Here is a 115,343-nt window from a genome sequence, read left to right as displayed (position 1 = left end):
GTGGGCGAGCGGCACATCACCCGGCTCACCGTCGCCATCGGCCAGGCCAACACGGCCTACGCCCGCCTCGACTTCGACCGCGCGCACGAGATCGACGAGGCGAACCTGCCGCTGCTGGCCGAGGTGGCCGGCGCGGAGCACCCGCTGACCCTCTCCTGCACCGCCAACCTCGCCCTCGACCTGCGCGGACTCGGCCGCGGCACGGAGGCGGACGAGCTGCAGCGCCGGGCGGTGGAGGGCCTCAGCCGGGTGGTCAAGGCCGACCACCCGTGGCTCATCGCGGCCCGGCAGCGCCGTCGTATCGAATGCGACATGGCCCCGATGCCGCTGTAGCGGTCACGCGCCCGGGGCGGCCGGTCAGCTCAGGTCGCCCACGGGCTCCGTCGCCGTGCCGTCCTGGGAGTGCCGGCCGACGGGCCGCTCCGCGACGCGGCGCAGCTCCCGTTCGCCGAGACGGCGGACCAGGAGCAGCAGGGGCTGGGTGAACAGGGTCGTGGCCAGCGCCATGAAGACCAGGATCGTGTAGAGCGGCTCGCTCAACAGGCCCGCCTGCAGGCCCGCGTTGAGGGCGATCAGCTCGGTCAGACCGCGGGTGCTCATCAGGACGCCCACGGTCCGCGCGTCCTGGCGGTCCAGCCCGGTCAGCCGGGCCGCCAGCGTGCCGCTGCCGATCTTCGTGACGACGGCCAGTGCCGTCACCACCAGCAGGACCGTCCAGCCGGTCGCGTCCATGCCGGCGAGCGCGACGGACTGCCCCGAGACGACGAAGAAGAACGGCAGCAGCAGCGAACCGACGTCGTGCAGCGGCCGCAGCAGATCCGGATCGAGCGTGCCGCCCTCCTCCCGGGGCACCACGGCGCCCGCGAGCAGCGCGCCGAAGATGACGTGCAGTCCGATGGCCTGGGTGACCCAGGCCGAGCCCAGCGCGAAGCCGATGAGCAGCGCCAACCGCAGCGAGGGTTCCATGCGGGTGCCCCACAGGAGCCGGCGCAGCAGGGGGCGGGCCACGAGGGCCATCAGTGCGACGAAACCGACGGCGAACAGCACCCGCAACGGCCACCCGATCGCGTGATCACCGCTCCCGCCGTCCATCAGGGCGCCGGCCAGCACCGTCCAGCCGACCACGTCGAGCAGCCCGGCGGCGGACACCGCCACGATCCCGGGCACGGTGGAGGCCAGGCCGTTCTCCCGCACTATGGCCGTCAGCACCGGCACCGCCGTGATCGACAGGGCCACCCCGGCGAACACCACCATCGCGGGGGAGAGGTCCCGGGGCATCCCCAACGCGCGCAACTGGTCCCGGAACAGCAGCGCGCTCGCGCTGCCCACGGCCATCGGCACCACGAACGCCGCGAGCGCCACGGTCACCGCCGAACGCGCCCGGGCGCCGAGGACCTTCAGATCCAGTTCGTACCCGATGGCGAACAGGAAGACGACCAGGGCGAACTGGGCGAACCCGGTCAGCGCCGGTCCGATCTCCGCCGGGAACAACGTCCGGTACGCGTCCGGCGCGAGCGTGCCGAGCAGGGAGGGGCCGAGCGCTATGCCCGCGGTCAACTGGCCCACGATGTACGGCTGCTTCAGCATCCTGGCCAGCCAGCCCGCCGTGTGCGCGGCCACCAGGATCAGGGCCGAGGCTCCCACGACGTGCATGACCATCGCGTCAGGGCTCACGGGTCCCCCTGGTGTCCGGTTGTCGAGGCCGCGGTTCCGGCCGAGGGAGGGTCTTCGCATGTGTGCTCGACCCCAACCTCCTTATGGTACTGGTAACTTGACGCAGGAACGGAAGTCGTACACACCACTTCACCGGTGTCACGGGGAGCACATGACGGCGGTCGTCTTCATCCATGGGACAGGGGTACGCGAACCAGGCTTCTCGAAGCTTGCGGGGCGCGTCGCGGCCGGGCTGACCGCGCTGCGCGACGGACTTCGCATCGTGCCGTACTACTGGGGAGGCACGCACGGCGCCACGCTCTCCGCAGGTGGGGCGAGTCTTCCGCCCTCACCGGGTGCCACCGCGCGCGGTCTGTCGGAGGCACCGACCGCCCCTTACGCCCCCTGCGCCCCCGACGACACCACCGCCGCCTGGGCGGCCCTCTACGCCGATCCGTACGCCGAACTCGCCCTCGCCGCGGCCACCGCGGAACCCGTCGTCGAACGTCCGCCCGGATCCGTCCCGCCCCACCAGGAACTCCGGGCACGGCTGACCGCACTGGCCGCCGAAGGAGACGCCCCCGCCGCCGAGTTGGGTCCCGGCCTGGCGCGGGCCGCGACGGACCTGGCGGGCCACCCCCTGCTCGCGCCGGCCGCCGAGTCCCTCGACGCCGGCGACCTCGCGGTGATCGCCGCCCGCAGCCTGAGCGCACGGATCGTCGCCGACGCCCTGGACGCCGACGCCCCGCTCGTGCCGACCGGCGACACCCGCGACACCGTCACCGACCGACTCGCCGAAGCCCTCGGCGCGCCGCCCCGGGGCACCGAACGGGGACTGCGCTCCCTGCTGCTGCGGGCCGCGAACTCCGCCGCGTCCCACGCCGTCGTACGCCGTCGGCGCGTCCTCACCGAGGCGGCGCACCCCGCCGCCGGGGACATCCTGCGCTATCTCGCCCGCGGCGAGCAGGTCCGCGCCGACCTGCGCACCCTCGTCGCCGGACTGGAGCCACCGGTCGCGCTCGTCTGCCACAGCCTCGGGGGCATCATCGCCCTGGACACGCTCGTCGCGGCCCCGCTGCCCCAGGTCCGGCTGCTGGTGACGGCGGGTTCCCAGGGCCCCTTCCTCTACGAGTCCGGCTCCCTGCCTTCCCTCGAACCCCCGGCCCCGCTGCCGGCGCACGTCCCCGCCTGGCTCAACCTCTACGACCCCCGCGACCTGCTCTCCTACCTGGGCGCGGGCCTCTTCCCGGACCGCGTCACCGACGTGGCCGTCGACAGCCGCCAGCCGTTCCCCGCCGCCCACAGCGCCTACTGGACCAACCCGGCGGTGTACCGGCACATCGTGGACCGCCTGCCGTGACGGGCACGCGAGGGGATCCGGCCCGGGTGCACGCCCTGATCGTGGGCATCGAGCGGTACGGCGCCGGCGCCGCCTGGGACCTGCCCGGACCGGCCCGGGACGCCGTCCGCCTCCACCGGCTGCTGAGCGCGGCCGGGGTCCCGCGGTCCCAGCTCCGGCTGCACCTGGCGCCGTTGCCGCCGTACGTCCCCGACGTCCCGTACCAGGCCGCCGACCAGGCCACCCTGCGCCGGGTACTCGTCCGCGAGCTGCCCTCGGTGCCCGGGGGCGACGTGCTGTGGGTGTGGTGGGGCGGGCACGGGGTGCTCGACCGGGCCGGGGCGCTCCGGCTGTTCTGCGCCGACGCCACCACCGCCGACAAGCTCGGCATCGACCTGGACTCGGCGCTGGAGCGCTACGCCTCGGACGCCGTGCCCGGCTTCGCCGACCAGCTGTGGGTCGTCGACGCCTGCGAGACCTTCGAGGAGGACCTCGCCTTCCGGGAGCACCTGCCGGCCGACGCGCTGCCCGTGGGGCGGCGCAATCTCGTGCACCGGCAGACCCTGCTGCGCGCCGCGGGCCGCGGCCGGGTCGCCGTCAACGACCCCGTGCGCGGCACCGGACTCTTCTCCGACGTCCTGCTCGACCTCCTGGCCGACCGCACCGCCGTCCTGCCCGCGCCGCCGGATCCGGAGGAACTGTTTCCGGCCGTACGAACGCGTATCGCGGCCCTCAGGGAAGCGGGACGAACCCTTCAGTATCCCGAGATACGCCTCCAGAGCCCCGACCGCACCGAGGATCTCCCCATGCCCGCGCCGACCCCGGAACGGCGTCCGGTCTCCCCGCTCCAGCGGGCCGTGCGGGCGCTGCTCGCCTACCCGTTGATGGACGACCCCACCGAACGGCAGACCGTGGTCTCCGCACTGGACTCCGCCGTCACGTCGACCCTGCCCCGTCACACCAAGGCCCGCACGGATGTCGTCGGCATCCTCAACTCGCTCGGCAGGCACCATCCGGAGGCGCTCGGGGACCTGTTCGACGCCGTGGTCTCCGTCGACGACCACCCCGGACGCAGGGACGAACTGGATGCCGCGCTGCGCGAATTCGCGGCCGCGGCGCGGCGACCGAGCGATCGGAAATGATCGAGTGGCGTGATCGTACGGTTTTCGACCCGCTCAGGAATGGCCATGATGGAAAGGGACACGGGGCATCGCGTGCCACCGTGCGAGAAGGGGGAGCATCTTGGACCGGCCGCCCGCTCTGCACCACGCCGAAGCCACCGCCCGTGAGCCGGCCGCCGATGCGGCGGTGCACGTCTGGGAGTCGGATCTGGCGGACGTCGCCGCGTTGCCCCTGACCGCCGTGGACGGTCTGGCCCCGCTCCGCCCCGCCACCCGCCTGCTGGCGGAGGTCCTGCGCGCCCGCGGCAGCATCAGGGGCGGCGGCGAGGGAGGCGGTGGCGGCGCCCGCGCCGAATAACCGCCGCCCACCCGACGGCCCGGCCCCGGCAGGTTCCCTCGTGCCCCGCCGGGGTCCCCGCATGTCCGCATCCGCGACCGGAGGTCCCGCCGATGACCAGCGAGCAGCGTCACGCCCCGTTCCGTATGCCGGACCGGCTCTTCGCGGACGTGGCCGCCGGGGGTGGCTCCGCCGAGACCGTCGCCTTCTTCGAACGGGCCGAACGGGCGCGCCGGTTGCTGCTCCTGCGCACCCTGCTGGACGGCCTGGGCCCGCTGTCCACCCCGCTCACTCCCGCCGCCGAGGCATGGACCGTCCTGAAGGAGGCGGCGGCACGGGCACCCGAACCGGTCGACCGGCTGCTGCTCGCCCCGGCGACCGGCGGCTGGATCGCCCACCTGCTGCGCCGCCTCCACGGCACCGCGACGGGGCCCGAGCTGTGGTCCGAGGCGGGGCACCTCTGCTCGCTTGCGGTCTCGGCGTCCCTGCTGGCCGGGACGGAGACGGACCTCCGGGTGCCGCTCGCGGACGGCGGCCTGTATCTGCCCGGTCTGGGGCTGGCCCGGTTGCCGGGTGCCGACACGGGGGTGCGGGTCGGGCGGGCTCGGACCGAGGGGGGAGTGCTGCGCCTCGCCGGCCCGGGGCGGGGCGGGGGCGAGGCGCGGCTGACGGTCCGTCCGGCCACGGAGGCGCTGCCAAGCGGCACTTCGGCGGAAACGATTCGCCCGAGCGTGGCGTCGGACCCCCCGCCCACCGAACCGACCTGGCTCCCCCTGCGCACGCTCACCCATCGCACCCCCAGCGGCCCGGTCGCCATCCCCCTCGACGACCTCGACCCCTACCGCGACCTCGACGACCCCCTGCCCCCCGCCCGGCTGGAGCACGCGGAGGCGGAGGCGTGGCAGCGGCTCTTCGAGGAGGCCGTCGGCGTGCTCTCCGTGCCGGGCGGCACGGGTCCCGGGCGGCTGGACCCGGCCGCGATCCGCTCCGTGGTGCCCTGGGGCCGTACCGCCGTCCTGCCTCCGGCCCCGCCGACCGTCGGCGTCTCCGCCTCCAGCGGCGACTCCTTCGGCGCGATGGTCATAGCCCGCCCCTCCTCGCCCCTGGCCCTCGCCGAGACCCTCGTCCACGAGTTCCAGCACAGCAAGCTCGCCGCGCTCCTCCACCTCTTCCCGCTCCTCGACGACGACCGCGAGGAGCGCTACTACGCCCCCTGGCGCCCCGACCCCCGCCACCTCACCGGCCTCCTGCACGGCGCGTACGCCTTCACGGGCGTCGCGGGATTCTGGCGGGACCGGCTGGCGGTGGCGACGAAGGGACACGAGAGGCCGGAGGGACCGGAGAGGGCCGATGGGCCGGAGGGGTCAGAGGGGCTGGAGGGCCCGGAGGCCGCCGGCTATCACTTCGCGTTGCGCCGCACGCAGGCCCGCCTCGTCGTCCGGACGCTGCTGATCGAGGGGCGGCTCACCCCCCAGGGCCGTGCCCTCGTCTCGGGGCTCGCGCGGACCCTGGACGGCTGGTTGCGTGAACCCGTCCCGCCGGCCGCGCTCGCCCGTGCCCGTACGGCCGCCGCCCTGCACCGCACCGAGTGGCGGCTGCGCAACGTGGCGCCGGACCCCGATCCCGCGCACCCGGCGCCCACCGCCCGCCTCCGCCCCGACCGCACCGCCTGGCCGGACCTGCGCACGCACGCCTTCGCCACCCGCCCCACGGCCCCGCGCACCGGCGACGAGCACCTGGCCGCCGGGCACCCGGCCGCCGCCCTCGCGCGGTACGCCGACGAGCTGGCCGCCGACCCGGCCGAGCCGCACGCGCTGGCGGGCTGGATCGTGGCCCGCGCGCTGCTCGACCCGGGCCGTGCCGCCCGCCGCATGCTGGCCCGCCCGGAACTGCTCCAGCCCCTGCCGAGCGGATGACCGGGCCCCTGCCCGGCGGATGACCTGCCCGGCGGTGTCACCACGATGAGCACAAGACGGTGCCGAAACGGCCGACCGGCGGGTGAACCCGCTCCCCGGTGGTCAGGATGGAGACATGGGATTCCATGTCGACTCCGAGGCCGGGCGGCTCAGCCGCGTCATCCTGCACCGGCCGGATCTAGAGCTCAAAAGGCTCACCCCCAGCAACAAGGACGCCCTGCTCTTCGACGACGTGCTGTGGGTGCGCCGGGCACGCGCCGAGCACGACGGGTTCGCCGACGTGCTGCGCGACCGCGGGGTCGCCGTGCACCTCTTCGGCGACCTGCTCACCGAGGCCCTGGCGATCCCGGCGGCCCGTGCCCTCGTCCTGGACCGGGTCTTCGACGCGAAGGAGTACGGCGTCCTGGCCACCGACCACCTCCGGGCGGCCTTCGACCCGCTCCCCGCCGCGGAACTGGCCGAACTCCTCGTCGGCGGCATGACCAAGCGGGAGTTCCTGGAGGCGCACGCCGAGCCGACCTCCGTGCGCTTCCACGTCATGGAGCTCGACGACTTCCTCCTCGCCCCTCTGCCCAACCACCTCTTCACCCGCGACACCTCGGCCTGGATCTACGACGGAGTCTCCGTCAACGCCATGCGCTGGCCCGCCCGGCAGCGCGAGACCGTCCACTTCGAGGCGATCTACCGGCACCACCCCCTCTTCCGTGACGAAACGTTCCACGTCTGGTCGGAGGGACAGGCCGACTACCCCTCCACCATCGAGGGCGGTGACGTCCTCGTGATCGGCAACGGCGCCGTCCTCATCGGCATGAGCGAGAGAACGACCCCCCAGGCCGTCGAGATGCTCGCGCACAAGTTGTTCGAGGCGGGCTCGGCGCGCTCGATCGTGGCCCTCGACATGCCCAAGCGGCGTGCCTTCATGCACCTCGACACCGTGATGACGATGGTCGACGGCGACACCTTCACCCAGTACGCGGGCCTCGGCATGCTCCGCTCGTACACCATCGAGCCGGGCGTCGGCGAGGAGCTGAAGGTCACCGACCACCCCCCGGAGCACATGCACCGCGCGATCGCCGCCGCCCTCGGGCTGAGCGAGATCCGGGTCCTGACCGCGACCCAGGACGTGCACGCGGCCGAGCGCGAGCAGTGGGACGACGGCTGCAACGTCCTGGCCGTCGAGCCGGGCGTCGTCGTCGCCTACGAGCGCAACGCCACCACCAACACCCACCTGCGCAAGCAGGGCATCGAGGTGATCGAGATCCCGGGCAGCGAGCTGGGGCGGGGGCGGGGCGGCCCGCGGTGCATGAGCTGCCCGGTCGAGCGGGCGGCCGTATAGAAATGCTGCTCATCGTATAGACTTCCAGAGTCCTGTTCCCGCACCTCTGGAGCGCCCCCATGGCGACCGTCCCGACCGCCCTCGCCGGGCGCCACTTCCTCAAGGAGCTCGACTTCACCGCGCAGGAGTTCCTCGGCCTGGTCGAGCTGGCCGCCGAGCTCAAGGCTGCCAAGAAGGCGGGGACCGAGACACGTCACCTGCGCGGGAAGAACATCGCGCTGATCTTCGAGAAGTCGTCCACGCGCACCCGCTGCTCCTTCGAGGTCGCCGCGGCCGACCAGGGTGCCTCGACGACGTACATCGACCCCTCCGGCTCGCACATCGGCAAGAAGGAGTCCACGAAGGACACCGCGCGCGTCCTGGGGCGGCTCTACGACGCGATCGAGTTCCGCGGTGACGCGCAGGACACGGTCGAGACGCTCGCCGCGTTCGCTGGCGTCCCCGTCTACAACGGCCTCACCGACGACTGGCACCCCACCCAGATGCTCGCCGACGTCCTCACCATGACCGAGCACAGCGACAAGCCGGTCCAGGAGATCGTCCTCGCCTACCTCGGCGACGCCCGCTTCAACATGGGCAACTCCTACCTGATCACCGGCGCCCTGCTCGGCATGGACGTCCGGATCGTCGCCCCGAAGTCCTACTGGCCCGCCCAGGAGGTCGTGGACCGGGCCCGCGAGCTCGCCGGGGTCAGCGGTGCCCGTGTCACGCTCACCGAGTCCGTGGCGGAGGGTGTCGTCGGCGCCGACTTCGTGGCCACCGACGTCTGGGTCTCCATGGGCGAGCCCAAGGAGGTCTGGGACGAGCGGATCGCCGCGCTGGCGCCGTACGCCGTGACGATGGACGTCCTGCGCGCCACCGGCAACGCGGACGTGAGGTTCCTGCACTGCCTGCCGGCCTTCCACGACCTCGGCACGAAGGTGGGGCAGGAGATATACGAGTCCCACGGTCTGGAGTCCCTGGAGGTGACCGACGAGGTGTTCGAGTCGGCGCACTCCGTCGTCTTCGACGAGGCGGAGAACCGGATGCACACGATCAAGGCGATCCTGGTGGCGACACTGGCGTGACCGGCGCCGCGCGGCTCACACCGGACGGCGCTGCTGCGGAACCGTCGGCAGCCGGAACCACACCGCTTTCCCGCTCTCCGTCGGCCGGTGGCCGCAGGACGAACTGAGCGCGCGGATCAGCAGCAGCCCGCGCCCGTGCTCCTGCCAGGGATCCGGGTCCTCGCACTCCGGCAGGGTCAGATGCCCCGGCGGGGCCGGGTCCGGGTCGTGCACCTCGACCTGGCAGCCGGTGGGCAGCAGCTCCACGACGAGCTCTATCGGCGCGTCGCCCGCGGTGTGCTCCACCGCGTTCGCGACCAGCTCCGCGGTCAGCAGCTCCGCGGTGTCGCTGTCGGCCCCGTGCTCCAGCTCGGCCAGCGCGGTGCGCACCAGGGCGCGGGCCACGGGCACGGCCGCGGCGGAGTGCGGCAGCGCGATGCGCCATGAGGCGGAGGCGGAGGGGCGTTCGTACAAGGCGGGTCCGTTCATGAGCAGGCTGTCCTGCTTTCAACCTTATGAATGGTACGGCGCCGCCCGGCAGAGGCGTCCGACGGGCACCGCGCGGGACCTTCGGCCCCGTTGCAGGGCGGCTTACCCGTGACAACGCCCCGCCGCGCACGGCTGCTCCCGCCGTTACACGGGTGTGGACGACCCGTGACGGCTGTGACGGGTCCCGGTCACCGCGGCGACACCGGCACAGGCGAGAGTGGCGGGTGGTGTATCGCGCACTCGTGACGACAGTCACAGATGAGTGATAACTTCGAAGACGCAGCGTTCCACGAGCCCGTGCCCGCCCAGGCCCCACCCGGACGAGGAGGCCGCACCTCGTGAGTCCCTTCATCGGCTCCACCGCCCGCACACCCCGCTGGGAGCACCTCCGCGTCGACGAGACCGACGGGGTCGCCACCGTCACCCTCGCCCGCCCGGACAAACTCAACGCACTCACCTTCGGCGCCTACGCCGACCTGCGCGACCTGCTCGCCGAGCTGTCCCGGGAGCGGTCGGTGCGCGCCCTGGTGCTGGCGGGGGAGGGGCGCGGCTTCTGTTCCGGCGGAGACGTCGACGAGATCATCGGCGCCACCCTGGGCATGGACACCGCCCAGCTCCTCGACTTCAACCGGATGACCGGCCAGGTCGTGCGGGCCGTCCGGGAGTGCCCCTTCCCGGTGATCGCGGCCGTCCACGGCGTGGCGGCGGGTGCGGGGGCCGTACTGGCGCTCGCGTCCGACTTCCGCGTCGCCGACCCCTCCGCCCGCTTCGCCTTCCTCTTCACCCGCGTCGGCCTCTCCGGCGGCGACATGGGCGCGGCCTACCTGCTGCCCCGCGTCGTCGGCCTCGGCCACGCCACCCGCCTCCTCATGCTGGGCGACCCCGTCCGCGCCCCCGAGGCCGAGCGCATCGGCCTGATCAGCGAACTCACCGACGAGGGCCGAGCCGACGAGGCCGCCCAGACCCTGGCCCGCCGCCTGGCCGAGGGCCCGGCCCTGGCGTACGCCCAGACGAAGGCGCTGCTGACGGCGGAGCTGGACATGCCACTGGCGGCCTCCGTAGAACTGGACGCCTCCACCCAGGCCCTGCTGATGAACGGCGAGGACTACACCGAGTTCCACGCGGCGTTCACGGAGAAGAGGCCGCCCAAGTGGAAGGGGCGGTGAGTGTCCCGACCTAAAGGGGCGCGGGGAACTGCGCGACAAGCCCCCACAAACCAGCAGACGCCTGACGACACAAGCCACCCCCCACGCATCGCAATCATCGGCGGAGGCCCCGGCGGCCTCTACGCCGCAGCCCTGCTGAAACGTCTCCGCCCCGACAGAGAAGTCACCGTCTACGAACGCAACGCCCCCGACGACACCTTCGGCTTCGGCGTAGTCCTCTCCGACGAAACCCTCGGCGGCATAGAACACGCCGACCCCACGGTCTACACAGCCCTCCAGCAGCACTTCACCCGCTGGGACGACATCGACATCGTCCACCGCACCACCCGCCAAACCGCCGGAGGCCACGGCTTCGCGGCCCTGGGCAGGAAACGCCTCCTGGAGATCCTCCACACCCGCTGCCGCGAGCTCGGCGTGGACCTCCGCTTCCGCACACCGGCGCCACCCCCGGCCACGCTCTCCGAGACCCGCGACCTCGTCGTCGCCGCCGACGGAGTCAACAGCACCACCCGCGAGGCCTACGCGCATGTGTTCCGCCCCCATGTGGCCACCCACCACTGCCGCTACATCTGGCTCGCCGCCGACTTCCCCTTCGACGCCTTCCGCTTCGAGATCGCCGAGACCGAGCACGGCGTGATGCAGCTGCACGGCTACCCGTACGCGCCCGACGCCTCCACAGTGATCGTCGAGATGCGCGAGGAGGTCTGGCACGCGGCCGGGTTCGACGAGATCGGCACCGAGGAGTCGATCGACCGCTGCGCCAAGATCTTCGCGGACGCGCTCCGCGGCCGGCCGCTGCGCTCCAACAACTCCGCCTGGACCACCTTCCGTACGGTGGTCAACGAGCGCTGGTCCCACGGCAACCTCGTGCTCCTCGGCGACGCCGCCCACACCGCCCACTTCTCCATCGGCTCCGGCACCAAGCTGGCCGTCGAGGACGCCCTCGCGCTCGCCGCCTGCCTGGAGGAACAGCCGTCCCTGGAGCGGGCGTTGGCGGCCTACGAGGAGGAGCGCAAACCGGTGGTCGCCTCCACCCAGCGCGCGGCCCGCGCCAGCCTGGAGTGGTTCGAGGACCTCGCCCGCCATCTCGACCAGCCGCCCCGCCGGTTCGCCTTCAACCTCCTCACCCGCAGCCGCCGGGTCACCCACGACAACCTGCGGCTGCGGGACGCCCGCTTCACCGAGTCCGTGGAGCGCGAGTTCGGCTGCCCGCCCGGCACGCCGCCGATGTTCACGCCGTTCCGGCTGCGCGGTCTGACCCTGCGCAACCGGGTCGTCGTCTCGCCCATGGACATGTACTCGGCCACCGACGGCCTCCCCGGGGACTTCCACCTCGTCCACCTGGGAGCGCGGGCGCTCGGCGGCGCCGGCCTGGTGATGACCGAGATGGTGTGCGTGAGCGCCGAGGGGCGGATCACCCCCGGCTGCACCGGCCTCTACACCGGCCGGCAGGCCGATGCCTGGAAGCGGATCACCGACTTCGTGCACGCCCAGGCGCCGGGCACCGCGATCGGCGTGCAGCTCGGGCACAGCGGACGCAAGGGCTCGACCAGGCTGATGTGGGAGGGCATCGACGAACCCCTCCCGGACGGCAACTGGCCGCTGGTGGCCGCCTCCCCGCTCCCGTACAAGCCGAACAGCCAGATCCCGCGCGAACTCACCCGCACCCAACTCGCCGATCTGCGCGCCCAGTTCACCTCCGCCGCCGAACGTGCCGCCCGGGCCGGCTTCGACCTGCTCGAACTGCACTGCGCCCACGGCTATCTGCTCTCCGGCTTCCTCTCCCCGCTGACCAACCGCCGCACCGACGCCTACGGCGGCCCGCTCGCGAACCGGCTGCGGTTCCCACTGGAGGTCTTCGACGCGGTACGCGCGGTGTGGCCCGAGGACAGGCCGATGACCGTGCGGATCTCCGCCACCGACTGGGCCGAGGGCGGCACCACGGGCGAGGACGCCGTGGAGATCGCCCGTGCCTTCGCCGCGCACGGCGCCGACGCGATCGACGTGTCGACCGGGCAGGTCGTCGCCGAGGAGCGGCCGGAGTACGGGCGGTCGTACCAGACGCCGTACGCCGACCGGATCCGCCACGAGGCGGGCGTCCCGGTCGTCGCCGTCGGCGCGATCTCCTCCTGGGACGACGTCAACTCGCTCATCCTGGCGGGCCGTACGGACCTGTGCGCGCTGGCCCGCCCGCACCTCTACGACCCGCACTGGACCCTGCACGCGGCGGCCGAGCAGGGCTACGACGGTCCCGGCGTCGTCTGGCCCGCGCCCTACCGCGCGGGCAGCCGCCGCCCGCAGACCGGCCGCACCGACGCCCCCAAGCCCCGGCTCACCCTGGGGAGCTGAGGCTCCGGACCGTTCTGTCAGACGCCCGCGAAGGCCGCCCCAGCGTCCCGCAGCCGTGCGTGCAGGCCCCGGAACACCGCCGCCGAACGGACGCCCGGCCAGTCCCCGGGGAGCAGCCGGGCCGGCAGTCCGGGATCGGCGTAGGGCAGATGGCGCCAGGAGTCCAGGGCGAGGAGGTAGTCGCGGTAGGCCTCCTCGGGCGGGGTGTCGGTGCGCTCCTCCCAGGCGCGCAGGACGCGCTCGTGGCGGTCGAGGAACGCCTCGTGCTCCTTGGCGATCGCGGCCAGGTTCCACCAGCGGGCGACCGCCTCGGCGGTGGGCGCGTAGCCGAGGTGCTCGCCGCGGAAGAAGTCGACGTACGGATCGAGGCGCAGCCGCTTCAGGGTGTGCCGGGCCTCCTCGTGCAGCCGGGCCGGGGCGAGCCAGACCCCGGGGGCGGCGGTGCCGAAGCCGAGACCGGCCAGGCGGGAGCGCAGGACATGACGTTTCTGCCGCTCCGACTCGGGCACGGAGAACACGGCCAGCACCCAGCCCTCGTCCTCCTCGGGCGGGGTGCCGTAGATGCGCCGGTCGCCGTCGTCGAGCAACTGGCGGGCGTCCGGGGAGAGTTCGTAGCCGGCCGCGCCCTGCGCCGTACGGGCCGGCAGGAGCAGCCCGCGCCGTTTGAGACGGGACACCGAGGAGCGTACGGAGGGGGCGTCCACGCCGACGGCGGCCAGCAGACGGATCAGCTCCGCGACGGGCACCGGGCCCGGCATGAAGCGGCCGTAGGCGCCGTAGAGCGTGACGATGAGAGACCGTGGTGCATGCTGGTCGGACACGTTGATCATCTTAGGTCGTCGGCATCACTGCTGGTCACCATTGGTGTCACGCAGTCTGAACCGCTGGAGCTTGCCGGTGGCCGTGCGGGGCAGGGCGTCCAGGAGGACGATCTCGCGCGGGCATTTGTAGGGCGCCAGTTCGGACTTGACGAAGGCGCGCAGCGCCTCGGTGTCCCGTTCGGCGCCCTCCTTGAGCACGGCGTAGGCCACCACGACCTGCCCGCGCGCCTCGTCGGGGTGCCCCACGACGGCCGCCTCCAGGACGTCCGGATGGCGCAGCAGCGCGTCCTCGACCTCCGGACCGGCGATGTTGTACCCGGCGGAGATGATCATGTCGTCCGCGCGGGCGAGATAGCGGAAGTAGCCGTCGGGCTCGCGCACATAGGTGTCGCCGGTGATGTTCCAGCCGTCGCGCACGTACTCGCGCTGCCTGGGGTCGGCCAGGTACCGGCAGCCGACCGGGCCGCGCACGGCCAGCAGCCCGGGTTCGCCGTCGGGGACCGGCCGGCCGTCGCCGTCCTGCACGCGCGCGTGCCACCCCGGTACGGCGACCCCCGTCGTCCCGGGCCGGATGTCCTCGTCGGCCGCCGAGATGAAGATGTGCAGCAGCTCGGTGGCCCCGATGCCGTTGATCAGACGCAGCCCGGTCCGCTCGTGCCACGCCCGCCAGGTGGCGGCGGGCAGGTTCTCGCCGGCGGAGACGCAGCGGCGCAGCGAGGAGACGTCGTGGGCGTCGAGTTCGCCGAGCATCGCCCGGTACGCGGTCGGCGCGGTGAACAGCACCGACACCCGGTGCTCGGCGATCGCGGGCAACAGCTGTCCCGGACCGGCCTGTTCGAGCAGGACGGCGCTCGCGCCCGCCCGCAGCGGGAAGATCACCAGACCGCCGAGCCCGAAGGTGAAGCCCAGTGGGGGACTGCCGGCGAAGACGTCGTCGGAGTGTGGCCGCAGCACATGGCGCGCGAAGGTGTCGGCGATCGCCAGCACGTCCCGGTGGAAGTGCATGCACCCCTTGGGGCGCCCGGTGGTGCCGGAGGTGAAGGCGATCAGCGCCACGTCGTCGTCGGCGGTGTCCACGGCCGGGTACGGGGTGTCGGGCGCCGGGCGGTTCAGCAGGTCGTCGGGGGCGTCACCGCCGTACGTGGTGATCCGCAGCCCGGGTATCTCGGCCTTGGCTAGGTCGTCGACGGCCCGGATGTCGCACAGGGCGTGCTCCACGCGCGCGATCTCGCAGATCGTGGCCAGCTCGTGCGGCCGCTGCTGGGCCAGCACGGTGACGGCGACCGCGCCCGCCTTCAGCACCGCCAGCCAGCAGGCGGCCAGCCAGGGCGTGGTCGGGCCGCGCAGCAGGACCCGGGCGCCGGGGACCACCCCGAGGTCGCCGGTGAGGAGGTGCGCGACGCGGTCGACGCGGGCGCGGAGCTCGGCGTACGTCCAGACGGGGCCGGTGGCCGTGCGGAACGCCGGGCGGTCTCCGGGCTGCCCGTGCAGCAGCTCGGCGGCACAGTTCAGCCGATCGGGGTACCGCAGCTCGGGCAGGTCGAACAGGAGCTCGGGCCACTGGTCGGGCGGCGGAAGGTGGTCGCGCGCGAAGGTGTCGACGTGGGCCGAGACGTTCATGGCGGTTCGCCCCCTTGCCTTGTGGGCTGCCGTGTGGGCGTCGATGGTGGGCTCGCACGAGGAGCGTATCGTGTTGGTGACGACAGTCAACGGTGCGCGATACCGTCGTGGGGTCCAGAGGAGAGAGGGGACCGGCAATGCCCGCATTCTCGCTCGAACCCGCCCAGACCGCCTGGTGTGCGGAGCTGCGCACCCTTGCCGCCGACCGGCTGCGCCCGCTCGCGGAGAAGGGCGAGCCCGGGCGGGTGAACCGCCCCCTGGTCGCCGAGCTCGGCCGGCTCGGGCTGCTGTCCCGCCTGTTCACCTCCGGCGCCCTCGACCTGTGCCTCATGCGCGAGTCCCTCGCCCACGCATGCACCGAGGCCGAGACCGCCCTCGCCCTCCAGGGCCTCGGCGCCCACCCGGTCCACGCCCACGGCACCCCGGCCCAGCGCGACCACTGGCTCCCCCGGGTGGCCGACGGCACCGCGATCGCCGCGTTCGCACTGAGCGAGCCGGGGGCGGGGTCGGACGCGGGGGCGCTGGATCTGCGGGCGGAGGAGGCGACGGGCGAGGGCCCCGCGCGCTGGCACCTCACCGGGGAGAAGTGCTGGATCTCCAACGCCCCCGAGGCCGACTTCTACACGGTGTTCGCCCGCACCACCCCCGGTGCCGGAGCCCGTGGCGTCACCGCGTTCCTCGTCCCGGCCGACCGTCCCGGTCTCACCGGCGCACCCCTCGACATGCTCTCGCCGCACCCCATCGGCCGCCTCGACTTCGACGGCGTGCCGGTGACCGCCGACGACGTGCTCGGCGAGGTCGACCGCGGCTTCCGGGTCGCCATGGGCACCCTCAACCTGTTCCGCCCCAGCGTCGGCGCCTTCGCCGTCGGCATGGCCCAGGCCGCCCTGGACGCCACCGTGCGGCACACCTCCCGACGGGACGCCTTCGGCGGCAAGTTGATGGACCTCCAGGCCGTCTCCCACCGCGTGGCCGAGATGGCCCTGCGCACCGAAGCGGCCCGCCTCATGGTCCACGCGGCGGCGACGGCGTACGACGAAGGGGCTCCGGACGTCCCCAAACGCGCCGCGATGGCGAAACTGCTCGCCACCGAGACCGCCCAGTACGTCGTCGACACGGCCGTCCAACTTCACGGCGCCCGCGCCCTGCGCCGCGGCCACCTTCTCGAACACCTCTACCGCGAGGTCCGCGCCCCGCGCATCTACGAGGGCGCCAGCGAGGTCCAACTCGGCATCATCGCGAAGGAGTTGTACAAGGACACCGATAAGGACCCGTACAACGACATCGACACGGAGGGGGAGTCCCTGTGACCGCCGAGCGCATCAACCCACCAGAGCTGTCCCCGCCCGCCGGCTTCTCCCACGCGGTCGTCGCCACCGGCGGCCGGCTGGTCTTCCTGGCGGGCCAGACCGCCCTCGACACCGACGGCAAGGTGGTCGGCGACACCCTCTCCGAGCAGTTCGCGACCGCCCTCGGCAATCTCCTGACCGCCCTGCGCGCGTCCGGCGGCACCCCGGCGGACCTCGCCCGCGTCACCGTCTACGCCACGGACGTCGCCGACTACCGCACCCACGCCGCCGAACTCGGCCGTGTATGGCGGAGGTTGGCCGGACGCGACTACCCGGCGATGGCGGTCGTGGAGGTCGTACGCCTCTGGGACGACCGGGCGCTGGTGGAACTCGACGGCTTCGCGGTGCTGCCGTAGCCGAGCGGCTAGGCCGCCATCGCGAGCCGTGTGGCGGGTGCCCGGTGCGGCGGGACGACCCGGCCGTCGGGGAGCAGCTCACCGGTGTCGTCGAAGACGATCGCGCCGTCGCAGAGCAGGTTCCAGCCCTGCTCCGGGTGGGCGGCCACGATGTGCGCGGCCCGGGTGTCGTCGGCGGTTGCGGGGCACGAGGGCTGGTGGGAACACATGGCGCACCTCCACGGCGGCAGGACCTCGGCGGGACCCTCGGCCGGGTCTCCGTGTCCTATGGGTAGACCATGCTCCCGACGAGAACTCATCGGAACAGCGGGCCGTGAAGCGTGACAACACCCGGACAACACGCGGACGGTTCCACGACGGTCGGGGCGGACTCGCCACCGATGGGGTGATGTCACGCTCCTGGACGCCGGTGCCCGGTACCAGTGGAGACCCCCACTTCAGGAGGTCCTCGCATGTCCATGCGCCCCGCCCTCGGTGCCGCCGCCGGCGCCGCCCTGTTCCTGCTCGCCGCGCCCGCGACCGCCGACCCGTACGAGACGGTCACCGTGCACCCCGTCGGCCGTATCGCCGACGACGGCACCGTCACCCTCTCCGGCACCTACCGCTGCACCGGCGGCACGGGCCCGGTCTTCGTCAGCTCCTCCGTCGGCCAGGACTCCCCGTCCGTACGCCACGGCATCGGCGGTACCCGCGCCCTGTGCGACGGCCTGGAGCACCCCTGGGAGAACACCGGCAAGCCCTCACCCGGCGCCCTGAAGCCCGGCCAGGCACGCGTCGAGGCCACCCTCATGGAACTCAGCCCCGACGCCGGCATCCCCCTGCCCCGCTTCCACGCGGTCCAGCGACAGGACATCACGCTGACGGAGGACTGAACACGGTCCCACGGATGCCGCCGGGCCCGGAGCTCGGCGGCATCCGGCGTTCCAGGACACTGGACCGGCCGATGAACCGGGAGGTGCCGGAATGCGGCGGTGGGCCGGGGCGTGGAGGTCGCCGGGGTGGCCGTCCTGGTGGCGTGCGGTACGGCCGAGGTGACCGCGGGGGCGAAGGCGGCGGACGTGGCGGGTGTGGCGCGGGGCGCTCGCACGCTGTGTGTGGACGTGCTGCCGTACGCGACGCAGGGGTGACGCCGGAAGCCGGGGCCACCCCTGTCGCGCGCCCGTCAGCCGAGGTCGCGCACCTTGATGGTGCGGATGCCGCGGCCGTGGGTGGCCGCGTACAGCGTGCTGCCGTCGGGGCCCAGCTTCAGCTGGAGCACGGCGACCGCCGGGAGGGTGCCGACGCGCTGCCAGGTCGTACGGCCCGGGGCCCGGTAGACGACACCGAGGTCGGTGCCCACGGCGAGGCCGCCGTTCGGCGTGACGACCGCGGAGTCGGTCGGCACGTCGGGAAGGTTCTTCGAGATGTCCTTCCAGGTGGTGCCGCCGTCCCTGGACTCGAAGACGTGGCCCACGCCCGCCCCCGGCCCCTCGGTCCACTGCCGGGAGAAGCCGTTGACCGTGAGGTAGACGTGGTCGGCGTTCTTCGGGTCGACGGCGAAGCCGCTGAGGTAGCGGTTGGGTACGGTGCCGTCCGCGCCCGTGGCAGGCAGGGTGATGTCGTGCCAGCCGGTGCCGTCCGCGTTGCCGACGGCGATGCCGCGGGCGAAGCCCTGGTTGTTGCAGGGGCCGCACCAGGCCGCGTACACCTTGCCGCCCGAGGCCGCGACGGCGGTGGCGGTGCGGCCGGAACCGAGGTCGTACACGCTCTTCCACTCCGAACCGCTGCGGATGGCGTAGCCGTGGGTCTGCACCCAGATGTGCCGGCCGCCCGCGATCCAGGTCGAGGAGTTCTTCGCGTCGGCCGCGAGCGGGGCGATGAAGCGGGCCTCGCCGGTCGCGTTGTCGGCCGGGGCGACACCGTACGACGTGGCCTTGCTCGAGTCGTCGACCCAACTGCCGTCGTTCACCGCGCAGTTCTGGGTCACCTGGATGGAGAGGTAGACGTACTCCTCGGCGATGGCGCACCCGTTGGCAGGGTCGGTGAGCGTGTCGCCGCCGTCCCCGCCGAAGTTGGAGCCCATCACCTTGTCGTTGCTGCGCAGGAGGGACTGGCCGTTGTCCTGGAGGCCGCCGGTGACCGAGACGCCGCCGTGGTCCAGGTCCTTGCCGATGCCGACCGAGTAGTACTGGAGGGTGTCGATGGTGCCGTCGTTCAGCGAGGTCCAGTCGGTGGCGTGCCCGGAGGCGTCCTGGGAGCCGTCGACCGGGCGCTTGTAGACGCCGCCGTCATTGCCGACGTAGACGAAGCTCTTGCCGTGGTAGGTGCCGATCGCCACGCCGTGCTGGTCGGAGTGGGTGGTCGGGTGGCAGTCACCGGTCTGCTTGGCCGGGTCGATGCTCCAGCAGGGGAAGGTGAAGTTCCAGTACGGGCCCACGGTCGACCAGGTGCTGCCGCCGTCCTTGGTCTCGTAGACCTCCTCCAGACCCGCGTACACGTGCTCCGCGTTCGCCGGGTCGACCGTCAGGAACTGGTTGTACCAGGCCTGCACGCCCGGCATGTAGCCGCTGGTGGTCAGCGCGGAGCCGTCGGCGGCCAGGCCCTTGTAGTCGGCGATCTTCGTCCAAGGGCCGGTGGGGGAACCGGACTTGGAGACGTAGATGCCCTCCAGCCCGCTGTCCGGGTTGGTGTTCAGCTGCTCCGGTGACTGGTCGACGGCGTAGTAGCGGGAGCCGTCGGCGGAGCGGGCGAAGGTGACGTTGCCGACGTCGTCCGCGTCGGCGGGCAGGTCGCCCAGACCGCTGCTGATCCGTGTCCAGGTGCCGTCCGCGGCCTTGGTGTAGAAGCCGTTGTAGTCGTCACCGCTGCGCCAGCCGACCGCCAGGACGACCTTGCTGGGGTCCTTCGGGTCGATCGCGATGTCGTTGGCGATGTTCTTGTACGGGGCGTCGGGGTCGTCGGCCCTCGAACGGCCCGGCAGATAGTCGGGGTTGGGCGCGAACTCCTGCTTCCAGGGGCCCTTCAGCGTCTTCGTGGAGTGGCTCCACACGCCCGTGCTGGTCGCCGCCCACACGGTGCCGCCGCCGAAGCGCAGCTGGTGGATGGTGGTGGACTCCAGCTGGTCGCCGCCGACCCGGCTGCGCGTGGAGAAGGTGCCGTGGTGCGGGTGGGACAGGACGTAGACGCCGCTGCCGAGGTAGGCGTCCGCGTTGGTCGTCGCCTCGCCGGTGCCCAGCCACAGCCGGCCGCTCCCGTCGAGCGCGAGCGCGCCGGTGGACTGCGCCGGCAGCCGGTCGCTGATCGGCTGCCAGTGCCCGCCGCCGGACCGGGACCGCCACACGCCGCCGCCCGCGCTGCCCGCGTACACGTACCCGTCGTCGTCGGCGGCGATCGCCGCCATCCGGCCGGTGACGTTGCCCGAACCACCGCTGGAGTTGGAGTCGATGTCGCGGTAGCGCGGGTCGTCGGAGTTGTACGGCAGGTCGGTGATGTCGCGCCAACTCCCGCCCGTGCTCGGCAGGTTGGTGAGACCGGTCCAGGCCGCGCCGTACGCGCCCGGCGCGACGACGCCGGGCGAGGTGCGCGCCTCGGCGTACTGGTCCGCACCCTCGGCTATCTCGTCGGCCTCGTTGCCGTCGTCGCCCTCACCGTCGCCGTCCTCGCCCTTCAGCCTGGGGCTCATGGCGCCCACCGTGTCCGCCCGTTGGGCGGCGAGCCGGTCGAGCGTGCGGGCGCCGAAGGGGCTGTTGTTCTGGCCGGACGCGGCGCTTGCGGGCAGCGCGACGAGTGCGGCGGATGCGGTGATGGCACAGATCGTGAGCCATCGTCTCTTACGGGTCGGTGTTGACACAGGGTCCTCCCAAACGGGCATACGTACAGCCGTCGTGGGGACTTGATCACGGGCGGGAGGGAAGGTCCGGAACTTGGAGAGCCTTTGACCAGAACCTGTCGCTTCGTGTACAGGACGTCGCTCCGGCAAAAGAAAAGCGACGGGCGAGTCACCGCGCGAGGCCGGTCGAAGCCGCAGCCGCCTGCCGCCTGCCGCCTGCCGCCTGCCGCCTGCCGCCTGCCGCCTGCCGCCTGCCGGCTCTGCTGTGCCTCGGCCGTATGGCCGAGACGGTGAGGGGCGGGGCCTGCCGGTACGAGGCGCGTCCCGGCGGTGCGGGTGAGGGGGCCGGCGGCCGAGGGGCCGTACTGTTCCGGGCGGTTTCGGCGGGGTGTCATCCCCCGAGGTGACGTGAGGGAAGACCTGAGGGTGACGGGACCGGCTCTCGCGTCAGACCCAGGTGGTCGGGATTTCGGCTGATCGGCGAGGGGCGCGGTGGACCGGACGGTGGAACGGTTCCCGGCCGGACCTCACCCTCACACCCTCCCCCTCGTCGTCTCTCTTCCGTCGATCGGAGCAGTACCCGTGACCACCGCCTCGCCCACAGGCCCCCGCACCACCATCCCCACCGCGGCCGCCCGCGCCACCGAGCTCTCCAAGGTCTACGGTCAGGGCGAGACCCGGGTGGTCGCCCTCGACCAGGTCTCCGTCGACTTCGGGCAGGCGCGGTTCACCGCGATCATGGGGCCCTCCGGGTCCGGCAAGTCCACGCTGATGCACTGCGTGGCCGGGCTGGACAGCTTCTCCTCCGGCTCGGTCCGCGTCGGCGACACCGAGCTCGGATCCCTGACGGACCGGCAGCTCACCAAGGTGCGCCGGGACAAGATCGGGTTCATCTTCCAGGCGTTCAACCTGCTGCCGACGCTGACCGCGCTGGAGAACATCACGCTCCCGATGGACATCGCGGGCCGCAGGCCGGACCAGCAGTGGCTGGACACGGTGATCCGGACGGTGGGCCTCAGGGACCGCCTCGGCCACCGTCCCGCCCAGCTCTCCGGCGGCCAGCAGCAGCGCGTCGCCGTCGCCCGGGCGCTGGCCTCCAGGCCGGACATCGTCTTCGGGGACGAGCCGACGGGAAACCTGGACTCGCGTGCGGGCGCCGAGGTCCTCGGCTTCCTGCGCGACTCCGTACGGACGTTGGGGCAGACCGTCGTGATGGTCACCCATGATCCGGTCGCCGCCGCCCACGCGGACCGGGTCGTCTTCCTCGCCGACGGGCGGATCGTCGACGAGATGTACGAGCCCACCGCGGACGGGGTCCTCGACCTCATGAAGTCCTTCGACACCACGTTCCGTACGAGCTGAGCCGTACCGGCCGAGCGGTACCAGCCGAACCGTACGAGCCGAGCCCTCCGTCCTCCCCCACCCCACTTCCCTCACCTCATCCCACCGGGACCACACCACCATGTTCCGCACAGCCCTGCGCAACGTCCTCGCGCACAAGGCCAGACTGCTGATGACCGTGCTCGCCGTCATGCTCGGCGTCGCGTTCGTCTCCGGCACCCTGATCTTCACCGACACCCTCAACCACGCCTACCGCGACCAGGCGACCAAGAGCTACGCCCACGTGGACGTCGAGGTCCGCGAGAACTCCGACAGCTCCGCCGACTTCCCCGGCATCAGCCGGAAGACGGTCGACGAGATCGCCCGGCTCGACGGGGTCGCCGAAGCCGCCGGGCGGGTGGACCGGACGGCCTCCGTCGCCGACGAGGACGGCAGGCTCATCGGCGACGGACTGGACGACTCGGCCGCCAACTTCGCTCCGGGCAAGGGCGGCAAGGACCCGCTCTACGTGTTCACCGACGGCAGCGGGCCCACCGGACCCGGGCAGGTCGCGCTCGACAAGGACTCCGCCGACAAGGGTGGCTACGACGTCGGCGACACCGTGCCCGTCGCCTTCAAGGGCCCGGCGAAGACGTACAGGCTCTCCGGCATCTTCACCACCGACGCCACCTCGGTGGCCGAGGGCGGCAGCCTGGTGCTGTTCGACACGACGACCGCGCAGCGGCTGTTCCTCGGGCCGGGCGTCTATCGGTCCGTCACCGTCACCGCCGACCCCGGTACGTCGAGCACCGAACTCGCCGCCGCCGTCAGGAAGCTGCTCCCTGACCACGCTGAGGCCCGGACGGGGCGGGAACTGGCCGCGGACAGGGTCAGGGCGGTGACGGGAGACACGTCGACGCTCAATACCCTGCTGCTCGCCTTCGCCGGAGTCGCGCTCTTCGTCAGTGTCTTCCTGATCGCCAACACCTTCACCATGCTGGCCGCCCAGCGCACCCGGGAACTCGCCCTGCTGCGCGCGGTCGGCGCCTCCCGCAGGCAGGTCACCCGGTCCGTCCTGATCGAGGCGATGGTGGTCGGTGCGGCCGGCGCGGCCGCGGGACTCGGGCTGGGCGCCGCCATGGCCGCCGTAGCGCGTTCCACGGTCGGGTTCGGCGGTGGCAAGATCCCGGACGGGCCGCTGACCGTCACGTCGTCGACCGTGCTGGTGGCGGCCGTCGTCGGGGTCCTGGCTGGTCACCATGGTGGCCGCCTGGCTGCCGGCCCGCCGCGCCGCGAAGATCCCGCCGGTCGCGGCGATCGGCAGCGCGCACCTGCCGGCCACCACCAAGTCCCTGGTGCTGCGCAACTCCCTCGGTGCGGTCGTCACGCTGCTCGGCGCGGCGGTCGTGGTCGCGGGCACCGGGGCCGGTGGCTCCGAGGCCGGCAAGATCGTCGGGTCGGGTGCCTTCCTGGTGGTGATCGGGGTCATCGTGCTGATCCCGTTGCTGTCCCGGCCCGTGATCGCCGTCGTACAGCCGCTGTTGCGGCGCGGCTTCGGGGTTTCCGGGAAACTCGCGGGCCAGAACGCCGTACGCAGCCCGCGCCGCACCGGAGCCACCGCCTCCGCGCTGGCCATCGGGCTCACGCTGGTCAGCGCGCTGACCGTGGTCGCCGCCACCCTCGGTCATTCCGCGGACAGGATCACCACCGACACCGTCAAGGCCGACTACATGGTCTCGGACGACGGCGCGGGCCTGGACGCCTCGACGGTCGCCGCCCTGCGCGAGGTCCGGGGCGTCACGGCGGTGTCGCGGGAGGAGTCCGGGTTGATGACGATCGACGGCAGCTGGCAGCAGGTGACCGGCGTGACCCCGGGGGACTTCTCCGACGTCATCCACCTCACGGTGGTCTCCGGCTCGATGGACACCCTCACGAAGGGGCGGATCGCCGTCGCCGACGATGTCGCGCGGTCCAACGGCTGGAAGGCGGGCGACACCCTGCCGGTGAAGTACGACGACTCGACGACCGGCAGCGTGACCGTCGGAGCCGTCTTCGAGAGCAACGAGGTCGTCTCGCCGGTCGTCGTCCCCGCGGACCTGATCGAGGCCCACGTGGACGAGGCGAACATCTTGTGGATCTACGTCAAGACAGCCGGCGGCACCGACGAGAAGGCACTGGCCGCTGCCCTCGCCGGACACCCGGGGGCCAAGGTCGGCGACCGGCAGGACATCCGCGAGCACTTCAACGGCGAGGTCGACACCACGCTGAACGTCCTGTACGGCCTGCTCGCGATGTCCCTGGTCATCGCGGTGCTGGGGGTGGTGAACACCCTCGCGATGTCGGTCTTCGAACGGCATCGTGAGGTCGGCATGCTGCGCGCCGTCGGGCTCGACCGGCGGGGCGTGACGCGGATGATCCAGCTGGAGTCCGTCGTCATCTCCCTCTTCGGCGCGGTGATCGGTGTCGGGGTCGGTTCCTTCCTCGGCTGGGCCCTCAGCGAGATCACGAAGGCGGACGTCCCCGGGTACGCCCTGGAGCTGCCGTGGAGCCGGTTGGCGCTCTTCCTGCTGCTGGCGGCACTGGTCGGTCTGCTGGCCGCCCTGTGGCCCGCCCGCAGCGCGGCCCGGCTGGACATGCTCACGGCCATCAAGTCCGAGTAGCGCACGGCCATCAAGACCGAGTAGCTCGCCGCCGACAGGACCCCACGGATGCCGCCGCCCCTTCCCGACCTGCGCCGAGGCGGGTCGGGAAGGGGCGGCGGCAGTCCCGTATCAGATGTCCCGGAAGATCTCGATCTGCGCCCCGATCGAGTTCAGCCGCTCGGCCAGATCCTCGTACCCCCGGTTGATGACGTACACGTTGCGCAGCACGGACGTGCCCTCGGCCGCCATCATCGCCAGCAGGACGACGACGGCGGGGCGCAGGGCCGGCGGGCACATCATCTCGGCGGCGCGCCAGCGGGTCGGGCCCTCGACCAGCACGCGGTGCGGGTCGAGGAGCTGGAGGCGGCCGCCCAGCCGGTTCAGGTCGGTGAGGTAGATCGCCCGGTTGTCGTAGACCCAGTCGTGGATGAGGGTCTTGCCGGAGGCGACGGCCGCGATGGCCGCGAAGAACGGGACGTTGTCGATGTTCAGGCCGGGGAACGGCATGGGGTGGATCTTGTCGATCGGCGCTTCCAGCTTGGAGGGCCGGACGGTGAGGTCCACCAGGCGGGTGCGGCCGTTGTCGGCCGGGTACTCCGGCGTACGGTCGTGGTCGAGGCCCATCTCCTCCAGGACCGCGAGCTCGATCTCCAGGAACTCGATGGGCACCCGACGGACCGTCAGCTCCGACTCGGTGACGACGGCGGCGGCCAGCAGGCTCATCGCCTCGACCGGGTCCTCGGAGGGGGAGTAGTCGACGTCGACGTCGATGTCCGGCACGCCGTGCACGGTGAGCGTGGTGGTGCCGATGCCCTCGACCCGGACGCCCAGGGTCTCCAGGAAGAAGCACAGGTCCTGGACCATGTAGTTGGAGGAGGCGTTGCGGATGACGGTGACACCGTCGTGCCGGGCGGCGGCCAGCAGCGCGTTCTCGGTGACCGTGTCCCCGCGCTCGGTCAGGACGATCGGGCGGTCCGGGCGGACGGACCGGTCGACGACGGCGTGGTACTGCCCCTCCGTCGCGGCGATGTCGAGGCCGAACCGGCGCAGCGCGATCATGTGCGGCTCGATGGTCCGCGTCCCGAGGTCGCAGCCGCCGGCGTACGGCAGCTTGAAGCGGTCCATGTCGTGCAGCAGCGGACCGAGGAACATGATGATCGAGCGGGTGCGGACGGCGGCCTCGGCGTCGATCGCCGCCATGTTCAGCTCGGCCGGCGGCACGATCTCCAGGTCGACGCCCTCGTTGATCCAGCGGGTGCGCACACCGATGGAGTTCAGCACCTCCAGCAGGCGGTAGACCTCCTCGATCCGGGCGACCCGGCGCAGCACCGTGCGCCCCCGGTTGAGCAGGGAGGCGCACAGCAGCGCCACACACGCGTTCTTGCTCGTCTTGACGTCGATCGCGCCGGAGAGCCGACGACCACCGACCACGCGCAGGTGCATCGGGCCCGCGTAGCCCAGAGAGACGATTTCGCTGTCCAGCGCTTCGCCGATGCGAGCGATCATCTCAAGGCTGATGTTCTGATTGCCGCGCTCGATGCGATTGACGGCGCTCTGGCTGGTGCCGAGCGCCTCGGCGAGCTGCGTCTGTGTCCAGCCCCGGTGCTGCCGGGCGTCACGGATGAGCTTGCCGATACGTACGAGGTAGTCGTCTGCCATGAGGTTGAGGCTATCTCAGATATGAGATGGCACATCCCGGGGGGTCCATTCGGGTGATGGACCTGAGGGTCTGTCAGCGTCGCCTGGCGTTACGGGTCCGGCGCCACCCGAAAGGTCCGGGCAAATCCACCGATGTCGTACGACGTCCTGTGCTGCTGTGGGTGTGCCGCGGCCCGTGGCGTCCCCCACCGGTGGTGATGGACCAGGAGCGTCGGTTGATGTTCAGGCGCACGCCGGGCAGGATCCGGAAACTCTTGCGGAACGTGAGGGGCATGGGGCCTCCCTCCAGTTGTGGTCAGGTGTTCCCAACTCCTGTCGGATACCCCGACTTGGCGAACTGATGGCCGAACGCCACGGCCTCCTCGGCTCTTGACCCTGCCCGAGGGGGAGGGCCGACGGTGGCCGTATGGACTTCGACGACGACACCCTGCTGGCCGAGCAACTGGCCTACTACCGGGCGGGCGCGGCCGAATACGACCGGCCCTACACGGAACACGAGGAGTTGCGGGAGCTGCTCGCCGCCGTCGACGGCCTCCCGATCACCGGTGACGTGCTGGAGCTGGCCTGCGGCACGGGCCAGTGGACCCGGCGGCTCGCCGCACGGGCGCGGTCGGTCACGGCCGTCGACGCGGCGCCCGAAACGCTGGCCCTCGCCCGGGCGCGCACCGCGTCCCCCGCCGTCCGGTTCGTCCGGGCCGACCTGTTCGCGTGGCGACCGCCCCGGCGCTACGACACGGTCTTCTTCGCCTTCTGGCTCTCCCACGTCCCCCCGGCCCGGCTGCCCGCCTTCTGGAACACGGTCGCCGCGGCACTCGCCCCGGGCGGCAGGGCGGTCTTCGTCGACGACGGCCCCGCCGCTGCCGCGCACGAGGAACTCCTCGCACGGCACCCGACCCCGACGGCCCTGCGCCGTCTCGACGACGGCAGCCGGCACCGCATCGTGAAGGTCCTCCACGATCCCCCGACCCTCGCCCGCGACCTCACGGCCCTGGGCTGGTCGGCCCGCGTCCGCCCGATGACGAACACCTTCGTCGGCATCGCGGAGCCGCCGGCTCCCGCCGCCTGAAAACGCCGCCTGAAAACACGCGCTGTCGCGAGCGACCCCTTCTGGCCTGCGCTGCATGAAGGTACTCGTGATCGGTGCGACGGGAACGATCGGCAGGGCGGTCGTGGACGAGTTGGAAGCGGCGCATGAGGTGGTGAGGGTGTCTCGCGGCGGATCCCCGCGGGCGGATCTGGAGGACCCGTCCTCCCTGGACGCGCTCTTCGACGAGGTGTCCGGCCTGGACGCGGTCGTGTGCTGCGCGGCGAGCGGCCCGCTGGTGGATCTGGCGGATCTGGAGGGGGTGACGGACGACACGTTCGCCGACGGACTCCGCGCCAAGCTGCTCGGACAGGTCGCGCTGGCCCGGCGGGCGGTACGGCACCTGCGGGACGGCGGCTCCATCACACTGACCGGAGGGACGTTCGCCGAGCCCCTCCCGGGCGGCTCGCTGGGTGCCCTCGTCAACAGCGGCCTGGAGGGCTTCGTCACCAACGCCGCCGCGGAACTGCCGCGAGGCCTGCGCATCAACCTCGTCAGCCCCGGCTGGATCAGGGAGACCCTGGAGACCCTGGAGGGTCTGGGCGGGAACGGGGCGGCCGGCACGCCCGTCGCCGAGGTCGCCCGGGTTTACGCGTCCCTGGTGGAGGGAGCCGTGACGGGCCGGGTCGTCCGCGCGTGACAAGGAGGCCGGGCATGACCAATCCGGCCTCATGTACTAGAGTTATCTCGACATCGAGATATCTGCCGAGGCGTACCGCAGCCGCACGCTCGCCGGGTCTGGCAGTAAGGCATGCCTAACTTAGCCTTACCTTAGCGGATCGGCCAAGACGGTGTGACGGCAGGATGCGGTGGTAAGCGCACAAAACTGAAGGAGACTGTCGTGTCGGCGAACAGCTTCGACGCCCGCGCCACGCTGAGCGTGGGCGACGAGTCGTACGAGATCTTCCGGCTGGACAAGGTGGAGGGCTCGGCCCGCCTGCCGTACAGCCTCAAGGTTCTGCTGGAGAACCTGCTCCGTACCGAGGACGGCGCGAACATCACCGCCGACCACATCCGCGCCCTCGGCGGCTGGGACTCCCAGGCCCAGCCGTCGCAGGAGATCCAGTTCACGCCGGCCCGCGTGATCATGCAGGACTTCACCGGCGTGCCCTGTGTCGTCGACCTCGCCACCATGCGTGAGGCCGTGAAGGAGCTCGGCGGCGACCCGGCGAAGGTCAACCCGCTCTCCCCGGCCGAGCTGGTCATCGACCACTCCGTCATCGCCGACAAGTTCGGCACCAACGAGGCCTTCGCACAGAACGTCGAGCTGGAGTACGGCCGCAACCGCGAGCGCTACCAGTTCCTGCGCTGGGGCCAGACCGCCTTCGACGACTTCAAGGTCGTCCCGCCCGGCACCGGCATCGTCCACCAGGTCAACATCGAGCACCTGGCGCGCACGGTCATGGTCCGGGGCGGCCAGGCCTACCCCGACACCCTCGTCGGCACCGACTCGCACACCACCATGGTCAACGGCCTCGGCGTGCTGGGCTGGGGCGTCGGCGGCATCGAGGCCGAGGCCGCGATGCTCGGCCAGCCGGTCTCGATGCTCATCCCGCGCGTCGTCGGCTTCAAGCTGACCGGTGAGCTCACCCCCGGCACCACCGCCACCGACCTCGTGCTGACCATCACCGAGATGCTCCGCAAGCACGGCGTGGTCGGCAAGTTCGTCGAGTTCTACGGCGAGGGCGTGGCCGCCACCTCCCTCGCCAACCGCGCCACCATCGGCAACATGTCGCCGGAGTTCGGCTCGACGGCCGCGATCTTCCCGATCGACGACGAGACCATCAAGTACCTCAAGCTCACCGGCCGCTCCGAGCAGCAGCTCGCGCTCGTCGAGGCGTACGCCAAGGAGCAGGGCCTCTGGCTGGACCCGAAGGCCGAGCCGGACTTCTCCGAGAAGCTGGAGCTCGACCTCTCCACGGTCGTCCCCTCCATCGCCGGCCCGAAGCGCCCGCAGGACCGCATCGTCCTCGCGAACGCCGCCGAGCAGTTCAAGACGGACGTACGCAACTACGTCGACTCCGTGGACGAGGCCGGCCAGGAGTCCTTCCCGGCCTCCGACGCCCCGGCCGTCGCTCCGAACGGCGCCCCGTCCAACCCGGTCACCGTGACCGCCCCCGACGGCTCGACGTACGAGATCGACCACGGTGCGGTGACGGTCGCGGCCATCACCTCCTGCACCAACACCTCCAACCCGTACGTCATGGTCGCCGCCGCGCTGGTCGCGAAGAAGGCCGTGGAGAAGGGTCTGACCCGCAAGCCGTGGGTCAAGACCACCCTCGCCCCGGGTTCCAAGGTCGTCACCGACTACTTCGACAAGGCGGGGCTCACCCCCTACCTCGACAAGGTCGGCTTCAACCTCGTCGGCTACGGCTGCACCACCTGCATCGGCAACTCCGGGCCGCTGCCGGAGGAGGTCTCCAAGGCCGTCAACGACCACGACCTGGCGGTCACCTCGGTCCTCTCCGGCAACCGGAACTTCGAGGGCCGGATCAACCCCGACGTCAAGATGAACTACCTGGCCTCCCCGCCGCTGGTCGTCGCGTACGCCCTCGCCGGCTCCATGAAGGTGGACATCACGCGCGACGCCCTGGGCACCGACCAGGACGGCAACCCGGTCTTCCTCAAGGACATCTGGCCCTCCGAGGCCGAGGTCAACGACGTCGTGGCGAACGCCATCGGCGAGGACATGTTCAACAAGTCCTACTCCGACGTCTTCGCCGGTGACGCCCAGTGGCAGGCGCTGCCGATCCCGACCGGCAACACCTTCGAGTGGGACACCGAGTCGACCTACGTGCGCAAGCCCCCGTACTTCGAGGGCATGACGATGGAGACCACCCCGGTCTCCGACATCACCGGCGCCCGGGTCCTGGCCAAGCTGGGCGACTCGGTCACCACCGACCACATCTCGCCCGCCGGTGCCATCAAGGCCGACACCCCGGCCGGCAAGTACCTCACCGAGCACGGTGTGGAGCGTCGTGACTTCAACTCCTACGGCTCCCGCCGAGGCAACCACGAGGTCATGATCCGCGGCACGTTCGCCAACATCCGCCTGCGCAACCAGATCGCGCCGGGCACCGAGGGCGGCTACACCCGCGACTTCACCCAGGACGGCGGTCCGGTGTCGTTCATCTACGACGCCTCCCGCAACTACATCGAGCAGGGCACCCCGCTGGCCATCCTGGCCGGCAAGGAGTACGGCTCCGGCTCGTCCCGCGACTGGGCCGCCAAGGGCACCGCGCTCCTCGGCGTCAAGGCCGTCATCGCCGAGTCGTACGAGCGCATCCACCGCTCGAACCTCATCGGCATGGGCGTGCTCCCGCTCCAGTTCCCGGAGGGCGCCAACGCCGAGTCCCTCGGTCTGACCGGCGAGGAGACCTTCTCCTTCACCGGCGTCGAGGAGCTCAACAACGGCACCACGCCGCGCACGGTCAAGGTCACCACCGACACGGGCGTCGAGTTCGACGCGGTCGTCCGCATCGACACCCCCGGTGAGGCCGACTACTACCGCAACGGCGGCATCATGCAGTACGTGCTGCGCAGCCTGATCCGCAAGTAAGCCTTCCCGTAGGCCACTTCAGGGCCGCACTCCCGGTGACGGGAGTGCGGCCCTGCGCCGTGCCGGCAGTGCCGGGGGAGACCACTGCGCTCTGTGTTCGCGCAGGTCATCGCCAGGGCTCAGGTGGAACACAGGCTTCCCTCAGGAGTCCGGGACACGATCGGTACATGACCGGCATCCAGGGGTTCCTCAAGCGCCGCGCGCGCGTGCTCGTCGTCGGCGACCACGTGACCGGGCCCTGCGCCCCGCGCGGTCGCGGCCGTGTCATCAGGCCGACGAGGGATGTGGGATGAGCACCGATCAGGCCGACGGAAGCGGCCACGCGACCAGTACGGCCCCGCGCCGCCGGATCCCGCGCCCCTTCCCGCACCGCCGACGGCCCCCGCGTCCCATCCCGCGCACCCGCTCCCTCCGCGCCCGCCTGCTCCTGCTCGTCGGCGTCACCCTTCTCTGCGTGTGCTCGACCATCGCCGGGACCACCGCACTGGTCCAGCGTGCCTATCTGATGGGCGACCTGGACGACCGCGTCACCGTCGCCGCCGACCGCGGCCTGGACGGAGCGGGCCGTCACCCGGAGGACGCGGACGACCTGTCCTTCCTCGCCGGGGACGGCCACCCGGCCGGCATGATCGCCGCCCGGCTCGACACAGGCGGCCGGGTCCTCGCCGCGGCGGTCGTCGGCCAGGACAGCCAGGACACCCCGCCCCGGGCCCTCACCACCGCCCAGAGCGCCGCCCTGGCCGGTATCGCCCCCGACGGCTCGAAGCACACCCGGAGCGTCCCCGGCCTCGGCACCTACCGGGTCGCCGCGGTGGAGAGCGGCGGATCGCGCGTCCTGGCCGGGCTGCCGATGGACGACGTCCAGCACCTGATCAGCACCCTGGTGGCGGCCGAGGCGGGCGTCGCCGGTGCCGGGCTCACCCTCGCGTGCTGCGTCTGCGCCGTGGTGATACGACGGCAACTGCGGCCCCTGGGCCGGGTCGCCGCCACCGCGGCCGAGGTCACCCGCGCCCCACCGCTCCAGGGCGAGGGCACCGGCCTCACCCGGGTGCCCGAGCGCGACACGGTCCCCGGCAGCGAGGCGGGGCAGATCGGTGCCGCGCTCAACCGCCTGATCGACCGGGTCGAGTCCTCGCACGCCGAACGCCGGCGCGGCGAGGAACGCATGCGCCGCTTCCTGGCCGACGCCAGCCATGAACTGCGTACACCTCTCGCGTCCATCGCCGGATACGCGGAACTGATGAACCGCGGCACCGACCGGATCGAACCGGTGCTGGCCTGGCGCCGGGTGTCCGCCGAGTCGGCGCGCATGACGGGACTGGTGGAGGACCTGCTCCTGCTGGCCCGGCTCGACGAGGGCCGGCCGCTGCAGTCCGCCGAGGTCGACATGGCGGTACTGGTCGCAAAGGCGGTCCGGGACGCGCGGATCGCGGGCGGCGGCCATCACTGGCGGCTCGACCTGCGGCTCGACGCCCCCGCCCTGGTCGTCGGCGACGCGGGCCGGCTCCACCAGGTGGTGTCCGGCCTGCTGGCCAACGCGCGCACCCACACCCCGCCCGGTACGACGGTTACGGCGACCGTGGAGGCCACGGACGCCCGCTGTGTCGTCCGGGTCCGCGACGACGGCCCCGGCATCCCGCCGGCCCTCCTGCCCACGGTCTTCGAACGCTTCACCCGGGCCGACACCTCCCGCTCCCGCGCCGACTCCGGGTCCGGCGGTGCCGGTCTCGGCCTCGCCGTGGCGGCGGCGGTCACCGCGGCCCACGGCGGCCGCCTCGACGTCTCCAGCGTCCCCGGCCGCACCGAGTTCACCGTAGAACTGCCCATGGCGGGCGGGACGGCGCAGGAGACGGCGCGGCCGGCGCAGCGGACGAGCCCGGCGTCGGTGTGACGCCGGGCCCCGCTCCTCAGACGGCCTTCCGCACCTCCAGGGACAGGTCGTTGTCGACGGTGAAGTAGGGCCGCAGACAGGCCCCTTCGACCGTCACCGCCGGATAGACGAACACCTCCTTGCGGTCCGCCACGTCGTCCAGGAGACGGGCGAGCCGGACGAGAGGCGCGTCGGGCGAGGGCTGGACGAAGACGTCCCACACACCGTGGCGGGCGGCGGCCAGCCCGTCGTGGTCGACGGTGAAGAAGAACCCGTGGCCGTCGTCCGAGGCCAGCGGCTTCAGCTCGCGCACGGTGCCGCCCCCGCCGCGCAGCCGCAGGCGCACGGTGCCGCCCGCGGCCAGGGAGACACCGTGCAGCCGGGCCCCGACCGTGGTCGACCCGTCGCTGACGTCGACGCGTTCGACCTCCGCGTGGGCGGGGCGCAGCCAGGTTCGGATCGCGAAGTAGCCGTCCTTGGTGGCGTAGGGGATCCGGACGGCGAGCGGTGTCCGCCGGTCCCGGAGCTGCCCGTCGACCAGGGCCCGCAGATCACGCAGGCCCGGCCGCAGCCGCTGCCGCTCGGTTCCCGGGCCGAGCAGGTACACGTCCCAGCGGCCCTCCGCGAGCACGGGCTCCGGGTCCAGCACGGCGCACAGCCGGCCGTCGTCGCCGGGTTCCAGGGCGAGGGTGTGCAGGACCTTCTCCGGCTCGTCCTTCTTCGGCCGCAGCCGCAGCAACAGCCGTTGCCCTTCGGCCTCTTGCGTCGCCCGGGCCGCCTCCGCGGGCAGATCGAAGACGATCCGCCCGCTGTCGTCGACCACACAGCCCAGCCGTGCCGTCACCGCCGACACCGTCGTCCTCATCGTCGCCCCTTCCGTACGACGCGCAGCGCGCCGCTCGCCGCCGTGTACGCCGCGTCCCGGGCGGCGAACCCCTGGCCGACCAGGACGCGCTGCACCCCCGAGCGCTCCCGCACGGCCCGTCGCCCCGCCGCGCGTGCCGCGACCGCCTCGGCGAACAGGCGCTCGGCCTGCTCGACCACCGGTCCGGGGGCGTACCGCTGGGCGTTCTTCAGTGCCGCACGGCCGGCCCGGCGGCGCAGTTCGTCGTCGCGGACCAGTTCCAGCAGGGCCGCGGCCAGCGCGTCACGGTCGCCGACCGGCACCAGGCGGCCGTCGACGCCGTCCTGGATGATCTCGCCGGGACCATAGGGGCAGTCGGTGCTCACCACCGGCAGGCCGCAGCGCATCGCCTCGACGATGGTCATGCCGAACGGCTCGAAGTTGGAGGCCGCCGCACCGATCGAGCCCTTGACCCACTCCGCCTCCATGGGAGCCGCCGCCCCCATCAGGAAGACGTTGTTCCACAGCCCCAGTTCGGCGATCAGCCCGCGCAGCCGGTCGTGCTCCTCGCCCTTGCCGTAGATGCGCAGCCGCCAGTCCGGATGCTCGGCGGCGACCACCGCGAACGCCTCGATGAGCAGGTCGTACCGCTTGACCGGCACGAGCCGGCCGGCCGCGACGACCACCTTCGCGGTGCCGTCCGAGGCGGACAGTACGGGATCCGGGACGCTGTTCGGCAGCGCCTCCACGCGTACGCCGGGCAGCCGCATCTTGCGCCGGTAGGCGGCGGCGTCCGCCTCGGTCACCGTCGTGAGCGCGTCCAGCCGGCGGTAGGCCCGGCGCAGCGCGTGGCGCAGCCGCGGTGAGTGGTTGTCGAGGGTGAGGTGCTCCTGGCCCACGCGCACGACGTGCCTCGGGGCCTGGTACGCGAGATGCACGTTGAGCCCCGGCCGGGTGCCGATCACCACGTCGGCGTCGAGCGCGGCGAGGCACTCGCCTATGCGCTCGTCGGTCAGCTCGCTGTACTGCCCGTAGCGGTACTCGGCCCGCGGGAAGACCCGCGCCGGTCTCAGGTGTAAGGGGTGCTCCTTCTCCTGGCGAAGATCCACCAGTGGCCGCAGCGACACCCGCGGGTCCAGCGCGAAGTTCGGCAGTTCCCGGTGCCGCAGAACGGAGACGATCTCCACCTCGTGCCGTTCGGCCAGTGCCTGGGCCAGGTTGAAGGTGGTGGTGATGGTGCCTCCAATCCCATAAGCGTTATGAATAAGGAAAGAGATCTTCATGATGGTGCAGACAACACCAAGTCCCTCCAGGGTTGTGGTCCGTTACCACTTCGTAGTGCTCCGGTCCAGGTCACGCGGGGGGCAACGGTGTGTCGCGCCCCGCCGACACCAGGTGTCGGGACGGTAACGACCGCAACCTTCCACCCCGCCCGGCCGCTCTCCCTCACCATGCGTACGCTCACGGACGGCGCCCGGACACTCGCCCTCCAGCTGCTCCGGTTCGCCCTGCTGCAGGCCCGCTGCTGCGCCTTCGCGGTGGCGCTGATGGGCGGCATGGCCGTCTCCGGGCTGCTCCCACCCCTGCCGGTGGCCCGCTACGACCTGCTGCTCGCGTACGGCGTCCTGCTCACCGGCGTCGGCTTCCTGCTGGGGTGGGAGACCCGGCGGGAGGTGGCGGTGGTGGCCGTCTGCCATGTCCTCGGGCTCGCCTTCGAAGTGGTGAAGGTCCACGTGGGTTCCTGGAGCTACCCCGAACCCGGACTGGCCAAGATCGCCGGTGTGCCGCTGTACGGGGGCTTCATGTACGCCGCCGTCGGCAGTTACGTCTGCCGTTCCTGGCGCCTGATGGACCTCTCGCTCAGCGGCTACCGCGCCCGCGCCACGGCCACCCTCGCCGTCGGCCTCTACGCCAACTTCCTGACCCACCACTGGCTCCCCGACCTGCGATGGCCGCTCGCCGCCCTGCTCCTGGCCGCCACCTGGGGCACCTGGGTCCACTACACGGTCGGCCCCCACCACCACCGCATGCCCCTCGCCCTCGCCTTCACCCTCATCGGCTTCTTCCTCTGGCTCGCCGAGAACATCGCCACCTACTTCGGCGCCTGGACCTACCCCACCCAACTCCACGGCTGGCAACCGGTCCCGGTGACCAAGTGGATCTCCTGGGCCCTGCTGATCAGCGTCACGTTCGTCATCTGCGGGACGCGCCGGCACGCCATGGCGGAGACGCGCGGGCCGAGGGCGTGAGCCCCGCCCCCACGGTCAACGCGCGTCCACCCCCACCCGCTCACGGCCCCTGTGTGCCAGCCGTTTACAAGTACGCCGCTCGGCGCTAGCTTCCCCCACAGGTGGGGTGGGAGCGCTCCCACCCGGCGGACCGGAACCTGCCTCGTAGGTCGCCCCCACCCCCCGCCATCCGCACGCACTCTCACGGCCCGTACCTCAAGGAACGGACTGATCTGTCATGATCACGACAACCCCATCGGCGGACTCCCCCCGCCGATCAGTGCTCCCGACCCGCGCCAGAGCCCTGTTCCTCGTCCTGGTCTCCCTGCTCGCCACGATCCCGGCCCTGAGCCTGGTCGTCACGGCGGGCGGTGAGGCCGAGGCCCACGGCACCCCGATGAAGCCCGCCAGCCGCACCTTCCTGTGCTGGCAGGACGGGCTGACCGACACCGGCGAGATCAAGCCGGTCAACCCGGCCTGCAAGAACGCGCAGGCGGTCAGCGGCACCACGCCGTTCTACAACTGGTTCTCGGTGCTCCGCTCGGACGGTGCCGGCCGCACCCGCGGCTTCGTGCCGGACGGCGAGCTGTGCAGCGGCGGCAACACCAACTTCACCGGCTTCAACGCCGCCCGCGACGACTGGCCGCTCACCCACCTCACCTCGGGCAAGACGGTCGACTTCTCCTACAACGCCTGGGCCGCGCACCCGGGTTGGTTCTACGTCTACGTCACCAAGGACGGCTTCGACCCGAAGAAGACGCTCACCTGGGACGACATCGAGGACCGGCCGTTCCTGAGCGTCGACCACCCGCCGCTCAACGGCAGCCCGGGCACGGTCGAGGCCAACTACTCCTGGAGCGGGCAGCTCCCGGCGAACAAGTCGGGCCGCCACATCATCTACATGGTCTGGCAGCGCTCGGACAGCGCGGAGACCTTCTACTCCTGCTCCGACGTGGTCTTCGACGGCGGCAACGGCGAGGTCACCGGCATCCACGACCCGGGCAACCCGACCGAGCCGGTGCCGGGCACCTGCACGGCCACCCGCAAGACCACCGGCACCTGGAACGGCGGCTACCAGTCCGAGGTGACCGTCACCAACTCCGGCAATGTCCCGATGCTCGGCTGGATGGTCAACTGGACGCTGCCGGGCGGCCAGAAGGTCGACAGCCTGTGGAGCGGCACCGCCACCTACACCGGCCAGGACGTGATGGTCCACAACGCCGGCTGGAACGGCTCACTGGCTCCGGGGAAGAGTACGACGTTCGGTTACGTCGTCTCGGGCCCCGGCGGTGAGACGGCGACGACCCTGCCCTGTCGGGTCGGCTGACCGCCGAGGACGTACACCCTCGAACCGCCGCTCGGGGCGGACCCGGTGGGAGGTGCCACCGGGTCCGCGAGCCGGCCGGGCGAGGGGGGAGTGCGTCCGGCCGGAGGGAATTGGCCTGGGAAGAGGTCGTTCGACAACGTTGTCCGAGCGACCTCCTCCGACTCTACCGCCTCGACGGAGAGCAAGGTCAAACCGGCGGGTACGGGCCACGCGGGCTGTCCAACCGGCTGAACGCACACGCCGGTCGGCGTTCCCCCGGCCGCGGTCACACGGGCTCCGGGGCGGCACCCAACACACTCGGGAGCCAGTCGAGTTGGCGGCGCACATGCACCGCGTCGCCGCCCTCGTGGCCGTTGTACGGATAGGCGTGGATCTCTTTTCGGGGCGGCGTGTCGTGGGTCGGCGTGTCGTGTGAACCGCCCAGCTCCCCGTACCGGTTGAACGCCGCGTACGCCCCGCTCGGCGGGCACACCGTGTCGCGCAGCCCGACCCCGAAGTGGGCCGCGGCCTGGGCGCGGCGGGCGAAGGAGATGCCCTCCAGGTAGGCGAGCGTGCGGTACGCGGCCTCCTCGGCGCCCCGGTGGACCGAGAGGTACGCGGTGATCTCGCCGTAGGGAGCCGCGTCGGTCAGGTCGAGCGCGCGCCGGATGCCGCACAGGAAGGGGGCGGTGACCAGCACCGCCGCCAGGTCCGGGACCAGTCCCGCGACGGCCAGGGCGAGGCCGCCGCCCTGGCTGTTGCCCACGGCGACGGTCCGGCCCGCGTCCACGCCGGGCAGCGCGCGCACGGCGCTCACCGCGCGGACCGCGTCCGTGATCAGGCGGCGGTGGTGGTGGTCCTGGGGTGCGAGCAGTCCCCGTGCCGCCGGGCCGGGACCGCCCGGCGCGGTCGCGTGCGGGTCGGGGGTGTCGCCTCCGCAGCCGTACTGGTCCCCCTGGCCGCGGTTGTCCATGAGCAGATGTGCGTACCCGGCGTTCACCCAGGTCAGCCGCTCGTGCGGAAGGCCGCGCCCGCGGCCGTACCCGGCGTACTCGACGACGGCCGGGAGCGGCTCGCGCACCCCGGCGGGCCGGCTGTACCAGGCGCGGACCGGGTCGCCGGCGAAGCCGCGGAAGGTGACGTCCCAACTCTCGGTGAGGCGCAGGCCGTTCGGCACGGGGCGCACCGAGACCAGTGGGTCCGTCTGGCCGGCCTCCTTCAGCGTGCTCTGCCAGAACTCGTCGAAATCGGCGGGCTCTTCGAGTTCCGCCCGATAGCGCGCGAGTTCTCGTGGTGGGAGGTCGAACGCGGGCACGGGACACCTCGCAGGAGTCGGACGACGCATGGAAACTTGCGGAGACAGCAGTGCCGGATCCTCGGGTTCTACCCCGTTCCGCAGCGACTCCAACTCCTCGGATTCGCGTCGGCAGACCGCTGCTCAACCCATTGACAGCGCTTTCTAGGTGCCCTTAAGTTGCCGCGAAGTTACCGGTAAGAGCTCGAAAGTTTCGGTTCCACGTCTCTGTCATGGGAGGACCGAGCCATGAGCACCACCACCAAGTCGGCCTCTCCGCCCGGACTCCAGAAGCCGCCCGGAGCCGACCCGCCCCCACCGCCCACCGCCCGCTCCGGCTGGCGCCGCACGCTGCGCCGGGACTGGCAGCTGTACTCCCTGGCGGTCCTTCCACTGCTGTTCTTCCTGGTCTTCCGCTATCTGCCGATGATCGGCAACGTGATCGCCTTCCGGCGCTTCGAGCCCGGCGGTTCGATCTTCGGCGAGCAGTGGGTCGGTCTGCGCTACGTCGAGATGTTCCTCAGCGACCCGACCTTCTGGCAGGTGTTCCGCAACACCCTGTGGCTCGGCGGGCTCACCCTCGTCTTCTGCTTCCCGATCCCGATCGTGCTGGCGCTGCTGCTGAACGAGGTGCGCCGGCGCTCCCTGAAGCGGTTCGTGCAGTCGGTGTCGTACCTCCCGCACTTCCTGTCGATCGTCATCGTCGCGGGCATCACGATGCAGATGCTCGCCACCGAGGGCCCGGTCAACCACGTGCTCGGCTGGTTCGGCCACGACCCGATCCGGTTCATCCAGGAACCCGAGTGGTTCCGCACGATCTACGTCGGCTCGGAGATCTGGCAGACCGCCGGCTGGGGCACGATCCTCTACCTCGCCGCCCTCACCACGATCGACGAGGACCTGTACGAGGCCGCGCGCATCGACGGGGCCAACCGCTGGCAGCAGACCTGGCACGTCACCCTGCCCGGGATCCGCCCCACCATGATCACGCTGCTGATCCTCAACGTCGGCACCTTCCTGGCCGTCGGCTTCGAGAAGGTCCTGCTGCTGTACAACCCGTTGACCTATCCGACCGCCGACGTGATCCCGACCTACCTGTACCGCACCGGCGTCGAATCCAGCAGCTTCAGCTACGCCGCCGCCATCGGCCTGTTCGAGGCGATCATCGGCCTGGTGCTGATCACGTCCGCCAACACGCTCTCGCGCCGCACAGTGGGGACCAGTCTGTGGTGAAGCCGAGCCGTTCCTACCGCGTCTTCCAGGGCGTCAACGGAGTCGTCCTCACCCTGGTCGTGCTCGTGACCCTGTATCCGTTCGTCAACATCATCGCCCGCTCGTTCAGCGGGGAACGCCAGATCCGGGCCGGTGAAGTGGCGCTGTGGCCGCAGGGCTTCAACCTCACCACGTACAAGATCGTGTTCGAGGACGCGATGTTCTGGCGCAACTACGGCAACACCGTGCTCTACACGGTCGTCGCCACCGCCGTCGCCATGGTGCTGACGACCTGTTACGCCTACGTCCTGTCGAAGAGGCACCTCAAGGGCCGCACCGCGCTGGTCGGCATCGCCGTGTTCACCATGTTCTTCACCGGCGGCCTGATCCCCAACTACGTCCTGATCACCAGCCTGGGCCTGAAGAACAGCGTCTGGGCGATCGCCCTCCCGAACGCCATCAGCGTGTTCAACCTGCTGGTGATGAAGGCCTTCTTCGAGAGTCTGCCGACCGAGTTGGAGGAGGCCGCGCAGATCGACGGGCTGAGCACGTACGGCGTGCTGCTGCGGATCGTGCTGCCGCTGTCGAAGGCGGTCGTCGCGACCATGGTGCTGTTCTACTCCGTGTCCTTCTGGAACTCCTGGTTCAGCGCCTTCCTCTACATGGACAAGTCCGAGCTGATGCCGGTCACCGTCTACCTGCGCAACCTCATCTCGGGCGCGACGACGGGCGGCAACGCGGGCGCCGCCGACGCGCAGCTCAGCCAGGTGGGAGCCAACATCCAGGCGGTCACGATCGTGCTGACCTCGCTGCCCATCCTCTGCGTGTACCCGTTCGTCCAGCGCTACTTCGTCTCGGGCGTGATGCTCGGCGCCGTCAAGGGCTAACAAGGGAGTAACCGTGAAGAACGCAGGACAGCTGTCGCGGCGTCAGGTCCTCGCCGCCGCGGGTTTCATCGGCCTCGCCACCCTCACCGGCTGCGGCAGCGGCGATGACGGTGAGGACTCCAAGGATCTGTCGAAGAAACAGAACGGTGCGATGAAGGAGTACCGCGTCGGCCAGCAGTTCAAGGCCACCAAGCCGCTCTCCTTCTCCGTCCTGCACAACAACAACCCGGTCTACCCGATGAAGAACGACTGGCTGTTCTGGCAGGAGCTCACCAAGCGCACCGGAGTCACCTTCAAGCCCGTCGCCGTCCCCCTGGTCGACTACGAGAAGAAGCGCAGCGTCCTCATCGGCTCGGGCGACGCGCCCTACCTGATCCCCAAGACGTACCACCCCTCCGAGGTCGCGTTCGTGTCGTCCGGCGCGATCCTCCCCGTCAGCGACTACGTCCACCTCATGCCCAACTTCCGCGACAAGGTCAAGCGCTGGAAGCTGGAGCCGGAGATCGACTCCATCCGGCAGTCCGACGGCAAGTTCTACCTTCTGCCCGGCCTGCACGAGAGGGTCAGGATCGGCTACTCGCTGGCCCTGCGCACGGACGTCCTCGACCGCCTCGGTCTGAGCCGGCCCACGAGCTGGGACGAGGTGTACCAGGTCTTCAAGGCGATCAAGGCGGAGTACCCGGACCGCTACCCCTTCTCCGACCGCTGGAGCAAGAACACGCCCTATCCGGCCGCCGCCCTCTTCAGCTATCTCGGCATGGCGTACGGGGTCCGGGCCGGCTGGACGTACAACACCATTGACTGGGACGCCAACGCGCGGAAGTTCGTCTTCACCGGCGCCACGGACGCCTACCGGCAGATGATCGAGTTCGTGCGCAAGCTGGTCGCCGAGAAGCTGGTGGACCCGGAGAGCTTCACCCAGACCGACGAGGAGGCGGCGCAGAAGCTGCTGGGCGAGAAGTCCTTCGCGATCAGCGCCAACCCGCAGGTCCTGGTGCAGGAGTACCGGTACAACCTGCAGAAGCAGATCAAGGGCGCCGAGATCGAGATGGTTCCGGTGCCGCTGGGGCCCGCCGGCCCCGTGGTCCTGGGGGGCGCTCGGCTGGAGAACGGAGTCATGGTCTCCAGCGACGCGCTCAAGAGCGACAGCTTCGTCGCGATGATGCAGTTCGTGGACTGGCTCTGGTACTCCGACGAAGGGCAGCGGTTCGCCCGATGGGGCGTCGAGGGCGTCACGTACACCCGCTCCGGCGGCCGGTACCAGCCGAAGCCCGGCATCAGCCTCATGGGCTCCGACCCGGACGCCTCGAAGGACATGCAGAAGAACTACGGCTTCTACAACGGCGTCTTCGCCTACGGCGGCAGCTGGGAACTCGTCTCCTCCATGTTCAGTCCGGACGAGAAGACGTTCCAGGACGCCATGAGCCGGCGCAAGGAACTGCCCATCGGTCCCGCCCACCCGTTGCAGTCCTTCGAGCAGGAACAGGCCTCCCTCTGGGAGACGCCCCTCAGGGACCACGTCACCCAGAACACCCTCCAGTTCGCCCTCGGCAAGCGCCCGTTGTCCGAATGGGACGCCTACGTCTCCGAGTTGAAGGCGAAGAACATGGAGCGGTTCGTCGACCTGCACAACAAGGCCTACGAGCGCTACGAGAAGGAGAACAGGTGAGCAGCGGCGTACGCACGGCCGATTTCGGCACCGGAGTCCTCTCCAGGGCCGCCGCTGTGGTCCACACCCTGGTCACCGTCGAGGCGCTGCTGCTCCTCGCCGCCTCGCCCGGACTGGCCGCCCTGCTCCTCCTCGGCCCCGACCCCGCCAACCTGCCACTGGCCGCCGTATGCCTGCTGCCCCTCGGACCGGCCCTGTCAGCCGCCGTGTACGCACTCCACCACCGCAGCCACGACCTCACCGACCTCCACCCGGCCCGCACCTATGCGCGCGGCTGGCGGCTCAACGCGCTCCCGGCCCTGCAGCTGTGGACACCGCTGCTGGCCTGGCTCACCGTGATCGCGTTCACGCTGACCCACTTCTCCGCCACCGGTCTGCCCGGCTGGTGGGCGGTGCTGCTCGCCGTTATCGGCGCCGTGTCCCTCCTGTGGGGCGCGCACGCCCTGGTGCTCACCTCGCTGTTCACCTTCCGCGCCCGTGACACGGCCCGCCTCGCCGGGTACTTCCTGCTCCGGCACGGCCGCGCCACCCTCGGCGCCGCCTCCCTGCTGGTCCTGACCGCCGCCCTCACCGCCCTGCTGACCGAGGCTCTGCCCGCCCTGCTGGCCGCACCCCTGCTGCTGTCCCTGCTGCACAGCGGCCGCCCGGTGATCGCCGAGACCGAGGAGGACTTCACCGCATGACGCCGAAGATCCGGTACGGCGGTGACTACAACCCCGAGCAGTGGCCCGAGGAGGTCTGGGACGAGGACCACCGTCTGTTCACGCGGGCCGGCATCGACACCCTCACGGTCGGCGTCTTCTCCTGGTCCCTGACCCAACCCGCCCCGGACACCCACGACTTCACGGTCCTGGACCGCGTCCTGGACCGGGCCGCCACCGAGGGCCGCCAGGTGTGCCTGGCCACCGGCACGGCCGCCCTGCCGCCCTGGCTCGCGAAACGGCACCCCGAGGTCAACCGCACCGACTTCGAGGGCCGTCGTCACCGCTACGGCCAGCGCCACACCTTCTGCCCCAGCTCCCCGGCGTACCGCCGACACGCCACGGCACTGGCGTCCCGACTGGCCGAACGGTACGCAAGCCACCCGGCGTTGCTGGCCTGGCACGTCAACAACGAGTACGGCGGCGCCTGTTACTGCGACCTGTGCGCCGAGGCGTTCCGGTCCTGGCTCCGGGACAGGTACGCCACCCTCGACGCCCTCAACGACGCCTGGTGCACGACCTTCTGGTCCCACCGCTACACCGCCTGGGACGAGATCGAGCCCCCGAGCGCGCTCACCGAGCACTGGCGCGGCCCCGACCACACCGCCTTCCAGGGCACCACCCTCGACTACTTCCGGTTCACCACCGACGCCCTGCTGGGCTGCTTCCTCGCCGAGAAGGAGGTGATCCGCGCCCATGACCAGGACACCCCCGTCACCACCAACTTCATGGGCATGTTCCGCCCCCTCGACTACCACCGCTGGGCACCCCACCTCGACTTCGCCTCCTGGGACAGCTACCCGCCCCTGGACGCCCCGCCGACCTGGCCCGCCCTGGCCCACGACCTGATGCGGGGCCTGAAGGACGGCGCCCCCTTCTGGCTGATGGAGCAGACCCCCTCCACCACCGCCTGCCGGGACGTCAACCCGCTGCGCCGACCCGGTGAGCTGCGCCTGGCCACGTACCAGGCGATCGCGCACGGCGCCGACGCGGCCCTCTACTTCCAGATGCGCGCCTCACGCGGCGCCTGCGAGAAGTACCACGGTGCGGTCATCGGCCACGCGGGCCGCGACGACACCCGCGTGTTCCGCGAAGTCGCCGAGATCGGCCGGGAGTTGACGGACCTGGACGACAGCACGCTCGGCGCCCGCACCCCCGCCCGCACGGCCCTGCTCTTCGACTGGGACAGCTGGTGGGCCCTGGAGATCTCCGACGGCCCGTCCCGGCCGCTGAAGTACCAGGACGTCGTCCACGCCTACTACCGGGCCGCCCGCGAGGCCGGCGCCGACGTGGACGTGGTCCCGCAGAGCGCCGACCTCACCGGGTACGACGTCGTCCTCGCCCCCGTCCTGCACCTGGTCAAGGGCGACCTGGCCGACCGCCTCGAAGCGGTCGCCGCCCGGGGCGGCACGGTCCTGGCGACCTTCCTCTCGGGTCGCGTCGACGAGCACGACCGCGCCTTCCTCACCGACGTCCCCGGCCCGCTCGCGCCCCTCATGGGGGTCCGCGTCGACGAATGGGACTCCCGCCCGCAGGACGTCGTACAGCCCGTGCGGATGGGGGAGTTCGAGACCGGGGCCCGTCTCGTCTTCGAGATCGTGCAGCCGCGCGGCGCCGAACCGGTCGGTACGTACGGCGCCGACTTCTACGCGGGCACCCCGGCCGTGACCCGCAACGGCTTCGGCGAGCACGGGGGAGAGGGCTGGTACGTCGCCACCGCCCTGGACCGGCCGGGCGTCGACCACGTGGTCCGCCGAATCCTCGCCCGCCACGACCTGATCGGCCCGTACGCCGACCGGCCGGGTCTGGAGACCGCCACCCGTGTCACCCCCGACGGCACCCGTCTGCTCTTCCTCCTCAACCACACCCCGGAACCGGCCCACCTGACCGCCCACGCCCCCGCCACCGACCTGCTCACCGGCAAGCGGGCCGAGGAGGGCGAGCCCCTGACCCTCGACCCGCTCGGGGTGGCGGTACTGCGCCTTCAATAGATCTTCAGTAGATGCGGCGCCCCCGCGCGTCGGGCACCCCCGACTTGCGGAAGAAGTAGCTGTTGATCTGATCACGCCACTCGCGGGCACCGCGGAGCTGCTCCTCGAAGAGCGCGGCCACCCGTGCGTGGCGCGCCGGGGCCACCAGCCCGGCCAACGAGGCCCACACCTCCCGGGCCGCCTCCACCTCCTCCACGCCCTCGAAGTGCGTGTCGTAGATGTGCTGGATCACCGTTGTGCCGCTGTGCAGCAGGTGCCCGTAGGACACGTGGTGGAAGAACAGCAGCAGCTCGTCGGGGCAGGTGTCCGTCGACTCGTAGACCTCGGACCAGGGCTTGCCGTACTGCCCCGCGTACCCGGTACCGGTGGCGCGGCTGCGGTCCACGCCGAGCCCGTCGCGGTCAGCGAAGTGGTAGGTGCCCCACGGGCTGTACTCGTAGCCGTCCACGCTCGGCCCGTAGTGGTGCCCCGGCTGCACCATGAAGCCGACCCCGAGCGGCGCGGTGTACTTCTCGTACGTCCGCCAGGAGCCGTCCAGGACGGCATGCAGCCCGTCGGTCAGCGGCTCCGGGGCCTCCGGGAAGGTCAGCCGGATCCACTCGTCGAGGACGCCGGACGGGTCCGCGTCCGGTTGCCACGCCAGCCGCCCGAAGGTGTACAGGTTGGCCTGGGCCAGCGGATGCCCGGTCCAGAACGGGTCGTCGCCCACGTTGGACACGGCGACCAGCCCGCCCCGCGCCAACTCCCCGACGGACGCGGCCTGTTCGACGGGGAACCGCAGCACCTCGCTCCACATCGGCCCGAGCCAGCACACGTGTCGCTGCTGCCCGGTGTACTCCTGCGTGGCCTGGAGCTCCACCGCCAGCCGGGTCCCGGGCATCGCGCCGATCAGCGGCGAGACCGGCTCCCGCACCTGGAAGTCCAGCGGCCCGTGCTTGACCTGGAGCACGGCGTTGTCGGCGAACTCCCCGTCCAGAGACACGAAATGGTCGTACGCGGCCCGCGCCCGGTCGGTCGTGCGGTCCCGCCAGTCCTGGCGGTGGTCGTAGACGAAGGCCCGCCAGTGGACCGTGCCGCCGTGCGGCTCCAGCGCGGCGGCCAGCATGTTCGCGCCGTCCGCGTGCGTACGGCCGTAGGCGAACGGGCCGGGCTGCCCCTCGGAGTCGGCCTTCACCACGAAACCGCCGAAGTCCGGGATCGCCGCGTACACCCCGGCGACCGCCCGCGCCCACCACGCCCGCACCTCCGCGTCCAGCGGATCGGCGCTCGCCAGTCCGCCGAGCACGATCGGCGCGGCGAAGGTGACCGACAGATGCGTCCGGATGCCGTACGGCCTGAACGCGCCCGCGATCTCGGCGACTTCGCCGATCCGGTCGGTCAGCAGACGGGCCTCGGTGGCGTGCACGTTGACGTTGTTCACGGCCACGGCGTTGATCCCGCAGGCCGCGAGCAGCCTGCCGTACGCCCGCACCCGTTCCAGGTCCCCGCGGGCCCGCCCGTCCTGCCAGAACAGCGACCCGCCCGCGTACCCGCGCTCGACCTGCCCCATGACCGGGTGCACGGCCACGTTGTCCCAGTGGTCGAGCATGCGCAGCGCCAGGCGCGGCCGGAACGGCTCCGGCGGATACCCGCCCCGGAAGGCGTCCTCCCCGAGCCGTACGACATGGAACAGCCCGTACAGCAGGCCGCGCCCGCCGGACGCGGTGACGGTCGTCCGGCCGTCGGCGCGGCCGCAGGTGAAGGCCTCGGAGCCGTCGTCGTCGCCGGTCAGCTCCAGCACCAGGTCGTAGGCGGCACCGCCCGGTCCGGCGTCGAGGTCGACCCGACCGCCGAACCGTGCGCAGGCCCCGGCCACCTCCGTGTGCACGGTGCCCACCAGCGGACCCGAACCGCGGATCAGCGTCCGCCGGGTGCCGATCGGCCGGAACACACCGTCCGGCAGCCAGGCCGGATCGACACCGCGCATGAGACACCGACTCCCTTGATCAGGCGAGCAGTTCGACTTCCGACACCACCGCCTCGCCGTCGAGCACCAGGCGGTACCTCCCGTACGTACCCGGAGACCCCACGGTGAACGCCCGGGTCTGCCGGTCCCACGCGAAGGACTGGCCGGAGCGCCGGTCGAGGGTCGTCCAGGTGGTTCCGTCGTCCGAGCCCTGGAGCGTCCAGCCGGTGGGTGCCTTCGCCCGGTCGGTGGACGAACTCACCGTGTACTGAAGGCCCTTGACGGGACCGGACACCGGAAGGTCCACGGACGTCACGGTCGCGTCCGTGCCCGAGGTGTTGTCGAACAGCGCGCCCTCACCCTTCAGTACGTCCGCCCTCGGCGTCGGCACCTCGTCGTCCCGGGTGATGGACACCGGCGCATCGTTCCTGCCCGTGCCCCACGAGGACGGGCGCGGCCCCATGTCGAAGTCCAGGACGGCCCCCCGGGAGAGCACCGAGTGCGGGAGTGAAGTCGACGTCCAGGTACGGCCGTTGACCTTCAGGCCCTGGACGTAGACATTGCGGGCGCTGTTCTTCGGAGCCCGGACCACCAGCTCCCGGCCGTTCTCCAGATGGACCGTCGCCCTGGTGAACAGCGGGGAGCCGACGGCGTATTCGCCGCCGCCCATCACCAGCGGGTAGAAGCCCAGCGCGGAGAAGAGGAACCAGGCCGACTGCTCGCCGTTGTCCTCGTCGCCGTGGTAGCCCTGCCCGATCTCGCTGCCGGTGTACAGGCGCGACAGCACCTCGCGGACATTGCGCTGCGTCTTCCAGGGCTGCCCGGCCGCGTCGTACATGTAGTTCACATGGTGGGCGACCTGGTTGGAGTGTCCGTACATGCCCATCCGGACGTCCCGCGCCTCCGTCATCTCGTGGATGACCCCGCCGTAGGAGCCGACGAAGTCCGGCGAGGCCGTCTCCGGGGTGGCGAAGTACTCGTCGAGCTTGTCCGCCAGGCCGCCGCGGCCGCCGTAGAGGTTGGCCAGGCCCCGGCTGTCCTGCGGGGCGGTGAAGGCGTAGCCCCAGCCGTTGGTCTCGGTGTAGTCGTATCCCCACACGCGAGGGTCGTACTTGCCCGACTCGACCCGCCAGTCGCCCTTGGCGTCCCGGCCCTGGAAGAAGCCGGCCCTGGAGTCGAAGAGGTTCACGTAGTCCTGGGCCCGGTTCAGGAAGTACTCCGACTCCTCCCGGTAGCGCTTCTCGCCGGTCTTCTCGTACAGCGCCCGGCCCATCCGCGCGATGCCGTAGTCGTTGAGGTAGCCCTCCAGCGCCCAGGACAGGCCCTCGTGGGTGTCGGTGCTCGTGTAGCCGAGGAAGGGCGAGGTCGCCATGCCCTTGCGGCCCACGCCGGAGGCCGGCGGTACGACGGTGGCGTTCTTCACGGCCGCCTCGTACGCCGACTTCGCGTCGAAGTCCACGCCCTTGACGTACGCGTCCGCGAAGGCCACGTCGGAGGAGGTGCCCGTCATCAGGTCCGCGTACCCGGGCGAGGACCAGCGGGAGGTCCAGCCGCCGTCCTTGTACTGCTGCACGAACCCGTCGACCATCTCGCCGGCCTGAGAGGGTGTCAGGAGCGAGTACGCCGGCCAGGTCGTCCGATAGGTGTCCCAGAAGCCGTTGTTGACGTACACCTTGCCGTCCACGATCTTCGCGCCGGTGTGCGTCGGGGTGTCGGGGCCCGGCATCGGCGAGAAGGGGGAGGCGTACTTGTACGTCGAACCGACCTTCTCGAAGCCGGAGTTGGGGTACAGGTACAGCCGGTACAGGCTGGAGTACAGCGTGGTCAGCTGGTCCGGGGTGGCGCCCTCGACCTCGACCTTGCCGAGGATCCGGTCCCACTGCCGCTGGGCGCGGTTCTTCACCTTCTCGAAGGAGGTGCCGTCCGGGATCTCCTGACGGAGGTTGTCCTTCGCCTGGTCGAGGCTGATGAGCGAGGTCGCCAGGCGCAGGGTCACGGTCCGGTCGTCGCCCGCGTCGAACCGCAGGTGCCCCTTGACCCCGCTCGACGCCCCGTCGGTCACCGGCTTGTCGAACTCGCCGTACACGAAGAGCCGGGTCGCCCCCGCCGACAGCCCCGACCTGACGTCCGAGTACCCGGTGACGACACCGGCCGACGCGTCGAGTGTGAGCCCCGCCTGATCGGTGACGTTGTCGAAGAGCACGCTCGCGTCCGCGCCCGGATAGGTGAAGCGGAGCACCGCCGCGTGGTCCGTCGGGGCCATCTCCGCCTTCAGCCCGTTCTCGAACCGCACCCCGTAGTAGTACGGCCGCGCGGTCTCGTTCTCGTGCCGGAAGGCCAGCTCACGGGCCTCCCGGCCGGTGTCGGGGCTGCCGGGGGCGGCCGACGGCATCACCTGGAAGGTCTGCCGGTCGCCCATCCAGGGGCTCGGCTCGTGGCTCGCGCTGAACGCCTGGATCGTCGGCAGGTTGTCGGCGTTGTTCGCGCGGGCGTAGTCGTAGAGCCAGCTCAGCGAGCCCGCGTTGGTCACCGGCGTCCAGAAGTTGAACCCGTGCGGGACCGCCGTGGCCGGGAAGTTGTTGCCGCGCGAGAAGGCGCCGCTGGACTGCGTGCCCCGGGTGGTCAGCGCGTAGTCGGAGAGATGGGCCCGGGGCCGCTCGGGCGCGACGGGCTCGATGGTCACGTCGTCCAGCCAGCCGCGGAACTTCGCCGGGCCGGTGGGGGAGTCGTAGGCGAGCAGGATCCGGTCGACGGTCTTGCCGGCCGCGACCGACCCGATCCGCGAGGCCACGTGGTTCCACTGGTTGACGTAGAGCACCTTGGCGGCGCCCTGCCCGCGCGGCGACAGCGCGAAGCCGTGCTGGTCGCTCGCCCCGAGGCCGCTGAGCGAGGTGCCGTCCGTGAAGACGAGGTCCACCGCCACGTTCGTGGCGTCGTAGTCCCGGTCGCCGTCCGCCATCGACGGGAAGATCCGGTACGACAGCCGGGTGTTCCGGCCGACCGCCACGTCCACGTCGAGGATCTTGTTGTACGAGTACGCCCGTCCGTCGGCCGTGTGCCGTCCGGCGTAACGCAGGGCCCTCTTTCCGGTGAATCCGGCGCCCGCCTTCGCGGTCGGCGACCCGCTCGGGCCGCGGTCGACGAGCGAGAGCATGTCCGGCGGCACGGGACCCTCGTCACCGCCCGTGGAGAACTGCACGTCGGCGAGCTGGAGGATGCCGTCGGCGCCGTTGTTGCCGGTGATGTCGACGCGGAAGTGCCGGTACTCGGACGGCTCCGCGAGGTCGTACGTCCTCGTCTGGAACCGCTCGGCGAAGGTCTCCCCGGAGCGGGTGTCGAGGGTCTTCCAGTCCTTGCCGTCCGTGGAGCCCTTCAGGGTCCAGTCCTTCGGGTCGCGCGCGGCGACGTCGTTCGCGGAGGTGAACGCGTACCGGGCCAGCTTCACCGGCTCGTCCAGGTCGAACTCGACCCAGCCGGTCCGCTCGAAGACCAGCCACTTGGTGCCCGGCTCGCCGTCGACCAGGTTCTCCTTCACCTCGCCGCCGCCGGCGTTCTCCCCGCTCGCCCGGACGTCCGTGACCCGGTCGGTGACATTGCCCGGGATGCCGGTGCTGTAGCCGCCGTCGACCCCCGCGGCCCGCTTGCCGCCGTCCGGCGCGGTGTCGACGGTGCTGATCCAGTCGGGTGCCGGATCACCCGCCTCGAAGGAGGTGGCGAACGACCTGTCGGCCGCCGCGGGCGCCTCCGGCAGGGCGACCGCCGCGCCCTGGGAGCCCACCGTCATGACAAAGGCGGCCGCCACCGTCGCGACCGCCGCACCACGTCTGTGCCGAACTCCGTGTTGCCGAACTCTGTGCTGTCGCATACGCGAGCACTCTCCCTGCACCAAGTGGACAACGTTGTCAACTTCTCTGCGCAAGGATTAGTTGTTGCTCAAGTGGACAGTGTTGTCAAGGGTGTTGACTGTGGCATTCGGGCCCTATGTCAGGGATTTTTCCGGCAAGAGGCACACAGGTCGCTCATATTTCCGGGAGGTCTCAACTCGGAAAAGACCCTTGGCCAACCTTGCATTCGATCTTGCTCCATTGACGTGAAGTGGACTATACCTGTCGGCGATTCACCCGATCCGTACGTCATGATCCGCACAAACCTGCTTGACCTGACCGCGGTGCCGGCAAAGGATCCGGTTCACCGCCTGAGTCCTGGAGAAGGCGAGGACTTGAGCATGGGATCCACTTCGGCCGAGTACGACGGCACAGGCGGTGTAGGCCGCCGCGATCTGATCAAGCGGTCCGCCGCGCTGGGCCTGATCTCCGTCCCCACGATGAGTTTCCTGTCCGCGTGCGCCAGCAGTGGCGGCGACGACGGCGGGGAGAAGGCCAAGGCCGGCAAGAAGACGGCCAAGAACCCGCTCGGTGTGAACGAGACCGCGGGCATGGAATTCGTCCTGTTCGACGGCGGCTTCGGCAAGGAGTACGCCCAGGACGCCGTGAAGATCTACGAGAAGAACTTCCCCGAGGCCAAGGTGAAGTTCTCCGCCACCCAGAAGATCCAGTCCACCCTCCAGCCCCGCTTCAACCAGGGCACCCCGCCGGACCTCATCGACAACTCCGGCGCCGAGCAGATGGACATGGGCGTCCTGGTCGGCAAGAACCAGCTCGCCGACCTCACCCCGCTCCTGGACGCCCCCTCCTACGACGACCCGGCCAAGAAGGTCCGCGACACCCTGCGCCCGGGCATCGTCGAGATGGGCCAGTTCGACGGCGACCCGGTCTGGATCATGTACTACGCCTACACGGTGTACGGCGTCTGGTACTCGCAGAAGGCCCTGGACTCCCTCGACGAGCAGTACCCGGAGACCTGGGACCAGATGCTCGCCGTGTGCGAGAAGGCCAAGAAGAAGGGCATGGCGGGCTGGACGTACGCGGGCAAGTACCCGTACTACCTGCCCTTCTCGCTGTACCCGATGATCGCCAAGGTGGGCGGCCGCGAGGTCCTGGACTCCATCGACAACCTGGAGCCCAACGCCTGGAAGCACCCGGCGGTCAAGACCTGCTTCGAGGCCTACTACGAGCTCCAGCAGAAGGGCTACGTCCTCAAGGGCACCCCCGGTCTGGACCACATCCAGTCCCAGACCGCCTGGGCCCAGGGCAAGGCGCTGTTCATCCCGAACGGCTCCTGGGTGGAGAACGAGTCGGCCAACGTCATCCCCAAGGACTTCGACCTGGCGGTCTCGGCGCCCACCGGCATCGACTCCTCCGACAAGATGCCCTTCGGCACCATCTGGGCCTCCGGCGGTGAGCCCTTCGTCGTCCCGGCCAAGGCGAAGAACGGCACGGGCGGCATGGAGCAGCTGCGCATCATGCTCTCCGAGGCCTCCTCGAAGAACTTCACCAGCAAGGTGAAGTCGCTGACCGCCTACAACGGCGGAACGGACGGCATCACCCTCACCCCGGGCCTGAAGTCCGGTGTCGCCGCGCTGGACAAGGCCGGCGAGAACGTGGTGAACCCGCGGATCCAGGACTGGTACGTCCAGCTCCAGAAGGAGCAGATCGGTGTGTCCGGCCTGGGCGAGATGATGGCCGGCCGCCTCACCCCGGCCGAGGCCATCAAGAAGATCCAGGGCTTCGCCGACGCGGCCGCCAAGGACACCTCGATCAAGCACTACAAGCACCAGTAACGGACCGGAGAAGCGATGCAGCACGGCAAGTACCGGTTCATCGTGGGGTTTCTGGCGCTGCCCCTCGGACTGTACGCGCTCTTCGTGGTGTGGCCGTTCATCCAGTCCATCTACTACTCGTTCACGGACTGGACCGGCCTGAGCCCCGAATTCAAGATGGTCGGCCTGGACAATTACCGGAGGATGCTGGACGACGAGATCTTCTGGAAGTCCTTGCAGCACAGCTTGATCTTCGCGGTCGTGCTGCCGCTGGTGACGATCAGTCTGGCACTGTTCTTCGCCTTCATGATCAATGTGGGGGGCCGCAGGAGGAGGGGCGGCCCGGTGATCTCCGGAGTCCGGGGCTCCTCCTTCTACAAGATCGTCTATTTCTTCCCGCAGGTCCTCTCGATCGCGATCGTCGCCCTGTTGTTCGCCTTCGCGTACAACCCGGACAGCGGCGCGATCAACTCGATCCTGCGCGGGATCGGTCTCGACAGCATTCAGCCGCTGTGGCTGGGCGACCCCGATCTCGCCCTGTGGGCCGTGATGGCGGTCCTGGTCTGGTCCACGGTCGGCTTCTTCGTGGTCCTGTTCTCCGCCGGTATGGCCTCGATCCCGGCGGATCTGTACGAGGCCGCGCTGCTGGACGGGGCGAACCGCTCCACCACGTTCTTCCGGATCACCCTGCCGCTGCTGTGGGACACCGTGCAGTCCGGCTGGGTCTACATGGGCATCCTCGCGCTGGGCGCCGAGTCGTTCGCGGTCGTACAGATCATGACGACAGGTCCGGGCGGTCCCGACTACTCGACCACCGTCATGGTCCTGTACGTGTACCAGAAGGCGTTCCGTGACGGACAGGCCGCCTACGCCACCACCATCGGCGTCGCCCTGCTCGTCGTCACCCTGGCCTTCGCCGCCCTCGTGATGCGGCTCGGTCGGCGCGAGCGGCTGGAGTTCTGATCACATGAAGACGACCGAGACCCCCGCCCCCGTACCGGCCCAGCCCGGTCCCCGCGTCGCCAAGGTCGACGCCCCGCACGGCCCGTCCCCGAAGGCGAAGAAGGAGGGCACCGCCCTCAACGTCTTCTCGCACGGCATCCTGGTCATCTGGGCGATCATGGTCGTGCTGCCGCTGCTCTGGGCGGTGATGACGTCCTTCAAGGACGATGCCTCCATCTTCAACTCGCCCTGGTCGCTGCCGGACAGGCTGCACTTCGACAACTGGTCGCGGGCCTGGACCCAGGCCAACATGAGCGACTACTTCCTCAACACCATTCTGGTGGTGGGCGGTTCACTCATCGGCACGCTGGTGCTCGGCTCGATGGCGGCCTACGTCCTGGCCCGCTTCGACTTCCCCGGCAACCGGTTCATCTACTACCTGTTCATCGGCGGCATGAGCTTCCCGATCATGCTGGCGCTGGTCCCGTTGTTCTACGTGGTGAACAACATGGGCCTGCTGAACACCATCCACGGGCTGATCCTCGTCTACATCGCCTACTCGCTGCCGTTCACGGTGTTCTTCCTGACCGCGTTCTTCCGCACCCTGCCCAGCTCGGTGGCGGAGGCGGCCTTCGTGGACGGCGCCTCGCACTCCCGGACGTTCTTCCAGATCATGCTGCCGATGGCCAAGCCCGGCCTGATCAGTGTGGGGATCTTCAACTTCCTCGGGCAGTGGAACCAGTACATGCTGCCGACGGTGCTCAACACCGACCCGGACAAGCGGGTGCTGACCCAGGGGCTGGTCCAGCTGGCGGTCAGCCAGGGGTACAAGGGTGACTGGTCGGGCCTGTTCGCGGGCCTGGTGATGGCGATGCTGCCGGTGCTCGCGGCGTACATCGTCTTCCAGCGGCAGGTGGTGCAGGGACTGACCGCGGGGGCGCTCAAGTAACGAACCGAGAACGCTGCGCGTACACCGTTTCCGGGCTCTCCGGGGCGGTGTCCGTTGTGGTGTCCGCCGGGGCGATCGGGGACCTGGATGCGGTTCAACCTCTTGACGGTAGGCAACCCGAACGGCTCTGCTTAGAGTTCACTAGTTGGACATAGACGGGGCCCCATCGATGCGGTCCCGTGCGCAGGAGGTCGTCGTGGAGACTCCGGGGTCGCAGTCGTCGCTGCACCGAGCCAACCTGGAACGGGTCGTGCGGGCCGTGCGGCTGGCCGGCTCGCTCACGCAGGCCGAGATCGCACGGACGACGGGCCTGTCCGCGGCCACCGTGTCCAACATCGTCCGTGAGCTCAAGGACGGCGGAACCGTCGAGGTCACGCCCACTTCGGCGGGTGGCCGACGGGCCCGCGCGGTCTCGCTGAGCGGGGACGCCGGCATCGTCATAGGGGTGGACTTCGGGCACACCCATTTGCGCGTCGCGGTCGGGAATCTCGCCCACCAGGTGCTGGCCGAGGAGTCCGAGCCGCTGGATGTGGACGCCTCCTCCACGCAGGGCTTCGACCGGGCGGAACAGCTGGTCAACCGGCTGATCGAGGCCACCGGCGTGGACCGCTCCAAGATCGCGGGCGTGGGTCTCGGTGTGCCCGGCCCGATCGACGTGGTGTCCGGCACGCTGGGCTCGACCGCCATCCTGCCGGGCTGGACCGGCACCAAGCCCGCCGAGGAGCTGGGCGGGCGGCTCGGCGTCCCGGTGCACGTGGACAACGACGCCAACCTCGGCGCCCTCGGTGAGCTGGTCTGGGGCAGCGGCCGGGGGGTGCGGGACCTGGCGTACATCAAGGTCGCCAGCGGTGTGGGCGCCGGCCTGGTCATCAACGGCAGGATCTACCGCGGCCCGGGTGGCACAGCGGGAGAAATCGGGCATATTACTCTTGATGAATCCGGTCCCGTCTGCCGCTGTGGCAACCGGGGCTGCCTGGAGACCTTCGCGGCCGCGCGCTATGTGCTTCCGCTGCTCCAGTCCAGCCACGGCACCGATCTGACGATGGAGGGCGTCGTACGACTGGCGCGGGACGGAGACCCTGGCTGCCGTCGGGTGATCGCCGACGTCGGCCGTCACATCGGCAGTGGAGTCGCCAATCTCTGCAACCTGCTGAACCCGAGCCGAGTGGTCCTGGGCGGTGATCTCGCCGAGGCCGGTGAGCTGGTGCTCGGGCCGATCAGGGAGTCCGTCGGCCGCTATGCGATCCCCAGTGCGGCGCGCCAACTGTCCGTGCTTCCAGGGGCACTTGGAGGCCGCGCGGAGGTGCTCGGAGCACTCGCCCTCGCCCTCAGCGAGATGGGTGATTCGACCCTTTTGGACAGCACGCTGCACGCAGCGGCACCTGCCTTCACTTAGAGAACGCAGGACGCCGTTGCCATCTCGTTAAGTATTTACTTCTTGACGTCGCACGTGTGGCCGAGTTGACTTCCAGCCACCTCGGCCGCAACGACGCGGCCTCGTCAGGGAGGTTTCTCAAGTGAACACGCTCATGCGTCGTGCCGCCGTTGCCGTTGCCATCTCGGCCCTCGCCGTTACGGCCAGCGCCTGTGGCAAGGCCGGGGACGACAAGGACAGCGGCAGCTCCGACTCGGGCAGCAAGTCGATCGGCCTGCTCCTGCCCGACAGCGTCACCACCCGCTACGCCAAGTTCGACAAGCCGTACTTCGACGCGAAGGTCAAGGAGCTGTGCTCCGAGTGCAAGCTCGAGTACGCGAACGCCGCCGGTAACGCCTCGACCCAGGCCCAGCAGGTCAGCAGCATGATCACCAAGGGTGTCAAGGTCATCGCGATCAGCGCCGTGGACTCCGCCGCGATCAAGTCCTCCATCCAGGCCGCCGTCGACAAGGGCATCAAGGTCATCGCCTACGACCGCCTCGCCCAGGGTCCGGTCTCCGCCTACGTCTCCTTCGACAACGAGAAGGTCGGCGAGCTCCAGGGCCAGTCCCTGCTCGACGCCATGGGCTCCAAGGCCACCCCGAAGGCCAAGGTCGTCATGATCAACGGCCTGGCCTCCGACCCGAACGCCGGCCTGTTCAAGAAGGGCGCCCACAAGGTCCTCGACGGCAAGGTCGACATCGCCTACGAGCAGGCCGGTGACTGGGACGACAAGGTCGCCGCCCAGAAGATGTCCGCCGCCATCACCCAGCTGGGTGCCAAGAACATCGCGGGCGTCTACTCCGCCAACGACGGCATGGCCGGCGGTATCGCCACCGTCCTCAAGGGCGCGGGCATCAGCACGATCCCGCTGACCGGTCAGGACGCGGAGCTCTCCAGCATCCAGCGGATCCTCGCCGGCACCCAGGCCAGCACCATCTACAAGGCGTACAAGCCGGAGGCCGACGCGGCCGCCCAGCTGGCCGTCAACCTGCTGGAGGGCAAGAGCATCGACTCGCTCGCGACCACCACGCAGACCAGCGGCTCCGGTGACCAGGTGCCCTCGCAGCTGCTGACCCCGGTCGCGCTGACCAAGGCCAACATCAAGGACACGGTGGTCAAGGACAAGCTCTACACCGTCGCCGAGATCTGCACCGCGCCCTACGCCGCCGCGTGCAAGGCCGCCGGTCTGCAGTAGCAGCCGCCTCGAAAGCGCCTCCTCGCCGAGGACGCGCCCCGAGCACGTCCGGCGCCCGACCCCACCTTCATACCCCGCTGTGGGGCGGGCGCCGGACGGAAGCACGACCGGCGCAGCCGTTGCCAACGGGCACCGGCCGCGCGCATGTTCATCTTGTAAACCGGTGCTTCGAGCACCAACTCTCCGCGCCCACCCCAAGCGCGGCATCCCCGCCGGTCAGGCGGCGAAGGAGATGGTTCACGTGTCCGCTACGCCCGTGCTGGCGTTGCGCGGAGTCTCCAAGCGATTCGGTGCGGTGCAGGCCCTCACCGATGTCGAGCTGGAGGTCCACGCCGGAGAAGTGGTCGCCCTGGTCGGCGACAACGGCGCAGGAAAGTCCACCCTGGTCAAGACGATCGCCGGTGTGCACCCCATCGACGAGGGTGTCATCGAGTGGGAGGGCTCCCCGGTCAGCATCAACAAGCCGCACGACGCCCAGGGGCTCGGCGTGGCGACGGTCTACCAGGACCTCGCGCTGTGCGACAACCTCGACGTGGTCGCCAACCTGTACCTCGGGCGCGAACTGCTGCACCGCGGCGTGATCGACGAGGTCACGATGGAGCAGAAGGCCCGCGAGCTGCTGTCCACGCTCTCCATCCGCATCCCGAGCGTGCGCATCCCGATCGCGAGCCTCTCCGGTGGCCAGCGCCAGGTCGTCGCCATCGCGCGCGCCCTCATCGGCGACCCCAAGGTCGTCATCCTCGACGAGCCCACCGCCGCCCTCGGCGTCGAGCAGACCGCGCAGGTCCTCGACCTGGTCGAGCGGCTGCGCGAGCGCAACCTCGGCGTCATCCTCATCAGCCACAACATGGCCGACGTCAAGGCGGTGGCGGACACCGTCGCCGTGCTGCGCCTGGGCAAGAACAACGGATCCTTCCCGGTGAAGGACACCACCCACGAAGAGATCATCGCCGCGATCACCGGTGCCACGGACAACGCCGTGACCCGTCGTGCGGGGCGTCGCACCACGGAGGCGGCAAAGTGAGCGACACGTCCAAGACCGTGAAGCAGGATCCGGAGCCGGCCTCGCAGGAGACCGTCGCTCCCGCCGACGACCCGACCGCCGCGCCCGTCGCCGTCGTCGACCCGCGGCTGCTGATCCGCGAAGAGGGCCTCAAGGGCTACTGGACCGAGTTCAAGCGCAAGGTCAAGGGCGGTGAGATCGGCTCCCTGCCGGTCGTCCTCGGCCTGATCGTCATCTGGACCGTCTTCCAGCTCCAGAACGACCGGTTCCTCAGCGCCGAGAACCTGTCCAACATCAGCTTCTACCTCTCGGCCACCGGCATGCTCGCCATCGGACTGGTGTTCGTGCTGCTGCTCGGCGAGATCGACCTGTCGGTCGCCTCCGTCAGCGGTCTGGCCTCCACGCTCTTCGCCGTGTTCGTGGTCAACCACGACATGAACGCCTGGTTCAGCCTGCTGCTGACCATCCTCGTCGGCATCGGCGTGGGCACCCTGCACGGCTGGTTCTTCGCCAAGCTCGGCGTACCGGCCTTCGTCGTGACCCTGGCCGGCTTCCTCGGCTGGAACGGTCTGATGCTGTGGCTGCTGGGCTCGACCGGCACGATCAACATCCCGGACACCGGTCCGGTGCACCTGCTCGGGCAGCGGTCCTTCTTCATGGACCAGGCCATCATCGGCGCCTACCTGCTGGCCGCCCTCGGTGTCGTCTCCCTGCTCGCCGGCTCCCTCATCGAGCAGCGCCGGCGCAAGGCGGCGGGCGTGCCGCACCGCACCAACGCCGAGATCGCGCTGCGGGTCGGACTGCTCGCGGTGGCCGCGTTCGTCGCCGCGTACGTGCTGAACTCCTCCGCCGGTGTCTCCAACGCGCTGGTGATCTTCCTCGCCTGTCTGGTGATCGTCGACTTCGTCCTGCGCCGGACGCCCTTCGGCCGCAAGGTGTTCGCGGTCGGCGGCGGCATCGAGGCGGCGCGACGGGCGGGCATCAACGTGCCCATGATCCGGATCACCGTGTTCGCCATCGCCGGTGGCTTCGCGGCGGTCGGCGGCATGTTCTTCGCCGGCCAGACACAGAGCGCCTCGCTGACCTCCGGCGGCGGCAACACGCTGATGCTGGCCATCGCGGCCGCCGTCATCGGTGGTACGTCGCTGTTCGGCGGCCGGGGCACGGTGTGGTCCGCGCTGCTGGGCATGCTGGTGATCCAGTCGATCCAGACCGGTCTGGACCTGCTGAACATGAACACCTCGATCCAGTACATGATCACCGGTGCGGTGCTGCTGGGTGCCGTGGTCATCGACTCCGTCTCCCGCAAGAGCCAGAAGGCCGCCGGGCGCGCGTAGCGCCCGCGAGCGTCACCCTGTTGCCCGGTGCTCTCCAGCGCCGGGCAACAGTCTTGTCGTAGGAACGGCACATCTTGGGTACAGCCGATCGCGTGACGTATGACGCACCGCCCGGGCGCGGTCCGCACAGGCGGAACATTAGACTCGACAAGCCCGGCAACAGCTCGATCAGCTCTACTGCAAGGAGGCACGGGTGCCGCTGCTGACCCGCATCAGGGGACCGCGTGATCTGGACCGGCTCAGCCTGGAGCAGCTGGACCAGCTGGCCGAGGAGATCCGGACCTTCCTCGTCGACGCCGTCTCCAAGACCGGCGGCCACCTGGGCCCGAACCTCGGCGTGGTGGAGCTGACCATCGCACTGCACCGGGTGTTCGAGTCGCCCAAGGACAAGGTGCTGTGGGACACGGGCCACCAGTCCTACGTCCACAAGCTGCTCACCGGCCGGCAGGACTTCTCCAGGCTGAAGATGAAGGGCGGCCTGTCCGGCTACCCCTCGCAGGCGGAGTCCGAGCACGACGTCATCGAGAACAGCCACGCCTCCACGGTCCTCGGCTGGGCCGACGGCCTCGCCAAGGCCAACCAGGTCCTCGAACGCGAGGACCACGTGGTCGCCGTGATCGGTGACGGCGCCCTGACCGGCGGTATGGCCTGGGAGGCACTGAACAACATCGCCGACGCCAAGGACCGGCCGCTGGTCATCGTCGTCAACGACAACGAGCGGTCCTACGCGCCGACCATCGGCGGCCTCGCCAACCACCTCGCGACCCTGCGCACCACCGACGGCTACGAGCGCTTCCTGGCCCGGGGCAAGGACCTCCTGGAGCGCACTCCGGTCGTCGGCCGGCCCCTCTACGAGACCCTGCACGGCGCCAAGAAGGGCCTGAAGGACTTCATCGCGCCCCAGGGCATGTTCGAGGACCTCGGCCTGAAGTACGTCGGGCCCATCGACGGCCACGACATCGAGGCACTGGAGTCGGCGCTCGCCCGCGCCAAACGCTTCGGCGGGCCCGTGATCGTGCACTGCCTCACCGAGAAGGGCCGCGGCTACCAGCCCGCCCTCCAGGACGAGGCCGACCGCTTCCACGGCATCGGCCCCATCCACCCCGACACCGGACTCCCGGTCAAGGCCTCCGGCGCCGACTGGACCTCCGTCTTCGGCGAGGAGATGGTCAAGCTCGGCCAGGAGCGCGAGGACATCGTGGCGATCACCGCGGCGATGCTCCAGCCCGTCGGCCTGAAGAAGTTCGCCGACGCCTTCCCGGAGCGGATCTACGACGTCGGCATCGCCGAGCAGCACGGCGCCGTGTCGGCCGCGGGTCTCGCCCATGGTGGACTCCATCCTGTCTTCGCGGTGTACGCCACGTTCCTGAATCGTGCCTTCGACCAGGTGCTCATGGATGTCGCCCTCCACAAGTGCGGTGTGACGTTCGTACTGGACCGGGCCGGCGTCACCGGCACCGACGGCGCCTCCCACAACGGCATGTGGGACATGTCGATCCTCCAGGTCGTCCCCGGGCTGCGGCTGGCCGCCCCGCGCGACGCCGACCAGGTGCGGGCGCAGCTGCGGGAGGCCGTCGAGGTCAAGGACGCGCCGACCGTGGTCCGCTTCTCCAAGGGCGCCGTCGGTCCCGCCGTCGCCGCCGTGGGGCGCGTCGGCGGCATGGACGTCCTGCGCGAGCCGGGCACGGACACGCCCGACGTGCTCCTCGTCTCCGTGGGCGCCCTGGCTCCGATGTGCCTGGAGATCGCCTCCCTGCTCGACCGGCAGGGCATCTCCACCACCGTCGTGGACCCGCGCTGGGTCAAGCCCGTCGACGAGGCCATGGCCCCCCTCGCGGAGCGGCACCGCGTGGTCGTCACCGTCGAGGACAACTCCCGTGTCGGCGGCGTCGGTTCTTCGGTCGCGCAGGCCCTGCGGGACGCCGGCGTCGACATCCCGCTGCGGGACTTCGGCATCCCGCCGCGCTTCCTCGACCACGCCTCCCGCGCCGAGGTCATGGCGGAGATCGGGCTCACCGCGCCGGACATCGCCCGCCAGGTCACCGGCCTGGTCTCCAAGCTGGACGGCAAGTACGGCAGCGCGGCGGCCGAGGTGGACTCGGTGGAACCCGCGCGCGACTGACCGGCCGGACCGACCCGCCCGAGTGGGCCGCTCGTACCACCGCCAAGGGTGGTACGAGCGGCCCATTTGCGTGAATGCGGCCGCGCCGGGGCATACGACCTACGCCCCCTCTCGATCATGTCGAGGACGACAAGCGTGGGAGGTACCCGTGAGCAGCACCCTCTTCCGGACGAAGAAGGTCGAGCAGTCCATCCTCGATACCGAGGAGCCCGAGCACGCGCTCAAGAAATCCTTGTCCGCGCTGGATCTGACCGTCTTCGGCGTCGGCGTCATCATCGGCACCGGCATCTTCGTCCTGACCGGCACGGTGGCCAGGAACAACGCCGGCCCCGCCGTGGCCCTGGCCTTCGTCGTGGCCGGAGTCGTCTGCGCGCTCGCCGCGCTCTGCTACGCCGAGTTCGCCTCCACCGTCCCGGTGGCGGGATCGGCGTACACCTTCTCGTACGCCTCGCTCGGTGAACTGCCCGCCTGGATCATCGGCTGGGACCTGGTCCTGGAGTTCGCGCTCGGCACGGCGGTGGTGGCGGTCGGCTGGTCCGGCTACATCGCCTCGCTGATGGACAACGCCGGCTGGCATCTGCCGGAGGCGCTCAGCGGCCGGGACGGCGCCGACGGATTCGGCTTCGACATCCTCGCCGCCGCGCTGGTCCTGGTGCTCACCGGCATCCTGGTGCTCGGCACGAAGCTCTCCGCGCGGGTCACCTCCCTCGTCGTCGCCATCAAGGTGACCGTCGTTCTCGTCGTGATCATCGCGGGCGCCTTCTTCATCAAGAGCGACAACTACGACCCGTTCATCCCGAAGGCGCAGGACGTGCCGGCCGGCGACAGTCTCCAGTCGCCGCTCATCCAGCTGATGTTCGGCTGGGCACCCTCCAACTTCGGCGTGATGGGCATCTTCACGGCCGCCTCGGTCGTCTTCTTCGCCTTCATCGGCTTCGACGTCGTCGCCACGGCCGCCGAGGAGACCAGGAACCCCCAGCGGGACATGCCCCGCGGCATCCTCGGCTCGCTGCTCATCTGCACGACCCTCTACGTGGCCGTGTCGATCGTGGTGACCGGCATGCAGAAGTACACCGACCTGTCGATCACGGCCCCGCTCGCCGACGCGTTCAAGGCCACCGGGCATCCCTGGTTCGCGGGCTTCATCAGCTTCGGCGCCGCGGTCGGCCTCACCACGGTCTGCATGATCCTGCTCCTCGGCCAGACCCGCGTGTTCTTCGCCATGAGCCGCGACGGGCTGCTGCCGCGCTTCTTCTCCCACGTCCACCCGAAGTTCAAGACCCCGCACCGGCCGACCATCCTGCTCGGCGTCCTCATCGCGGTCGTCGCCGGCTTCACCCCGCTGAGCGAGCTCGCCGAACTGGTCAACATCGGCACGCTGTTCGCCTTCGTGGTCGTCGCGATCGGCGTGATCATCCTGCGCAAGTCCCGCCCCGACCTGCACCGTTCCTTCCGCACCCCGTGGGTACCGTTCATCCCGATCCTGTCGGTGGCCGCCTCCCTGTGGCTGATGCTCAACCTGCCCGCCGAGACCTGGCTCCGATTCGCCCTCTGGATGGCCCTCGGCTTCATCGTCTACTTCGTCTACGGCCGCTCCCACAGCCGCCTCGGCCGCGAGGCCGAAACCACGGTCGGCGAGGTCCTGAAGCCCCCGACCAACGGCGGCACGCAGTAACCCCCGCCCCAACCACCCATCCCGGCCCCGCGGCCCCGCTCCGGCGAAGCCCGCGGGGCCGTTTCGCTGCCGGGGTCTGCCCGGCGGCGCTTCGGGGCGTAAGCGGTCAGGACGGGTTCACTGTCCCGTGGGGCTCATGCGGCGGCGTCCGGCAGGACGCTCTCGTCGTCCGGGGACCGGACCGGCTGCCCCACGCGGCGGAGCCCGGGGCCGAGTCTCACCGGTCGCGGAGCAATCCGCCCTCGCCCGCCCCTCAATCCCAGCGAACCGTCAGGACGGTCTTACCGTTCGTGGGCCCGCCACCGCCGCTCCCAGCTCGCCGACGCGGTGGCGGAGTTCGCGGTCGGCCGTGACGACGAGTACGGGGCGTTCGCCCGCGCGGGCCACCAGGGCGACCATGTGGTCGTCCCCGCTCCCGGGCGCGTCCTCCACCCGGACACCCGGCACCGACTCCACTCCACGGGCCGCGCCCTCGACCACGAGGACGATCTCGACGGGGCCGGTATGCCCGGGGACGCCGTCCGCGGCGAGGCGGTCGCGCAGGCGTTCCGCGGCGCCCCGCCGGTCCCGCCACCAGCCGTCGGGCACCGACCCGACGACGTTGGCGGCGTCCACGATCACCAGCAGCGGCGCGTTCTCGTCCATGCGGCCAGGGTCCCACGCCCGACGCCGCCGGTTCTCAGAGCCGCTCACCCTTCTCGTCGAAGCTCGCGAAGTACGCCGCGACCATGTCCTCGTCGGCGTGCCCCTGCGCAGCAGCCCGCTCCAGGCGTTCCGCGCTCGCGGCGGCGACGTCGAGCCGGACGCCGTACCGCTCGCCGGCCCGGACGATGAGCCGGGCGTCCTTGGCGGCGGTGGAGACGGCGAACTGGGCGGGGGAGAGCCGGTCGTCGAGGACGAGCGCGGACTTGGCGCGCAGGTAGCCCATGTCGAGCGGCCCGCCGGAGATGAGGTCGAAGAAGGAGTTCGGGTCGACGTCGAGCGCCTTGGACAGCGCGAGGACCTCACCGGCCGCCGCCGTCGCGGCCAGCACCCAGCTGTTGGCCACCAGCTTCAGCCGGGTCGCACTGCCCGCCGCCCCGTCCTCGCCCGTCCACACCGTGCGCGCGCCGACCGCCTCGAAGACCGGCGTCACCGCGGCCCGCTCCCCGGAGGGCCCGGCGGCCAGCACCGTCAGCTGTCCGGCCTCGGCGGGCTGACGGGTGCCCAGCACCGGCGCGTCGAAGAAGACCAGGCCGTGCTCGCGGGCGAAGCCGGCCAGTTCCCCCACGGCGTCGACGCCCGCGGTCGTCGACTGCACCCAGGCGGCTCCCGGGCGCAGCGCGGGCGCGGCCTGCCGCATGACGTCCAGGGCGGCGGGTCCGTCGTAGAGCATGGTCAGCACGACGTCGGCGGCGCGGACCGCCTCGGCGGGGGAGTCGGTGACGGTGATGCCGTCGGCGGCGAGGGGCTCGGCCTTGTCGCGGGTGCGGTTCCAGGCGCGGACGGTGTGTCCGGAGCGGGCGAGGTTGCGGGCCATCGCGGCCCCCATGATCCCGGTCCCGAGGACGCTGACGGTGAGCTGGTCGGTCATGATCGGTGACTTCCTGTTCTCGTGAGGCGCCTGCCGTCGACCAGCCTGCCCGATCGACCGCGGCCGACGCGAAGGAGGCCCGACGCGATGGAGGCCCGACGCGAAGGCGGCCGAAGCGAACGCGGGCGCCGGGCCGAGGAGGCACAGGGCGGGGGCCGACACGCGGCGATTCATACCGTCCGCTTAAGGTGAACCGGTGAACGGCGACTGGCTCATACGCGGCCGAGACGGCCGGCTCAGTGTGTATCTGTCCACGGACGACGCCGTCCTGTGCCGGGCCGAGCACGGCCCCGGCGGCCCCTGGGACGCGGCCCGGACCGTCGGCGGCACCCAGAAACTGCATCCCGTGCTCGCGGTCGGCCAGGGCGTCGACGGCTACGCCCATCTGGTCTCCTGGCGGCCCACCACCGGCGGCGAGTCCGGCCTCGTGCACTCCACGCACTTCCGGCCCCGGCTCGCGGCCCTGGACTGGATGCCCATCGGGCACCCGGACAAGCGGGGCAAGCGCACCGGCACCCCCGCCGTAGCCGTCGACGCCCAGGGCCGCGCCCATGTCTTCGTCCGCAACACGGCCGGCGGGGTGAGCATGGTCGCCCAGAAGGAGAAGGGCGGCTGGGACCCCTGGCGCGACCTCAAGGGCGGGGACGTACAGGAGGAGTTGGCGGCCGTGACGGGGGAGTCCGGGCGCGTGGAGCTGTACGCGGCGGCGCCGGGCGGCATCCTGCACTGGCGGCAGGAGAAGCCGGGCGCGCAGCCGGTCCTGGAGGAGGCGATCGAGGCCGACGTCCGCCCCGGCACCCTGAGCGCGCTCGCCACCTCCCCGAAGAGCACCACCCTCTTCTACGCCGACGTCTCCGGCGACCTGTGCGTCTGGCGCCCCGGCGCCAAGCCGTCCGTCCTGCTCCCCTCCGCCGGTCCGGGCCCGGTCTCCGCCGTCCGCTGCGAACTCGACGGCCACGACTGCACCCTGATCGCCCAGCGCTCCGCGAGCGGCCGGGTCGCCTTCGCCGCGTACCCGACCGAGCAGGAGTCGGCGGGCGCCTGGTGGACCGCGTCCGGGCCGCAACTCCCCGTGGACGCCGAGGTGTCGCTCGCCGTCGACGAGGACGACCGAGTGGTCGCGGCGACGCTCTCCCCGTCGGGCGGGCAACTCCTCCTGACCCGCCGCAAGGACGAGCCGGGGCTGGCGCTGGAGGCATGGCGGCAGGTCTGAGACCTGAGCGGAACCCCCACACCGACCTGCGCGGAATCCTCACACCCTGCGGCGCACGGCGTTCCAGGGACCTGAGACACATGAGGTGCACAGAGGGTTGTATGCGCCCATGCGTGACAAGTGGCACTCAGGAAACTTTAAGAAGCTGTGGTTAAAAGGTGAAAATGCTTGCTAGCCTCCCTGCGTTTGTTCGAATTATCGGGAGACCGATGTAGCACCGGCACCCGGCGGACGCCGGAACGGGGTTGGGAATGTTGTCGTGAGCAGATCCTCCACGGTGGATCTTGTCGTTGTCGGACTCGGTTACGTGGGCCTCCCGCTGGCCCGTTCCGCCGCCGCCGCGGGCCTGAAGGTGGTGGGTCTCGACCGCAGCCGACGCGTGGTCGACGGACTCAACGCCGGCCGCTCGCACGTGGACGACATCACCGACGCCGAAGTCGCCGCCATGCTGGAGCAGGGCTTCGAGGCGGTCGACCGGGCCGAGGTCATCGCGGACGCCGCCGCGGTCGTCGTCTGCGTGCCGACCCCGCTCACCGACCACGGCGCCCCCGACCTCGGCGCGGTGCACGCGGCCGTCGACGACATCGCCGCCCACCTGCGCGCCGGCACGCTCGTCGTACTGGAGTCGACGACCTACCCGGGCACCACCGACGAGGTCGTCCGCCCCCGCCTGGAGGCCGGCGGACTGCGCGTCGGCACCGACTTCCACCTCGCCTTCTCCCCGGAGCGCATCGACCCGGGCAACCCCTCCTACGGCCTGGAGAACACCCCCAAGGTCGTCGGCGGCATCACCGCGGACTGCACCAAGGCCGCCCGCGCCCTCTACGAGCGGTTCGTGAACAAGGTCGTCGAGGCCAAGGGCACCCGCGAGGCCGAGATGGCCAAGCTGCTGGAGAACACCTACCGGCACGTCAACATCGCCCTCGTCAACGAGATGTCGATGTTCTGCCGCGAGATCGGCGTCGACCTCTGGGACGCCATCCGCTGCGCCTCCACCAAGCCCTTCGGCTTCGCGCCCTTCTACCCGGGCCCGGGCGTCGGCGGCCACTGCATCCCGATCGACCCCAACTACCTGTCGTACAAGGTGCGTTCGCTCGGCATCCCGTTCCGGTTCGTGGAGCTCGCGCAGGAGATCAACCAGCGCATGCCCGTGCATGTCGTCAACCGCGCGGCCGACCTCCTCAACGACCAGGGCAAGGCCGTCCGCGGCTCGCGGGTCCTGCTGCTCGGCGTGACCTACAAGCCGGACATCTCCGACCAGCGAGAGAGCCCGGCCCTGGCCGTCGCCGAGGCGCTGCTCGCGCGCGGCGCCGAGCTCGTCTACTTCGACCCGCGCGTCGAGGACTGGCGGGTCGGCGGCGCGAGCGTGGAGCGGGCCGACGACTACCTGGCCGCCGCCGGGGACGCCGACCTCACGATCCTGCTCCAGCCCCACCGCGAGATAGACCTGGACGTGCTCGCCGACCGCGCCCGCGCGCTCTTCGACACCCGCGGCAAGTCCGCCGACCACCCCCGGGTGGTCAAGCTGTGACTGCCGAAGATACGTACGTTCCCGGAGCCGTCGACTCCGGCGGCCGCCGCGCGCACCGCAAACGCCGGCACCTGAAGGTCTCGTACTTCGTCTTCCTCGGCCTCGCCGCACTCATCGCCACGCGGCTCGACGCCGGGTCCCTGCACCTGTACTCGATGGGCGCGATGGGCCTGCTGGCCCTGAAGATGTTCGGCGCCCTGTTCTACCGTCCGGCCAAGGCCGGGCGGGAGGAGCTGGAGTACCTGGAGAACGCCTGGGTCACCGCGGTCATCCCGATCTACAACGAGGACCCGGTGATGTTCGAGCAGGGCATGCGCAGCCTCCTCGCGCAGAGCCGCCTGCCCAACGAGATCCACATCATCGACGACGCCAGCGCCAACGACTCCGGCATCCGGGCCGCGAAGAAGATGCGCCGCGAGTTCGAGGCCAAGGGCGTCAAGTACACCGTCAGCGTGCAGCCCGAGAACAAGGGCAAGCGCGAGGCGCTGGCCCTCGGCTTCGAGGCGGCGCCGTACACGGACATCTTCCTGTGCGTGGACTCCGACACCGTGCTCTCCCGGGACACCGTCCGTGAGCTGCTGCTGCCGATGGCCGACGAGAAGATCATGGCCTCCACCGGCATGGTCCTCGCGCTCAACCACGACAGCAACATCTTCACCCGCCTCCAGGACCTGCGCTACGGCAACTCCTTCCTCTTCGAGCGGGCCGCCTACTCCCGCCTGAAGTCGGTCCTGTGCTGCTGCGGCGCGCTCTCCGCCTACCGCGGCACCCTGGTGCGCAAGTACCTGCCGGACTTCCTCAACCAGCAGTTCCTGGGCAAGCCGGCCGTCTTCGGCGACGACCGCCGGATGACCAACTACTGCCTGATGGAGGGCCAGGTCGTCTTCCAGGAGACCGCCGTCGGCTACACGGCCGTCCCCGAGAAGCTGCCGCACTTCCTGCGCCAGCAGGTCCGCTGGAACAAGTCCTTCTTCCGCGAGTCCCTGTGGGCCTTCCGCCACCAGAAGAAGTACCGCCCGGCGTTCTGGCTGACCTGCATGGAACTCGCCCTGTGGCTGGTCTTCGGCTCGGCGATGTTCTACTCGATGGTCATCCTGCCCATCATCAAGCCCGAGCAGTTCGTCAACCACATCGGCGACTACCTGGTCTTCATGGTCCTCATGGGCTACCTCCGCAACGTCCGCTACCTCGACTTCCCGCGCCGCGGCATGGGCTTCATCAAGCGGTTCGGCATGTTCCTGCTCGCGCCGATCTACGGCGTGATCCAGCTGACCCTGCTGACCCCGCTGCGCTTCTACGCCCTCTTCACCCTGCACAAGGGCAGTTGGGGCACCCGCCAGGGCGGCGTCGAGGTGTCGGTGGCCGGCGACCACGAGGCCGACGTGACGGAGATCTTCGAGGAAGAGGACCCGTACTCGGACAAGAAGGTCACCGAGACCCTCCAGCTGATGCGCCTCCAGGGCGTGGCCCTGCGCACCCGCCCCCGCCCGGCCGGCGGCATCCCCACCCAGCCGCAGCCGATCCCCGGCTACGACGAGCAGCAGCACGCGGGCGCCCCTCAGCAGCCCGTGTCCTGGGGGACCCCGGCCCCGGCCCCGGCCGGCCAGCAGCAGTGGCAGGGCGGCGGCCACCACGACCCCTACCGTCAGCAGGGCTACGACCCCCAGCACCAGGGCGGTTACCCCGACCCCTCCTGGCAGCAGGGCAACGGCCAGGGCCGCGGTCCGGGCTGGTAGCCACGAGAAGACACGCGTACACACGGGAAGAGGGGCGGCCCGACGGCCGCCCCTCTTCCCGTCGTTGATGGCCCTCAGGTGTAGGCGACCATCGCCTCCTCGACCGTGAGGACCGGGATACCGCGGTCCTTGATCGCCTTCATCAGCGTGGTCAGACCCGCCTTGCCGATCTCCGTGCTGGTCGCCGGAGTGCCCGCGACGACCTTGTGCAGACACAGGATGAGCCAGTCGCCGTTGTTCACACAGCGGTCGAGCCGGCCGCCCGCGCCCGTCACCTTCGTCAGCGCCGTCCCGCCGATCCCCGTACCGTCGTTGATGCCGGTCAGTGCCTTGAGGCGGTACGGCATCGCCGGGGCGAAGGACTCGATGGTCTCGGAGATGATCGACCGGGCCGTGGTGAAGTGCCGGCTCGCGATCAGGTCCACCGGCACACCGTCGGAGGTCTTCTGGAACGCACCGTGCGGGTACGCGAAGTGCTCGCTGCTGAAGCCGTTGCCCACCAGCCACTCGCGCAGCTTGCGGAAGTCGTCGTCCGCCTGCTCCGCGGTGAGCTTGGGATAGCTCGCGGTGTGGGTGGCGTTGGCGTAGGAGTGGCCGGCCATCTCCCAGCCGGAGAAGTTCTGCATCGACCGCATCTGATCGACCGTCAGGAAGCTGCCGGTGCCGATCGCGTCGGCGATGTTGTAGACCGTGCCCGAGTAGCCGAAGGAGTCCATCACCGGGCGGGCCAGGTCGTGGATCGACTTGTGGGAGTCGTCGAAGGTGATCGAGACGACACCCTTGGGGAAGACCGTGGTGGTGTCCGGTATCAGCTCCACGGCCTGGACCCGGTAGGTCACCGGCCCGCCCGCGTTGTCGTACACGGCGAACGACATGTCGGTGAAGCCCGTCTTGGTGGACGGGGCTCCGGCGGCCGAGATGGAGTACGTGCCGGCCGCGCTGGTGACGTCGGCCCACTGGAGGTGGACCGTCACCCACTCCCCGGACTGCACGTAGTTGGCGGCGGTCCCCGAGTGCGCGTGGAAGGTCCAGGCGAAGTGGTTCGCGAGGGATCCGCTGCCCAGGTAGAAGACCATCTTGGACAGGTTGGCCACGTCGTCGACCCGCAGCACCAGCCTGATCATCTTGCCCGTCAGGTTCTGTGCCGTCATCCCCGTCTTGCGGACGTAGGACTGCTTGCCGGTGCCGTTGGTGGTGACCCGCACCGACTGCGTCCCCCGGGCGAAGACGGTGGTGTCGTTCGCCTCGGCCGAGGCGGTGCCCGCACCTCCCGGGGTCCAGCCGTGGGCGGCCTGGAACTGCTGGGACCAGGTGGCCCGGCGGTACTTGGGGCGGCGCCCGGACGGGGCGTAGGCGGGCGGGGTGGTCAGACCGCCGATGGCCGCCTCGGCCTGGCCGGCCGCGGGCTGGGCGGACACGGTGTTGCCGAGCCACGCGGCGCCGCCGGCCAGCGCGACGCCACCGGTGCCGCCCATGAGCAGCGCGGCGCGCCTGCTGAACGGACGGGACCGGGCACGGTTGTGCTCCTTGCTCAACGGGTCTCCTGGACAGTGTCGAAATAGTTCAGACCGGCGCCGCTGTACTTCTCGACCGCGGCGTCGACCTCTTTCACGGACAGCACGTTGTTGGCGTCGTAGTACAACCAATCGACCTTCATGTCCCAGGCGCGGTCGCCCTTGAACGGCAGGTCGATGAACCAGTGGTTGAAGTTGATCGACATCCCCGAGCGCGGCGCGTACTTGCCGCTGCTGGAGAAGAGCTTCTCGCCGTCCATGCGGTAGGTGACCACGTCGTCCTTCACCGTGATCATCATGGTGTGCCAGCCGGCGAGGCTCTTGTTCGTGGTCTCGTAGACCCGGTCGTTGTCCTCGTGGTCGTACCAGGTCACCGTGTCGAGCTTCGGCCCGAGCCGTCCCCAACCGCCGTTCGGCAGGTACTCGTTGTCGAGTTCGCTGTACGTCTTCCCGCTGCCGCCGATGGTGTAGAAGGTCTGGTTGACGTGGTCGCCGCCCTCGCCGTCGGTCGGGTCGTCGCTGAAGTGGATGCGGGCGGCGTAGGTGCCGTCGCGGAACTCGCGGCTCTTGGTGCCGAGACTGGCCTGCCGGGTGCCGGACTTGGTGCCGTCGGTGGCGGCGCGCAGATTGAGCACCTCGCCGTCGCCGAGGGCGTCCTTCTCCCCGGGGAAGGTGACCCCGTCGGCCGACCAGGTGTCGTCGATGCCCGGACCGCCCTTGCTGGTGCGGACCAGCCAGCCGTGCTTGAAGAGCGCGGGGTCCTCGGCGTCGGCGTAGTGGAAGTTGTCGAACAGCACCCCGGACGGGACGGCCGGCAGGGGAGCGGGTGCGGCGGCCGCCTTGGCCGAGGCGTTCGTGCCGTCGCCGTTCGGCTCGTCACCCCAGACGAGGACACCCCGCTTGTAGGCGGTGACCGTCTTCGACTCCTTGTAGGTGGTCTTCTCGGCGTCGAAGGAGCGGTCGTCGGACTGCTTGAGCTCCTTGTGGTCGGCGCGGAACAGCTGGACGTCGATGCCCTTGCTGTTGCCGCCCGCCTTCAGGGTGCCCGCGTCCTCGGTGAACCGCAGCTCCAGATAGTGGTCGGCGTCCTCGGTGGGCTCGTCGAGCTTCGCGACGGTACCGGCGACGTTCGAGCAGCCGGCCACGGCCTGGACGCAGTTGAAGGCGTACGGCGAGTCCCCGTCCGCGGTGAAGTAGTACCGGAGCGTCAGATCGCTCAACGGCAGTGGCTTCCCGGAGTCGTTGAAGACCTCGAACGACGGCTTGGCCGCCGTGGCGGTGGCCGGGGTGTCGGTGCGGTACCGGACGGTGAGCTCGGGCGGGTCCGGATTCGCCTTCTTCCACAGGGGATACACGGCGGTGGCACCCGCGGCGACCACACAGATCACCAGCAGCAGTCGTATCTTGGGCCAGACCCGGCGTCGGGGCGTACGGCGGCGGGTTGACGCCACGAGGACTCCTTACTGCTGACTCCGATCGGCTAGTGGGCCGGTACCGTCAGAGCAATGTAAACAATGGTCGGATTGTGTGAGGATCCTATCCGTCTCGGCATACGAAAAGGGGGCGGAGCGCATGGATCGTTACCATGCGCCCCACCCCCCTCAGGGGTGACGCGTTACGCCGGGACGCTCGCGACGCCCGGGGCCAGGAACTTCTTGCCGTTCACGCGCTCGGAGACACCCTCGCGGTCCAGGTACGGCGTGATGCCGCCCAGGTGGAAGGGCCAGCCCGCACCGGTGATCAGGCAGAGGTCGATGTCCTGGGCCTCGGCGACGACGCCCTCGTCGAGCATCAGCCCGATCTCCTGCGCCACCGCGTCGAGCACACGGTCGCGCACCTGCTCCTCGGTCAGCACGGAGTCGCCCTGCTTGAGCAGCGCGGCGACCTCGGGGTCCAGCTCCGGCTTCCCGGAGTCGTAGACGTAGAAGCCGCGCTTGCCCGCCTGGACGACGGCCGCGAGGTTCGGGGAGACCGTGAAGCGGTCCGGGAAGGCCCGGTTGAGGGTCTCGGAGACGTGCAGGCCGATCGCGGGGCCGACCAGCTCCAGGAGCACCAGCGGGGACATCGGCAGACCGAGCGGCTCGACGGCCTTCTCGGCGACCTCGACCGGGGTGCCCTCGTCGATGATGTTCTGGATCTCGCCCATGAAGCGGGTGAGGATGCGGTTCACGACGAACGCCGGGGCGTCCTTGACCAGTACCGCGGTCTTCTTCAGCTTCTTGGCGACGGCGAACGCCGTGGCCAGGGAGGCGTCGTCGGTCGCCTCGCCCCGGACGATCTCCAGCAGCGGCAGGATCGCGACCGGGTTGAAGAAGTGGAAGCCCACGACCCGCTCGGGGTTCTTCAGCTTCGACGCCATCTCGGTGACCGACAGCGAGGAGGTGTTGGTGGCGAGGATCGCGTGCGCCGGGGCGACCGCCTCGACCTCCGCGAACACCGTCTGCTTGACGCCGATCTCCTCGAACACGGCCTCGATGATGAAGTCCGCGTCGGAGAAGCCCTCCGCCTTGTCCAGCACACCGGTGACCAGCGCCTTGAGGCGGTTGGCCTTGTCCTGGTTGATACGGCCCTTGCCGAGCAGCTTGTCGATCTCGGCGTGGACGTAGCCCACACCCTTGTCGACGCGCTCCTGGTCGATGTCGGTCAGCACGACCGGCACCTCCAGGCGGCGCAGGAACAGCAGCGCGAGCTGCGAGGCCATCAGACCGGCGCCGACGACACCGACCTTGGTGACCGGTCGGGCCAGGTTCTTGTCCGGGGCGCCCGCGGGGCGCTTGCCGCGCTTCTGCACCAGGTTGAACGCGTAGATGCCGGAGCGCAGTTCGCCACCCATGATCAGGTCGGCGAGCGCCTTGTCCTCGGCGTCGTAGCCCTGCTGGAGGTCGCCGTTCTTGGCGGCGGCGATGATGTCCAGGGCGCGGTAGGCGGCCGGAGCGGCCCCGTGCACCTTGGAGTCCGCGATGAAACGGCCCTTGGCGACGGCCTGGTCCCAGGCCTCACCGCGGTCGATCACCGGGCGCTCGACCTCGACGTCGCCCTTGAGCACCTGGGCGGTCCAGACGAGCGACTGCTCCAGGAAGTCGGCGCCCTCGAAGAGGGCGTCGGCGATGCCGAGGTCGAAGACCTGCCGGCCCTTGAGCTGCTTGTTCTGGTTGAGGCTGTTCTCGATGATCACCGAGACGGCCTTGTCGGCGCCGATCAGGTTCGGCAGCAGCGTGCAGCCGCCCCAGCCCGGGACGAGACCGAGGAAGACCTCGGGCAGCGAGAAGGCCGGCAGCGCCTTCGACACGGTCCGGTAGGAGCAGTGCAGGCCGACCTCGACGCCACCGCCCATCGCCGCGCCGTTGTAGTACGCGAAGGTCGGGACCGCGATCCCGGCGAGGCGCTTGAAGACCTCGTGGCCGCCCTTGCCGATGGCGAGCGCGTCCTTGTGCTCCTTCAGCAGCTCGACGCCCTTGAGGTCGGCGCCGACGGCGAAGATGAACGGCTTGCCGGTGATGCCGACACCGACGATCTCGCCGGCCGCGGCCTCCTTCTCGACCTGGTCGATGGCGGTGTTCAGGTTCGCCAGCGACGCCGGGCCGAAGGTGGTCGGCTTGGTGTGGTCGAAGCCGTTGTCCAGCGTGATGAGCGCGAAGCGTCCGGCGCCGAAGGGAAGGTCGAGGTGGCGTACGTGCGCCGAGGTCACGACCTCGTCGGGGAACAGCTCGGCCGCGCCCTTGAGGAGTTCGGTGGTGCTCACTTGTCGCCTCCGGCGTCCTTGTGGTGCGGGTTCTCCCAGATCACGGTGGCGCCCATGCCGAAGCCGACGCACATGGTGGTGAGGCCGTAACGGACCTCCGGCTGCTCCTCGAACTGGCGGGCCAGCTGGGTCATCAGCCGGACGCCGGAGGAGGCGAGCGGGTGGCCGTAGGCGATGGCGCCGCCGTACTGGTTCACGCGGGCGTCGTCGTCGGCGATGCCGTAGTGCTCCAGGAAGGCGAGCACCTGGACGGCGAAGGCCTCGTTGATCTCGAAGAGGTTGATGTCCTCGATCGACAGACCGGCCTTGGCGAGGGCCTTCTCGGTGGCCGGGATCGGGCCGTAGCCCATGACCTCCGGCTCGACGCCCGCGAAGGCGTAGGAGACCAGGCGCATCTTCACCGGCAGGTTGTGCTCGCGGGCGAAGTCCTCGCTCGCGATGATCGAGGCAGTGGCGCCGTCGTTCAGACCGGCCGCGTTACCGGCGGTGACCCGGCCGTGCACACGGAACGGGGTCTTCAGACCGGCCAGGTTCTCCAGGGTGGTCCCCGGGCGCATCGGCTCGTCGGCGGTGACCAGGCCCCAGCCCGTCTCACCGGCCTCCGCGTTCGTACGGCGGACCGAGATCGGCACCAGGTCGGCCTGGATCTTGCCGTTGGCGTAGGCCTTGGCGGCCTTCTCCTGCGAGCGCACGGCGTACTCGTCGGCGCGCTGCTTGGTGATCGTCGGGTAGCGGTCGTGCAGGTTCTCGGCGGTCATGCCCATGAACAGGGCGGACTCGTCGACCAGCTTCTCGCTCACGAACCGCGGGTTCGGGTCCACGCCCTCGCCCATGGGGTGGCGGCCCATGTGCTCGACACCACCGGCGATGACGGCGTCGTAGGCACCGAAGGCGATGGAGCCGGCCGTGGTGGTGACGGCGGTCAGGGCGCCGGCGCACATGCGGTCGATCGAGTAGCCGGGCACCGACTGCGGCAGCCCGGCGAGGATGCCGGCCGTGCGGCCGAGGGTCAGGCCCTGGTCGCCGATCTGCGTGGTCGCGGCGATGGCGACCTCGTCGATCTGCTTCGGGTCGAGACCGGGGTTGCGGCGCAGCAGCTCCCGGATCGCCTTCACGACAAGGTCGTCGGCGCGGGTCTCGTGGTAGATGCCCTTCGGGCCCGCCTTGCCGAACGGGGTGCGGACGCCGTCTACGAAGACGACGTCCCTGACGGTACGAGGCACGATGGCTCTCCTCCAGATGCGGGATGGCACTGCTGCACTGCGCAAGCGCTGAGCGCGCGCTCAGGTCCATGCTACTTATGAGTAACGTGGCTGCCCAGCCCTGGAAGGTGGAGCGGCGAACATCACATACGAACGCCGGGACGAGCATCACCCTCAGGGGCGCGGGGCGGTGTCGATCTGCGGCTGCCGCCGCGTGGGCGCGACCAGCCACCACGGACCCGCAGCCACCAGCGGTCCTCACGGGGACGGCGGTGCCGTGGACCCCCGAGGCGTCAGCACGGGCGTCGGCACCGGATGCGACCCCGGCCCCTCCCCGGTGATCACCCCGAACAGCGTCCGGGCCGCGTCCGCCCCGAAACCGTGCACGTCATGGCTCATCGCGGACAGGGTCGGATGCGTCAGCCGGCACAGCTGGGAGTCGTCCCAGGCCAGCAGCGAGACATCGGCGGGCACCCGCAGCCCCATCTCCGCGGCCACCGAGAGCCCGGCCACCGCCATGATGTCGTTGTCGTACACGATCGCCGTCGGCCGGTCGTCCGGCGGAGCCGTCAGCAGCGACCGGGTCGCCCGGGCCCCCGCCTCCCCCGAGTAGTCGGTCGTCACCTGCCAGGCACCGGCCAGCGCCAGCGCCCGCGCCGCCTCGTCGAAGGCGGTACCCCGCGCCACCGTGTGCCCGAGCGCCGCCGCGCCCCCCACCCGGGCGATCCGCCGGTGCCCCAGCGCCGCGAGATACCGCACGGCCTCCGTGACGGCCGTGGCGTCGTCCGTCCACACCGAGGTGAGGCCCCCGGTGAGCGAGGGATGCCCGACGGCGACGACCGGCATCCCGAGCCGCTCGACCGAGGCGGCCCGGGGATCGTCCTGACGGAAGTCGACCAGGATCGCGCCTCCGATCTGCCGCCCCCGCCACCAGGCCTCGTGCAGCCCGACCTCCTCCTCCACGGACCGCGTGAGCCGCAGCAGCAGCGAGCAGGAGTGCTCGATCAGGACGCTCTCCACGCCCGAGATGAACTCCATGTAGAACGGTTCCAGGCCCAGCAGCCGGGCCGGCCGGCAGATCGTCAGCCCGACCACGTCCACCCGCGACCCGGCAAGCGTCCGCGCCGTGAGGTTCGGCGCCCAGCCCAGCTCCCGCGCGGCCTGGAAGATCCGCTCCCGGGTCGCCTCGGACAGCCCCGGCTTGTGGTTGAAGGCGAGGGACACCGCCCCCTTGGACACACCGGCGCGCGCGGCCACGTCCTTGATGGTGACGCGGGAGGCCGGCTGGGCTGTCATCGGTGGGGCTCCATGCAGAACAGTGCGGAACGGACGGCGTCCGGGCCCGGAGTCTTCCAGCCGCTGACCCCGATGGTCACCTCTTCCCCGGGCAGCAGGGTCACCAGCCCCCGGTCGGCCCGTGCGTCCGCGTCCAGCCGGTCGGCCTGGAGCAGCAGATCCCGTACGAGGGTGCGGGCCGTCACCGTCACGGCCCCCGGCGCCACCGAGACGTCGAACTCGGGCCGCGGATACGGGATGTCACGGTCGGGCGCGGGAAAGCGCACGGCCCGCAGCCCGTCGGCGTCCGCCACCAGGAGCTCCTTGGCCCCCACCGGCTCCAGCTCCCGCGCCACCGCCACCTCGGCGACGGCCCGCCGCCCGGCCCGGAACTCCACGACCGCCTCGCCGATCACCGCCCCCTCGACCGACATCCGCCGCAGCCGCACGGCACCCGCCCACTCCTCGGCCGCCTGGTTGACCACGGCCAGCGTCCGCGCCCGCAAGGTCAGCAGCCGGTCCGCGTACACCCGCCGCAGCTCGTGGTAGAGCGGCTTCTCCCGCCCGTCCCCGTCGAGCGCCGCCCACGAGGTCACCGGCCAGCAGTCGTTGAGCTGCCATACGACCGTCCCCGCGCACCGGGGCCAGTGCGACCGCCAGTGCTCGATACCGGCGGCCACCGCCCGCGCCTGATTGACCTGGGTGAGGTAGTGCCAGCGGTCGAAGTCCCCCTCGGGGAAGGCGAAATGGCGCTCAAGACCGCGCCGCAGCTTGCCGTTGCCGTCGTCCGCCTTCTGGTGGTGCAGCATGCCGGGGGAGTCGGCCGCGAGCGCCTCGCCGGGCAGCGCGCGCCGCAGGGTGGCGTACGCGGGCGGGGCCTGCCAGCCGAACTCGGCCACGAACCGCGGCACGCTCGCCCGGTACTCCGCGTAGTCCTCCCGGTTCCACACCTCCCAGGAGTGGTGCGTGCCGTGCGCCGGATCGTTCGGATGGTGCTCCCACGACCCGGACCAGGGACTGCCCGCCGTGTACGGCCGCGTCGGGTCCAACTCGGCCACCACCCGCGGCAGTACGCCCAGGTAGTACCCCTCGCCCCAGGAGTCCCCGGCCAGCCGCGGTTCCCAGCCCCAGTCCCGGAACCCCCACAGGTTCTCGTTGTTGCCGTTCCACAGCACGAGCGAGGGGTGCGGCATCAGCCGTACGACGTTCTCGCGGGCCTCCGCCTCCACCTCGCCCCGCAGCGGCCGTTCCTCCGGGTAGGCCGCGCAGGCGAAGGGGAAGTCCTGCCAGACCAGGAGCCCCAGGTCGTCGCAGGCGTCGTAGAAGTCCTCGCTCTCGTAGATCCCGCCGCCCCAGACGCGCACCAGGTCCACACCGGCGTCGGCCGCCTGCCGCAGCCGCTCCCGGTACCGCGCCCGCGTGATCCGGGAGGGGAAGGGGTCGTCCGGGATCCAGTTCACGCCCCGCGCGAAGAGCCGCTCGCCGTTGACCACGAGGGTGAACCCGGAGCCGTGCTCGTCGTCCCGACGGTCCAGCTCGACGGTCCTGAAGCCGATCCGCCGACGCCACACGTCCAGCTCCCGGCCGCCGTCGAGGAGCGTCAACTCGACGTCGTAGAGCGGCTGTTCACCGTATCCGCGCGGCCACCACAGCCGTGGCCGGGGTACCTCAAGGCGTACGACCCCCGCCGTCCCGTCGATCTCCGCGCGCGCCCGCACACCGCCCACGGATGCCTCGACCACGAGCGGCGCCTCGACCCTGGTCCGCTCGATGTCGACGGCCAACTCCACCCGCCCCAGGCCTTCTTCGACGGTCACGACCGGCCGTACCCGGGCGATCCGGGCCGTGGACCAGCGCTCCAGCCGCACCGGACGCCACATCCCGGCCGTCACCAGGGTCGGCCCCCAGTCCCAGCCGAAGGAGCAGGCCATCTTGCGCAGGTACTGATACGGCTCGGCATAGGCCGCGGGCCGCTCACCGACCTTTCCGCGGACGGCCTCGGCCTCGGCGTAGGCGGAGACGAACCGCACCGACAGTCGCCCGCCCAGGCCGGTGACGTCGAAGCGGTGGGAGCGGAACATGTTCCTCGTCCGCCCGAGGACCCGGCCGTCCAGCAGGATCTCGGCCACCGTGTCCAGGCCGTCGAAGACGAGGTCGACCTGCTCGTGCCCGTTCGTCGCGGGCAGTTCCGTCTCGTACGTCCAGTCCCGGCGCCCCACCCAGGCCACCTCGGTCTCGTTCCGCCCGAGGAAGGGGTCCGGGATCGCTCCCGCCGCCAGCAGATCGGTGTGCACACAGCCCGGCACCGCGGCCGGGAGCGCGTCCCCCTCGTGCCGCAGGGTCCAGCCCTCGGTGAGCGGTGTGGCCTGAAGCATCCGCACTCCCTAAACCGATCCATCCCAGTGCCGGGAAACAGCTTGGCATCGTTGGCGAGATAGGGACTTTACCGGTTAAGAAAACGTTGTCAGAGTTCGGAACCAGCCAACCCCGCAAGTGCTCGTCCGTCCCTGAGAACGGAGCTGATGCACATGAACCGCCGTCACATCCTCGCCATGGTCGTGGGAACGGCACTGCTGGTCCCCGCCTGCACCGGCACCGGAGGCTCGTCCAAGGGCGCCGACGCCGAGGCGCCCACCGACCCGTCGAAGGTCTCCGGCACCATCAAGGTCCTCACCGTGCGGACCGACCTGATCCAGGACGGCACGCTGAAGCGCTACGCCGCCGAGTTCGGCAAGACCTACCCGAAGGTCAAGGTGGAGTTCGAGGGGCTCACCGACTACGAGGCCGAAGTCAAGATCCGCATGAACACCAAGAACTACGGTGACGTCCTGCTGATCCCCGCGGTCATCAAGAAGGCCGACTACCCGAGGTTCTTCGCCTCACTGGGCACGCAGGAGGAGCGCGGCGAGAAGTACCGGTTCACCGACTACACCACGGTCGACGGCAAGGTCTACGGGCAGAGCCCGAACGGGGTGAGTCCCGGGTTCATCTACAACAAGCGGATCTGGAAGGAGGCCGGGATCACCGAATGGCCCACCACCCCGGCCGAGTTCCTCGCCGGTCTCAAGGCCATCAAGGCCAGGACCGACGCGATCCCGTACTACACCAACTTCGCGGCCGGCTGGACGCTCAGCGGCTGGACGTCCGTCAACGGCTCGGTCCACTGCGACCCGAAGGCGACGGACAAGCTCGCCGAGGGCGACCCGTGGGCGAAGGGCGCCGACCTGCGCGTCGGTGACACCCTCCTCCACGACATGGTGAAGGCGGACCTGATCGAGAAGGACCCGACCACCAGCAACTGGGAGGAGTCCAAGCCCCGGACGGCGAAGGGCGAGATCGCCACCCAGTGGCTCGGCACCTGGGCGATCGTGCAGTTCCGGGACGCGGCTAAGAAGGCCGGCGTCAACCCGGACGACATCGGCTTCATGCCGTTCCCGGCCCAGGCCGACGGCAGGTTCTGCTCGGTCATCGGTCCCGACTACAACCAGGGCATCAACGTCCACTCCCCGCACAAGGCGGCGGCCCGCGCCTGGATCGACTGGTTCACCGACAAGTCCACCTACGCGCAGGACAACCTGGCCATCTCCCCGCTCAAGAGCGCCCCGCTGCCGGAGGTGATGAAGCCGTACGAGGAGGCGGGCGTGAAGTTCATCGAGGTGGACGACGCCAAGGGCGCCCAGGTCAAGAACATCGACAACCAGTCGGAGGTCGGTATCTACGCCCCCGAGTACCGGCAGAACCTGGTCGACCTGGCCCGCGGGGCCCGCAAGGGCAGCCTCGACTCCTTCTTCGCCGACCTCAGCAAGCGGTGGACCGAGGCACAGCGGACCGCGGGGTCCTGATGACGGACACCACCGAGAAGGCGGCGGTGAAGACCGCCGCGGGGGCGGCATCCACCGCCCCCTCCCCGGCCCCCGCCCCACGGGGGACGCGCGTGTGGCGGGGCGTCACCCCCTGGCTGTTCCTGATCGCCCCGCTCGCGCTGCTGATCACCTTCACCTACGCGCCGGTCGCCAACATGCTCGCGTACAGCCTCACCGACTGGGACGGCGTCAGCCCCGAGCTGCGCTACATCGGCGCCGAGAACTACGCGGAGATCTTCACCCGCGAGGACCTCTTCCGGGTCTTCTTCGTCAGCGGCTACTACCTCGCCGCCTCCGCGGTGCAGATCGTCGCCGCGCTCTACTTCGCGACGATCCTGAGCTTCAACGTCCGCTTCCGGAACTTCTTCAAGGGCGTGCTCTTCTTCCCGTACCTGATCAACGGGGTGGCGATCGGCTTCGTCTTCCTCTACTTCTTCCAGGACGGCGGCACCCTCGACTCGGTGCTGAACCTGTTCGGCGTGGAGACGGAGCACGCCTGGCTCGGCACCCCGGTCTCGGCCAACACCTCGCTCGCCGGCGTCTCGGTCTGGCGCTACCTGGGCCTGAACTTCGTGCTGTTCCTCGGCGCGATCCAGTCGATCCCGGGGGAGCTGTACGAGGCGGCCGAGCTGGACGGCGCCAACCGCTGGCACCAGTTCCGGTACATCATCGCGCCCGGCATCAAGCCGGTGCTGACCCTGACGGTGATCCTCTCGATCTCCGGCTCGCTGTCGGTCTTCGAGGTGCCGTACATCATGACCGGCGGGGCGACCGGCACCGAGACCTTCGTGATCCAGACGGTGAACCTGGCCTTCCGCTTCGGCAAGACGGGACTGGCCTCCGCGGCCGCCGTGGTGCTCCTCCTGATCATCCTCCTGGTGACCTGGATCCAGCGGCGCCTGGTTCCCGACGACAAGGTGGACCTCGTATGACCCGGCGGACCGTGGCCCGCACCCTCGTGTACCTGTCGCTGATCGCCGCGACCGTGGTGGTCCTGCTCCCGCTCCTCGTCGTCCTGCTGACCTCGCTCAAGTCGGAGAAGGAGATGGCGGATGCGAGCGGCGCGCTGTCGCTCCCCGACAACCTGCTCAACTTCCACAACTACGTCGCGGCGTTCCGGGACGGCGAGATGCTCTCCGCGTTCGCGAACACGGCGATCATCCTGCTGGTCTCCGTCGGCGGCACGGTCCTGATCGGCTCGATGACGGCGTACGCCATCGACCGCTTCACCTTCCGCCTCAGGAAGCTGGTCGTCGCCCTCTTCCTGATCGCCGCGCTGGTCCCCGGCGTGACCACCCAGGTGGCGACCTTCCAGATCGTCAACAGCTTCGGCATGTTCGACAGCCTCTGGGCGCCGATCGCGCTCTACATGGGCACGGACATCGTCTCGATCTACATCTTCCTGCAGTTCGTCCGGTCCATCCCGGTCTCCCTGGACGAGTCCGCGCGCCTGGACGGGGCCAACGCCTTCACGATCTACCGGAAGATCATCTTTCCCCTGCTCAAACCCGCGATCGCCACCGTCGTGATCGTGAAGGGCATCACCGTCTACAACGACTTCTACATCCCCTTCCTCTACATGCCCTCCGAAGATCTTGGCGTGATCTCGACGTCCCTGTTCCGCTTCCGCGGCCCCTACGCGGCCCACTGGGAGGTCATCTCGGCAGGAGCGATCCTGGTGATCCTGCCGACACTGGTCGTCTTCCTGTCCCTGCAGCGCTTCATCTACAACGGCTTCATGAGAGGAGCGACGAGGTGACGAGCGCCCCGGGAAGTACGCCCGCGGCGCCTAGGCGGACAACGCGGCCACCAGCACCGGAGTCACCTGTTCGACCTGCCAGGGCCGGGCGCCGAAGCCCGCCAGCGCCTCGCCCACGGACTCCGCGCCGACAACGTTGGGCGGCTCCCAGCAGACGCGCCGCACGGTGTCCGGCGTGATCAGGTTCTCCTGGGGCATGTTCAGCTGCTCGGCCAGCGCGGAGACCGCGGCCCGCGCGGCGGAGAGCCGAGCCGCGGCGGCGGGGTCCTTGTCGGCCCAGGCACGCGGCGGGGGCGGCCCGGTGACGGGCTGCCCCGGCTGCGGCAACTGCGCCTCGGGGAGGGCCTTGGCCCGGTCCACGGCGGACTGCCACTGCTCCAGCTGCCGCCGCCCCATCCGGTGCCCGAAGCCGTTCAGACCGGCGAGGGCGTGCACGTTCACCGGAAGGGACAGCGCGGCCTCCACGATCGCCGCGTCGGACAGCACCTTGCCCGGCGACACGTCCCGCCGCTGGGCGATCCGGTCCCGTGCCTCCCACAGCTCCCGCACGACGGCCAGCTGCCGGCGTCGGCGCACCTTGTGCATCCCGGAGGTGCGACGCCAGGGGTCCTTGCGCGGCTCGGCGGGCGGCGCGGCCGCGATCGCCGCGAACTCCTGCTGCGCCCACTCCAGCTTGCCCTGCCGGTCCAGCTCCTTCTCCAGCGCGTCCCGCAGGTCGACGAGGAGTTCCACGTCCAGCGCGGCATAGCGCAGCCAGGGCTCGGGCAGCGGCCGGGTCGACCAGTCGACGGCGGAGTGCCCCTTCTCCAGGACGAAGCCCAGGACACCTTCGACCATGGCGCCGAGGCCGACCCGCGGGAACCCGGCGAGCCGCCCGGCCAGCTCGGTGTCGAACAGCCGCGTCGGCACCATGCCTATCTCACGGAGACAGGGCAGATCCTGGGTGGCGGCGTGCAGGACCCACTCCACGCCGGAGAGCGCCTCGCCCAGAGCGGACAGGTCGGGACAGGCCACGGGGTCGATCAGTGCGCTGCCCGCGCCCTCGCGGCGCAGCTGCACGAGATAGGCGCGCTGGCCGTAGCGGTAGCCGGAGGCCCGCTCGGCGTCGACGGCGACGGGGCCGGAACCGGCCGCGAACGCGGCGATCACCTCGGCGAGCGAGTCCTCGTCGGCGATCACCGGAGGAATGCCCTCGCGGGGCTCCAGCAAAGGGATCGGCGCCTCCGTAACAGAAGATCCGCCGTCGTCCGGAGGAGCGCCTCCGGTGGTTCGCAGTGAAACGTCTGCTGCGGTCTCTTGGGCGTCGGTCACATGTCAAGGGTATCCGTGTATGGACAGCGCCTGCCGACGGAACGTTCCGTCGGCAGGCGCCTGAGGGTCGTAAACCAGTCAGCTCGGTGAAAGATCCGGTTCACGACGGGTGGATGCGTGGACGAAGATCAGCGGCCGATCCGGTTCACGTCGGTGAAGTGAGCGGGTCAGTGGATGATGCCGGTGCGCAGGGCGACGGCGACCATGCCGGCACGGTCACCCGTGCCGAGCTTGCGGGCGATGCGGGCGAGGTGGCTCTTGACGGTGAGGGCGGACAGACCCATCGAGACGCCGATCGCCTTGTTGGACTGGCCCTCGGCGACCAGGCGCAGCACCTCGACCTCACGGCCGGAGAGCTCTCGGTAGCCGCCCGGGTGGCTCGGGGCACCCGGGGGGCGGCGGTGCATACGGGCGGCGGCGGCTCCGATGGGGGCGGCGCCCGGTCGGGTGGGGAGCCCGAGGTTGGTCCGGGTGCCGGTGACGACGTAGCCCTTGACCCCGCCCGCGAGGGCGTTGCGCACGGCACCGATGTCGTCGGCGGCGGACAGGGCCAGGCCGTTGGGCCAGCCCGCGGCGCGGGTCTCCGACAGGAGGGTGAGGCCGGAGCCGTCGGGCAGGTGGACGTCGGCGACACAGATGTCGCGGGGGTTGCCGATGCGGGGACGAGCCTCCGCGACGGACGAGGCCTCGATGACGTCGCGCACACCGAGCGCCCACAGGTGGCGGGTGACGGTGGAGCGGACGCGCGGGTCGGCCACGACCACCATGGCGGTCGGCTTGTTCGGGCGGTAGGCGACCAGGCTTGCGGGCTGCTCAAGAAGAACGGACACCAGGCCTCCTGGGGTGGGACGGCTTTCCAAGGTCACAGTCGTCTTCGGCACCAAACCCCTGGGCCTTTAGAGAAAGATCACGATTTAGTGAGTAACAATCCGTGCAATTCGGACGTGCGGTCGATCGTTCGGTGAACGGATCGGTTCGTTCGAGCGTCGGGGAGTGACTGAAAGTGGCCGTATCGACAAAGTGACCGTTCAGCGGGACTGCGGTCCGCGGCGCTGCGGCAGCGTGACCACCGAGGCGTCGCCGGGGCCGGCCGGGGGCAGGCCCGCGACCTGGGCGAGCAGATCGCACCAGGCGGTCAGATGGGCCGCCGTGTCCGGCACACCGCCCAGCCCCTCCCGGGGCGTCCAGGAGGCGCGGATCTCGATCTGGGACGCGGGCAGCCGTTCGGACAGACCACCGAAGTAGTGGGAGCTCGCCCGGGTGACCGTGCCGCTCGGCTCGCCGAACGCCAGCCCGCGCGCGCTCAGCGCACCGGTGAGCCAGGACCAGCAGACCTCGGGCAGCAGCGGATCGGTGGCCATCTCCGGCTCCAGCTCCGCGCGCACCAGCGTCACCAGGCGGAAGGAGCCCCGCCAGGCCTCGTGTCCGTCCGGGTCGTGCAGCAGCACCAGCCGCCCGTCGGCCAGGTCCTGGTCGCCGTCGACGACCGCGGCCTCCAGCGCGTACGCGTGCGGGGCGAGCCGCTGGGGCGCCCGCGTCGGCTCCACCTCGATCTGCGGGCGCAGCCGACTGGCGCGCAGTGCCTGGACCGCGGCCTCGAACGCCGGCGGCGCCGTACTGCCCGCATTCCGGTCTCCCTCCTTCTCGTCGTCCATTCCGCCAGCGCCGTCCGACAGTCGTCCCTGAGCCGCAGCCATGCGGGAAGATTAAGGGGAACCGGGGCCCGGCGCTGGCCTGACACCCCGGACCCGGTGTCCCTGTGGGCCGTGCCGGACGGGCTGGAGGACGCCGGCCGGCGTCGTGCAAGACTTGGCCCGTGAGCGCCAACGAGACCCCCACGGGCAAGCCGCCGACAGCCACGTACGACTCCGCCTTCCTCAAGGCATGCAGGCGCGAGCCCGTGCCGCACACCCCGGTCTGGTTCATGCGGCAGGCCGGGCGCTCGCTGCCGGAGTACCGCAAGGTGCGCGAGGGCATCCCCATGCTGGAGTCCTGCATGCGGCCCGAGCTGGTCACCGAGATCACGCTCCAGCCGGTCCGCCGGCACGACGTGGACGCGGCGATCTACTTCAGCGACATCGTGGTCCCGCTCAAGGCCATCGGCATCGACCTCGACATCAAGCCCGGCGTCGGCCCGGTCGTCGAGCGTCCGATCCGCACCCGCGCCGACCTGGCCCAGCTGCGTGACCTCACCCCCGAGGACGTCTCGTACGTCACCGAGGCGATCGGTCTGCTCACCCGCGAGCTCGGCCCGACCCCGCTCATCGGCTTCGCCGGGGCCCCTTTCACCCTCGCGAGCTACCTCGTCGAGGGCGGCCCGTCCCGCACGTACGAGAACGCCAAGGCGATGATGTACGGCGACCCCGAGCTCTGGGCCGACCTGCTCGACCGCCTCGCGGACATCACGGCCGCGTTCCTGAAGGTGCAGATCGAGGCGGGCGCCTCCGCCGTCCAGCTCTTCGACTCCTGGGCCGGAGCGCTCTCCCCGGCCGACTACCGCACCTCGGTGATGCCGGCCTCCGTCAAGGTCTTCGACGCCGTCGCCGGCTACGGCGTCCCGCGCATCCACTTCGGCGTCGGCACCGGCGAACTGCTCGGGCTCATGGGCGAGGCCGGCGCCGATGTCGTCGGCGTCGACTGGCGCGTCCCGCTCGACGAGGCCGTCCGCCGTGTCGGCCCCGGCAAGGCGCTCCAGGGCAACCTGGACCCGACCGTCCTGTTCGCCGGCCAGGACGCCGTCGAGACCAAGGCCCGCGAGGTCCTCGACTCCGCCGCCGGCCTGGAGGGCCACGTCTTCAACCTCGGCCACGGCGTCATGCCGTCCACCGACCCGGACGCGCTGACCCGGCTCGTGGAGTACGTCCACACCCGGACCGCTCGATAGGCAGCGCTCACCACGTGTGCCGGGGCCGGGCCCGCCTGCCGAACAGCAGGCCGCGCGGCTCCGGCGGCGGGGGTGTGCCCGGCTTGAGCGGCCAGGCGATCGCCATGCCGACGACGAAACCGACGATGTGCGCCGCGTACGCCACGGTGCCCGCGTCGGAGACGCCCTCGCCGGAGGAGTACACCGCCTGGAGCACGAACCAGAAGCCCAGGACCATCCAGGCGGGCAGCCGCAGCGGCAGGAAGATCAGGAACGGGACGAGCACCCAGATCCTGGCCTTCGGATACAGCACCAGATAGGCGCCCAGGACCCCGGCGATCGCCCCCGAGGCGCCGATCAGCGGGTCCGACGAGTCGGCGTTCAGCAGCGCGAAGCCGTACGAGGCCGCGTAGCCGCAGACGACGTAGAAGAGCAGGAACCGCACATGGCCCATGCGGTCCTCGATGTTGTTGCCGAAGATCAGAAGGAACAGCATGTTGCCCAGCAGGTGCAGCCAGCCGCCGTGCAGGAACATCGCCGTGAACACGGACAGCTCGGGGGACTTGTCGTAGCCCGGCGGGGCCACCACGCAGCCGGCGTTCCCCTGCGGGCTCAGGCCGACCTCGCCCGTGGGCACCAGGCGAGGCATCCGATGGTGGATCAGCTCCTGCGGGACCGCCGCGTAGTGGTCCAGGAACTCCTGGAGACGGCAGAGCCGGGTGAGGCTGCCGCCGCCCGTCACGGAGTCGGCGAGGCCGGGCATGGACAGGAAGACCAGGACGTTCGCGGCGATGAGCGCGTACGTCACCCACGGGGTACGGCGGACCGGGTTCACGTCATGGACGGGGATGACCACAAGGGAATAGTGCCCCGGATGCGTGCGGCAAATCGGTGAACAACGGCACGCGCGTGTGCGTATGACTCCACAACCACCCGCGTCACGGGGAAGGCGGGTCGCGGGGACTACGTGAGGAAACAGGCGATGAACGACCGGATCACTCCTCCGATGCACGCCCTGCCGGACGGCGAGGCCGAGATCGCGCTGGTGTTGCGACTGCCCTGGGAGGACGTGGCGCGGCTGGGCCAGGAGGCGGGGCGGCTCGCCGCGCAGATGCAGCGGCCGGTGACGCTGGACGAGGCGGTGAGCCATCGGCTGCGGTCGGCCCGGTCGGCGGCGCATGCGAAGCCGGCGGGGGAGCAGCCGGCTGCCGCCGCCATGCCGCCGAGTTCGAGTGCGTCGGTGTCTTCGTTGCCGTCCCGGCCGCCGGCGGATCAGGCTCGGCAGGCGATTGAGCGGATCAACGGTTCGGCGTAGCGCCGTAGGGGTGTGGGTGCGTTGCCGGGTGCGCCATTCGTTGTGGCTGGTCGCGCAGTTCCCCGCGCCCCTAAGGGTGTTGCTGTACCGCCTTTGATGCCTTTCTGGCTGCTACCAGTACCGGGTCCCATACCGGGGAGAAGGGCGGGGCGTAGCCCAGGTCCAGGGATGTCATCTGGTCGACCGTCATGCGTGCTGTGAGGGCGACCGCGGCGATGTCGACCCTCTTGCCCGCGCCCTCGCGGCCGACGATCTGGACGCCGAGGAGTCGGCCGGTGCGGCGCTCGGCGAGCATTTTGACCGTCATGGGGGAGGCGCCGGGGTAGTAGCCGGCGCGGCTGGTGGACTCGATGGTGACGGACTCGAACTGGAGGCCGGCGCGGCGGGCGTCCTTCTCGCGGAGGCCGGTGCGGGCGATCTCCAGGTCGCAGACCTTGCTGACGGCGGTGCCGACGACACCGGGGAAGGTGGCGTAGCCGCCGCCGGCGTCGGTGCCGATGACCTGCCCGTGCTTGTTGGCGTGGGTACCGAGGGCGATGTGGCGCTCCTGGCCGGAGACCAGGTCGAGGACCTCGACGCAGTCGCCGCCCGCCCAGATGTTCTCGTGCCCGCGCACCCGCATGGCGAGGTCGGTCAGCAGCCCGCCGTGGGCGCCGAGCGGCAGGCCGGCGGCCCGCGCGAGGGCGGTCTCGGGGCGGACGCCGATGCCGAGCACGACGACGTCCGCCGGGTACTCGGCGTCGTCGGTCACCACGGCCCGCGCCCGGCCGTCGTCCCCGGTGAGGATCTTGGTCACCTCGGCGTCGTTGACCATGGTGATGCCCAGGCCCTCCATGGCCTCGTGCACCAGGCGGCCCATGTCCGGATCCAGGGTCGACATCGGCTCCCGGCCGCGGTTGACGACCGTCACCTCGTAACCGCGGTTGATCAGCGCCTCGGCCATCTCGACGCCGATGTAGCCCGCGCCGACCACCACCGCGCGACGGCCACGCGTGCGTGCCAGCGTGTCCAGCAGCGCCTGGCCGTCGTCGAGGGTCTGCACCCCGTGCACACCGGGCGCGTCCGCACCCGGCATGTCCGGCCGGATCGGACGGGCGCCGGTCGCGATCACGAGTTTGTCGTACGACGTCCAGGACTCGTCGCCGGAGTCGACGTCCCGCGCGCGTACCCGCTGTCCCTCGACGTCGATCTCCGTGACCTCGGTGCGCATGCGCAGATCGATCCCGCGGGCCCGGTGCTCCTCGGGCGTGCGGGCGATCAGACTGTCCCGCTCGGCGACGTCGCCGCCCACCCAGTACGGGATGCCGCACGCCGAGAAGGAGGCGAAGTGGCCCCGCTCGAACGCCACGATCTCCAGTTCGCCGGGGCCCTTCATCCGGCGGGCCTGCGACGCCGCGGACATGCCCGCGGCGTCGCCGCCGATCACGACCAGACGCTCCGGCACGGCCAGACACTCCGACCCACGCTTCGCACCGCTCATGTTCATGCGAACACGCTACGTGGGCAGGGTGTTTCCCACCGGTCCGATGTCCGGTCCTGATCAGTTCTCCTCGTCGCCCTCCTGCTGCTGGGAGCGGGCGGGCTCCGGGGCCGGGCGGGCCACCGGCAGCGGGCCCAGCGCGGTGGACGCGCCCGCGGGGGCCGGGCGGCGCGGCAGGCGGGGCCTGAGCAGGCGCAGCCACACCAGCAGGAGCAGGGCCAGCACGGCGGCGAAGGGCAGGACCGCCGCGAGCACCACGACGATCCAGCGCAGCATCGTCACGAACGCGTCCCAGCCGCCCGCGAGCGCGTCCACGATCCCGGGATCGTCGTCCTTCGCGACCGCCTCGTGCGCCGGTTCGTGCAGGGAGAGGGTGATGGTGGCCAGGGTCGTGCGGTCCTTCAGGGACTCCTGCCGGGCCAGCAGCGATTCCAACTCGGCCTGGCGGGAGCTCAGTTCGCCCTCCAGGGTCACCACGTCGCTGAGCCGGGTGGCCCGGTCCATCAGCTCGCGGATGCGGGTCACGCTCGCGCGCTGCGAGGTGATGCGGCTCTCCACGTCGACCACCTGGTCGCTCACGTCCTGCGCCTTGGCCGTGCGGTCGAGGAGCGTGCCGGTGCCCTCCAGGTCGGCGAGGACCTCGTCGTACTTGTCGACGGGCACCCGCAGCACCACCTCCGTCTGCTCGCCGCCCTCCTCGGCCCGGGTGGTGGTCTCGTTGCCGACGTAGCCGCCCGCGTTCTCGACGGTGGTACGGGCCTTGTCGAGGGCCGTGGGCACGTCCTCGACCCGCACGGTCAGGGAGGCGGTGCGGATGATGTGGCTCGCGGTGAGCCGGGGCGGCGCGGACGCCTTGGCGCCGCTCGCGCCGCTGTCGCTCGCCGCGGCACCGGCCTTTTCCCCGCCCTCCTGGACGGCCGCGTTGCCGCCGCCGTCGTCGCCGGACGTGGTGTCGGCGGCGCCACCGCCGCTGCAACCGGCCAGCGCCAGGGTCCCGGCCAGCAGGACTCCGGCCAGGGCCTGGACCGGTCGTACGGAAGATCGTGCGGAATGTCGTGCGGAACGTCGTGCGCGCATGTGGGCGTACCCCCCGAGGGTCGTCGTGGCGACTGACGTTCCTTCGACGCCGGGACAGGCCCGGACGTTGGCCTTCGACGGTTCCATTGAGGTCACGGTCAGGACTCGTGAAGGACACCGGGGTGCCCGGGCGGTGTCAGTGGGGTCTGAGAAAGTGGGCACATGAGCGCAACAGGGGCAGGTCGCACAGGGGCAGGTCACGTCGTCGTCATCGGAGCCGGCATCGCGGGTCTGGCCGCGGCTCACCGGCTGGTGCGGAGCGGGGCGCGGGTGACCGTGCTGGAGGCCTCGGACCGCGTCGGAGGCAAGCTGCTGCCCGGCGAGATCGCCGGCGCGCGGGTCGACCTCGGTGCCGAGTCGATGCTCGCCCGCCGCCCCGAGGCCGTCGCCCTCGCCCGCGAGGTCGGCCTCACCGACCGCCTCCAGCCCCCGGCCACCGCGAGCGCCTCCCTGTGGAACCGCGGCACCCTGCGCCCCATGCCCAAGGGCCATGTGATGGGCGTCCCCGGCACCGCGTCCGCGCTGGCCGGCGTGGTCTCCGACGAGGGCCTGGCCCGTATCGAACGCGACGCCGAACTGCCCCACACCGAGGTCGGCGAGGACGTGGCGGTCGGCGAGTTCGTGGCGGCGCGCCTCGGCCGCGAGGTCGTCGACCGCCTGGTGGAACCGCTGCTGGGCGGGGTGTACGCGGGCGACGCCTACCGCATCTCGATGCGCCTGGCGGTCCCGCAGCTCTACCAGGCCGCCCGCACCCACACCTCCCTCCTGGAGGCGGTCCGCGAGCTCCAGGCGAAGGCCGCCGCCAACCAGCAGACCGGGCCGGTGTTCATGGGCATCGAGGGCGGAGTGGGCACCCTCCCGCTCGCGGTCGCCGAGGCGGTGCGCGCGGGCGGCGGCGAGATCGTGACCGGCGCCCCGGTGACGGAGCTGCGCCGCGAGGCGGCCGCCGGGTGGCGGGTCGTCGCCGGGGACCGCGTCCTGGCGGCCGACGCCGTGATCGTCGCCGCCCCCGCCCCCGTCGCCGCCGGGCTGCTGCGCGCCGAGGCGCCCGAGGCCGCCGCCGAACTCACCGCCGTCGAGTACGCCTCGATGGCCCTGATCACCCTCGCCTACCGCCGCGCCGACGTCACGCTCCCCGAGGGCAGCGGCTTCCTCGTCCCGCCCGTCGACGGCCACACCATCAAGGCCTCCACCTTCGCCTCCCAGAAGTGGGGCTGGATCGCCGACGAGAACCCCGATCTGCTCGTCCTGCGCACCTCCGTCGGCCGGCACGGCGAGACCGAGATCCTCCAGCGCGAGGACACCGACCTCGTCGACGTCTCCCGGCACGACCTGCGCGCGGCCACCGGCCTGGACGCCACCCCCGTCGAGACCCGCGTCACCCGCTGGACCGACGGCCTGCCCCAGTACCCCGTCGGCCACCACGCGCGCGTGGCCCGCGTCCGCGACCACGTCGGCAAGCTCCCCGGCCTGGCCGTGTGCGGCGCGGTCTACGACGGCGTCGGCATCCCCGCCTGCATCGCGAGCGCCTACGCGGCGGTCGACCAGATCCGGGGCGACCTGCGCGCCGTGGAGGAGCTCACGGCCAACCCGGTGCAGAGCCTGCACGGCGGAGCGGGAGAATAGGGACCATGAGCGACAACGCCCCCACCACCGAGTCCGGCAGGGTCCCGAACAAGGGCAAGCTGGCCAAGGACCTCAACGACGTCATCCGCTACACCCTCTGGTCCGTCTTCAAGCTGAAGGACGTGCTCCCCGAGGACCGCGCGGGCCACGCCGACGAGGTCCAGGAGCTGTTCGACCAGCTCGCCGCCAAGGACGTGACGATCCGCGGCACCTACGACGTGTCCGGTCTGCGCGCCGACGCCGACGTCATGATCTGGTGGCACGCCGAGACCAGCGACCAGCTCCAGGAGGCGTACAACCTCTTCCGCCGCACGAAGCTGGGCCGCGCCCTGGAGCCGGTCTGGTCGAACATGGCGCTGCACCGCCCCGCCGAGTTCAACCGCTCGCACATCCCGGCCTTCCTCGCCGACGAGACGCCCCGCGACTACATCAGCGTCTACCCCTTCGTGCGCTCCTACGACTGGTACCTCCTCCCCGACGAGGACCGCCGCCGCATGCTCGCCGACCACGGCAAGATGGCCCGCGGCTACCCCGACGTGCGCGCCAACACCGTCGCCTCCTTCTCCCTCGGCGACTACGAGTGGATCCTCGCCTTCGAGGCGAACGACCTCCACCGCATCGTCGACCTCATGCGCCACCTCCGCGCCTCCGAGGCCCGCATGCACGTCCGCGAGGAGGTCCCGTTCTACACGGGCCGCAGGAAGTCGGTGGCAGATTTGATCGCCGGGCTGGCGTAGCGCCCCCTAAGGGGCGCGGGGCTGTGTCGATCTGCGGCTACCGCCGCGTGGTCGCGACCAGCCACAACGGACGCGCACCCGGCACACAGCCTCACCCGGCAGGGCGCGGCTCCGGATGCGGCGCGCAGGACTCACGCCGCACCGGAAGCCGCCCTTCCAGCAAATACGCCTCGACATGGCCGTTGACGCACGGATTAGGCCCCCCGGCGATCCCATGGGTACCGGCATCCCGCTCGGTCACCAACACCGCCCCCGCCAACCGCCGCTGCAACTCCAACGCCCCCTGATACGGCGTAGCAGCATCCCGCTCGGCGGCCAGAATCAGAACAGGCGGCAACTCCCCGAAGCCCGCCCGCACATCAACCACCTGCTGACGCGGCGCGAGCCAATACGCGCAGGGCAGGTTCATCCACACGTTGTCCCACGTCTCGAACGGCGCCACCCGCGCCAGCCGCGTGTTGTCCCGGTCCCACACCTCCCACTCCGTGGGCCAGGGCGCGTCGTTGCACTCGACGGCCGTGTAGACGGCGTTGGCGTTCTCCGCCTCGGCCGCCGCCTCCGGATGCGGCCCGGCCTGCTGGATCAGCGGCTCGGGGTCGCCCTTCAGATAAGCCGACAGGGCGTGCGCGCGATGCGGCCAGTAGTCGTCGTAGTACCCGGCGGACAGGAACGCGCCCTGCAACTGCCCCGGCCCGACCTTCCCGCCCGCGGGCTTCCGGGCCAGCCGCGCCGCCGCCCTGTCGTAGCTGCGCTGCACCTGCTCGGCGGTGGCGCCCAGCCCGTACACGTCGTCGTGCCGCGCGACCCACTCCCGGAAGTCCGCCCAGCGGCCCTCGAACGCGGCCGACTGGTCGAGGTTGTTGCGGTACCAGATCTGCTCGGGGTCCGGGTTCACCGCCGAGTCGAAGACCATCCGCCGTACGTGTGAGGGGAAGAGGGTGGCGTACAGCGCCCCGAGATACGTGCCGTACGACGCTCCCATGAACGTCAGCCTCTGCTCGCCCAGGGCGGCGCGCAGTACGTCGAGGTCGCGGGCGTTGTTGAGGGAGGTGTAGTGGCGCAGCGCGTCACCCGCCCGCTCGGCACAGCCGCGTGCGTACGCCTTGGCCCGGGCGATGCGCTTCTTCTTGTACGCCTCGGAGGGGTGCGTCGGTGCCTGCGAGGGCGCGGTGAAGAAGGTCTTGGGGTCCTTGCAGGACAGCGGCGCGGAACGGCCGACCCCGCGCGGGGCGTAGCCGACGAGGTCGTAGGCCGCCGCCAGCCGCTTCCACTCGGGGAGCGCGCCGATCAGCGGGAAGAACATGCCGGAGGCGCCGGGCCCGCCCGGGTTGAAGACGAGGGCGCCCTGCCGCGGCACCCGGCGCTTGCTGTTGCCGGGGTCCCGGTGGGTGGCCCGCACCCGGCTGACGGTCAGCCGGATCTGCTTGCCGTCGGGGCGCGCGTAGTCGAGCGGGACGGAGACCGTGCCGCACCGGACGGTGCCGGGCAGGTCCTCCGCCTTGGGGCAGGCGCCGAAGTCCAGGCCCTCGGCGCGGGCGCGGGCGGCCGCCACGGCGGTGCCGTGCAGTTCGGCCGCGCCCGGGACGGCCGGGGCGCCCTGTGCCGGGGCCGCGGTGAGCGTGGCCAGGAGCAAGGACCCGGCGGCCGAGTAGAGGGCGGGGGCTCTCATCGCGTATCCCTTCGGTGCACGGCAGCAACAAAAGGGATGTTTCGTTCGGCCGCGGGTGAAGGCAAGCACCGCCTCGCCCGAGGTGGGCTCAATGCCTCCGTGCGCCCCCGGCGGGCGTCACAGCCGCCAGTGCTGCGGCTCGCGGTGGGCGAGGGCCGCGCGCAGGTCCGGTTCGCCGACCGCGCGGATGCCGTGCACGGCCACCGAGGTGAGGTAGGTGCGGTCGTCCGCCGCGGAGTACCGGGCCAGGGAGCCCAGGAGCCGCTGTCCGGCGGGGGAGGCCCAGCGGGCGTACGGGTGGACCTCGATGCGCGCTATGGCCAGGCAGCTGAGCGTGAGGGCGAAGGGGAGCCCGAACCAGAGCGCGACCAAGCCGCGCGGCATGTCCGGCGGGGCCGGTGTCAGCAGTGCGAGCGCGCCGAGGAGGACGACGGCCACCGCGGCCAGCCGCACCTGGCGCACCCCGGCGCTGACATCGGCACGGGCGTCGTCGGGGACGGCGAGCCCCGCGTCGACCAGCCGGTCGGCGATGCCGCTCACCGCGTCCGCGGCGGCGGTGGCCTCCCGGACCGGGGCGATGCGGCACTGCCCCTCCGGTCCGATGGCGCCGATCACCGAGCGCTCCACGTCGTCCCGCCCGCGCGGATCGACGACGGTCGCCCAGCCGGTGTGGGCGAGCAGCAGCCGTCGCTGACGGGCCATGGAGACCAGGGTGAGGTCGGCGACCCGCGCGGGACCGCCCGACAGGAACGCGGCCTCGTACAGCGTCAGAGCATGTGCCCGGCCCGCGGTCGCGGACTCCGCGGCCGCCGCGCGTACGGCGGCCAGGCACAGGCGCGTGCACGCCGTACCGGCGGCCGCCCAGGCCAGTAGCAGGAGAAGGACCCATAACATGGGATTTTTCTATGCGACCCGGTCGGGCGGCGCCATGCCCTGGTCATAATCCGGGACGGAGCGTTGCCGGTATGTGACGTTCCGGTGGGTGCCGGGACTCAGGAGGTCTCGGGTGCCTGAGGGGGCGGGCTGGCGGCGGCGGGCGGGAGCGGATAACTCGCGGACGGCGACGGGTTCACCGGTGTCACCGGGTCCACCGGCGTCACAGGGACCGCCGGCCTGGGATCGGCCAGCGGGACGGGTGGGGGCGGTGAGGCGGTGAGCGGCGGTGTGTCCCCGATCGCCATGTCCCGGGCGAGCGCGTCGAAGTCGACGTAGCCGGTGGCCTCCAGGACCTTGATGTGGTCCAGCACGGTGGTGTTGGCGTCGTCGGCGAGGGCCCGGACGAGGGAGTTGCGGGTGCTCGCCCGGACCTCGGCGACGACCGAGAACACCTTGCCGTGCGCCAGCCGCAGGATGTTCGCGAACTGCCGGTCGTAGTCGACGCCCTGGGCGCCGTTCAGGACGTCGAGCCACTGTCTCTGCTGGTCGTTGGGCTCGTTGGGCAGCTCCAGGCCCAGCTTGGCCGCCACGTCCCGGACCCGTTCGTCCAGGAACAGGTGGCCCTCGATGAGGTGTTGGCCCGCCGTGCGGACGGCCGGTGTGGTGCCCTTCCGCTGCGCCTGCTGGCCGGCGGGCAGTTCCCACAGGCCGGCCAGCCGGACCTTCGTGACGAACTCCCGGTCCAGGGCCGACAGCGGGCCGTACTGTGTCGACACGGTCTGGGCGTTGAGCACGTCCACACCGGTGCCGGCTCGGTCGGCGTACGACCAGAGCGGGAAGACCAGGGCGAACAGGGTCGCCACGAGCCCGGCGATGATGAGCCCGGTGCCGGTGAAGATGCCCCTGCCTTTGACGGGGGGTCGCGGTCGCATGGTGCCTCCTGTTGCGGCACCGCACGCTAGTGGGTTTCAGGTGCGGGATTGGCATGTTACTGCGGGGTCCACGCCAACTGCCGTACGGGGGCGAATGGTTGTATCGGGGGTGAGTCGGGGCGAATGGGGGAGCGCGGAGGGGGTCCCTTGTGGGGCAAGTGGGGGCGAAAGGTGTGGGTCGGGTGTGCGGTCGGGACGGGGTGTTAACCCGGGCACACCTGGGGGCGCGTTCCCTGACTAGTGGGGGAGCCGGGGGTGGCGTAGGTGGGATCGGCCTGTTGCTCGGGGGTGCGGCGAGGGGTGGGGCCGCTCGCCCGCGCTTGCGGGGCGCCGCCTGCGCCCACCCGTGCCGCCCCAGCGGCACGATTGCCCGCAGCTAAGGCAGACAGAGCCCCGCAGCTGGGGGCGGACGGTGACCGTAGCCACCTAGGGGCGCGGGGCCGCATCGACATGCGGCTCCGCCGCGTGGGCGCGACCGGCCCCCACCGGCCCGCAGACGCGACCGCATACGCGCCGGAGGCTACGCGCGGCGCAGCAGTACCCGGCGCGTCGCGCGAGCGAGGCGGACAGCCGGGCGCGCGGAGCGAGGGGCGGGACCGGACCGCTCCAGCCACCACTCACGGAGTTGCCGCCGTGCCGACGGATCGTCCAACTGGTGGGTGAGCAGGGCGTGTTCCGCGAAGGCGAGGGCATCGCGCCGGTAGCCGTCGGTCATCGGGTGGCCGTGGGCGTAGGCCAGGAAGGCCGGACGATACGAGGCGCCGAGGATGACCGGCAGCTCGGGGGCCACCTTCGCGACCACGTCCGCCCGCTTCGCGGCGAGCGCCCGGGCCTGCACACCCAGCCGCACCCGGTCGAACCCCTCGGGCACGGGCGTCCCGGCGACCAGCGCGGACAGCAGCGAGGTCTGGGCCAGGGCGAGGCGCTGACGGGTGAGGTCGTCGGCCGACGGGGAGGCGGCGGACGCGGTGCGTACCGCGTCGGCCGGGGTCGTGGCCCGCGCGCCCCCCTTCGCCACCGCCTCCCGTATCGCGCCCAACTCCCCCTCCAGCTCGGCGGGTTCGGGGAAGTTCTCGTCACGCTCCAGCAGTACCCCCGGCGGCGAGACCCGGGAGGCGAGGTCGGTGAGAATGTCCAGGACGGGGCGCGGGACCGGGTGGGCGTGGCTGTCGTGCCAGACGCCGTCGCGTTCGAAACCGCCCGCGACATGGACGTAGGCGATGGCCTCCAGGGGCAGGTCGGCGAGCGCCTCGGCCGGGTCCTCGCCGCGGTTGACGTGGTTGGTGTGCAGGTTGGCCACGTCGATCAGCAGCCGCACACCGGTGCGGTCGGCCAGGTCGTACAGGAACTGTCCCTCGGTCATCTCCTCGCCGGGCCAGGAGATGAGCGCGGCGATGTTCTCCACCGCCAGCGGCACCGGCAGCGCGTCCTGGGCGGCACGGATGTTCGCGCACAGCACGTCGAGGGCGTCCCGGGTGCGCGGCACCGGCAGCAGATGGCCCGCCTCCAGACGGGGGGAGGCCGTCAGCGGGCCGCCCGCGCGGACGAACGCGATGTGCTCGGTGACCAGCGGCGAGCCCAGCGCCTCGGCCCGCTCGGCGAGCGCGGTCAGCCGCCCCTCGTCGGGCCGATCCGCACCGCCGAGACCGAGCGAGACCCCGTGCGGGACCACGGTGACCCCACGCTCGCGCAGCCGCCGCAGGGACTCCGGGAGATGTCCGGGGCACACGTTCTCGGCCACGACCTCGACCCAGTCGATCCCCGGCATGCCCTCCACGGCGTCCGCGATCTCCGGCCGCCACCCGATGCCCGTTCCCAGTCGCTCCATGGTCCGTCCCCCTCCTCGGCTGCTTCCGGATGAGCGGTGCCGCCCTCGTGGGCGTGACGGGGGTATGGCCCCGGCACAGGGGCCCGAACCCCTGGACGTCCGCCTTCAGAGCAACATTTGAGGTTCGGGTCCGGAAGAGAGGCGCTTCACGGGCCGCCCCGGTCCCCTCAGTACGGGGGCGGGGGCCGGGATGTTCAGACGCGGGCGCCGCGACGGGTCATCGCAGGGCCGGATGGTCCGCGACCACCGTGGCCGAACCGGGCGCGATCTCGGTGAACCCCGCGTCCCGCACCAACGGCAGCCCGCTCGTGGTGAGTTGGCTCCAGTGGGCGGGGTCCGCGCCGCGCACGGCGAGCGGGAAACCCGCGTCCCGCCAGGCGGCCCGCTCCTCCTCCGACAGCTCCCACCAGGCCAGCTGGGCGCCGTGTCCGGCCTGTGCCATCGCCTTGCCGGCCGACATCTCCAGCTCCGGGTTGAGCCACAGCACCGGCGCGGAGGTGTCCGCCTCCACCGGCGGCTCCGGGTCGTCGAGATCGGTACCGGACACCTGGAGCCGGGCCAGGTCCTTGGGCCAGCCGTCCAGCGGCACGGGCGGGAACACCCGGACCTGAGCCGTCTTCCCGCTCACCGTGATCCCGTCCAGCGCCTCGGCCCGCCGCCACTCGGCTCCGCGGGCACGCCGTACGACCTTCCGGATCCGTGCGTCCTGCCAGTCCCGCACGACCTGGGCCCACTCGCCCTCGCCGGCGGAGCGCTCGTCGCTCAGCAGGACGAGAACCGCTCGCGCCGCGGTCTCCAGGGCGTCGGTGCGGGCAGGTGGAGCGTCGCGCTCGATGCGGACGACCAGGGGCAGCACGAACTGCGGGGCTTCGTCGCGCGGAGTGCGCTCGGACCGAAAGGGACTGTCACCGGGGGATACGGGTTCAACGCTCACACCGGCCAACCCTAAAGGGGTGGCCACGACAGGACATGATGACCTCATGCATCGCGCTCTACGGCTCGACAAGGTGGGCCGCCGCTACAACCTCCGCGGCCCCTGGGTCTTACGCAACGTCGACCTCACGATCAACCCCGGCGATCTCGTCCGCGTGGAGGGAACCAACGGCACCGGCAAGTCCACCCTCCTCCGCCTCCTCGCCGGCATCGACGCCCCCACCGAGGGCCGTATCACCGGCCGCCCCCGCACGGCCTACGTCCCCGAGCGCTTCCCGTCCGCCCTGCCCTTCACCCCGGTCGGCTACCTCACCCACCTCGGCGCCGTCCACGGCCTGTCCCGGCCGGCGGCCGCCCGGGCCGCCGAGGACTGGCTGCACCGCTTCGGCGCCACCCCCTACGCCCGCACCCCCATGTCCCAGCTCTCCAAGGGCAGCAGCCAGAAGGTCGCGGTGGCCCAGGCCCTGCTGGCCGACCCCGAGCTGCTCGTCCTGGACGAGGCGTGGACCGGCCTGGACGCCGCCGCCCGGGCCGAACTGGAGCGTGCGGTCGCCGAACGGACCGCGGCCGGAGGCGCCGTGGTGTTCGTCGACCACGACCCGGACCGCCTGGCGGGGGTGCCCGACGCGACGTACGCCGTGCGCGAGGGGGCTCTGGACCGCCGTACGGAACAGGTGACCGCGCCGACCGGCCCGCACGTCGTCGTGGAGGTCCAGGGCCCGCCGGGCGGCCGGCTGCCCGACCTGCCGCTCGCCGCCGCGGAGGAGACCGTGCCGGGTGCCTACCGGGTGACCGTCCCCGTGTCCCACTCGGACGTCCTGCTCCGCACGCTGCTCACGGCCCGGCCGTCCTGGCACGTGGTGAGCGTGGCGCGTGCCGACATCCCCCTCGACCAGGAAGGCCGCGCGTGACCGCCCTCCTCCGCCACCAGGCCGCCCTGCTCCTGCGCTCGCAGCGCTGGCTGCCGCCGTTCATCCTGTACGCCGTGTTCCTGGGCGTCGGCGTACAGGGCGGGCAGCCCGTGCTCGACTCGCTCGGCTACGCGGCCGCCGCCCTGCTGCCCGTCGCCGCCTGGCTGGTGCGGATCTGCGTCTCGGCCGAGCCGCCCGCGGCCCAGCACTGCGTGGCCGCGGCGGTGGGGCCCGGGCGGGCGCACCTCGCCCGGCTGCTGGTGGCGCTGGGCGGTGCGGCCGTCCTCGGCGCGGTCGCGACCGTCGTCCTGACCTGGATCAGCGATCCGGTGAGTTCCGACCACCAGACCCGGGTGCCGGTGCTCCCGGCGGGGGCCGCCGGGCTGCTCGCCGCGCTGGCCTGCGCCCTGCTGGGGACGGCCGTCGGCGCTCTCACCGCCTGGCCGGTGCTGCGCACGACGGGCAGGGCGGTCCCCGCGCTGCTGCTCGCGGCCCTGCTCTCGCTGGTGGTCTCGGGCTCCCCGGCGCAGGCGGCGGTCAGCGGGCTGGTCGCCGGGTCGCGGTCGGGCACGGTCGACCTGCCCGTGCTCCCGCTCGCCGGATCCGCCCTGCTCGCGGCCGTCGCCACCGTGGCGGCCTGCGCACTCACCTCGCGCAGGTCACCGTGAGCCCGCCGGTCGCCCCGAGCCCGCCGGTCAGCCGGAGCAGGCCGTGCGCTGCGCCTCCTGCCACTCGCACACCGGGCACAGCGTGATCCCCTTGTACGACTCCGGGTACTCGGTCGGCTCCCGGCACAGCACACACTCCGCATACGGCGGCCCCTCCGCCGTCGGCGGCTTCACCGCGTCGCGGATCGTGCAGTAGTCCTCGCTCATTCCTCCAGCGTAGGACGCTCACGGTCGGCCGGCGGCGGCGCCGATCAGCTCGGAGACCTTCACGAACCGGTAGCCCCGCTCGCGCAGCTCCGGCACGACCGTCCGCACGGCCCGCTCGGTCGCCGGGGCGGCGCTGCGGGTGCAGTGCAGCACGACCACGGACCCCGGCCGCACCCCCTGAAGGACCTGCCGGGCCACCGCGTCCGCGTCCGTCGCGAAGGCGTCCCCGCCCACCACGTCCCACTGCACGGCGGTGACCCCGGCCGGGGCCAGCGCCTTCAGGGCCTTCCGGTCGTAACACCCGCCCGGGAAACGGAAGTACGGCATCGGCTCGGGCACCCCGGCCTTCCGGAAGGCGGCGTACGCCCGCTCCACGTCCGCCCGCATCCGGTCGGCGGAGACGGTCGGCAGCCCGTAGCAGTCCGCGGTGAAGGCGTAGTGGCTGTAGGAGTGGTTGGCGACCTCGAAGAGCGGATCACGCCCGATGGAGCGCGCCTGCACCGGGTACTCCTCGGCCCAGCGGCCCGTCATGAACACCGTCGCCGGCACCTCCAGCGCCCGCAGCGTCGCGATCAGCCGCGGGTTGTCGAACCGCTCACCCGCCGCCGCCCGCGGCCCCTGACCGGCGGTCATGTCGGCGTCGAAGGTGAGCGCGACGGTCTTGTCGGGGGTGCGGGGGCCGTGCCGGAAGACGGGGGTGAGCGCGGCGGGCCCCGGGGCGAGTGTGGGCGGACGGGAGGGCGCGGGCGCCGAAGGGGCCGGGCGGGCGGCCGGGGGCTCCTGGACGGTGCCGCACGCGGTCAGGACGGCGGCGCTCAGGACACAGGCGAGGGTGGCACGTCGTACGCGAATGATCACCGTACGAACGTAGGATGATCATCCCTCCGTGGTGGCAGGCGCGACCGGGAGGTCACCCGGTCAGATGTCCCGCTGCTCCAGCGGCCTCGTCGCCGGGCCCTGGACCACCTTGCCGTCGGTGTCGAAGCGGGAGCCGTGGCAGGGGCACTCCCAGGCGCGTTCGGCGGCGTTGAAGGCGACGAGGCAGCCCAGGTGGGTGCAGCGGGGGGAGAGGGCGTGGAGGTGGCCGGCCTCGTCGCGGTGGACCGCGAGCCGTTCGCCGTCCACGCGGACCACCGCGCCCTCACCACGCTCGATGCCCTCGACGGGCCCGCCGGGCCGCAGCCGGTCGCCCACGAAGTGGCGGGCCACCTGGGCCTGGTGCTTGAGGAAGGCGGGCGCCTCGCGCACCGTGGAGCGCAGCCTGCGCGGGTCGTACAGCCCGCTCCAGGCGCACTCCTCGCCGGTGATCTGCGCGGTCAGCAGCCGGCCCGCCATCATGCCGCCGCTCAGGCCCCAGCCGCCGAAGCCGGTGGCCACGTACGTGTGGCGGGCGCCCGGGTGCAGGGGGCCGACCAGCGGGACGGTGTCCGTCGGGTCGTTGTCCTGGGTGGCCCAGGAGTGCGTGAGCGTGACGTCGGGGAAGTGCTCGGCGGCCCAGTCGGCCAGGTGCTGGAAGCGGGCCCGGGTGTCGCCGGTACCGGGCGTGAAGTGCTCCCCGGTGACGACGAGCAGGCGCCGTCCGTCCTCGGCCGGGGCGGTGCGGACCGAGCGGGTGCCCTCGTCCGGCGTGATGAACATGCCGTCCGGGTCCCGCTCGGCGTCGATGGTCCCGGCGACGACCAGCTCGCGGCGCGGGGAGAGCCGGGTGAAGAGCAGGGCGCGGTCGAAGACCGGGTAGTGCGTGGCGACCACGACGTCCCGGGCGCTCACCCGCGCCCCGGTGTCGGTGGTCAGCCGGCACGGCTCGCCCTCCTCCAGACCGATGACCGTGGTGTGCTCGTGGACGTGGGCGCCCCGCACCACCAGGTCCTCGGCGAGCGCGAGGAGGTATTTGCGCGGGTGGAACTGCGCCTGACCGGTGACCTTCACCGCGCCCGCCACCGGGAACGGCAGCCCGGTCTCGGTCACGAAGGACGCCGGCAGCCCCGCCTCGCGGGCCGCCTCGGCCTCGGCCCGCAGTTCGTCGATCCGGCCCGCGTCACACGCGTACGTGTACGCGCTGCGGCGCTCCCAGTCGCAGTCGACGCCCAGCTCGTCCGCGATCTCCGCGGCGCGCTCGATCGCCTCGCTCTGCGAGCGCGCGTACAGCCGGGCGCCCTCCGGGCCGCGGGTGTGCCGCAGTTTGTCGTAGATCAGGGTGTGCAGCGCGGTGAGCTTCGCGGTGGTGTGCCCGGTGACGCCGGCCGCGACCCGGCCGGCCTCCAGCAGCGCCACGGTCCGCCCGGCCCGCGCCAGCTCCCACGCCGTGCTCAGCCCGGCGACCCCGGCACCGATCACGGCCACGTCGACGTCCAGGTCCTCCGCGAGCGCCGGACGGTCGGGCCCGGGTGCCGTCTGGAGCCAGTACGAGCCGCTGACGTGCGAGTTCTCGGTCATGTCGGCCGGGTACCCCGTCCCGGGAGGTTCATCGGGCTCACCGCGCGAGCAGCCGCTCCCGGCACTCGGCCACGTCGAAGTCCGGCTTCGGGTAGCGCGGGTCCAGCGCCTCCAGATGCTCCAGGAGCAGTCGGCCCACGGCCCAGTTCCGGTACCACTTGCGGTCGCCCGGGATCACGTACCAGGGGGCGTGCGGGGTCGAGCACCGCTCCAGGGCGATCGCGTACGCCTCCTGGAACGCGGGCCACAGCGCCCGGTCGTCGATGTCGGACGGGGCGAACTTCCAGTGCTTGTCCGGCCGGTCCAGGCGCTTGAGCAGGCGGCGCCGCTGCTCCTCGTAGGAGATGTGCAGAAAGCACTTGATCACGGTCGTGCCGTCGTCGGCGAGGGACTGCTCGAAGCGGTTGATCTCGTCGTAGCGGCGCTCGATCTCCTCGCGCGGGGCGAGCTCGCGGACGCGGGCGATCAGGACGTCCTCGTAGTGGGAGCGGTCGAAGATGCCGAGTTCGCCGGGCTCGGGGAGGGCCTTCTCGATGCGCCACAGGAAGTGGCGCTTGCGCTCCTCGGGGGTGGGGGCCTTGAACGCCCGGACGCGGCAGCCGGACGGGTTGCAGTAGCCGATGACGTGTTTGATCGTGCCGCCCTTGCCGCTGGTGTCCATGCCCTGGAGCACCAGCAGCACCCGGCGCCGGTCGCCCGCCGTGCTCGCCGCGAACAGGCGTTCCTGGAGGTCGGCGAGGTGGTCCCCGAGGTCCGAGGTGGCGGCGAGGCCCGCGGTCTTGTCCCGGGGGCCGCCGCGGACCGCTCGTGTGTCGTACGCGGTCAGGTCGACGGGCGCGCCGCCGGGCACGCGCAGCAGCTCACGCAGCCCGGCCTTCGTGCCCTTGCCCGCCCTGCCTGTCCTGTGCGGCTCGGCCACGGGGGACCACCTCTCTCGTCCGTCGGCTACCTGCGCCAGGGGCCCGTCACCGCGAACGTCGTCCCCGGTGTGTAGCAGTTGACGTACATCGTCTCCCCGTCCGGCGAGAAGGCGACGCCCGCGAACTCGCCGTACTCCGGCTCCTCGGGGGTACCGATGTTCTGGGCGTTGCGCGCCATCGCGTACACTTGGCCCCGGCGGGTGACGCCGTAGACGTGCTGGATACCGCTGCCGTCCTCGCAGACCATCAGGCCGCCGCTGGGGGCGAGGCAGATGTTGTCCGGGGACTCGCCGGGGAGCTGGATGTCCGTGTCGGGGCCGAAGACGATCACGAGGGTCAGCCGGCGCGAGGAGGGGTCGTAGCGCCAGATCTGCCCGAAGTGGTCCGCCGCCGAGCCCTCCGCGCTGCGCGCGAACGACGACACGAAGTAGACGCTCCGGCCGCCCCAGTAGCAGCCCTCCAGCTTCTGTGCGTGCGTGATGCCCTTCGGCCCGAAGTCCTGGAAGCGGATGGGGGTTTCGACCGCCAGCGGATCCGGTACGTCGACCCACTCGACGCCGTCGAAGCAGGCGCCGGTCTCGTGGATCGAGGACAGGTCCGGTACGCCGGGCACCCGCATCGCCTGGAGCCGGCCGCCCGCGCGCAGTGAACCCGGGCCGCCCGGCGCCTTCTTCGGCAGGAAGCGGTAGAACAGGCCGAAGGGCCGCTCGAAGGCGTCCTCGGTCTCGTAGACGATGCCCCGCCTCGGGTCGACGGCGATCGCCTCGTGCTGGAAGCGGCCCATCGCGGTCAGCGGTACGGCGCCGGAGCGGTGCGGGTCGGCCGGGTCGACCTCGAAGATGAAGCCGTGGTCCTTGGTGTAACCGTTGGTGCCGGCCTTGTCCTCGGTCTCCTCGCAGGTCAGCCAGGTGCCCCAAGGGGTGGGCCCGCCCGCGCAGTTGACGGCCGTACCGGCGATCGCGACCCGCTCCGAGAGCACCTTGTTGCGGGAGTCCAGCGTCAGGGCCGTACAACCGCCCTTGCCCGCCGGGTCGTAGGTCAGGCCCTCGACCGTCGGGACGGGAATCCGGCCGTTGTGGCGGTTCTCGTGGTTGCGGACCAGGTGGACGCGGCCGTGTCTGCCGGGCAGGGCCGTCATGCCGTCGTGGTTGGAGGGGACCTTGCCCTCACCGGAGCGCAAGGGGTCGCCCTCGCGGGAGAGGACCTGGTAGCGGAAACCCTTGGGCAGGTCGAGCAGGCCCTTGGGATCGGGGATCAGCGGGCCGTAGTCGCTGTGGCCCAGTTGCTGCGCGGCGGCGGTGCCCGCGAAGAGCTCGGGGAGACTTCCGGCGAAGGCGATCGAGGCGCCCAGCGCCCCGGTGCGCGCGAGGACCTGACGGCGTGTCGCGGCGGTAGGTGTCGTGGTGGTTGTCGCGGCGGTGGATTCGGACATGGCAACGCCCTTCCTGCTGGCGGACAGGAACCTTGTGACGCCGCTGTGTCTATCACCTGCGGGGAGCCTCGGGAACCACGCGCGTAGAACGTGTCACGTGCCCGAAGGCCGCTCCTGAGCCCTCTCCAGGAACCGCAGCAGCTCCACCGGGAAGGGCAGGACGAGGGTCGAGTTCTTCTCGGCGGCGACCGCCACCACCGTCTGGAGCAACCGCAGCTGGAGCGCGGCGGGCTGCTCGGACATCTCCTTGGCGGCCTCGGCGAGCTTCTTCGACGCCTGCAGTTCGGCGTCGGCGTTGATGATCCGGGCCCGCCGCTCGCGGTCGGCCTCGGCCTGCCGGGCCATCGAGCGCTTCATCGTGTCCGGCAGCGAGACGTCCTTGATCTCGACGCGGTCGATCTGCACGCCCCAGCCGACGGCCGGGCTGTCGATCATCAGCTCCAGGCCCTGGTTGAGCTTCTCGCGGTCGGAGAGCAGATCGTCCAGGTCGCTCTTGCCGATGATCGAGCGCAGCGAGGTCTGGGCCATCTGCGAGACCGCGAACTTGTAGTCCTCGACCTGGACCAGCGCGTTCGCCGCGTCGACCACCTTGAAGTAGACGACCGCGTCCACGCGCACGGTCACGTTGTCCCGGGTGATGCCCTCCTGGGCCGGCACCGGCATCGTGACGATCTGCATGTTCACCTTGTGCAGCCGGTCCACGAGCGGGACCACCATCGTGAAGCCCGGGGGCCGCACCTCACCCGCGAGCCGTCCGAGCCGGAACACCACCCCGCGCTCGTACTGCTTGACCACCCGCGCCGCCGAGGCCACGTAGACGAGCCCGGCGGAACCGGTCGCCGCGGCCGCCGTCAACAGTTCCTGGAGCATGCCGGCCTCCCGCTCAGAGGTCCGATGTCGCCGCTTCTGCCACGATATGCCGGATGCCCGGTCCGGGGCCACGATCGACCCCGGACCGGGCATCCGGTGCGTACTCCCGGTGTGCTTACGGAGCGGTGACCTTCACCGGCTCGGGCTCGGTGACCCGCACCGGTTCGGTGCCGACCGCGCTGTGCCGTTCGGCCCAGTTCTCCAGCGCCGTACGGCAGGCGTGGTCCAGGTGGTGCAGCCCGGACAGGTCCAGCTCGACCGGGCGGTCCTGGGGCAGGGCCTCCAGGCTGTCGAGGATCTTCGGCAGCCTGAGGAAGGTCGCGTTGCCCGACAGGTGCGCCTGGATGGGGCCGGCGCCCTTGTCGACGACCTCCATCTTGAGGTGCGAGGCCTCCCACGCCGTCTTGACGACGGACAGGGCCAGACCGATGAGCACGCCCTCGAACATGTTCACCACGACGATCGAGACGGCGGTGACCATGAGGATCAGCGCCTCGCCGCGGTGGCCCCGCCACAGCGTCGCGATCTGCTGGAACGGGATCAGCTTCCAGCCCGCGTGCACGAGGATGCCGGCCAGCGCGGGGATCGGGATCAGGGCCAGGGCCCACGGCATCGCGGCGGCGAACAGCAGCAGCCACACACCGTGCAGCACCCGCGAGGCCTTGGTCTTCGCGCCCGCGTTGACGTTGGCGGAGCTGCGCACGATCACCGCGGTCATCGGCAGCGCGCCGAGGGCGCCGCAGACGGTGTTGCCGACGCCCTGGGCGATCATCTCCTTGTCGTAGTCGGTGCGCGGACCGTCGTGCAGCCGGTCCACGGCCGCCGCGCTGAACAGGCTCTCGGCGGAGGCGATCAGCGCGAACGCGATGATCGTGCCCCAGATGGCAGGGCTGGCCAGTTCGCCGAGGGCACCGGTGTCGGGCGGCTGGATGACGCCGAGCAGGCCCTCCACCTCCACGGTGGCGACCGGGAGGCTGAAGACGAGGCCGGCGAGGGTGGCCAGGACGACCGCGGCGAGGGCGCCGGGGACGGACTGCACGGCCTTCGGCATCTTCTTCCACAGCACGATGACGGCGATGGTGCCCGCGCCGATCGCGAGGGAGGCCAGGGCCTCGGTGCTGCCGAGCGCGTCGGAGAACGCCCCCGGCAGCCCCGTGATCTTGCCGAGGCCGGACTCCGGGGCCTTCAGGCCCGCCGCCGCGTAGATCTGGCCGGCGATGATCACCAGACCGATGCCGAAGAGCATGCCCTCGACGACGGAGACGGATATCGCCCGGAACCAGCGGCCGATCCTGAAGAAGCCCATGGCGAGCTGGAGCAGACCGGCCATCAGCACGATCACACCGAGCGTGCCCACCCCGAACTCGCTGACGGCCTCGAAGACCAGCACGGTGAGGCCGGCGGCCGGTCCGGAGACCTGGAGGCTGCTGCCGCGCATGAGCCCGGTGACGAGGCCGCCCACGATGCCGGTGATCAGACCCAGCTCGGCGGGGACGCCGGAGGCGACCGCCACGCCGACGCACAGCGGTACGGCGACCAGGAAGACGACGATGGAGGCGAGGAAGTCCTGCCTCAGATGAGGGAACCTGGAGGTCATGGTCGTCATGGCGGTCACAGACCCTCGAACGCGTCGGTCTCGGCGCGGTGGGCGTGGACCCGGCCGGTGTGGACTTCGTAGTACCAGGCGTGCAGGGTCAGTTGGTCCTCCGTCAGTTTCTTGTCGATGAACGGGTAGGAGCGCAGGCGCAGGACCTGGGCCAGGACGTGGCTCTGCACGCCCTCGGCGACGCACGGGTCCTCGACCGCTCCGGCGGGACGCGGAGTGGCGCTGACGAGCCAGTCGCGGACGGCCGGGACGGCGTCCAGGTCGTCACCGCGGACCAGGGCGCCGACGGCGCCGCAGTGCGAGTGGCCGCAGACCACGATGTCGCGGACGCCCAGCACCTCCACGGCGTACTCGATGGTGGCGGCCTCGCTGGTGGGGTGCTCGGAGGCGTACGGGGGCACGATGTTGCCGGCGGTGCGCAGCTCGAAGAGCTCGCCGGGCCGGGCGCCCGTGATCAGGGCCGGGACGACCCTGGAATCGGAGCAGGTGATGAACAGGACCTGCGGCGACTGGCCTTCGGCCAGTTTGGCGAACTCCTCAGGGCGCTGTCCGAACATGCGGGCGTTGTCGATGAGGGGCTGCATGATGTGGTGACTCCTCCTGGCGCGCCGAACGGCGCGTCGGACTTACATGACAGTGGTGGGGGGAGAACTCCACTGCTGTCAGCAGCGGAAGACCTGCAGAGCGGCAGGGGTGTGCGCGGCCGAGGATCTCGACAGCGCGAACGAGTCGCGCGTGAGGCGTTCGGGGACGTCTGTCTCGTCCCGGCGGAGCGAGGGGCACTCGGGCCCCTGGGGAGCGAAGTCGACGGCGCGATGCCTGTCGCGCGGGCGCAGGGGACCGGTCGGGTCCCCGGAGGCCTCGCAGTGGCGGGAGGTGGCCGTCTCGTCGCGCAGGGCCTTCCCGGAGAGCTTGGTTCCGGGCTGACCTTTGGCCTCGACCTGACCGATCGTGTGCGCGGATGCGAAGGACTCGGTGGGAGCGAAGAACGGGAGGGCGAGCAGGGCGGCGGCGAGGAGCGCCAGCACGGTTCGTGCCGTCGTACCTCGGAACATGCGCCCCCCTCTCGGTAGTTCACACCTTTTGTACAGACCAACGCTTGGTCAACGACTGGTCAAGAAACACCTTAGCTCGGCAAAGTTGTTTGCAGGGTTAACTTAACGTTTCCAGCTGAAGAGAGGCTGAAGCGCGCAGGTAGCTTGGCGCGAACCGGCTCTTGATCAAGGCCCGTTGACCGGGTATGGCAGAGCGGGGTGAAGGAATTCCGGGTGTATAAGCGCCCGTACGAGCGGGTGTACGGGCGTGTTGTCAGGCGGACTCGACGAGGCCCTTGGCGTCCCGGGCGAGGGCGGTCAGACGGGAGATCGCCCGGAAGTACTTCTTGCGGTAGCCGCCCTTCAGCATCCCCTCGCTGAACAGGCGGTCGAAGGGCTGCCCCGAGGCCAGGACCGGGATCTCACGGTCGTAGAGCCGGTCCGCGAGGACGACCAGCCGGAGGGCCGTCGACTCGTCGGGCACCGCCTGGACGGCGGTGAGGCAGACGGCCCGCAGTTCGTCGGTCAGGGCGCCGTAACGGCTGGGGTGGACGCGGGCGAGGTGGTCGAGGAGGCGCGGGAACGCGTCAAGTGAGGCACCCGGGGTGGCGTGCGCGGCCTTGGTGACCTGCTCGTCGGTGAACGGCGCCGGGGCCTCGGGCAGACCGCGGTGGCGGTAGTCCTCGCCGTCGATGCGCAGCGGGCGGAAGTGCGCGGACAGGCCCTGGATCTCCCGCAGGAAGTCGGCCGAGGCGAAGCGGCCCTCGCCGAGCTTGCCGGGGAGGGTGTTGGAGGTGGCGGCGAGCGCCACGCCCGCGTCGACCAGCCGGCCGAGCAGGGTCGACACCAGGACGGTGTCGCCCGGGTCGTCCAGCTCGAACTCGTCGATGCACAGCAGACGGTGGCCGGAGAGGGTCTGCACGGTCTTCTGGAAGCCCAGGGCGCCGACGAGGTTGGTCAGCTCGACGAAGGTGCCGAACGCCTTCAGGCCGGGCTCGGCCGGGGTGGCGTGCCAGAGCGAGGCCAGCAGGTGGGTCTTGCCGACGCCGTAGCCGCCGTCGAGGTAGACCCCGCGCGGGCCGGCCGGGGCCTTGGGCGCCTTGGCCTTGCCCAGGCCGAGGAAACCGCGCCGGGGCTTTCCGGCGCCGGAGGCGTGTGCACCGCCCAGTCCGGCGGCGAAGGACTCCAGGACCCGCACGGCCTCGGTCTGGCTCGGCTGGTTCGGGTCCGGGACGTACGTGCCGAAGCGCACCGAGTCGAACCGCGGCGGCGGCACCATCTCGGCGACCAGCCGGTCCGCGGGAACGTGCGGCTCACGGGCGCACAGGGACAGCGGGGCGGTGTCGGCTATCGAGCCGAATCCGGGCGCGGCGGGAGTGGTAGGCACGGTTACCCATGCTAGGGCCTGTCCGGCGAGGTGGGGCGCGGGTGTGTGGCCGGTGGCTGATCGGTGGCGGTGGGTGGGGGGCGATGGGGGCTCGCGTGGGGTTGTTTCGAGCGGGGGTGAGGGGTTCCGCGTGGGGTTGTTTCGAGCCGGGGCGATGGGGGCCCGCGTGGGGTTGCTCGGAGAGGGGGCGAGGGGTCCCGTGTGGGGTTGCTTGGAGCTGGGGCGATAGGGGCCCGCGGGGTTGTTTTGAGCGTGGGGAGAGTGCGGCCGCAGGGCGGATGAGGGCGGTGACGTGATGGGGGCCCGCGCGTGAGCGCTTTCGGGCGTGGGGGAATCGGCGGGGGTGTGGTGGTGCTTGATCGGTGCCGGTGAGTGGGGGCGATGGGGGCCCGCGCGGGATTTCGAGCGGGGGCGATGGGGGCCCGCGTGGGGTTGCTCGGAGAGGGGGCGAGGGATCCCGCGCAGGGTTGCTTCCAGCCGGGGCGACGGGGGCCCGCAGGGTTGCTTCGAGAGGGGGTGAGGTGGCCCGCAGGGTTGCTTGGAGCGGGGGCGAGGAGGCCCCACACGGGGGTGCTTGGAGCGGGGGCGATCGGCCCCGCATGGGGTTGCTTCGAGGGGGGGCGATGGGATCCCGCGCAGGGTTGCTTCGAGCCGGGGCGACGGGGGCCCGCAGGGTTGCTTCGAGAGGGGGTGAGGTGGCCCGCAGGGTTGCTTGGAGCGGGGGCGATCGGCCCCGCATGGGGTTGCTTCGAGGGGGCGATGGGATCCCGCTCAGGGTTGCTTCCAGCCGGGGCGACGGGGGCCCGCAGGGTTGCTTCGGGCGTGGGGAGCGTGCGGTCGGAAGGCGGACGAGGGTGGCGACGCGATGGGGCCCCGCGTGAGCGCATTCGGGTGGGGGAGGGGAGTCGGCGACCGGCGAGACCGCTGCTGGGGGGGGGCGGTCCCCCTCCCGCCTTTGGGGCGCTGGGGGAGTGCGTGCCAGGCCCCCGTGTCCCGGGGCATGGTCCACCGGACAGGCGCTGAGGGGCGTGCCAGACTGCACGGCATGCGACGCCTGTTCCCTGTGACCGACGAGACAGCCGCCCGCGCCGCCGGAGGGGAGGGTGGCGTCTCCGGCGACCGTGAGTGGAGCCTCGCCGAGTTGGCCGCCGCGTACGCCTATCCGGAGCTCGGGCCGGGGGGAGCGGCCGGGGCCGGCGGGCCGGAGGTCTGGCTGCGGGCCAACATGGTGTCCACGCTCGACGGCGCGGCCCAGCACGACGGCCGGTCGCAGCCCATCTCCACCGCGACCGACATGCGGATCTTCGGCACCCTGCGGGCCCTGGCGGACGTGGTCGTCGCCGGTGCGGAAACGGTACGCCAGGAGGGTTACCGCCCGGCACGCGCGCGTGCGGAGTTCGCGGCGATGCGGGAGGCGGCCGGGCAGGGGCCGGCACCGGCGATCGCCGTGGTCAGCGCGAGCCTGGACCTGGACTTCTCGCTCCCGCTGTTCACCTCGCCCCTGGTGCCCACCCTGATCCTCACCGGCGCCGCCGCGGCCCCCGACCGGATCGCCGCGGCCGAGAAGTCCGGCGCCCGGGTGGTCGTCGCCGGGGACGGCGTCGGCGTGGAGCCCGCCCGGGCCGTACGGGCGCTCGCCGAACTGGGGCACACCCGGCTGCTGACGGAGGGCGGGCCGCGACTGCTCGGTCAACTGGTGGCCGCCGGGGTACTGGACGAGCTGTGCCTGACCGTCTCCCCGATGCTCACCGCGGGGGACGCGCAGCGCATCGCCGGGGGGCCGTCGGTGGCGGTTCCGCAGCGGTTCGGGCTGGTGTCGCTGCTGGAGGAGGAGGGGTTCTTGTTCAGCCGGTACGCGCGCAGGTGAACCGCAAGGGGGTTCGAGCGTTACCGCTGGTCACGACATCGGCGGAATCTACCGTTCCGTTTACTGTCCGACGGGCACACTGAATCCGGCAGTACCCGTGAGATCACGGGGCAGGATGGTTTCCGCAGGGGCCTGGCACGGCCCACGGAGGAGAGAGGGCGCCTGGTGTTCACAAGCGTTTTGATGATCGAGAAGGCCCTTACGTCCGCCGACGTGGAGTTCGTCACCACCTTGCACGGGGACGAGCAGGTCGCCTTCCACGTGCTGCTCCAGCCGCGCGGCGACCAGGCGGACCGCCTGCTGCGGGCCATCGACGACGTCGCGCTCGGCGAGCTGGACGAGGCGGTGCGGGAGGGCGAGACGCCGGAGGGGGACGAGGCGAAGGGGGTCGGGGAGCAGGCGTTGACCGTGTCCCTGCGGGCGCTGCGCGCGGCGGGCAGCGAGGCGGAGGGGCGGTTGATCGAGGATCATCCGCTGGACGCGCTGAAGTCGCTGGTCGAGGAGATCGGCGCGGACGAGGTGATCGTGCTGACGGATCCCCACTACGTGGAGGAGTTCTTCCACCGGGACTGGGCGTCCAGGGCGCGGCACAAGGTGGGGGTGCCGGTGCTGAAGCTGTTCTCGCACAGCAAGGCGCAGGCGTAGGGGCTGACGCCCCTTGAGGTGGGCACGGGGCCGGACGCAATAGGCTGGGCCCTCATCGTCGTACCGCACTCTGGGGAGAAAACGCATGGCACCCGGCATTCCCACCGCCATGGACCGACCGCACTTCATCGGGATCGGTGGGGCCGGGATGTCGGGGATCGCGAAGATCCTCGCGCAGCGGGGGGCGAAGGTCGCGGGCAGTGACGCGAAGGAGTCCGCGACGGCCGAGGCGCTGCGGGCGCTCGGGGCGACCGTGCACATCGGGCACGCGGCGGGGCACCTGGCGGACGACGCCACGTGCGTGGTCGTCTCGTCGGCGATCCGGGCCGACAACCCGGAGCTGGCGCGGGCGGCCGAGCTGGGCGTCCCCGTGGTCCACCGGTCGGACGCGCTGGCCCGGCTGATGGACGGCCTGCGGCCGATCGCGGTCGCCGGTACGCACGGCAAGACGACCACGACGTCCATGCTGGCGGTGTCGCTGGGCGAGCTGGGGCTGCGGCCGTCGTACGCCATCGGCGGCGACCTGGACGCGCCCGGTTCGAACGCCCTGCACGGCGAGGGCGAGATCTTCGTCGCCGAGGCGGACGAGTCGGACCGGAGCTTCCACAAGTACGCCCCCGAGGTAGCGATCGTCCTCAACGTGGAGCTGGACCACCACGCCAACTACGCCTCCATGGACGAGATCTACGAGTCCTTCGAGACGTTCGCGGGCAGGATCGTGCCCGGCGGCACGCTGGTGATCACCGCGGACCACGAGGGCGCGCGGGAGCTGACGCGGCGGCTGGCCGGATCGGTGCGGACCGTGACGTACGGGGAGTCGGCGGACGCGGACGTGCGGATCCTGTCGGTGACCGCGCAGGGGCTGAAGAGCGAGGTCGTGGTCCTGCTGGACGGCGTCGAGCTGACCTTCACGGTCTCCGTGCCCGGCCGGCACTACGCGCACAACGCCGTGGCCGCGCTGGCCGCGGGCGTGGCGCTGGGCGTCCCGGCCGCCGAGCTCGCCCCGGCGCTGGCCGCGTACACGGGCGTCAAGCGGCGCCTGCAGCTGAAGGGCGAGGCGGCCGGCGTCCAGGTCATCGACTCCTACGCCCACCACCCGACCGAGATGACCGCGGACCTGGAGGCGATGCGGGCGGCGGCCGGTGACGCCCGGATCCTGGTCGTCTTCCAGCCGCACCTGTTCTCCCGGACCCAGGAGCTCGGCAAGGAGATGGGGCAGTCCCTGACCCTGGCGGACGCCTCCGTGGTCCTCGACATCTACCCGGCCCGCGAGGACCCGGTCCCCGGGGTCACCAGCGAGCTGATCATCGAGGCCGCGCGGGCCGCGGGCGCGGACGTGACGCCGGTCCACGACAAGGACGCGGTGCCGGAGACGGTCGCGGGAATGGCGAAGGCCGGTGATCTCGTTCTCACCATGGGCGCGGGTGACGTGACGGACCTGGGCCCGCGGATCCTGGACCGTCTCACACAGAAGTGACTCGCACAGAAGTAAGGGGTTGGCCTTCATGTCGTACGACGTCGAGAAGCCGGACGAGCAGTGGCGCGCGGAGCTGACCCCGGCCGAGTACGCCGTCCTGCGGCAGGCCGGCACGGAGCCCGCCTTCGTCGGTGAGTACACCGACACCAAGACCACGGGCGTCTACTCCTGCCGCGCCTGCGGCGCCGAACTGTTCACCTCCACCACGAAGTTCGAGTCCCACTGCGGCTGGCCGAGCTTCTACGATGCACGCAACTCCGATGCGGTGGAACTTGTGGAGGACCGGTCGCATGGGATGGTGCGGACTGAGGTGCGGTGTGCTCGGTGCGGGTCGCATCTGGGACACGTGTTCGAGGGGGAGGGTTACCCGACTCCGACGGATCAGCGGTACTGCATCAACAGCATCTCGTTGCGGCTGACGCCGGACGAGGGCTGATCCGCGTGGCGCACCATCGCATAGTGCGTAACTGAGGCCCTGACCAGGTTGAAGTGACCCCTCGGGGCCCGACACTTCCGTTCTATGCCGCAAGGCCGAGTCGTTGTCGGTAGCGGGTTCTCGCTTCGTACGGCGTGATGTAGCCGATGGTCGAGTGGATCCGCTCCCGGTTGTAA

Annotated in this window: 93 protein-coding genes and 1 pseudogene (1 of these 94 running past the window's edge); 52 read left to right on the top strand and 42 right to left on the bottom strand. The window is 71.1% G+C overall.

Going from position 1 to position 115,343, the window contains the following annotated elements:
• Window positions 1-333: the final stretch of an FxSxx-COOH system tetratricopeptide repeat protein gene (gene fxsT / locus K4B79_RS33090; RefSeq protein ID WP_232031002.1), read on the top strand. Its footprint begins 4,161 nt before the window's first position; 333 of the gene's 4,494 nt are visible here — the last part of the coding sequence; the start codon falls outside the window, past its left edge; it ends in the stop codon at window positions 331-333.
• A 24-nt stretch (window positions 334-357) separates the two neighbouring features.
• Here fxsT and K4B79_RS33085 read toward each other — a convergent pair whose 3' ends face one another.
• Window positions 358-1,674, bottom strand: coding sequence for a cation:proton antiporter (locus K4B79_RS33085; protein WP_232031001.1), 1,317 nt, complete (start codon window positions 1,672-1,674; stop codon window positions 358-360).
• A gap of 151 nt (window positions 1,675-1,825) precedes the next feature.
• On the opposite strand from K4B79_RS33085, the gene K4B79_RS33080 reads away from it, so the two are divergent.
• The 6 genes from K4B79_RS33080 to argF all read left to right on the top strand — a co-directional run bounded on the left by K4B79_RS33080 (window position 1,826) and on the right by argF (window position 8,769).
• A complete protein-coding gene (locus K4B79_RS33080; protein ID WP_232031000.1) occupies window positions 1,826-3,013 on the top strand; it encodes a hypothetical protein in 1,188 nt (395 codons plus the stop codon).
• The gene (locus K4B79_RS33075) at window positions 3,010-4,134 is read left to right on the top strand and encodes an effector-associated domain 2-containing protein (protein WP_232030999.1); all 1,125 of its coding nucleotides are present in this window, start codon (window positions 3,010-3,012) and stop codon (window positions 4,132-4,134) included. Before K4B79_RS33080 ends, K4B79_RS33075 begins: the two co-directional genes overlap by 4 nt.
• Window positions 4,135-4,234: 100 nt before the next feature.
• Window positions 4,235-4,471, top strand: coding sequence for a hypothetical protein (locus K4B79_RS33070; protein ID WP_232030998.1), 237 nt, complete (start codon window positions 4,235-4,237; stop codon window positions 4,469-4,471).
• Window positions 4,472-4,563: 92 nt separating this feature from the next.
• On the top strand, window positions 4,564-6,366 hold the full coding sequence (locus K4B79_RS47975; RefSeq protein ID WP_269464230.1) for an HEXXH motif domain-containing protein: 1,803 nt from the start codon (window positions 4,564-4,566) through the stop codon (window positions 6,364-6,366).
• 115 nt (window positions 6,367-6,481) lie between these two features.
• A complete protein-coding gene (locus tag K4B79_RS33055) occupies window positions 6,482-7,702 on the top strand; it encodes an arginine deiminase (protein ID WP_232030997.1) in 1,221 nt (406 codons plus the stop codon).
• Window positions 7,703-7,761: 59 nt separating this feature from the next.
• Complete coding sequence (argF, locus tag K4B79_RS33050) at window positions 7,762-8,769, top strand: ornithine carbamoyltransferase (RefSeq protein WP_232030996.1); 1,008 nt, start codon at window positions 7,762-7,764, stop codon at window positions 8,767-8,769.
• A 15-nt stretch (window positions 8,770-8,784) separates the two neighbouring features.
• On the opposite strand, the gene K4B79_RS33045 is transcribed toward argF, so the two are convergent.
• The gene (locus K4B79_RS33045) at window positions 8,785-9,237 is read right to left on the bottom strand and encodes an ATP-binding protein (protein WP_232030995.1); all 453 of its coding nucleotides are present in this window, start codon (window positions 9,235-9,237) and stop codon (window positions 8,785-8,787) included.
• Between the two features lie 338 nt (window positions 9,238-9,575).
• Between K4B79_RS33045 and K4B79_RS33040 the strand changes: the two genes are divergently transcribed.
• Both K4B79_RS33040 and K4B79_RS33035 read left to right on the top strand, forming a co-directional pair.
• Window positions 9,576-10,403, top strand: coding sequence for an enoyl-CoA hydratase family protein (locus K4B79_RS33040; RefSeq protein WP_232030994.1), 828 nt, complete (start codon window positions 9,576-9,578; stop codon window positions 10,401-10,403).
• Window positions 10,404-12,752, top strand: a complete 2,349-nt coding sequence (locus K4B79_RS33035; RefSeq protein WP_232030993.1) for a bifunctional salicylyl-CoA 5-hydroxylase/oxidoreductase — start codon at window positions 10,404-10,406, stop codon at window positions 12,750-12,752.
• 17 nt (window positions 12,753-12,769) lie between these two features.
• Here K4B79_RS33035 and K4B79_RS33030 read toward each other — a convergent pair whose 3' ends face one another.
• Together K4B79_RS33030 and K4B79_RS33025 are read right to left on the bottom strand one after the other, a co-directional pair.
• Window positions 12,770-13,582, bottom strand: coding sequence for a PaaX family transcriptional regulator (locus K4B79_RS33030; RefSeq protein ID WP_232030992.1), 813 nt, complete (start codon window positions 13,580-13,582; stop codon window positions 12,770-12,772).
• A gap of 15 nt (window positions 13,583-13,597) precedes the next feature.
• Window positions 13,598-15,193, bottom strand: coding sequence for an AMP-binding protein (locus tag K4B79_RS33025; RefSeq protein ID WP_232030991.1), 1,596 nt, complete (start codon window positions 15,191-15,193; stop codon window positions 13,598-13,600).
• A 137-nt stretch (window positions 15,194-15,330) separates the two neighbouring features.
• Here K4B79_RS33025 and K4B79_RS33020 point away from each other — a divergent pair, with 137 nt between their 5' ends.
• Together K4B79_RS33020 and K4B79_RS33015 are read left to right on the top strand one after the other, a co-directional pair.
• Window positions 15,331-16,503 (top strand): acyl-CoA dehydrogenase family protein, encoded by a 1,173-nt coding sequence (locus tag K4B79_RS33020; RefSeq protein ID WP_232030990.1) that lies wholly within the window; start codon window positions 15,331-15,333, stop codon window positions 16,501-16,503.
• Entirely contained in the window at window positions 16,500-16,898 is a 399-nt protein-coding gene (locus K4B79_RS33015; RefSeq protein WP_232030989.1) for a RidA family protein, read from the top strand. The genes K4B79_RS33020 and K4B79_RS33015 overlap by 4 nt, the downstream gene beginning before the upstream one ends.
• An 8-nt stretch (window positions 16,899-16,906) precedes the next feature.
• Here K4B79_RS33015 and K4B79_RS33010 read toward each other — a convergent pair whose 3' ends face one another.
• A complete protein-coding gene (locus tag K4B79_RS33010) occupies window positions 16,907-17,107 on the bottom strand; it encodes a DUF5999 family protein (protein ID WP_232030988.1) in 201 nt (66 codons plus the stop codon).
• Between the two features lie 243 nt (window positions 17,108-17,350).
• Here K4B79_RS33010 and K4B79_RS33005 point away from each other — a divergent pair, with 243 nt between their 5' ends.
• Window positions 17,351-17,770, top strand: coding sequence for a DUF6299 family protein (locus tag K4B79_RS33005; protein ID WP_232030987.1), 420 nt, complete (start codon window positions 17,351-17,353; stop codon window positions 17,768-17,770).
• A gap of 99 nt (window positions 17,771-17,869) precedes the next feature.
• Entirely contained in the window at window positions 17,870-18,025 is a 156-nt protein-coding gene (locus K4B79_RS33000; RefSeq protein WP_232030986.1) for a hypothetical protein, read from the top strand.
• Window positions 18,026-18,060: 35 nt separating this feature from the next.
• Here the strand turns inward: K4B79_RS33000 and K4B79_RS32995 are convergent, their stop codons facing one another.
• Window positions 18,061-20,727, bottom strand: a complete 2,667-nt coding sequence (locus K4B79_RS32995; protein WP_232030985.1) for a WD40/YVTN/BNR-like repeat-containing protein — start codon at window positions 20,725-20,727, stop codon at window positions 18,061-18,063.
• 561 nt (window positions 20,728-21,288) lie between these two features.
• On the opposite strand from K4B79_RS32995, the gene K4B79_RS32990 reads away from it, so the two are divergent.
• Window positions 21,289-22,068, top strand: coding sequence for an ABC transporter ATP-binding protein (locus tag K4B79_RS32990; RefSeq protein ID WP_232030984.1), 780 nt, complete (start codon window positions 21,289-21,291; stop codon window positions 22,066-22,068).
• Window positions 22,069-22,168: 100 nt separating this feature from the next.
• Window positions 22,169-24,686: pseudogene (locus K4B79_RS32985) on the top strand (ABC transporter permease).
• A 111-nt stretch (window positions 24,687-24,797) separates the two neighbouring features.
• Here K4B79_RS32985 and K4B79_RS32980 read toward each other — a convergent pair.
• Both K4B79_RS32980 and K4B79_RS32975 read right to left on the bottom strand, forming a co-directional pair.
• Window positions 24,798-26,327, bottom strand: a complete 1,530-nt coding sequence (locus K4B79_RS32980) for a helix-turn-helix domain-containing protein (protein ID WP_232030983.1) — start codon at window positions 26,325-26,327, stop codon at window positions 24,798-24,800.
• Between the two features lie 73 nt (window positions 26,328-26,400).
• Window positions 26,401-26,601 (bottom strand): DUF4236 domain-containing protein, encoded by a 201-nt coding sequence (locus K4B79_RS32975; RefSeq protein WP_232030982.1) that lies wholly within the window; start codon window positions 26,599-26,601, stop codon window positions 26,401-26,403.
• A gap of 132 nt (window positions 26,602-26,733) precedes the next feature.
• Here K4B79_RS32975 and K4B79_RS32970 point away from each other — a divergent pair, with 132 nt between their 5' ends.
• The 5 genes from K4B79_RS32970 to K4B79_RS32955 all read left to right on the top strand — a co-directional run bounded on the left by K4B79_RS32970 (window position 26,734) and on the right by K4B79_RS32955 (window position 32,861).
• Entirely contained in the window at window positions 26,734-27,393 is a 660-nt protein-coding gene (locus K4B79_RS32970; protein ID WP_232030981.1) for a class I SAM-dependent methyltransferase, read from the top strand.
• Between the two features lie 55 nt (window positions 27,394-27,448).
• Window positions 27,449-28,051, top strand: a complete 603-nt coding sequence (locus K4B79_RS32965) for a short chain dehydrogenase (protein ID WP_232030980.1) — start codon at window positions 27,449-27,451, stop codon at window positions 28,049-28,051.
• 201 nt (window positions 28,052-28,252) lie between these two features.
• Window positions 28,253-30,970 (top strand): aconitate hydratase AcnA, encoded by a 2,718-nt coding sequence (gene acnA, locus K4B79_RS32960; protein ID WP_232030979.1) that lies wholly within the window; start codon window positions 28,253-28,255, stop codon window positions 30,968-30,970.
• A gap of 167 nt (window positions 30,971-31,137) precedes the next feature.
• Complete coding sequence (locus tag K4B79_RS47970; protein ID WP_269464228.1) at window positions 31,138-31,263, top strand: hypothetical protein; 126 nt, start codon at window positions 31,138-31,140, stop codon at window positions 31,261-31,263.
• Window positions 31,260-32,861 carry an ATP-binding protein gene (locus tag K4B79_RS32955; RefSeq protein WP_232030978.1) on the top strand — a complete coding sequence of 534 codons (1,602 nt, stop codon included), beginning with the start codon at window positions 31,260-31,262 and terminating at the stop codon, window positions 32,859-32,861. Before K4B79_RS47970 ends, K4B79_RS32955 begins: the two co-directional genes overlap by 4 nt.
• 16 nt (window positions 32,862-32,877) lie before the next feature.
• Here the strand turns inward: K4B79_RS32955 and K4B79_RS32950 are convergent, their stop codons facing one another.
• Together K4B79_RS32950 and K4B79_RS32945 are read right to left on the bottom strand one after the other, a co-directional pair.
• Window positions 32,878-33,705 carry a hypothetical protein gene (locus tag K4B79_RS32950; RefSeq protein WP_232030977.1) on the bottom strand — a complete coding sequence of 276 codons (828 nt, stop codon included), beginning with the start codon at window positions 33,703-33,705 and terminating at the stop codon, window positions 32,878-32,880.
• On the bottom strand, window positions 33,702-34,967 hold the full coding sequence (locus K4B79_RS32945) for a glycosyltransferase family 4 protein (protein ID WP_232030976.1): 1,266 nt from the start codon (window positions 34,965-34,967) through the stop codon (window positions 33,702-33,704). Before K4B79_RS32945 ends, K4B79_RS32950 begins: the two co-directional genes overlap by 4 nt.
• Window positions 34,968-35,135: 168 nt before the next feature.
• On the opposite strand from K4B79_RS32945, the gene K4B79_RS32940 reads away from it, so the two are divergent.
• Both K4B79_RS32940 and K4B79_RS32935 read left to right on the top strand, forming a co-directional pair.
• Window positions 35,136-35,933: a DUF817 domain-containing protein gene (locus K4B79_RS32940; RefSeq protein ID WP_232030975.1), complete on the top strand. Its 798-nt coding sequence runs from the start codon at window positions 35,136-35,138 to the stop codon at window positions 35,931-35,933.
• A 217-nt stretch (window positions 35,934-36,150) separates the two neighbouring features.
• Complete coding sequence (locus tag K4B79_RS32935) at window positions 36,151-37,239, top strand: lytic polysaccharide monooxygenase auxiliary activity family 9 protein (RefSeq protein WP_232030974.1); 1,089 nt, start codon at window positions 36,151-36,153, stop codon at window positions 37,237-37,239.
• Between the two features lie 265 nt (window positions 37,240-37,504).
• Here the strand turns inward: K4B79_RS32935 and K4B79_RS32930 are convergent, their stop codons facing one another.
• Window positions 37,505-38,533: an acetylxylan esterase gene (locus tag K4B79_RS32930; protein ID WP_232030973.1), complete on the bottom strand. Its 1,029-nt coding sequence runs from the start codon at window positions 38,531-38,533 to the stop codon at window positions 37,505-37,507.
• A gap of 228 nt (window positions 38,534-38,761) precedes the next feature.
• Between K4B79_RS32930 and K4B79_RS32925 the strand changes: the two genes are divergently transcribed.
• From K4B79_RS32925 to K4B79_RS32905, 5 genes are read left to right on the top strand one after another with little or no spacing between them, the layout of a single operon-like run.
• A complete protein-coding gene (locus K4B79_RS32925) occupies window positions 38,762-39,745 on the top strand; it encodes an ABC transporter permease (protein WP_232030972.1) in 984 nt (327 codons plus the stop codon).
• Window positions 39,739-40,611 carry a carbohydrate ABC transporter permease gene (locus K4B79_RS32920; RefSeq protein WP_232030971.1) on the top strand — a complete coding sequence of 291 codons (873 nt, stop codon included), beginning with the start codon at window positions 39,739-39,741 and terminating at the stop codon, window positions 40,609-40,611. The genes K4B79_RS32925 and K4B79_RS32920 overlap by 7 nt, the downstream gene beginning before the upstream one ends.
• Before the next feature lie 13 nt (window positions 40,612-40,624).
• The gene (locus tag K4B79_RS32915; protein ID WP_232030970.1) at window positions 40,625-42,280 is read left to right on the top strand and encodes an ABC transporter substrate-binding protein; all 1,656 of its coding nucleotides are present in this window, start codon (window positions 40,625-40,627) and stop codon (window positions 42,278-42,280) included.
• Window positions 42,277-42,963, top strand: coding sequence for a hypothetical protein (locus K4B79_RS32910; protein ID WP_232030969.1), 687 nt, complete (start codon window positions 42,277-42,279; stop codon window positions 42,961-42,963). The genes K4B79_RS32915 and K4B79_RS32910 overlap by 4 nt, the downstream gene beginning before the upstream one ends.
• Entirely contained in the window at window positions 42,960-44,972 is a 2,013-nt protein-coding gene (locus tag K4B79_RS32905) for a beta-galactosidase (protein ID WP_232030968.1), read from the top strand. The genes K4B79_RS32910 and K4B79_RS32905 overlap by 4 nt, the downstream gene beginning before the upstream one ends.
• A gap of 4 nt (window positions 44,973-44,976) precedes the next feature.
• Here the strand turns inward: K4B79_RS32905 and K4B79_RS32900 are convergent, their stop codons facing one another.
• Both K4B79_RS32900 and K4B79_RS32895 read right to left on the bottom strand, forming a co-directional pair.
• The gene (locus tag K4B79_RS32900; protein ID WP_232030967.1) at window positions 44,977-46,938 is read right to left on the bottom strand and encodes an alpha-glucuronidase; all 1,962 of its coding nucleotides are present in this window, start codon (window positions 46,936-46,938) and stop codon (window positions 44,977-44,979) included.
• A gap of 19 nt (window positions 46,939-46,957) precedes the next feature.
• Window positions 46,958-50,701, bottom strand: coding sequence for a GH92 family glycosyl hydrolase (locus K4B79_RS32895; RefSeq protein ID WP_232031184.1), 3,744 nt, complete (start codon window positions 50,699-50,701; stop codon window positions 46,958-46,960).
• A gap of 441 nt (window positions 50,702-51,142) precedes the next feature.
• Here K4B79_RS32895 and ngcE point away from each other — a divergent pair, with 441 nt between their 5' ends.
• From ngcE to K4B79_RS32850, 9 genes are all read left to right on the top strand, one after another.
• A complete protein-coding gene (gene ngcE, locus K4B79_RS32890; protein WP_232030966.1) occupies window positions 51,143-52,597 on the top strand; it encodes an N-acetylglucosamine/diacetylchitobiose ABC transporter substrate-binding protein in 1,455 nt (484 codons plus the stop codon).
• Window positions 52,598-52,612: 15 nt separating this feature from the next.
• On the top strand, window positions 52,613-53,539 hold the full coding sequence (locus K4B79_RS32885) for a carbohydrate ABC transporter permease (RefSeq protein ID WP_232030965.1): 927 nt from the start codon (window positions 52,613-52,615) through the stop codon (window positions 53,537-53,539).
• Window positions 53,540-53,543: 4 nt separating this feature from the next.
• Window positions 53,544-54,467, top strand: a complete 924-nt coding sequence (locus K4B79_RS32880; RefSeq protein WP_232030964.1) for a carbohydrate ABC transporter permease — start codon at window positions 53,544-53,546, stop codon at window positions 54,465-54,467.
• A 196-nt stretch (window positions 54,468-54,663) separates the two neighbouring features.
• Window positions 54,664-55,863, top strand: coding sequence for an ROK family transcriptional regulator (locus tag K4B79_RS32875; protein WP_232030963.1), 1,200 nt, complete (start codon window positions 54,664-54,666; stop codon window positions 55,861-55,863).
• A gap of 133 nt (window positions 55,864-55,996) precedes the next feature.
• Window positions 55,997-57,079: a sugar ABC transporter substrate-binding protein gene (locus tag K4B79_RS32870; protein ID WP_232031183.1), complete on the top strand. Its 1,083-nt coding sequence runs from the start codon at window positions 55,997-55,999 to the stop codon at window positions 57,077-57,079.
• A 232-nt stretch (window positions 57,080-57,311) separates the two neighbouring features.
• Entirely contained in the window at window positions 57,312-58,103 is a 792-nt protein-coding gene (locus tag K4B79_RS32865; protein WP_232030962.1) for an ATP-binding cassette domain-containing protein, read from the top strand.
• Entirely contained in the window at window positions 58,100-59,419 is a 1,320-nt protein-coding gene (locus K4B79_RS32860; RefSeq protein WP_232030961.1) for a sugar ABC transporter permease, read from the top strand. The genes K4B79_RS32865 and K4B79_RS32860 overlap by 4 nt, the downstream gene beginning before the upstream one ends.
• 193 nt (window positions 59,420-59,612) lie before the next feature.
• Complete coding sequence (gene dxs, locus K4B79_RS32855; protein ID WP_232030960.1) at window positions 59,613-61,541, top strand: 1-deoxy-D-xylulose-5-phosphate synthase; 1,929 nt, start codon at window positions 59,613-59,615, stop codon at window positions 61,539-61,541.
• 148 nt (window positions 61,542-61,689) lie between these two features.
• Window positions 61,690-63,216, top strand: a complete 1,527-nt coding sequence (locus K4B79_RS32850; RefSeq protein ID WP_232030959.1) for an amino acid permease — start codon at window positions 61,690-61,692, stop codon at window positions 63,214-63,216.
• 270 nt (window positions 63,217-63,486) lie between these two features.
• Here the strand turns inward: K4B79_RS32850 and K4B79_RS32845 are convergent, their stop codons facing one another.
• Window positions 63,487-63,861 carry an NTP pyrophosphohydrolase gene (locus K4B79_RS32845; RefSeq protein WP_232030958.1) on the bottom strand — a complete coding sequence of 125 codons (375 nt, stop codon included), beginning with the start codon at window positions 63,859-63,861 and terminating at the stop codon, window positions 63,487-63,489.
• Window positions 63,862-63,895: 34 nt separating this feature from the next.
• Window positions 63,896-64,963, bottom strand: a complete 1,068-nt coding sequence (locus tag K4B79_RS32840; protein ID WP_374208535.1) for an NAD(P)-dependent oxidoreductase — start codon at window positions 64,961-64,963, stop codon at window positions 63,896-63,898.
• Between the two features lie 22 nt (window positions 64,964-64,985).
• On the opposite strand from K4B79_RS32840, the gene K4B79_RS32835 reads away from it, so the two are divergent.
• The 3 genes from K4B79_RS32835 (at window position 64,986) to K4B79_RS32825 (ending at window position 69,269) form a co-directional block, all read left to right on the top strand.
• Window positions 64,986-66,002 carry a hypothetical protein gene (locus K4B79_RS32835; protein ID WP_232030956.1) on the top strand — a complete coding sequence of 339 codons (1,017 nt, stop codon included), beginning with the start codon at window positions 64,986-64,988 and terminating at the stop codon, window positions 66,000-66,002.
• A 259-nt stretch (window positions 66,003-66,261) separates the two neighbouring features.
• Window positions 66,262-67,533, top strand: a complete 1,272-nt coding sequence (locus K4B79_RS32830; protein WP_232030955.1) for a nucleotide sugar dehydrogenase — start codon at window positions 66,262-66,264, stop codon at window positions 67,531-67,533.
• Window positions 67,530-69,269: a glycosyltransferase gene (locus tag K4B79_RS32825; protein ID WP_232030954.1), complete on the top strand. Its 1,740-nt coding sequence runs from the start codon at window positions 67,530-67,532 to the stop codon at window positions 69,267-69,269. The genes K4B79_RS32830 and K4B79_RS32825 overlap by 4 nt, the downstream gene beginning before the upstream one ends.
• Window positions 69,270-69,343: 74 nt before the next feature.
• On the opposite strand, the gene K4B79_RS32820 is transcribed toward K4B79_RS32825, so the two are convergent.
• The 6 genes from K4B79_RS32820 to K4B79_RS32795 form a co-directional block, all read right to left on the bottom strand.
• Entirely contained in the window at window positions 69,344-70,804 is a 1,461-nt protein-coding gene (locus K4B79_RS32820) for a polysaccharide deacetylase family protein (RefSeq protein ID WP_232030953.1), read from the bottom strand.
• Complete coding sequence (locus K4B79_RS32815; RefSeq protein ID WP_232030952.1) at window positions 70,801-72,234, bottom strand: cellulose binding domain-containing protein; 1,434 nt, start codon at window positions 72,232-72,234, stop codon at window positions 70,801-70,803. Before K4B79_RS32815 ends, K4B79_RS32820 begins: the two co-directional genes overlap by 4 nt.
• A 164-nt stretch (window positions 72,235-72,398) precedes the next feature.
• Window positions 72,399-74,525 carry a 3-hydroxyacyl-CoA dehydrogenase NAD-binding domain-containing protein gene (locus tag K4B79_RS32810; RefSeq protein ID WP_232030951.1) on the bottom strand — a complete coding sequence of 709 codons (2,127 nt, stop codon included), beginning with the start codon at window positions 74,523-74,525 and terminating at the stop codon, window positions 72,399-72,401.
• A complete protein-coding gene (locus K4B79_RS32805) occupies window positions 74,522-75,748 on the bottom strand; it encodes a thiolase family protein (protein ID WP_232030950.1) in 1,227 nt (408 codons plus the stop codon). Before K4B79_RS32805 ends, K4B79_RS32810 begins: the two co-directional genes overlap by 4 nt.
• Window positions 75,749-75,985: 237 nt before the next feature.
• Window positions 75,986-77,023 carry a LacI family DNA-binding transcriptional regulator gene (locus K4B79_RS32800; protein ID WP_232030949.1) on the bottom strand — a complete coding sequence of 346 codons (1,038 nt, stop codon included), beginning with the start codon at window positions 77,021-77,023 and terminating at the stop codon, window positions 75,986-75,988.
• Window positions 77,020-79,377, bottom strand: coding sequence for a glycoside hydrolase family 2 protein (locus K4B79_RS32795; RefSeq protein WP_232030948.1), 2,358 nt, complete (start codon window positions 79,375-79,377; stop codon window positions 77,020-77,022). Before K4B79_RS32795 ends, K4B79_RS32800 begins: the two co-directional genes overlap by 4 nt.
• 153 nt (window positions 79,378-79,530) lie before the next feature.
• Between K4B79_RS32795 and K4B79_RS32790 the strand changes: the two genes are divergently transcribed.
• From K4B79_RS32790 to K4B79_RS32780, 3 genes are read left to right on the top strand one after another with little or no spacing between them, the layout of a single operon-like run.
• Window positions 79,531-80,844: an ABC transporter substrate-binding protein gene (locus K4B79_RS32790; RefSeq protein ID WP_232030947.1), complete on the top strand. Its 1,314-nt coding sequence runs from the start codon at window positions 79,531-79,533 to the stop codon at window positions 80,842-80,844.
• Window positions 80,844-81,797 carry a carbohydrate ABC transporter permease gene (locus K4B79_RS32785; RefSeq protein ID WP_232030946.1) on the top strand — a complete coding sequence of 318 codons (954 nt, stop codon included), beginning with the start codon at window positions 80,844-80,846 and terminating at the stop codon, window positions 81,795-81,797. Before K4B79_RS32790 ends, K4B79_RS32785 begins: the two co-directional genes overlap by 1 nt.
• Window positions 81,794-82,624 carry a carbohydrate ABC transporter permease gene (locus K4B79_RS32780; RefSeq protein ID WP_232030945.1) on the top strand — a complete coding sequence of 277 codons (831 nt, stop codon included), beginning with the start codon at window positions 81,794-81,796 and terminating at the stop codon, window positions 82,622-82,624. Before K4B79_RS32785 ends, K4B79_RS32780 begins: the two co-directional genes overlap by 4 nt.
• A gap of 30 nt (window positions 82,625-82,654) precedes the next feature.
• Here K4B79_RS32780 and K4B79_RS32775 read toward each other — a convergent pair whose 3' ends face one another.
• The 3 genes from K4B79_RS32775 to K4B79_RS32765 all read right to left on the bottom strand — a co-directional run bounded on the left by K4B79_RS32775 (window position 82,655) and on the right by K4B79_RS32765 (window position 85,632).
• Window positions 82,655-83,935: a ribonuclease D gene (locus K4B79_RS32775; RefSeq protein ID WP_232030944.1), complete on the bottom strand. Its 1,281-nt coding sequence runs from the start codon at window positions 83,933-83,935 to the stop codon at window positions 82,655-82,657.
• Window positions 83,936-84,102: 167 nt separating this feature from the next.
• Entirely contained in the window at window positions 84,103-84,765 is a 663-nt protein-coding gene (locus K4B79_RS32770) for a response regulator transcription factor (protein WP_123992183.1), read from the bottom strand.
• 198 nt (window positions 84,766-84,963) lie between these two features.
• Window positions 84,964-85,632 carry a DUF3000 domain-containing protein gene (locus tag K4B79_RS32765; RefSeq protein ID WP_232030943.1) on the bottom strand — a complete coding sequence of 223 codons (669 nt, stop codon included), beginning with the start codon at window positions 85,630-85,632 and terminating at the stop codon, window positions 84,964-84,966.
• A 119-nt stretch (window positions 85,633-85,751) separates the two neighbouring features.
• On the opposite strand from K4B79_RS32765, the gene hemE reads away from it, so the two are divergent.
• Window positions 85,752-86,819, top strand: a complete 1,068-nt coding sequence (gene hemE, locus K4B79_RS32760; protein WP_232030942.1) for a uroporphyrinogen decarboxylase — start codon at window positions 85,752-85,754, stop codon at window positions 86,817-86,819.
• 7 nt (window positions 86,820-86,826) lie between these two features.
• On the opposite strand, the gene K4B79_RS32755 is transcribed toward hemE, so the two are convergent.
• Complete coding sequence (locus K4B79_RS32755; protein ID WP_232030941.1) at window positions 86,827-87,654, bottom strand: rhomboid family intramembrane serine protease; 828 nt, start codon at window positions 87,652-87,654, stop codon at window positions 86,827-86,829.
• A 126-nt stretch (window positions 87,655-87,780) separates the two neighbouring features.
• On the opposite strand from K4B79_RS32755, the gene K4B79_RS32750 reads away from it, so the two are divergent.
• Window positions 87,781-88,113 carry a hypothetical protein gene (locus K4B79_RS32750; RefSeq protein WP_232030940.1) on the top strand — a complete coding sequence of 111 codons (333 nt, stop codon included), beginning with the start codon at window positions 87,781-87,783 and terminating at the stop codon, window positions 88,111-88,113.
• Window positions 88,114-88,183: 70 nt separating this feature from the next.
• Here K4B79_RS32750 and K4B79_RS32745 read toward each other — a convergent pair whose 3' ends face one another.
• Both K4B79_RS32745 and K4B79_RS32740 read right to left on the bottom strand, forming a co-directional pair.
• Entirely contained in the window at window positions 88,184-89,599 is a 1,416-nt protein-coding gene (locus tag K4B79_RS32745) for an FAD-dependent oxidoreductase (RefSeq protein WP_232030939.1), read from the bottom strand.
• A 54-nt stretch (window positions 89,600-89,653) separates the two neighbouring features.
• Window positions 89,654-90,670, bottom strand: coding sequence for a DUF4349 domain-containing protein (locus K4B79_RS32740; RefSeq protein ID WP_232030938.1), 1,017 nt, complete (start codon window positions 90,668-90,670; stop codon window positions 89,654-89,656).
• Between the two features lie 162 nt (window positions 90,671-90,832).
• On the opposite strand from K4B79_RS32740, the gene hemG reads away from it, so the two are divergent.
• Together hemG and hemQ are read left to right on the top strand one after the other, a co-directional pair.
• Entirely contained in the window at window positions 90,833-92,296 is a 1,464-nt protein-coding gene (gene hemG / locus K4B79_RS32735) for a protoporphyrinogen oxidase (protein ID WP_232030937.1), read from the top strand.
• Window positions 92,297-92,301: 5 nt separating this feature from the next.
• The gene (gene hemQ / locus K4B79_RS32730; RefSeq protein ID WP_232030936.1) at window positions 92,302-93,033 is read left to right on the top strand and encodes a hydrogen peroxide-dependent heme synthase; all 732 of its coding nucleotides are present in this window, start codon (window positions 92,302-92,304) and stop codon (window positions 93,031-93,033) included.
• A 91-nt stretch (window positions 93,034-93,124) separates the two neighbouring features.
• Here hemQ and K4B79_RS32725 read toward each other — a convergent pair whose 3' ends face one another.
• From K4B79_RS32725 to K4B79_RS32705, 5 genes are all read right to left on the bottom strand, one after another.
• Entirely contained in the window at window positions 93,125-94,702 is a 1,578-nt protein-coding gene (locus K4B79_RS32725) for an alpha/beta hydrolase (RefSeq protein WP_232030935.1), read from the bottom strand.
• 117 nt (window positions 94,703-94,819) lie between these two features.
• Entirely contained in the window at window positions 94,820-95,596 is a 777-nt protein-coding gene (locus K4B79_RS32720) for a TIGR04222 domain-containing membrane protein (RefSeq protein WP_232030934.1), read from the bottom strand.
• A gap of 98 nt (window positions 95,597-95,694) precedes the next feature.
• Window positions 95,695-96,510, bottom strand: a complete 816-nt coding sequence (locus K4B79_RS32715) for a DUF4142 domain-containing protein (protein WP_232030933.1) — start codon at window positions 96,508-96,510, stop codon at window positions 95,695-95,697.
• A 520-nt stretch (window positions 96,511-97,030) separates the two neighbouring features.
• Window positions 97,031-98,338 carry a DUF692 domain-containing protein gene (locus tag K4B79_RS32710; RefSeq protein WP_232030932.1) on the bottom strand — a complete coding sequence of 436 codons (1,308 nt, stop codon included), beginning with the start codon at window positions 98,336-98,338 and terminating at the stop codon, window positions 97,031-97,033.
• A 217-nt stretch (window positions 98,339-98,555) separates the two neighbouring features.
• The gene (locus K4B79_RS32705; RefSeq protein WP_269464225.1) at window positions 98,556-99,320 is read right to left on the bottom strand and encodes a peptidyl-tRNA hydrolase; all 765 of its coding nucleotides are present in this window, start codon (window positions 99,318-99,320) and stop codon (window positions 98,556-98,558) included.
• Between K4B79_RS32705 and K4B79_RS32700 the strand changes: the two genes are divergently transcribed.
• Together K4B79_RS32700 and K4B79_RS32695 are read left to right on the top strand one after the other, a co-directional pair.
• On the top strand, window positions 99,319-100,182 hold the full coding sequence (locus K4B79_RS32700; protein ID WP_232030930.1) for an ABC transporter ATP-binding protein: 864 nt from the start codon (window positions 99,319-99,321) through the stop codon (window positions 100,180-100,182). The two genes, K4B79_RS32705 and K4B79_RS32700, sit on opposite strands and share 2 nt — an antisense overlap.
• Window positions 100,179-100,850: an ABC transporter gene (locus K4B79_RS32695; RefSeq protein ID WP_232030929.1), complete on the top strand. Its 672-nt coding sequence runs from the start codon at window positions 100,179-100,181 to the stop codon at window positions 100,848-100,850. The genes K4B79_RS32700 and K4B79_RS32695 overlap by 4 nt, the downstream gene beginning before the upstream one ends.
• 27 nt (window positions 100,851-100,877) lie before the next feature.
• Here the strand turns inward: K4B79_RS32695 and K4B79_RS32690 are convergent, their stop codons facing one another.
• The 10 genes from K4B79_RS32690 to zapE all read right to left on the bottom strand — a co-directional run bounded on the left by K4B79_RS32690 (window position 100,878) and on the right by zapE (window position 110,742).
• Complete coding sequence (locus K4B79_RS32690; RefSeq protein WP_067441567.1) at window positions 100,878-101,057, bottom strand: hypothetical protein; 180 nt, start codon at window positions 101,055-101,057, stop codon at window positions 100,878-100,880.
• 18 nt (window positions 101,058-101,075) lie between these two features.
• Window positions 101,076-101,915: a polysaccharide deacetylase family protein gene (locus tag K4B79_RS32685; protein WP_232030928.1), complete on the bottom strand. Its 840-nt coding sequence runs from the start codon at window positions 101,913-101,915 to the stop codon at window positions 101,076-101,078.
• 60 nt (window positions 101,916-101,975) lie between these two features.
• Window positions 101,976-103,493, bottom strand: coding sequence for an FAD-dependent oxidoreductase (locus K4B79_RS32680; RefSeq protein WP_232030927.1), 1,518 nt, complete (start codon window positions 103,491-103,493; stop codon window positions 101,976-101,978).
• Window positions 103,494-103,530: 37 nt separating this feature from the next.
• Window positions 103,531-104,412, bottom strand: a complete 882-nt coding sequence (locus tag K4B79_RS32675) for a PPK2 family polyphosphate kinase (RefSeq protein WP_232030926.1) — start codon at window positions 104,410-104,412, stop codon at window positions 103,531-103,533.
• A gap of 26 nt (window positions 104,413-104,438) precedes the next feature.
• Entirely contained in the window at window positions 104,439-105,845 is a 1,407-nt protein-coding gene (locus K4B79_RS32670) for a PhoX family protein (RefSeq protein WP_232030925.1), read from the bottom strand.
• Window positions 105,846-105,938: 93 nt separating this feature from the next.
• Window positions 105,939-106,715, bottom strand: coding sequence for a slipin family protein (locus K4B79_RS32665; RefSeq protein WP_232030924.1), 777 nt, complete (start codon window positions 106,713-106,715; stop codon window positions 105,939-105,941).
• Between the two features lie 115 nt (window positions 106,716-106,830).
• Window positions 106,831-108,312 carry a SulP family inorganic anion transporter gene (locus K4B79_RS32660; RefSeq protein ID WP_374208534.1) on the bottom strand — a complete coding sequence of 494 codons (1,482 nt, stop codon included), beginning with the start codon at window positions 108,310-108,312 and terminating at the stop codon, window positions 106,831-106,833.
• Window positions 108,313-108,326: 14 nt separating this feature from the next.
• Window positions 108,327-108,905: a carbonic anhydrase gene (locus K4B79_RS32655; protein WP_232030922.1), complete on the bottom strand. Its 579-nt coding sequence runs from the start codon at window positions 108,903-108,905 to the stop codon at window positions 108,327-108,329.
• 78 nt (window positions 108,906-108,983) lie between these two features.
• Complete coding sequence (locus tag K4B79_RS32650) at window positions 108,984-109,376, bottom strand: hypothetical protein (protein WP_232030921.1); 393 nt, start codon at window positions 109,374-109,376, stop codon at window positions 108,984-108,986.
• A 253-nt stretch (window positions 109,377-109,629) separates the two neighbouring features.
• Window positions 109,630-110,742 (bottom strand): cell division protein ZapE, encoded by a 1,113-nt coding sequence (gene zapE, locus K4B79_RS32645; RefSeq protein WP_232030920.1) that lies wholly within the window; start codon window positions 110,740-110,742, stop codon window positions 109,630-109,632.
• A gap of 1,045 nt (window positions 110,743-111,787) precedes the next feature.
• On the opposite strand from zapE, the gene K4B79_RS32640 reads away from it, so the two are divergent.
• The 4 genes from K4B79_RS32640 to msrB all read left to right on the top strand — a co-directional run bounded on the left by K4B79_RS32640 (window position 111,788) and on the right by msrB (window position 115,167).
• Complete coding sequence (locus tag K4B79_RS32640) at window positions 111,788-112,609, top strand: pyrimidine reductase family protein (protein WP_232030919.1); 822 nt, start codon at window positions 111,788-111,790, stop codon at window positions 112,607-112,609.
• A 165-nt stretch (window positions 112,610-112,774) separates the two neighbouring features.
• Window positions 112,775-113,254, top strand: a complete 480-nt coding sequence (locus K4B79_RS32635; RefSeq protein WP_374208533.1) for an indole-3-glycerol phosphate synthase — start codon at window positions 112,775-112,777, stop codon at window positions 113,252-113,254.
• An 85-nt stretch (window positions 113,255-113,339) separates the two neighbouring features.
• Window positions 113,340-114,731, top strand: coding sequence for a UDP-N-acetylmuramate--L-alanine ligase (gene murC / locus K4B79_RS32630; RefSeq protein ID WP_232030918.1), 1,392 nt, complete (start codon window positions 113,340-113,342; stop codon window positions 114,729-114,731).
• A gap of 28 nt (window positions 114,732-114,759) precedes the next feature.
• The gene (msrB, locus tag K4B79_RS32625; protein WP_232030917.1) at window positions 114,760-115,167 is read left to right on the top strand and encodes a peptide-methionine (R)-S-oxide reductase MsrB; all 408 of its coding nucleotides are present in this window, start codon (window positions 114,760-114,762) and stop codon (window positions 115,165-115,167) included.
• Window positions 115,168-115,343 lie beyond the last annotated feature (176 nt).

This window comes from Streptomyces lincolnensis (assembly GCF_021173675.1).
Taxonomy (GTDB): Bacteria; Actinomycetota; Actinomycetes; order Streptomycetales; family Streptomycetaceae; genus Streptomyces; species Streptomyces lincolnensis_B.
The sequence above is the reverse complement of the archived record's forward strand: the minus strand, read 5'-3'. Positions and strand labels throughout refer to the sequence as shown.

Coding starts and splice junctions, on each gene's coding strand:
- K4B79_RS33020 (WP_232030990.1), top strand. CDS start 15,331: ATGCCCGCATTCTCGCTCGAACCCGCCCAGACCGCCTGGTGTGCGGAG.
- K4B79_RS32950 (WP_232030977.1), bottom strand. CDS start 33,705: ATGAGGACGACGGTGTCGGCGGTGACGGCACGGCTGGGCTGTGTGGTC.
- K4B79_RS32725 (WP_232030935.1), bottom strand. CDS start 94,702: ATGAGAGCCCCCGCCCTCTACTCGGCCGCCGGGTCCTTGCTCCTGGCC.
- msrB (WP_232030917.1), top strand. CDS start 114,760: ATGTCGTACGACGTCGAGAAGCCGGACGAGCAGTGGCGCGCGGAGCTG.
- K4B79_RS33045 (WP_232030995.1), bottom strand. CDS start 9,237: ATGAACGGACCCGCCTTGTACGAACGCCCCTCCGCCTCCGCCTCATGG.
- K4B79_RS33005 (WP_232030987.1), top strand. CDS start 17,351: ATGTCCATGCGCCCCGCCCTCGGTGCCGCCGCCGGCGCCGCCCTGTTC.
- K4B79_RS32845 (WP_232030958.1), bottom strand. CDS start 63,861: ATGGACGAGAACGCGCCGCTGCTGGTGATCGTGGACGCCGCCAACGTC.
- K4B79_RS47970 (WP_269464228.1), top strand. CDS start 31,138: ATGACCGGCATCCAGGGGTTCCTCAAGCGCCGCGCGCGCGTGCTCGTC.
- K4B79_RS32965 (WP_232030980.1), top strand. CDS start 27,449: ATGAAGGTACTCGTGATCGGTGCGACGGGAACGATCGGCAGGGCGGTC.
- K4B79_RS32935 (WP_232030974.1), top strand. CDS start 36,151: ATGATCACGACAACCCCATCGGCGGACTCCCCCCGCCGATCAGTGCTC.
- murC (WP_232030918.1), top strand. CDS start 113,340: ATGGCACCCGGCATTCCCACCGCCATGGACCGACCGCACTTCATCGGG.
- K4B79_RS32870 (WP_232031183.1), top strand. CDS start 55,997: ATGCGTCGTGCCGCCGTTGCCGTTGCCATCTCGGCCCTCGCCGTTACG.
- K4B79_RS32720 (WP_232030934.1), bottom strand. CDS start 95,596: ATGTTATGGGTCCTTCTCCTGCTACTGGCCTGGGCGGCCGCCGGTACG.
- K4B79_RS32975 (WP_232030982.1), bottom strand. CDS start 26,601: ATGCCCCTCACGTTCCGCAAGAGTTTCCGGATCCTGCCCGGCGTGCGC.
- hemQ (WP_232030936.1), top strand. CDS start 92,302: ATGAGCGACAACGCCCCCACCACCGAGTCCGGCAGGGTCCCGAACAAG.
- ngcE (WP_232030966.1), top strand. CDS start 51,143: ATGGGATCCACTTCGGCCGAGTACGACGGCACAGGCGGTGTAGGCCGC.
- K4B79_RS32895 (WP_232031184.1), bottom strand. CDS start 50,701: ATGACGGTGGGCTCCCAGGGCGCGGCGGTCGCCCTGCCGGAGGCGCCC.
- K4B79_RS32705 (WP_269464225.1), bottom strand. CDS start 99,320: ATGAGGTCATCATGTCCTGTCGTGGCCACCCCTTTAGGGTTGGCCGGT.
- K4B79_RS32660 (WP_374208534.1), bottom strand. CDS start 108,312: ATGACCTCCAGGTTCCCTCATCTGAGGCAGGACTTCCTCGCCTCCATC.
- K4B79_RS47975 (WP_269464230.1), top strand. CDS start 4,564: ATGACCAGCGAGCAGCGTCACGCCCCGTTCCGTATGCCGGACCGGCTC.
- K4B79_RS32880 (WP_232030964.1), top strand. CDS start 53,544: ATGAAGACGACCGAGACCCCCGCCCCCGTACCGGCCCAGCCCGGTCCC.
- K4B79_RS32710 (WP_232030932.1), bottom strand. CDS start 98,338: ATGGAGCGACTGGGAACGGGCATCGGGTGGCGGCCGGAGATCGCGGAC.
- K4B79_RS32640 (WP_232030919.1), top strand. CDS start 111,788: ATGCGACGCCTGTTCCCTGTGACCGACGAGACAGCCGCCCGCGCCGCC.
- K4B79_RS32670 (WP_232030925.1), bottom strand. CDS start 105,845: ATGTCCGAATCCACCGCCGCGACAACCACCACGACACCTACCGCCGCG.
- K4B79_RS32765 (WP_232030943.1), bottom strand. CDS start 85,632: ATGGCTGCGGCTCAGGGACGACTGTCGGACGGCGCTGGCGGAATGGAC.
- K4B79_RS33030 (WP_232030992.1), bottom strand. CDS start 13,582: ATGATCAACGTGTCCGACCAGCATGCACCACGGTCTCTCATCGTCACG.
- K4B79_RS33080 (WP_232031000.1), top strand. CDS start 1,826: ATGACGGCGGTCGTCTTCATCCATGGGACAGGGGTACGCGAACCAGGC.
- K4B79_RS32790 (WP_232030947.1), top strand. CDS start 79,531: ATGAACCGCCGTCACATCCTCGCCATGGTCGTGGGAACGGCACTGCTG.
- K4B79_RS32900 (WP_232030967.1), bottom strand. CDS start 46,938: ATGCGCGGTGTCGATCCGGCCTGGCTGCCGGACGGTGTGTTCCGGCCG.
- K4B79_RS32980 (WP_232030983.1), bottom strand. CDS start 26,327: ATGGCAGACGACTACCTCGTACGTATCGGCAAGCTCATCCGTGACGCC.
- K4B79_RS33010 (WP_232030988.1), bottom strand. CDS start 17,107: ATGTGTTCCCACCAGCCCTCGTGCCCCGCAACCGCCGACGACACCCGG.
- K4B79_RS32680 (WP_232030927.1), bottom strand. CDS start 103,493: ATGACCGAGAACTCGCACGTCAGCGGCTCGTACTGGCTCCAGACGGCA.
- K4B79_RS33055 (WP_232030997.1), top strand. CDS start 6,482: ATGGGATTCCATGTCGACTCCGAGGCCGGGCGGCTCAGCCGCGTCATC.
- K4B79_RS32795 (WP_232030948.1), bottom strand. CDS start 79,377: ATGCTTCAGGCCACACCGCTCACCGAGGGCTGGACCCTGCGGCACGAG.
- K4B79_RS32750 (WP_232030940.1), top strand. CDS start 87,781: ATGAACGACCGGATCACTCCTCCGATGCACGCCCTGCCGGACGGCGAG.
- K4B79_RS32970 (WP_232030981.1), top strand. CDS start 26,734: ATGGACTTCGACGACGACACCCTGCTGGCCGAGCAACTGGCCTACTAC.
- K4B79_RS32655 (WP_232030922.1), bottom strand. CDS start 108,905: ATGCAGCCCCTCATCGACAACGCCCGCATGTTCGGACAGCGCCCTGAG.
- K4B79_RS32800 (WP_232030949.1), bottom strand. CDS start 77,023: ATGACAGCCCAGCCGGCCTCCCGCGTCACCATCAAGGACGTGGCCGCG.
- K4B79_RS32905 (WP_232030968.1), top strand. CDS start 42,960: ATGACGCCGAAGATCCGGTACGGCGGTGACTACAACCCCGAGCAGTGG.
- K4B79_RS32715 (WP_232030933.1), bottom strand. CDS start 96,510: ATGCGACCGCGACCCCCCGTCAAAGGCAGGGGCATCTTCACCGGCACC.
- K4B79_RS32925 (WP_232030972.1), top strand. CDS start 38,762: ATGAGCACCACCACCAAGTCGGCCTCTCCGCCCGGACTCCAGAAGCCG.
- K4B79_RS32840 (WP_374208535.1), bottom strand. CDS start 64,963: ATGAATCGCCGCGTGTCGGCCCCCGCCCTGTGCCTCCTCGGCCCGGCG.
- K4B79_RS32690 (WP_067441567.1), bottom strand. CDS start 101,057: ATGAGCGAGGACTACTGCACGATCCGCGACGCGGTGAAGCCGCCGACG.
- argF (WP_232030996.1), top strand. CDS start 7,762: ATGGCGACCGTCCCGACCGCCCTCGCCGGGCGCCACTTCCTCAAGGAG.
- K4B79_RS32955 (WP_232030978.1), top strand. CDS start 31,260: ATGAGCACCGATCAGGCCGACGGAAGCGGCCACGCGACCAGTACGGCC.
- K4B79_RS32940 (WP_232030975.1), top strand. CDS start 35,136: ATGCGTACGCTCACGGACGGCGCCCGGACACTCGCCCTCCAGCTGCTC.
- K4B79_RS32740 (WP_232030938.1), bottom strand. CDS start 90,670: ATGCGCGCACGACGTTCCGCACGACATTCCGCACGATCTTCCGTACGA.
- K4B79_RS32745 (WP_232030939.1), bottom strand. CDS start 89,599: ATGAACATGAGCGGTGCGAAGCGTGGGTCGGAGTGTCTGGCCGTGCCG.
- hemG (WP_232030937.1), top strand. CDS start 90,833: ATGAGCGCAACAGGGGCAGGTCGCACAGGGGCAGGTCACGTCGTCGTC.
- K4B79_RS32650 (WP_232030921.1), bottom strand. CDS start 109,376: ATGTTCCGAGGTACGACGGCACGAACCGTGCTGGCGCTCCTCGCCGCC.
- K4B79_RS33025 (WP_232030991.1), bottom strand. CDS start 15,193: ATGAACGTCTCGGCCCACGTCGACACCTTCGCGCGCGACCACCTTCCG.
- K4B79_RS32885 (WP_232030965.1), top strand. CDS start 52,613: ATGCAGCACGGCAAGTACCGGTTCATCGTGGGGTTTCTGGCGCTGCCC.
- K4B79_RS32700 (WP_232030930.1), top strand. CDS start 99,319: ATGCATCGCGCTCTACGGCTCGACAAGGTGGGCCGCCGCTACAACCTC.
- K4B79_RS32865 (WP_232030962.1), top strand. CDS start 57,312: ATGGTTCACGTGTCCGCTACGCCCGTGCTGGCGTTGCGCGGAGTCTCC.
- K4B79_RS32945 (WP_232030976.1), bottom strand. CDS start 34,967: ATGAAGATCTCTTTCCTTATTCATAACGCTTATGGGATTGGAGGCACC.
- K4B79_RS32785 (WP_232030946.1), top strand. CDS start 80,844: ATGACGGACACCACCGAGAAGGCGGCGGTGAAGACCGCCGCGGGGGCG.
- K4B79_RS32665 (WP_232030924.1), bottom strand. CDS start 106,715: ATGCTCCAGGAACTGTTGACGGCGGCCGCGGCGACCGGTTCCGCCGGG.
- K4B79_RS32780 (WP_232030945.1), top strand. CDS start 81,794: ATGACCCGGCGGACCGTGGCCCGCACCCTCGTGTACCTGTCGCTGATC.